The sequence below is a fragment of the Aminobacter sp. BE322 genome (genome assembly GCF_050433525.1).
In the GTDB taxonomy this organism is placed as follows: domain Bacteria; phylum Pseudomonadota; class Alphaproteobacteria; order Rhizobiales; family Rhizobiaceae; genus Aminobacter.
In genome coordinates this window covers 55,213-155,771 of sequence record NZ_JBNPXB010000011.1, presented here as the reverse complement: position 1 = coordinate 155,771, position 100,559 = coordinate 55,213, and the positions used below count along the sequence as shown (strand labels likewise).

General features: G+C 65.9%; 98 protein-coding genes and 2 tRNA genes (1 of these 100 running past the window's edge). 49 read left to right on the top strand and 51 right to left on the bottom strand.

Features of this window, described 5'->3' with window-relative positions:
* Positions 1–265: 265 nt before the first annotated feature.
* The 3 genes from hisF to coaA are packed head-to-tail and all read left to right on the top strand — an operon-like array spanning position 266 to position 2,384.
* Positions 266–1,048, top strand: coding sequence for an imidazole glycerol phosphate synthase subunit HisF (gene hisF / locus J2X50_RS16705; RefSeq protein ID WP_429096668.1), 783 nt, complete (start codon positions 266–268; stop codon positions 1,046–1,048).
* 15 nt (positions 1,049–1,063) lie between these two features.
* Positions 1,064–1,384, top strand: coding sequence for a phosphoribosyl-ATP diphosphatase (locus J2X50_RS16700; protein WP_429096667.1), 321 nt, complete (start codon positions 1,064–1,066; stop codon positions 1,382–1,384).
* Between the two features lie 37 nt (positions 1,385–1,421).
* Positions 1,422–2,384, top strand: coding sequence for a type I pantothenate kinase (gene coaA / locus J2X50_RS16695; RefSeq protein ID WP_347965718.1), 963 nt, complete (start codon positions 1,422–1,424; stop codon positions 2,382–2,384).
* A 15-nt stretch (positions 2,385–2,399) separates the two neighbouring features.
* Here coaA and J2X50_RS16690 read toward each other — a convergent pair whose 3' ends face one another.
* From J2X50_RS16690 to J2X50_RS16675, 4 genes are all read right to left on the bottom strand, one after another.
* Complete coding sequence (locus J2X50_RS16690; RefSeq protein ID WP_429096684.1) at positions 2,400–3,020, bottom strand: alpha-ketoglutarate-dependent dioxygenase AlkB family protein; 621 nt, start codon at positions 3,018–3,020, stop codon at positions 2,400–2,402.
* A gap of 97 nt (positions 3,021–3,117) precedes the next feature.
* Entirely contained in the window at positions 3,118–3,636 is a 519-nt protein-coding gene (lysM, locus tag J2X50_RS16685) for a peptidoglycan-binding protein LysM (RefSeq protein WP_347965717.1), read from the bottom strand.
* Positions 3,637–3,707: 71 nt separating this feature from the next.
* Entirely contained in the window at positions 3,708–4,145 is a 438-nt protein-coding gene (gene arfB / locus J2X50_RS16680) for an alternative ribosome rescue aminoacyl-tRNA hydrolase ArfB (RefSeq protein WP_429096665.1), read from the bottom strand.
* Between the two features lie 85 nt (positions 4,146–4,230).
* A complete protein-coding gene (locus tag J2X50_RS16675; protein ID WP_429096663.1) occupies positions 4,231–5,841 on the bottom strand; it encodes a phosphoenolpyruvate carboxykinase in 1,611 nt (536 codons plus the stop codon).
* A 358-nt stretch (positions 5,842–6,199) separates the two neighbouring features.
* On the opposite strand from J2X50_RS16675, the gene J2X50_RS16670 reads away from it, so the two are divergent.
* The 12 genes from J2X50_RS16670 to trxA all read left to right on the top strand — a co-directional run bounded on the left by J2X50_RS16670 (position 6,200) and on the right by trxA (position 23,614).
* Positions 6,200–6,901, top strand: coding sequence for a response regulator transcription factor (locus J2X50_RS16670; RefSeq protein WP_340038539.1), 702 nt, complete (start codon positions 6,200–6,202; stop codon positions 6,899–6,901).
* A gap of 23 nt (positions 6,902–6,924) precedes the next feature.
* Positions 6,925–8,709, top strand: a complete 1,785-nt coding sequence (locus tag J2X50_RS16665) for a stimulus-sensing domain-containing protein (protein WP_429096662.1) — start codon at positions 6,925–6,927, stop codon at positions 8,707–8,709.
* 2 nt (positions 8,710–8,711) lie between these two features.
* The gene (locus J2X50_RS16660) at positions 8,712–9,158 is read left to right on the top strand and encodes an HPr kinase/phosphorylase (RefSeq protein WP_429096661.1); all 447 of its coding nucleotides are present in this window, start codon (positions 8,712–8,714) and stop codon (positions 9,156–9,158) included.
* A 161-nt stretch (positions 9,159–9,319) separates the two neighbouring features.
* Positions 9,320–9,721: a PTS sugar transporter subunit IIA gene (locus J2X50_RS16655; RefSeq protein WP_347965712.1), complete on the top strand. Its 402-nt coding sequence runs from the start codon at positions 9,320–9,322 to the stop codon at positions 9,719–9,721.
* Positions 9,718–10,020 (top strand): HPr family phosphocarrier protein, encoded by a 303-nt coding sequence (locus J2X50_RS16650; protein ID WP_429096659.1) that lies wholly within the window; start codon positions 9,718–9,720, stop codon positions 10,018–10,020. The genes J2X50_RS16655 and J2X50_RS16650 overlap by 4 nt, the downstream gene beginning before the upstream one ends.
* Before the next feature lie 152 nt (positions 10,021–10,172).
* Complete coding sequence (ahcY, locus tag J2X50_RS16645; RefSeq protein WP_429096657.1) at positions 10,173–11,573, top strand: adenosylhomocysteinase; 1,401 nt, start codon at positions 10,173–10,175, stop codon at positions 11,571–11,573.
* A gap of 197 nt (positions 11,574–11,770) precedes the next feature.
* Positions 11,771–14,320, top strand: coding sequence for an ATP-binding protein (locus J2X50_RS16640; RefSeq protein WP_429096655.1), 2,550 nt, complete (start codon positions 11,771–11,773; stop codon positions 14,318–14,320).
* Between the two features lie 4 nt (positions 14,321–14,324).
* Positions 14,325–15,830: a tRNA (adenosine(37)-N6)-threonylcarbamoyltransferase complex ATPase subunit type 1 TsaE gene (gene tsaE, locus J2X50_RS16635; protein ID WP_429096653.1), complete on the top strand. Its 1,506-nt coding sequence runs from the start codon at positions 14,325–14,327 to the stop codon at positions 15,828–15,830.
* Positions 15,831–15,864: 34 nt separating this feature from the next.
* Positions 15,865–16,569, top strand: coding sequence for a nucleotidyltransferase family protein (locus tag J2X50_RS16630; RefSeq protein WP_429096683.1), 705 nt, complete (start codon positions 15,865–15,867; stop codon positions 16,567–16,569).
* Positions 16,566–19,691 (top strand): double-strand break repair protein AddB, encoded by a 3,126-nt coding sequence (addB, locus tag J2X50_RS16625; protein WP_429096651.1) that lies wholly within the window; start codon positions 16,566–16,568, stop codon positions 19,689–19,691. The genes J2X50_RS16630 and addB overlap by 4 nt, the downstream gene beginning before the upstream one ends.
* Entirely contained in the window at positions 19,688–23,218 is a 3,531-nt protein-coding gene (gene addA / locus J2X50_RS16620) for a double-strand break repair helicase AddA (protein WP_429096649.1), read from the top strand. The genes addB and addA overlap by 4 nt, the downstream gene beginning before the upstream one ends.
* 75 nt (positions 23,219–23,293) lie before the next feature.
* On the top strand, positions 23,294–23,614 hold the full coding sequence (trxA, locus tag J2X50_RS16615; RefSeq protein WP_429096647.1) for a thioredoxin: 321 nt from the start codon (positions 23,294–23,296) through the stop codon (positions 23,612–23,614).
* A 66-nt stretch (positions 23,615–23,680) separates the two neighbouring features.
* Here trxA and J2X50_RS16610 read toward each other — a convergent pair whose 3' ends face one another.
* The 10 genes from J2X50_RS16610 to J2X50_RS16565 all read right to left on the bottom strand — a co-directional run bounded on the left by J2X50_RS16610 (position 23,681) and on the right by J2X50_RS16565 (position 33,054).
* Entirely contained in the window at positions 23,681–25,012 is a 1,332-nt protein-coding gene (locus tag J2X50_RS16610; RefSeq protein ID WP_429096646.1) for a bifunctional folylpolyglutamate synthase/dihydrofolate synthase, read from the bottom strand.
* Between the two features lie 35 nt (positions 25,013–25,047).
* Entirely contained in the window at positions 25,048–25,971 is a 924-nt protein-coding gene (gene accD, locus J2X50_RS16605; protein ID WP_429096644.1) for an acetyl-CoA carboxylase, carboxyltransferase subunit beta, read from the bottom strand.
* A 36-nt stretch (positions 25,972–26,007) separates the two neighbouring features.
* Complete coding sequence (gene trpA, locus J2X50_RS16600) at positions 26,008–26,823, bottom strand: tryptophan synthase subunit alpha (protein ID WP_429096682.1); 816 nt, start codon at positions 26,821–26,823, stop codon at positions 26,008–26,010.
* Positions 26,824–26,872: 49 nt separating this feature from the next.
* Positions 26,873–27,253: an NYN domain-containing protein gene (locus J2X50_RS16595; RefSeq protein ID WP_429096680.1), complete on the bottom strand. Its 381-nt coding sequence runs from the start codon at positions 27,251–27,253 to the stop codon at positions 26,873–26,875.
* A 414-nt stretch (positions 27,254–27,667) separates the two neighbouring features.
* Positions 27,668–28,888 (bottom strand): tryptophan synthase subunit beta, encoded by a 1,221-nt coding sequence (gene trpB, locus J2X50_RS16590; protein ID WP_429096642.1) that lies wholly within the window; start codon positions 28,886–28,888, stop codon positions 27,668–27,670.
* Between the two features lie 29 nt (positions 28,889–28,917).
* The gene (locus J2X50_RS16585) at positions 28,918–29,577 is read right to left on the bottom strand and encodes a phosphoribosylanthranilate isomerase (protein ID WP_429096679.1); all 660 of its coding nucleotides are present in this window, start codon (positions 29,575–29,577) and stop codon (positions 28,918–28,920) included.
* 154 nt (positions 29,578–29,731) lie between these two features.
* Complete coding sequence (locus J2X50_RS16580; RefSeq protein ID WP_429096640.1) at positions 29,732–30,484, bottom strand: M48 family metallopeptidase; 753 nt, start codon at positions 30,482–30,484, stop codon at positions 29,732–29,734.
* A gap of 94 nt (positions 30,485–30,578) precedes the next feature.
* Positions 30,579–31,019 carry a DUF2852 domain-containing protein gene (locus J2X50_RS16575; protein WP_429096638.1) on the bottom strand — a complete coding sequence of 147 codons (441 nt, stop codon included), beginning with the start codon at positions 31,017–31,019 and terminating at the stop codon, positions 30,579–30,581.
* Positions 31,020–31,096: 77 nt separating this feature from the next.
* Positions 31,097–32,281 (bottom strand): benzoate/H(+) symporter BenE family transporter, encoded by a 1,185-nt coding sequence (locus J2X50_RS16570; protein WP_429096637.1) that lies wholly within the window; start codon positions 32,279–32,281, stop codon positions 31,097–31,099.
* A complete protein-coding gene (locus J2X50_RS16565; RefSeq protein WP_429096635.1) occupies positions 32,281–33,054 on the bottom strand; it encodes an alpha/beta hydrolase in 774 nt (257 codons plus the stop codon). Before J2X50_RS16565 ends, J2X50_RS16570 begins: the two co-directional genes overlap by 1 nt.
* 199 nt (positions 33,055–33,253) lie before the next feature.
* On the opposite strand from J2X50_RS16565, the gene infC reads away from it, so the two are divergent.
* From infC to J2X50_RS16500, 13 genes are all read left to right on the top strand, one after another.
* Positions 33,254–33,790 (top strand): translation initiation factor IF-3, encoded by a 537-nt coding sequence (gene infC / locus J2X50_RS16560; RefSeq protein ID WP_347965817.1) that lies wholly within the window; start codon positions 33,254–33,256, stop codon positions 33,788–33,790.
* A 100-nt stretch (positions 33,791–33,890) separates the two neighbouring features.
* Entirely contained in the window at positions 33,891–34,517 is a 627-nt protein-coding gene (locus tag J2X50_RS16555; RefSeq protein WP_429096633.1) for a methyltransferase family protein, read from the top strand.
* 210 nt (positions 34,518–34,727) lie between these two features.
* Entirely contained in the window at positions 34,728–34,931 is a 204-nt protein-coding gene (gene rpmI, locus J2X50_RS16550; RefSeq protein WP_429096632.1) for a 50S ribosomal protein L35, read from the top strand.
* 36 nt (positions 34,932–34,967) lie between these two features.
* The gene (gene rplT, locus J2X50_RS16545; RefSeq protein ID WP_067955711.1) at positions 34,968–35,369 is read left to right on the top strand and encodes a 50S ribosomal protein L20; all 402 of its coding nucleotides are present in this window, start codon (positions 34,968–34,970) and stop codon (positions 35,367–35,369) included.
* Between the two features lie 174 nt (positions 35,370–35,543).
* Complete coding sequence (pheS, locus tag J2X50_RS16540) at positions 35,544–36,596, top strand: phenylalanine--tRNA ligase subunit alpha (RefSeq protein ID WP_429096677.1); 1,053 nt, start codon at positions 35,544–35,546, stop codon at positions 36,594–36,596.
* On the top strand, positions 36,593–37,024 hold the full coding sequence (locus tag J2X50_RS16535; protein ID WP_429096630.1) for an ASCH domain-containing protein: 432 nt from the start codon (positions 36,593–36,595) through the stop codon (positions 37,022–37,024). The genes pheS and J2X50_RS16535 overlap by 4 nt, the downstream gene beginning before the upstream one ends.
* Positions 37,021–39,426: a phenylalanine--tRNA ligase subunit beta gene (gene pheT / locus J2X50_RS16530; RefSeq protein WP_429096629.1), complete on the top strand. Its 2,406-nt coding sequence runs from the start codon at positions 37,021–37,023 to the stop codon at positions 39,424–39,426. Before J2X50_RS16535 ends, pheT begins: the two co-directional genes overlap by 4 nt.
* Before the next feature lie 18 nt (positions 39,427–39,444).
* Positions 39,445–40,044, top strand: coding sequence for a nucleotidyltransferase family protein (locus J2X50_RS16525; RefSeq protein WP_429096627.1), 600 nt, complete (start codon positions 39,445–39,447; stop codon positions 40,042–40,044).
* A 332-nt stretch (positions 40,045–40,376) separates the two neighbouring features.
* Positions 40,377–40,565 carry a hypothetical protein gene (locus tag J2X50_RS16520; protein ID WP_429096625.1) on the top strand — a complete coding sequence of 63 codons (189 nt, stop codon included), beginning with the start codon at positions 40,377–40,379 and terminating at the stop codon, positions 40,563–40,565.
* A 93-nt stretch (positions 40,566–40,658) separates the two neighbouring features.
* Positions 40,659–41,237: a cytochrome b gene (locus J2X50_RS16515; RefSeq protein ID WP_429096623.1), complete on the top strand. Its 579-nt coding sequence runs from the start codon at positions 40,659–40,661 to the stop codon at positions 41,235–41,237.
* Between the two features lie 69 nt (positions 41,238–41,306).
* On the top strand, positions 41,307–41,885 hold the full coding sequence (locus tag J2X50_RS16510; protein ID WP_429096621.1) for a YceI family protein: 579 nt from the start codon (positions 41,307–41,309) through the stop codon (positions 41,883–41,885).
* 103 nt (positions 41,886–41,988) lie between these two features.
* On the top strand, positions 41,989–42,975 hold the full coding sequence (locus J2X50_RS16505) for a Gfo/Idh/MocA family protein (RefSeq protein WP_429096620.1): 987 nt from the start codon (positions 41,989–41,991) through the stop codon (positions 42,973–42,975).
* A 346-nt stretch (positions 42,976–43,321) separates the two neighbouring features.
* Positions 43,322–44,860, top strand: coding sequence for a YifB family Mg chelatase-like AAA ATPase (locus tag J2X50_RS16500; protein WP_429096618.1), 1,539 nt, complete (start codon positions 43,322–43,324; stop codon positions 44,858–44,860).
* A 218-nt stretch (positions 44,861–45,078) separates the two neighbouring features.
* On the opposite strand, the gene J2X50_RS16495 is transcribed toward J2X50_RS16500, so the two are convergent.
* The 8 genes from J2X50_RS16495 to J2X50_RS16460 form a co-directional block, all read right to left on the bottom strand.
* Positions 45,079–45,705 (bottom strand): transglutaminase-like cysteine peptidase, encoded by a 627-nt coding sequence (locus J2X50_RS16495; RefSeq protein WP_429096616.1) that lies wholly within the window; start codon positions 45,703–45,705, stop codon positions 45,079–45,081.
* Positions 45,706–45,987: 282 nt separating this feature from the next.
* Entirely contained in the window at positions 45,988–47,265 is a 1,278-nt protein-coding gene (locus tag J2X50_RS16490; protein ID WP_429096615.1) for a polyhydroxyalkanoate depolymerase, read from the bottom strand.
* A gap of 273 nt (positions 47,266–47,538) precedes the next feature.
* Positions 47,539–47,826, bottom strand: coding sequence for a DUF1330 domain-containing protein (locus tag J2X50_RS16485; protein WP_429096613.1), 288 nt, complete (start codon positions 47,824–47,826; stop codon positions 47,539–47,541).
* A 64-nt stretch (positions 47,827–47,890) separates the two neighbouring features.
* On the bottom strand, positions 47,891–48,589 hold the full coding sequence (gene pyrF / locus J2X50_RS16480) for an orotidine-5'-phosphate decarboxylase (protein ID WP_429096611.1): 699 nt from the start codon (positions 48,587–48,589) through the stop codon (positions 47,891–47,893).
* Between the two features lie 132 nt (positions 48,590–48,721).
* Complete coding sequence (gene pmtA / locus J2X50_RS16475; RefSeq protein ID WP_429096609.1) at positions 48,722–49,327, bottom strand: phospholipid N-methyltransferase PmtA; 606 nt, start codon at positions 49,325–49,327, stop codon at positions 48,722–48,724.
* 99 nt (positions 49,328–49,426) lie between these two features.
* Positions 49,427–50,569, bottom strand: coding sequence for a molecular chaperone DnaJ (dnaJ, locus tag J2X50_RS16470; RefSeq protein ID WP_340038504.1), 1,143 nt, complete (start codon positions 50,567–50,569; stop codon positions 49,427–49,429).
* A gap of 192 nt (positions 50,570–50,761) precedes the next feature.
* Complete coding sequence (gene dnaK / locus J2X50_RS16465; RefSeq protein ID WP_429096607.1) at positions 50,762–52,678, bottom strand: molecular chaperone DnaK; 1,917 nt, start codon at positions 52,676–52,678, stop codon at positions 50,762–50,764.
* Between the two features lie 156 nt (positions 52,679–52,834).
* Complete coding sequence (locus J2X50_RS16460) at positions 52,835–53,215, bottom strand: hypothetical protein (RefSeq protein WP_429096605.1); 381 nt, start codon at positions 53,213–53,215, stop codon at positions 52,835–52,837.
* A gap of 135 nt (positions 53,216–53,350) precedes the next feature.
* Between J2X50_RS16460 and J2X50_RS16455 the strand changes: the two genes are divergently transcribed.
* Positions 53,351–54,445 carry a zinc metalloprotease HtpX gene (locus J2X50_RS16455; RefSeq protein ID WP_429096604.1) on the top strand — a complete coding sequence of 365 codons (1,095 nt, stop codon included), beginning with the start codon at positions 53,351–53,353 and terminating at the stop codon, positions 54,443–54,445.
* Between the two features lie 15 nt (positions 54,446–54,460).
* Here J2X50_RS16455 and gshB read toward each other — a convergent pair whose 3' ends face one another.
* Positions 54,461–55,405, bottom strand: coding sequence for a glutathione synthase (gshB, locus tag J2X50_RS16450; protein ID WP_429096603.1), 945 nt, complete (start codon positions 55,403–55,405; stop codon positions 54,461–54,463).
* 323 nt (positions 55,406–55,728) lie between these two features.
* On the opposite strand from gshB, the gene J2X50_RS16445 reads away from it, so the two are divergent.
* The 6 genes from J2X50_RS16445 to J2X50_RS16420 all read left to right on the top strand — a co-directional run bounded on the left by J2X50_RS16445 (position 55,729) and on the right by J2X50_RS16420 (position 61,666).
* On the top strand, positions 55,729–57,069 hold the full coding sequence (locus tag J2X50_RS16445; RefSeq protein WP_347965679.1) for a putative bifunctional diguanylate cyclase/phosphodiesterase: 1,341 nt from the start codon (positions 55,729–55,731) through the stop codon (positions 57,067–57,069).
* A gap of 193 nt (positions 57,070–57,262) precedes the next feature.
* Positions 57,263–58,030, top strand: coding sequence for an SDR family NAD(P)-dependent oxidoreductase (locus J2X50_RS16440; protein WP_429096601.1), 768 nt, complete (start codon positions 57,263–57,265; stop codon positions 58,028–58,030).
* The gene (locus tag J2X50_RS16435) at positions 58,027–58,965 is read left to right on the top strand and encodes a 2-dehydro-3-deoxygalactonokinase (RefSeq protein ID WP_429096600.1); all 939 of its coding nucleotides are present in this window, start codon (positions 58,027–58,029) and stop codon (positions 58,963–58,965) included. The genes J2X50_RS16440 and J2X50_RS16435 overlap by 4 nt, the downstream gene beginning before the upstream one ends.
* Before the next feature lie 4 nt (positions 58,966–58,969).
* A complete protein-coding gene (locus tag J2X50_RS16430; protein ID WP_429096598.1) occupies positions 58,970–59,605 on the top strand; it encodes a 2-dehydro-3-deoxy-6-phosphogalactonate aldolase in 636 nt (211 codons plus the stop codon).
* 3 nt (positions 59,606–59,608) lie between these two features.
* On the top strand, positions 59,609–60,481 hold the full coding sequence (locus J2X50_RS16425; RefSeq protein ID WP_429096597.1) for an SMP-30/gluconolactonase/LRE family protein: 873 nt from the start codon (positions 59,609–59,611) through the stop codon (positions 60,479–60,481).
* A gap of 129 nt (positions 60,482–60,610) precedes the next feature.
* Positions 60,611–61,666 carry a D-alanine:D-lactate ligase-like protein gene (locus J2X50_RS16420; protein WP_429096596.1) on the top strand — a complete coding sequence of 352 codons (1,056 nt, stop codon included), beginning with the start codon at positions 60,611–60,613 and terminating at the stop codon, positions 61,664–61,666.
* 31 nt (positions 61,667–61,697) lie between these two features.
* On the opposite strand, the gene J2X50_RS16415 is transcribed toward J2X50_RS16420, so the two are convergent.
* Both J2X50_RS16415 and J2X50_RS16410 read right to left on the bottom strand, forming a co-directional pair.
* Entirely contained in the window at positions 61,698–62,057 is a 360-nt protein-coding gene (locus J2X50_RS16415; protein WP_340038494.1) for a septal ring lytic transglycosylase RlpA family protein, read from the bottom strand.
* Positions 62,058–62,436: 379 nt separating this feature from the next.
* Positions 62,437–64,341, bottom strand: a complete 1,905-nt coding sequence (locus tag J2X50_RS16410; RefSeq protein ID WP_429096594.1) for a glycosyltransferase family 2 protein — start codon at positions 64,339–64,341, stop codon at positions 62,437–62,439.
* A 161-nt stretch (positions 64,342–64,502) separates the two neighbouring features.
* Between J2X50_RS16410 and J2X50_RS16405 the strand changes: the two genes are divergently transcribed.
* Positions 64,503–65,477, top strand: coding sequence for a glycosyltransferase family 2 protein (locus J2X50_RS16405; protein WP_429096593.1), 975 nt, complete (start codon positions 64,503–64,505; stop codon positions 65,475–65,477).
* A gap of 177 nt (positions 65,478–65,654) precedes the next feature.
* On the top strand, positions 65,655–66,020 hold the full coding sequence (locus J2X50_RS16400; protein WP_429096591.1) for an SPW repeat domain-containing protein: 366 nt from the start codon (positions 65,655–65,657) through the stop codon (positions 66,018–66,020).
* Between the two features lie 184 nt (positions 66,021–66,204).
* Here the strand turns inward: J2X50_RS16400 and J2X50_RS16395 are convergent.
* The 10 genes from J2X50_RS16395 to J2X50_RS16350 all read right to left on the bottom strand — a co-directional run bounded on the left by J2X50_RS16395 (position 66,205) and on the right by J2X50_RS16350 (position 75,358).
* A tRNA-Leu gene (locus J2X50_RS16395) sits at positions 66,205–66,289 on the bottom strand.
* 222 nt (positions 66,290–66,511) lie between these two features.
* Positions 66,512–67,129: a 2,3-bisphosphoglycerate-dependent phosphoglycerate mutase gene (locus J2X50_RS16390; protein WP_347965668.1), complete on the bottom strand. Its 618-nt coding sequence runs from the start codon at positions 67,127–67,129 to the stop codon at positions 66,512–66,514.
* A gap of 36 nt (positions 67,130–67,165) precedes the next feature.
* A complete protein-coding gene (dapB, locus tag J2X50_RS16385; protein WP_429096589.1) occupies positions 67,166–67,975 on the bottom strand; it encodes a 4-hydroxy-tetrahydrodipicolinate reductase in 810 nt (269 codons plus the stop codon).
* Entirely contained in the window at positions 67,972–69,873 is a 1,902-nt protein-coding gene (locus tag J2X50_RS16380; protein WP_429096587.1) for an ABC transporter ATP-binding protein, read from the bottom strand. The genes dapB and J2X50_RS16380 overlap by 4 nt, the downstream gene beginning before the upstream one ends.
* A gap of 34 nt (positions 69,874–69,907) precedes the next feature.
* Positions 69,908–70,924 carry a glucokinase gene (locus J2X50_RS16375; protein ID WP_429096585.1) on the bottom strand — a complete coding sequence of 339 codons (1,017 nt, stop codon included), beginning with the start codon at positions 70,922–70,924 and terminating at the stop codon, positions 69,908–69,910.
* A 35-nt stretch (positions 70,925–70,959) separates the two neighbouring features.
* On the bottom strand, positions 70,960–71,331 hold the full coding sequence (locus tag J2X50_RS16370; protein ID WP_429096583.1) for a methylglyoxal synthase: 372 nt from the start codon (positions 71,329–71,331) through the stop codon (positions 70,960–70,962).
* Positions 71,332–71,422: 91 nt separating this feature from the next.
* A complete protein-coding gene (gene mepA / locus J2X50_RS16365; RefSeq protein WP_429096582.1) occupies positions 71,423–72,520 on the bottom strand; it encodes a penicillin-insensitive murein endopeptidase in 1,098 nt (365 codons plus the stop codon).
* A gap of 90 nt (positions 72,521–72,610) precedes the next feature.
* Complete coding sequence (locus tag J2X50_RS16360; RefSeq protein WP_429096580.1) at positions 72,611–73,525, bottom strand: SDR family oxidoreductase; 915 nt, start codon at positions 73,523–73,525, stop codon at positions 72,611–72,613.
* Positions 73,522–74,685: a tRNA epoxyqueuosine(34) reductase QueG gene (gene queG, locus J2X50_RS16355; RefSeq protein WP_429096578.1), complete on the bottom strand. Its 1,164-nt coding sequence runs from the start codon at positions 74,683–74,685 to the stop codon at positions 73,522–73,524. The genes J2X50_RS16360 and queG overlap by 4 nt, the downstream gene beginning before the upstream one ends.
* Positions 74,666–75,358 (bottom strand): glutathione S-transferase family protein, encoded by a 693-nt coding sequence (locus tag J2X50_RS16350; RefSeq protein ID WP_429096576.1) that lies wholly within the window; start codon positions 75,356–75,358, stop codon positions 74,666–74,668. Before J2X50_RS16350 ends, queG begins: the two co-directional genes overlap by 20 nt.
* Positions 75,359–75,518: 160 nt before the next feature.
* Between J2X50_RS16350 and J2X50_RS16345 the strand changes: the two genes are divergently transcribed.
* Positions 75,519–76,325 (top strand): undecaprenyl-diphosphate phosphatase, encoded by an 807-nt coding sequence (locus tag J2X50_RS16345; protein ID WP_429096574.1) that lies wholly within the window; start codon positions 75,519–75,521, stop codon positions 76,323–76,325.
* A 131-nt stretch (positions 76,326–76,456) separates the two neighbouring features.
* Here the strand turns inward: J2X50_RS16345 and J2X50_RS16340 are convergent, their stop codons facing one another.
* The 3 genes from J2X50_RS16340 to J2X50_RS16330 form a co-directional block, all read right to left on the bottom strand.
* On the bottom strand, positions 76,457–77,224 hold the full coding sequence (locus J2X50_RS16340; protein ID WP_429096572.1) for a sulfite exporter TauE/SafE family protein: 768 nt from the start codon (positions 77,222–77,224) through the stop codon (positions 76,457–76,459).
* Positions 77,225–77,240: 16 nt separating this feature from the next.
* Positions 77,241–78,215 (bottom strand): complex I NDUFA9 subunit family protein, encoded by a 975-nt coding sequence (locus J2X50_RS16335; protein WP_429096570.1) that lies wholly within the window; start codon positions 78,213–78,215, stop codon positions 77,241–77,243.
* Positions 78,216–78,368: 153 nt separating this feature from the next.
* The gene (locus J2X50_RS16330; RefSeq protein ID WP_429096569.1) at positions 78,369–78,821 is read right to left on the bottom strand and encodes a DoxX family protein; all 453 of its coding nucleotides are present in this window, start codon (positions 78,819–78,821) and stop codon (positions 78,369–78,371) included.
* A 199-nt stretch (positions 78,822–79,020) separates the two neighbouring features.
* Between J2X50_RS16330 and J2X50_RS16325 the strand changes: the two genes are divergently transcribed.
* Positions 79,021–79,218, top strand: coding sequence for a CsbD family protein (locus J2X50_RS16325; protein ID WP_429096567.1), 198 nt, complete (start codon positions 79,021–79,023; stop codon positions 79,216–79,218).
* A 175-nt stretch (positions 79,219–79,393) separates the two neighbouring features.
* On the opposite strand, the gene J2X50_RS16320 is transcribed toward J2X50_RS16325, so the two are convergent.
* The 6 genes from J2X50_RS16320 to J2X50_RS16295 form a co-directional block, all read right to left on the bottom strand.
* Positions 79,394–79,777 carry a hypothetical protein gene (locus J2X50_RS16320; RefSeq protein WP_347965654.1) on the bottom strand — a complete coding sequence of 128 codons (384 nt, stop codon included), beginning with the start codon at positions 79,775–79,777 and terminating at the stop codon, positions 79,394–79,396.
* A gap of 187 nt (positions 79,778–79,964) precedes the next feature.
* Entirely contained in the window at positions 79,965–80,990 is a 1,026-nt protein-coding gene (locus tag J2X50_RS16315) for an Ldh family oxidoreductase (protein WP_429096565.1), read from the bottom strand.
* 3 nt (positions 80,991–80,993) lie between these two features.
* Entirely contained in the window at positions 80,994–81,803 is an 810-nt protein-coding gene (locus J2X50_RS16310) for an ABC transporter permease (protein ID WP_429096563.1), read from the bottom strand.
* Positions 81,800–82,531: an ABC transporter permease gene (locus J2X50_RS16305; RefSeq protein ID WP_429096676.1), complete on the bottom strand. Its 732-nt coding sequence runs from the start codon at positions 82,529–82,531 to the stop codon at positions 81,800–81,802. The genes J2X50_RS16310 and J2X50_RS16305 overlap by 4 nt, the downstream gene beginning before the upstream one ends.
* 216 nt (positions 82,532–82,747) lie before the next feature.
* Positions 82,748–83,524: a transporter substrate-binding domain-containing protein gene (locus J2X50_RS16300; protein ID WP_429096561.1), complete on the bottom strand. Its 777-nt coding sequence runs from the start codon at positions 83,522–83,524 to the stop codon at positions 82,748–82,750.
* Between the two features lie 54 nt (positions 83,525–83,578).
* On the bottom strand, positions 83,579–84,391 hold the full coding sequence (locus J2X50_RS16295; protein ID WP_429096560.1) for an ABC transporter ATP-binding protein: 813 nt from the start codon (positions 84,389–84,391) through the stop codon (positions 83,579–83,581).
* A gap of 234 nt (positions 84,392–84,625) precedes the next feature.
* Here J2X50_RS16295 and J2X50_RS16290 point away from each other — a divergent pair, with 234 nt between their 5' ends.
* Genes J2X50_RS16290 through J2X50_RS16280 form a run of 3 tightly spaced genes read left to right on the top strand, consistent with a single transcriptional unit; the run spans position 84,626 to position 87,586 of the window.
* Positions 84,626–85,270 (top strand): TetR family transcriptional regulator C-terminal domain-containing protein, encoded by a 645-nt coding sequence (locus J2X50_RS16290; protein ID WP_429096674.1) that lies wholly within the window; start codon positions 84,626–84,628, stop codon positions 85,268–85,270.
* Positions 85,267–86,841, top strand: a complete 1,575-nt coding sequence (locus J2X50_RS16285; protein ID WP_429096558.1) for a 5-guanidino-2-oxopentanoate decarboxylase — start codon at positions 85,267–85,269, stop codon at positions 86,839–86,841. Before J2X50_RS16290 ends, J2X50_RS16285 begins: the two co-directional genes overlap by 4 nt.
* A gap of 37 nt (positions 86,842–86,878) precedes the next feature.
* Positions 86,879–87,586, top strand: coding sequence for an SDR family NAD(P)-dependent oxidoreductase (locus J2X50_RS16280; protein ID WP_429096556.1), 708 nt, complete (start codon positions 86,879–86,881; stop codon positions 87,584–87,586).
* 54 nt (positions 87,587–87,640) lie between these two features.
* On the opposite strand, the gene J2X50_RS16275 is transcribed toward J2X50_RS16280, so the two are convergent.
* The 5 genes from J2X50_RS16275 to aroA all read right to left on the bottom strand — a co-directional run bounded on the left by J2X50_RS16275 (position 87,641) and on the right by aroA (position 93,619).
* Positions 87,641–88,783 (bottom strand): alpha/beta hydrolase, encoded by a 1,143-nt coding sequence (locus tag J2X50_RS16275; protein WP_429096673.1) that lies wholly within the window; start codon positions 88,781–88,783, stop codon positions 87,641–87,643.
* Between the two features lie 233 nt (positions 88,784–89,016).
* The gene (gene rpsA, locus J2X50_RS16270) at positions 89,017–90,714 is read right to left on the bottom strand and encodes a 30S ribosomal protein S1 (protein WP_429096554.1); all 1,698 of its coding nucleotides are present in this window, start codon (positions 90,712–90,714) and stop codon (positions 89,017–89,019) included.
* A 164-nt stretch (positions 90,715–90,878) separates the two neighbouring features.
* On the bottom strand, positions 90,879–91,523 hold the full coding sequence (gene cmk, locus J2X50_RS16265; protein WP_429096552.1) for a (d)CMP kinase: 645 nt from the start codon (positions 91,521–91,523) through the stop codon (positions 90,879–90,881).
* A 19-nt stretch (positions 91,524–91,542) separates the two neighbouring features.
* Complete coding sequence (locus tag J2X50_RS16260; protein ID WP_429096550.1) at positions 91,543–92,244, bottom strand: SDR family oxidoreductase; 702 nt, start codon at positions 92,242–92,244, stop codon at positions 91,543–91,545.
* A gap of 22 nt (positions 92,245–92,266) precedes the next feature.
* Positions 92,267–93,619, bottom strand: a complete 1,353-nt coding sequence (gene aroA / locus J2X50_RS16255; protein WP_429096549.1) for a 3-phosphoshikimate 1-carboxyvinyltransferase — start codon at positions 93,617–93,619, stop codon at positions 92,267–92,269.
* Between the two features lie 194 nt (positions 93,620–93,813).
* Between aroA and J2X50_RS16250 the strand changes: the two genes are divergently transcribed.
* From J2X50_RS16250 to J2X50_RS16220, 7 genes are all read left to right on the top strand, one after another.
* Complete coding sequence (locus J2X50_RS16250) at positions 93,814–94,200, top strand: TIGR02300 family protein (protein WP_429096548.1); 387 nt, start codon at positions 93,814–93,816, stop codon at positions 94,198–94,200.
* Positions 94,201–94,350: 150 nt separating this feature from the next.
* Positions 94,351–94,426: transfer RNA gene (locus tag J2X50_RS16245), tRNA-Ala, on the top strand.
* Between the two features lie 13 nt (positions 94,427–94,439).
* Positions 94,440–94,640, top strand: a complete 201-nt coding sequence (locus tag J2X50_RS16240; RefSeq protein WP_429096546.1) for a hypothetical protein — start codon at positions 94,440–94,442, stop codon at positions 94,638–94,640.
* A gap of 180 nt (positions 94,641–94,820) precedes the next feature.
* Positions 94,821–94,994 (top strand): hypothetical protein, encoded by a 174-nt coding sequence (locus J2X50_RS16235; RefSeq protein ID WP_429096545.1) that lies wholly within the window; start codon positions 94,821–94,823, stop codon positions 94,992–94,994.
* Positions 94,995–95,375: 381 nt separating this feature from the next.
* Positions 95,376–96,506: a multicopper oxidase domain-containing protein gene (locus J2X50_RS16230; protein ID WP_429096672.1), complete on the top strand. Its 1,131-nt coding sequence runs from the start codon at positions 95,376–95,378 to the stop codon at positions 96,504–96,506.
* A 5-nt stretch (positions 96,507–96,511) separates the two neighbouring features.
* The gene (locus J2X50_RS16225; protein WP_429096670.1) at positions 96,512–97,702 is read left to right on the top strand and encodes a metal transporter; all 1,191 of its coding nucleotides are present in this window, start codon (positions 96,512–96,514) and stop codon (positions 97,700–97,702) included.
* A gap of 204 nt (positions 97,703–97,906) precedes the next feature.
* Positions 97,907–98,902 carry an MDR family oxidoreductase gene (locus J2X50_RS16220; protein ID WP_429096543.1) on the top strand — a complete coding sequence of 332 codons (996 nt, stop codon included), beginning with the start codon at positions 97,907–97,909 and terminating at the stop codon, positions 98,900–98,902.
* Positions 98,903–98,907: 5 nt separating this feature from the next.
* Here the strand turns inward: J2X50_RS16220 and J2X50_RS16215 are convergent, their stop codons facing one another.
* Together J2X50_RS16215 and J2X50_RS16210 are read right to left on the bottom strand one after the other, a co-directional pair.
* The gene (locus tag J2X50_RS16215; RefSeq protein WP_429096541.1) at positions 98,908–99,711 is read right to left on the bottom strand and encodes an arginine deiminase family protein; all 804 of its coding nucleotides are present in this window, start codon (positions 99,709–99,711) and stop codon (positions 98,908–98,910) included.
* A gap of 98 nt (positions 99,712–99,809) precedes the next feature.
* A protein-coding gene (locus tag J2X50_RS16210) for an AraC family transcriptional regulator (protein WP_429096540.1) crosses the window boundary here: on the bottom strand, positions 99,810–100,559 show its 3' portion. Its footprint extends 81 nt past the window's final position; the window shows 750 of its 831 coding nt (coding positions 82–831); its start codon lies off the right edge, out of view — the gene reads right to left on this strand; it ends in the stop codon at positions 99,810–99,812.

The window sequence follows — 100,559 nt, the reverse complement described above, 5'->3', positions numbered from 1 at the left end:
ATCCGGCAACGGCTCGATTCGGTCCACATCCGCGCCCTGAATCACGTTTCACGCCCGGCGGGAATCCCTCAAATCCGATTTTCCAAACAGCCTCTAAGACGATTTCGGGAAAGCACATATCGACAGCGCGAACGCTGGATAAGTTGCATCTATCGATGTAAGCGAATGGTCGCCGCTTTCGTCCGCATAGAAAATGTAGCCGCCATGATTATCTGTCACTCCAAACGCTCCCCCTCGGCTGACTGAAGCTAACAGAGGCAAGTCGATGCTAAAAGCCCGTGTCATCCCCTGCCTCGACGTGAAAGATGGTCGAGTGGTGAAGGGCGTAAATTTCGTCGATTTGATCGACGCCGGCGATCCGGTCGAGGCCGCCAAGGCCTATGACGCGGCCGGTGCCGACGAGCTCTGCTTCCTCGACATCACTGCCTCGTCAGACAATCGGGAGACCATCTTCGACGTCGTCGCCCGCACCGCCGAGCAGTGCTTCATGCCGCTGACCGTCGGCGGCGGCGTGCGCCAGGTCGCCGACATCCGCAGGCTGCTGCTCGCCGGCGCCGACAAGGTGTCGATCAATACGGCGGCGGTGAAGAACCCGTCCTTCGTCGCCGAGGCCGCCGACAAGTTCGGCAACCAGTGCATCGTCGTCGCCATCGACGCCAAGAAGGTGTCGCAGGTGGGCGAGGCCGACCGCTGGGAGATCTTCACCCATGGCGGCCGCGAGCGCACCGGCATCGATGCCGTCGAATTCGCCCGCAAGGTCGTCGACCTCGGTGCCGGCGAGATCCTGCTCACCTCGATGGACCGCGACGGCACCAAGATCGGCTACGACATAGCGCTCACCCGCGCCGTGGCGGACGCGGTGCGGGCCCCGGTGATCGCCTCGGGCGGCGTCGGCACTCTCGACCACATGGTCGCCGGCATCCGCGATGGCCACGCCACGGCCGTGCTTGCCGCCTCGATCTTCCACTTCGGCACCTATTCCATTGCAGAGGCCAAGGCCCACATGGCAAAGGCGGGCCTGCCGATGCGCCTCGATCCGATCGGCTGACGCGGGAGATTTGAAATGACCGGCTTCTCTCTTTCCGATCTGGAAAAGATCGTCGCCGAGCGCGCCCGCTCGAGCGATGCCAGTTCGTGGACGGCCAAGCTCTTCCAAAGCGGCATGGAACGGGCGGCGAAAAAGCTCGGCGAAGAGGCGGTCGAGACCGTGATCGCCGCCGTCAGGGGCGACGACAAGGGCCTCGTTTCGGAAAGCGCCGATCTCCTTTATCATTGGCTCGTCGTGCTGGCCGTCGCCGGCGTCCCGATGTCCGAGGTGATGGCTGAACTCGAACGCCGCACCGCGCAGTCGGGGCTAGCCGAGAAGGCCTCCCGGACGAAGTAGCTTGCCCCGGGCCCAGGCCCCCTGCAGGGAACATGCGATGGATCAACTCGCGCCGACGGAAAAATATTCCCCCTACTGGTTCTTTTCCGCCGAGCATTGGGCGGGTTTCGGTGCCGACACGCCGATGACCCTGACCCGGGACGAGGTCGCGCGGCTGAGCTCCATGTACGAGCCGATCGACCTCGAAGAAGTCCGGCGCATCTATCTGTCGCTGTCGCGGCTGCTGTCCGCCCATGTCGAGACCAGCCAGCAACTGTTCCGCCAGCGCCAGCGCTTCTTCAATTCCGACAGGAAAGGCACCAAGACCCCCTTCATCATCGGCATGGCCGGGTCGGTCGCCGTCGGCAAGTCGACCACCGCGCGCATCCTGAAGGAGTTGCTCACCCGCTGGCCGTCGAGCCCGAAGGTCGATCTCGTCACCACCGATGGCTTCCTCTACCCCAACGAGGTGCTGAGGCGCGACAATCTGATGGAGCGCAAGGGCTTTCCAGACAGCTACGACGTCGGCGCGCTGCTGCGCTTTCTCTCGGCCATCAAGTCGGGCCAGCCCAATGTGCGTGCGCCCGTCTATTCGCACCTGACCTATGACGTCATGCCCGGCGAGTTCGTCACCGTCGACCGGCCGGACATCCTGATCTTCGAGGGCATCAACGTGCTGCAGCCGCGCGAACTGCCCAAGGACGGCAAGTTTGTGCCCTTCGTGTCCGATTTCTTCGACTTCTCGATCTACATCGATGCCGAGGAAGGCATCATCCACGAATGGTACATCGAGCGCTTCATGCGCCTGCGCGAGACCGCCTTCCGCAACCCGCAGTCCTTCTTCCATCGCTATTCGCAGCTGTCGGAGGATGCAGCCCGCGCCATCGCCGAGGGGCTATGGGCCAACATCAACCTGAAGAACCTGCGCGAGAACATCCTGCCCACCCGCCCGCGCGCCGACCTGATCCTCAAGAAGGGCGCCGGCCACCTGGTCGAGGAAGTGGCGATCCGCAAGCTCTGAGGCTGCGTTCGGCGGTCAGGCCACCGGCTTCGTCACCCGCCGTAGCGTCAGGTTGATGCGTCCGCCCTGCTTCAACAGCGCCGAGGTCATCGGATAGATGCGGTCGACGCCGTGGAAGGCGAGCCGCCCTTCCCCGCCCAGTACCACCACGTCGCCGCTTTCCAGCCGGAACGACACCGTGCGGTCGTCGCGGCGGCTGCCGCCGACGCGAAACAGGCAGGCGTCGCCCAGCGATACCGAGACGACGGGCGCTTCGAACTCCTGTTCGTCGCGGTCCTGGTGCAGGCCCATCTTCGCCTCCGCCGTGTAGAAGTTGACAAGGCAGGCCTCCGGCGGATGAGGGTAGCCGGAAACCTCGCGCCACAGCGCCAGCAGCGCTTCCGGAATGGGCGGCCAGGGTTCGCCGGTGAGTGGATGCGAGGGCTGATAGCGATAGCCGCGATCCTTGTCGGTGACCCAGCCGAGACTGCCGCAATTGGTCATGCGCACGCTCATCGGCTTGCCCGTGCGCGGCATCCCGGGCGTATAGAGCGGCGCCTGCTTCGCCACTTCGCGCACGCTTTCGACTAGGCCTTCCTGCACCTCGCGGGACAGGAAGCCGGGCATGTGGCGAACGCCTTTCGGGAGCACGAGCATGGTCATGAGGCCTCGTCCATTCTGCCGCCAAGCATGCCACCCGAAACGAAAAACGGCGACCCGAAAGCCGCCGTTCGTTGGAATGGATGTTTCCGGATCAGGCAGTCGCGATGTCGGGGATGCGCAGCACCTGACCGGGATAGATCTTGTCGGGATGCGTCAGCATCGGCTTGTTGGCCTCGAAGATGACGGTGTATTTCGACGCCTTGCCCTTGCCGTACTGGGCCTCGGCGATCTTCGACAGGTTGTCGCCCTTCTTGACCGTGTAGAATACCGGCTGCTTGGCCGGGGTCGCAGCCTTCACCAGCTCGGTCATGTCGACCTTGCCGTCGAGCTTCAGGCCGGAATCGGGTGCCACGACCTTGAGTTCGTCCGCCTGCACCTTGGAGACGCCGAGCGTGTTGCCCACTGCGATGACGGCCTTTTCGAAGATCGACTGGTCCTTGACCACGCCAGTCAGAACGGCCGTGTCGCCCTTGACCACGACCTGCACGTTGTCGGTGCCAAGCTTGTGCGAATCGAGCTCCTTCTTCAGCGTTTCCGCAGTCGGCGCCTCGTCTTCGCCGCCGAAACCAAGCTTCTTGCCGACATTCTTGACGAAATCGAACATGCCCATTCGTGGTCTCCCTTGCTGTGGCAATCGCCGAAACTTGGCATCTGCAAGACCAAATTGGAAGCAGCTTTGAACTAGTCGCCGTCGACGCGCCCGCGCAGCTTCTTGACCGTCGAACGCCCGGCCTTGCTTTTCAGTCTCCGCTCGACCGAGCCTTTTGTCGGTTTGGTCTTCTTGCGCGGCGGCGGCGGCGGCTCGGCGGCCTTGGCCACCAGTGCTGCCAGCCGGGCGCGTGCGTCGGCGCGGTTCTGCTCCTGCGTCCGGTAGCGCCCGGCCTCGATGACGATGACGCCGTCCTTGGTCGCCCTCTGCCCGGCGAGCTTGATGGTGCGCGCCCGCACGCGCTCGGGCAGCCCCGGCACGTTGGCGGCGTCGAAGCGCAGCTGCACGGCGGTGGCCACCTTGTTGACGTTCTGCCCGCCCGGCCCCGAGGAACGGATGAAGTTCTCCTCGATGTCATCGGGATGGATGACCACGTCGTCGGCGATGATGATCTTGTCGTCGGCGTTCATGTGCGAAGTCATGCCGCGCCGGCGCAGAAAAGAAAAGGCCCGGCGCGTGGCCGGGCCTTTCGAATTCTCCGGGACGTCGCCGGTTTTACTCGGCCGCTTCGCGCACCTGCGGGGCAGCGCCCAGCACGGCGGCGTCGACATGGCTTTCGAACTTGCCGAAGTTGTCGATGAACATCGACACCAGCTTCTTGGCCTGGCGGTCATAGGCGGCGCCGTCGGCCCAGGTCGAGCGCGGGTCGAGGATCTTGCCGTCGACGCCGGGCAACGAGACCGGCACGGCGAAGCCGAAGTTCGGATCGGTGCGGAACTCGACCGAATTCAGCGAGCCGTCGAGCGCCGCCGACAAGAGCGCGCGCGTCGCTTTGATCGGCATGCGCGAGCCTGTGCCATAGGCGCCGCCGGTCCAGCCGGTGTTGACCAGCCAGCAGTCGACGCCATGCTCGGCGATCAACTGACGCAAAAGGTTGCCGTACTCGCTGGGGTGGCGCGGCATGAAGGGCGCGCCGAAGCAGGTCGAGAAGGTCGCTTCCGGCTCGGTCACGCCACGCTCGGTGCCGGCGACCTTGGCCGTGTAACCCGACAGGAAGTGGTACATCGCCTGCGCCGGGGTCAGCTTGGCGATGGGCGGCATCACGCCGAAGGCATCGGCCGTCAGCATGATGATGTTCTTCGGGTGGCTGGCGCGGCCGGTGGCGCTGGCGTTCGGGATGAAGTCGAGCGGGTAGGCGCAGCGGGTGTTCTCGGTGCGGGAGCCGTCGTCGAAGTCGGGCACACGGTTCTCGTCGAGCACGACGTTCTCGAGCACGGTGCCGAAGCGCTGGGTGGTGGCGAAGATCTCCGGCTCGGCCTCGGCCGACAGGCGGATGGTCTTGGCGTAGCAGCCGCCCTCGAAGTTGAAGATGCCGTCCGGGCCCCAGCCGTGCTCGTCGTCGCCGATCAGCGTGCGCTTGGGATCGGCCGAAAGCGTCGTCTTGCCGGTGCCGGAAAGCCCGAAGAACACGGCGGCGTCGCCGTCGGGGCCTTCGTTGGCCGAGCAGTGCATCGGCATCACGCCCTTGGCCGGCAGCAGGTAGTTGAGCGCGGTGAACACCGACTTCTTCATCTCGCCGGCATAGGCCGTACCGCCGATCAGCACGATCATGCGGGTGAGGTCGACGGCGATGACGGTTTCGGTGCGCGTGCCGTGACGGGCCGGATCGGCGCGGAACGACGGCAGGTCGATGATCGTCATCTCAGGCACGAAACTCGCAAGTTCCGCTTCCTCCGGACGGATCAGCAGGTTGCGGATGAACATCGAGTGCCAGGCGAATTCGGTGACGACACGCGTCGGCAGGCAGAGCGAGCGGTCGGCGCCGCCGATCAGGTCCTGCACGTAGAGGTCCTTGTCGGCCGCATGCGCCAGGAAATCGGCATGCAGCGCGTCGAACTGGGCGCGGCTGATCGGCTTGTTGTTGTCCCACCAGACATGCGGCTCGGTGTTCTCGTCGCGCACGACGAACTTGTCCTTGGGCGAGCGGCCGGTGTGCTGGCCGGTCTCGGCAACCAGCGCGCCGTGGGCGGTCAGCCGCGCTTCGCCGCGGCGGATGGCCTCTTCGGTGAGAAATGCAGCGCCGAAGTTGTAACGGACCTTTCCCGATGTCTTGAGCCCTGCCGTCTCGATCCCGCAGGCGGGATTGCGCTTACCGGTTTCCGACATGTGGTGCAGCCTCGTTTGCTTTGACGCCAATGTCCGGTCGACGGGCCGGACGCCGCTGTCCCGAGGGGACTGGTGGCAGCCAGAAACAGAAAAGACAAACGATATCAAATCATTAATCGATTTAAAAATTTTGAAAAATATCTAAATCGTTTAAATGATCATGAACTGGGCGGCGACGCACAGGAGGTGGGCAGTTTTTTGTTCGAGTTTTGGCGGGGCTGCCCCATATAAGGCAAGCATCGGGCGTGGCGGTTGCGCTCTCCTTCGGCGGGGGCTATGCCACATTTTGTACCTAATTTGTCCTGCAAAAGCCCTGCTTGACGCAGGAAGGGACACCCATATGAGGGAGCCGCCGGAGATGGCAACGATCGCGCTTGTCGACGACGACCGCAACATTCTGACATCGGTTTCGATTGCGCTCGAGTCCGAAGGATACCGTGTCGAGACCTACACGGATGGCGCCTCGGCGCTGGAAGGCTTGACCGCCCGCCCGCCGAACCTTGCCATCCTCGACATCAAGATGCCGCGCATGGACGGCATGGAGCTCTTGCGGCGGCTGCGCCAGAAGACCGATCTTCCGGTGATATTCCTCACCTCCAAGGACGACGAGATCGATGAACTCTTCGGTCTCAAGATGGGCGCCGACGATTTCATCCGCAAGCCGTTCTCGCAGCGCCTGCTGGTCGAGCGGGTACGTGCCGTGCTGCGCCGTGCCAGCGCCCGCGAAGCCGCCGCCAAGGCTCCGACGCAGGCGTCGCGCTCGCTCGAACGCGGCCAACTGGTGATGGACCAGGAGCGTCACACCTGCACCTGGAAGGGCGAACCGGTCGTGCTCACGGTCACCGAATTCCTCATCCTGCACTCGCTGGCGCAGCGTCCCGGCGTGGTCAAAAGCCGCGACGCCCTGATGGATTCGGCCTATGATGAACAGGTTTATGTCGACGACCGCACCATCGACAGCCACATCAAGCGCCTGCGCAAGAAGTTCAAGGCCGTCGACGACGACTTCGAGATGATCGAGACCCTCTACGGCGTCGGCTACAGATTCCGCGAGGCGTGATTCCCTGCGGGGGCTTAGATCACATGGCGATTGAGGCGGAGATCAGGAAGCCGGCGGCCACCGCCAAGCGACCACGCGGGCGCCTGTCGGCGGTGATCGACCGGGCGCGTCTGCGCCTCAGCCGTTTCCTGGGCCACCACTTCTTCTCCAGCCTGACGCGGCGAATCCTCTTTCTCAATCTCGCCGGGCTGGGCGTGCTGGTTGCCGGCATCCTCTACCTCAACACCTTCCGCGACGGGCTCATCGATGCGCGCGTCGAAAGCCTGATGACGCAGGGCGAGATCATCGCCGGCGCCATCGCCGCCTCCGCGACGGTCGAGACGGACTCGATCAGCATCGACCCGGAGAAACTGCTCGAGCTGCAGGCCGGCGAGACGCTCGCGCCCGGTTCGGATCAGCTTGAGAGCCTGGATTTCCCGATCAATCCGGAGCGCGTGGCGCCCGTATTGCGCCGTCTCATTTCGCCGACGCGGACGCGGGCGCGCATCTTCGACCGCGACGCCAACCTCCTGCTCGACTCGCGCCATCTCTATTCGCGCGGCCAGATCCTGCGCTACGACCTGCCGCCGGTCGAGGAGGAGGAGGCGACGCTGCTCGAGCGGGCGCAGAAGTTCGTCTTCGATTTCTTCCGCGACAGCACGCTGCCCGTCTACAAGGAGCAGCCGGGCGGCAACGGTTCCGCATTCCCGGAAGTGATGCAGGCGCTTACCGGCAGTCCGGCGACGATCGTGCGTATCAGCGAGAAGGGCGAGCAGATCGTCTCCGTCGCCGTTCCCGTCCAGCGCTTCCGTGCGGTGCTCGGCGTGCTGATGCTTTCGACCGAGGGCGGCGACATCGACAAGATCGTCGCGGCCGAGCGCAAGGCGATCCTGCGCGTCTTCGGTGTTGCGGCTCTGGTGACCGCGCTGCTGTCGCTGCTGCTGGCCTCGACGATCGCCAATCCGCTGCGCCGGCTTTCCGCAGCTGCCAATCGCGTGCGCCGCGGCGGCAAGAATCGCGAGGAGATTCCCGACTTCTCCGACCGGCAGGACGAGATCGGCAATCTGTCGATCGCCGTTCGCGACATGACCAATGCGCTTTATGCCCGCATCGAGGCGATCGAGAGCTTTGCCGCCGACGTCAGCCACGAGCTCAAGAACCCGCTCACCTCGCTGCGCAGCGCGGTCGAGACCCTGCCGCTGGCCAAGAGCGAGAGTTCGCGCGAAAGGCTGATGGAAATCATCCAGCACGACGTCAAGCGCCTGGACCGGCTGATCACCGACATCTCCGATGCGTCGCGCCTCGACGCCGAGTTGGCGCGCGAGGACGCGACCAAGGTCGACCTCAAGAAATTCATCGGCGACCTTGTTTCGGTTTCGCGCGAGACCGGTCGCCACAAGAAACCTGTCGAGATCGAGTTCAAGACTGCAAAGCTTCCGGCCAACGTCAAGGGCTACAACGCGGTGGGCCATGACCTGCGCATCGGTCAGGTCATCACCAATCTGATCGAGAATGCCCGTTCCTTCGTGCCGGAGGAGCGCGGCCAGATCGACATCAGCCTGGCCCGTGTCGGCAAGTTCAACATCATCACCGTCGAGGACAACGGTCCCGGCATCCGCGCCGAGAACATCGACCGCATCTTCGAGCGCTTCTACACTGATCGGCCGTCCAGCGAGGCCTTCGGCCAGAACTCCGGACTGGGCCTTTCGATCAGCCGACAGATCGTCGAAGCACATGGCGGCACGCTCAGCGCGGAAAACATCAGCGGCACCAAGCCGGGTGAAATCAGGGGCGCCCGCTTCATCGTCGCGCTTCCGGCCGAAGGCTGATCGTGCCAACGTTCAACATGCACGCGACGGCGGTGGTCCTCGGTGATCGCGGGGTGCTCGTAGCCGGGCCGTCCGGCTCCGGCAAATCTACGCTGGCCCTGGCGCTCGTCGATCGGGTTCGTGCCCAAGGCCTCTTTGCGCGCCTGGTTTCCGACGATCAGGTCTTCCTGTCCGGTCATGGCGGACGCCTGCTCTGCCGCGCTCCGGCCACGATTGCCGGTCTGGCCGAGATCCGCGGGATCGGGCCCGTCGCTCACGACCACGAGCCGGTCACGGTGGTGGATCTGATCGTCAGGCTGGTGCCGCCCGCCGAGGTGCAGCGGCTTCCCGACGAGACAATGGAGACCCTTGTTGGTTGCAGCGTGGCGAGACTGGTTCTCGCAGAGCGCGAAATCCTCGTCTCTGTGCCTGCCGTGCTGGTGCGCACGGGCATCGGGCTCCGCGCTTGAAGCTGCCCAAATTTTTTGCTGCATTGCGTCAAAATGGCGTGCTGTGCCGTAAATAAGGGCTTGTAAACGCCTTCGCCGTCGACAAGATAGCGCTCCCGCCATCCGAAGGCGGCGAGCATACTGCGCGGCTGTGAAGGGGCCATGACGGGAGCCAAATCAGAATGATCGGACTCGTGCTAGTGACGCACGGTCAACTGGCCGAGGAGTTCCGCCATGCGGTGGAACACGTCGTCGGACCGCAGGACAATTTCGAGACCGTATCGATCGGCGCCGATGACGACATGGCGCAGCGCCGCAGCGATATCATCACTGCCGTTTCCCGCGCCGATACCGGCACCGGAGTGGTCGTGCTCACCGATATGTTCGGCGGTACCCCGTCGAACCTCGCCATTTCCGTCATGGAAGCCGGCCGGGTCGAGGTCATCGCGGGCATGAACCTGCCGATGCTGATCAAGCTGTCGAGCGTGCGCAAGGCGGACAACATGGCCGCCGCCCTCGACGAGGCGCAGGCCGCCGGTCGCAAATACATCAACGTTGCAAGCCAGGTGCTGAGCGGAAAATGAGCGGCATGCCCTATCCCGCCGAACAGGGTCACGTCGTGCGCGACCTCGCCATCGTGAACCAGCGTGGCCTGCACGCCCGGGCTTCCGCCAAGTTCGTCCAGATCGCCGGCGAGTATCAGGCCTCGGTGACCGTCGAGAAGGACGGGATCTCGGTCGGCGGCACCTCGATCATGGGCCTGATGATGCTGGCCGCGAGCCCCGGCTGCACGATCCGCGTCAGCGCCAGCGGACCGGAGGCCTCCGAGGCGGTCGAGGCGCTTGCAACCCTCGTCGCTGCACGTTTCGGCGAGGAATGCTGATCGCCGGCATCGGCCAGGCGACATGCACGAATAAAGATTTCTTTATGTCCCATTGTCGGTTGCGGCCTGATCTGATAGTCAGGCGCTTCTTTCCGCGCGCCCACGACTAGGCCTCCCGCGCCGGCGCGCAGCAACAGGAATCGGAGCAAACCATGACGGGTAGCAAGGATTATCTGGTCGCCGACATTTCGCTCGCCGGCTGGGGACGCAAGGAAATCGAGATCGCCGAAACCGAAATGCCGGGCCTGATGGCCTGCCGCGCCGAGTTCGGCGAAGCCAAGCCGCTCAAGGGCGCGCGCATTTCCGGCTCGCTGCACATGACCATCCAGACGGCCGTTCTGATCGAGACGCTGAAGGCGCTCGGCGCTGACGTCCGCTGGGCCTCGTGCAACATCTTCTCGACCCAGGATCATGCCGCGGCCGCCATCGCCGAGGCCGGCATCCCGGTCTTCGCCGTCAAGGGCGAGACGCTGGAAGAGTATTGGGAATACACCGACAAGATCTTCCAGTGGGCCGACGGCGGCACCTCGAACATGATCCTCGACGACGGTGGCGATGCCACCATGTACATCCTGATTGGCGCCCGCGCCGAGGCAGGCGAGGACGTCCTGTCCAGGCCGGGCAGCGAGGAAGAAGAGATCCTGTTCGCCCAGATCAAGAAGCGCATGGCCGCGACGCCCGGCTTCTTCACCAGGCAGCGCGAAGCGATCCGCGGCGTCACCGAAGAAACCACCACCGGCGTCAACCGCCTCTACCAGCTGCAGAAGAAGGGCCTGCTGCCCTTCCCGGCGATCAACGTCAACGACTCGGTCACCAAGTCGAAGTTCGACAACAAGTACGGCTGCAAGGAATCGCTGGTCGACGGCATCCGTCGCGGCACCGACGTGATGATGGCGGGCAAGGTCGCCGTCGTCTGCGGCTACGGCGACGTCGGCAAGGGCTCGGCCGCCTCGCTCAAGGGCGCTGGCGCCCGCGTCAAGGTCACCGAGGTCGACCCGATCTGCGCGCTACAGGCGGCGATGGACGGTTTCGAGGTCGTCACGCTCGAGGACGCTGCGCCGACGGCTGACATCGTCATCACCACCACCGGCAACAAGGACGTCGTCACCCTCGACCACATGAGGGCGATGAAAGACATGGTCATCGTCGGCAACATCGGCCACTTCGACAACGAGATCCAGGTCGCAGGCCTGCGCAATCTGAAGTGGACCAACGTCAAGCCGCAGGTCGACATGATCTCGTTCCCGGACGGCAAGCGCATGATCCTGCTGTCGGAAGGCCGCCTGCTCAATCTCGGCAACGCCACTGGCCATCCGAGCTTCGTCATGTCGGCGTCCTTCACCAACCAGGTGCTGGCCCAGATCGAACTCTTCGCCAAGGGTAGCCAGTACAAGAACGAGGTTTATGTGCTGCCCAAGCATCTCGACGAGAAGGTGGCGCGGCTGCACCTCGACAAGCTCGGTGCCAAGCTGACCACCCTGTCCGACGAGCAGGCGTCCTATATCGGTGTCACGCCGAAGGGGCCGTTCAAGCCGGAACACTATCGCTATTAACCATAGCGCCAATACCTACAAGATATTGATGCCGGGCGATTGACTTTTCGCCCGGCATTTCTTTTGCCGCGCCGGCTCCTTCACGGCGATTCGCCTAAGCGGTATTGTGACGTGATTCGTCACGCGTCCGGTGCTGGCGGCACAGCCGGGCGCTTCGGGGCGGTCGTGCAAACGGGCGGCACAGAGGATAACAGGACATGCCGGGGGAATACCCGCTTCCAGCGGGAAGGGCCGTCTCCGGCGGCCATGAAGATTCGCAGAAGCCCCTTTTGGGCGCTCAGTGGCAGACCGTGCGTCGGCTGGGGCGTCGCGCGGCTTTCTTCGTGCTTGGCACCACCGCGCTCTGGACCCCGTTCGATGTCGCTCATGCCCAGCAGGCTTCGGTCGCCGGTCTCCCCGTCGGAACGGCCGAGGTCATCCAGCTCGCCATGTTCGTCGGCGTCATGGGCGCCGCGCTCATCACCGCCATTGCGCTGATCCGCGAAAAGGGCCGCCTGTCGTCCCAGAACAGCGAGTTGCGCAGCCGCGTTGCCGACCTCAATGCCTCGCTGCAGCGCTCGGATGCACTGCTTAACCTGCGCGACCAGCGCATTGTCGTCTGGGCGAGCGAAAACAAGAAGCCCGAGCTGATCGGCTCGCTGCCGGTCGAGACCGGTGCGCCCGAAGAGCGTGCGGCTTTCCTGGCGTTCGGTCGCTGGGTGATGCCGCGCTCCGCGGCGGCGCTCGAAAACGCGGTGGCCACGTTGCGCGACAAGGGGACGGCCTTCGAGTTGGTGGTCGAGACCCATGCAGGTGCCGCGCTCGAGGTGCAGGGCCGCAAGAGCGGCGCCCATGTCATCGTCCGCTTCATTTCCATTTCCGAGGCCCAGCGCCTCCAGGCCCGGCTGAAGCTCGAGAACCAGCGCATCGGCGCGGAATACGAAACGCTCGTCGGCCTGATGGACGCCGTCGACATGCCGTTCTGGATGCGCGACGCCGACGGCCGCTTGAAGTGGGTCAACAAGGCCTTCGCCCGGGCGGTCGAGGCATCCGATTCGTCCGCCGTCGTCCGCGACGGCAAGGAATTCCTGGGAACCCAGTCGCGCGAGGCCATCGGCCAGCAGCAGATTTCGCGGCCCGTCTTCCAGCAAAACCTGTCGACCGTCATCGACGGCGACCGCAGGATGTTCTCCGTCACCGACGTGGTCGGCAGGGGCGGCTCGGCCGGCCTCGCGGTGGACACGAGCGCGGCCGAAGCCATCCGCGAGGAATACGGCCAGGTCGTGCGCAGCCATTCCGACACGCTCGACCAAGTGGCGACGGCGGTTGCCACCTTCGACGCGGGCCAGAAGCTGCGCTTCTACAACCAGGCCTTCCAGAAGCTCTGGGATCTCGACGCCGGCTATCTCACCAGCGCGCCCGACAATGCACTGCTGCTCGACCGCCTGCGCAGCGAGCGCAAGCTGCCGGAACAGCAGGAATGGCGGCGCTGGAAGGAGAACCTGCTCGGCGCCTACCGCGCCGTCGATCCGCAGGAACATCTCTGGCACCTGCCCGATGGCCGCACCATCCGCGTCGTCGCCAACCCGCAGCCCAAGGGCGGCGTCACCTGGGTGTTCGAGAACCTGACCGAGAAGATCGATCTCGAGAGCCGCTACACCACGGCCGTCCGCGTGCAGGGCGAAACCCTCGACAACCTCGCCGAGGGCGTCGTCGTCTTCGGCCCCGATGGCCGTATCCGCCTGTTCAACCCGGCCTTCGGCCAGCTCTGGGGCGTCTCCGACGATATCCTGCGGACCAATACTCACATCTCGGCCATCCGCGCCGAATGCGACATGCGCGCCGAGCAAAGCCCGTGGGGCGATTTCGTCGCCGCGGTCACCGGCTTCGACGAGCGCAGCGACAGGCGTGGGCAGACCGAACTGCTCAACGGCACCGTGCTGCAGCACGCCGTCGTGCATCTGCCAAACGGGCAAGTGATGCTGACCTTCGTCGACGTCACCGACAGCGTCAACATGGAGCGCGCGCTCAAGGACAAGAACGAGGCGCTGCAGCGCGCCGACCAGATCAAGAACGAGTTCGTCCAGCACGTCTCCTACGAGCTGCGCTCGCCGCTGACCAATATCATCGGCTTCACCGAGCTTCTGTCCCTGCCCGGCACCGGCCCGCTGTCGCAGCGCCAGCGCGAGTATGTCGAGCACATCGGCTCGTCCTCCGGCGTGCTGCTCACCATCGTCAACGACATCCTCGACCTCGCCACCGTCGACGCCGGCATCATGCAGCTCGAGATCTCGGAGGTCCGCGTCGATCGCGCCATCGAGGCAGCGGCCGAGCTGGTCGCCGACCGCCTGCAGGAGCATTCGATCCAGCTCTCGGTCGATCTCGCGGCCGCGCCCAAGAGCTTCAGCGGCGACGAGACCCGTGTCCGCCAGATCCTCTACAACCTGCTCAGCAACGCCGTGAACTACGCACCGTCGGCGAGCACCATTGCGCTTGCCTGCCGCCAGCGTCCCGACGGCGTCGAGTTCTCCGTCCATGATGACGGTCCCGGCATGCCGCCGGAGGTGCTGGACACGGTGTTCCAGCGCTTCGAATCCCGCGTCAATGGCGGCCGCCGCCGTGGCGCCGGCCTTGGCCTCTCCATCGTCAAGAGCTTCGTCGAGCTGCATGGCGGCACCGTCCGCATCGACAGTGGCACCGACCGCGGCACGACCGTGGTCTGCCTCTTCCCCGATACGCCGGCAGGCGTCCGGGTGGCGGCGGAGTAGCCCCTTGGCGGCCAGATCGCTGGTGCGCTTCCTGCCCGATGAGGCTGCGACGACGCAGCTGGGCGAGGATCTCGCCATGGCCGTCCGGCCGGGCGACGTGTTCCTCCTCGATGGCGACCTCGGTGCCGGCAAGTCGACGCTCGCCCGCGGCCTTATCCGCGCGCTGGCGGTTGATCCCGCCCACGAGGTGCCGAGCCCGACCTTCACGCTGGTCCAGAGCTACGACACGCCGGTACCGGTCCACCATTTCGATCTCTACCGCCTGTCGTCGTCGGAGGAGCTGGAAGAGCTCGGCTTCGACGAGGCGGCAGCATCCGGCGTGGCGCTGGTCGAATGGCCGGAGCGCGCCGCCGAAGCCATGCCCGCCACCAGCCTGCGCCTCGCCATCGAGCATGAGGGCGACGGCCGCCGCGTCGTGATCTCGGGCGACGGCCCGGCCTTCGACCGTGTCGCCCGCTCGCTCGCCATACGCGATTTCCTGGTCGCCTCCGGCTGGGGCGAGGCGCACCGCGCCCGCTTCGTCGGCGATGCTTCCGCCCGTGCCTACGAGACGGTGACGCGCGACGGCCATGCGCCGCTGGTGCTGATGAATTCGCCGCGTCTTGTACTCGGCCCGCCCGTGCGCGACGGCAAGCCCTATGCCGAGATCGCGCATACGGCCCAGACGGTGGCTGCCTTCGCGGCCATCGACCGCGCGCTCGCCGCAGGCGGCGTCACCGTGCCCGGCATCGTCGCCCAGGACCTCGACCAGGGTTTCCTGCTGCTCGAACATCTCGGCTCTGGCGCCTTCCTCGACCCCGAGGGCAGGCCGATTGCCAAGCGCTACGCCGCTGCGGCTGAGCTTCTGGCGATGGTTCACTCGAAACATTGGGACGACCGGCTCGAGGCCGCTCCGGGCGTCGTCCACCACGTCCCGCCCTTCGACCGCGACGCGCTGATGATCGAGGTCGATCTCCTGGTCGACTGGTACGTGCCCGCCGTCACCGGCGCCCCTGCCTCCGCCGAGCTGCGCGCCGGCTACCGCGCCGCCTGGAACGCCGTCTTCGACCGCCTCGCCGACAAGCAATACGGCCTGGTGCTGCGCGATTATCATTCGCCCAACATCATCTGGCGCGGCGACAGGACGGGTTTCGACCGGCTCGGCATCGTCGACTTCCAGGACGCGCTGATCGGCCCCGTCGCCTACGACGTCGCCTCGCTCGCCATGGATGCGCGGGTGACGGTTTCGCCCGAGATCGAGCACGCCACGGTCGACGCCTATGTCGCCTCTCGCAATGCCGTAGGCGGCTTCGATGAGGCCGCCTTCCGCGAGGCCTACGCCATCATGGCGGCGCAGCGGAACTCCAAGATCCTCGGCATCTTCGTCCGGCTCGACCGTCGCGACGGCAAGCCGCAATATCTGAAACACCTGCCGCGCATCCGCGATTATCTGCATCGCGCGCTGGCGCATCCTGCCCTGGCCGACCTGCGCGACTTCTATCGCGACAATCGCCTGCTCGAGGAGTTCTGACGTGAGTGGGCCTTCGACGAACCCGTCGGTCGCCATGGTGCTTGCGGCCGGCCTCGGCAAGCGCATGCGGCCGATCACCGACACGATCCCGAAGCCGCTGGTGCGCATCTCCGGCAAGACCCTGCTCGACTGGGGCCTCGACAGCCTGACCGAAGCTGGCGTCGAAAAGGCCGTCGTCAACGTCCACTACCTGCCCGACCAGCTCGTCGAGCATGTCGCCTCCCGCACGGCGCCGCGCATCGTCATTTCCGACGAGCGCGACGGCCTGCTCGATTCCGCCGGCGGCATCGTCAAGGCGCTGCCCGAGCTCGGCGCCGAGCCGTTCTACATCGTCAATGCCGACACGTTCTGGATCGATGCGGGCGAGCCCAATCTCACCCGCCTCGCCCTTGCCTGGGACGACGCGCGCATGGATATTCTCATCATGCTCGCTGACCTCGACCAGGCGACCGGCCACTCCGGCAGCACCGATTTCCTGATGGCACCGGACGGCCGGCTGAGCCGCGCCAGGGGCGCGCCCGAAGGCCTGATCTACGCCGGCGCCGCCATCGTTCATCCCTGCATCTTCGCTGGTGCGACTGTCGAGCCGGCTTCGCTCAACCGCTATTTCGACGAGGCGATCGCCGCCGGCCGCCTGCATGGCCTGCAGATGCAGGGCAGCTGGATCACCGTCGGCACGCCCGATGCCATCGCGTCGGCCGAGGCCGCGGTGACGAGGGCCCTGGCAGGGGCGCAATGAGCGGCCGCGCATCGCCACGCGTCTTTTCCATCCCGCCCGGCACTCCCTTCCTGCCGACGCTGGCAGCGTCGCTGCTCGACGGCCGCCTGATCCCCGATTTCCGCTTCGACGGCGACCCGCTGGCCTTGGCCGACGTCACCATCTACGTGCCGACGCGCCGCGCCGCGCGCGCCCTGCGCGGCGTCTTCGTCGATGCCGCCGGCGGCCGCTCGGCCATCCTGCCGGTGATCAAGCCGCTCGGCGAATTCGACGAGGACGAAGCTGCCTTCGAGACCGAAGGTGCCGGTGCCCTCGACCTCGCGCCGCCGATTTCGTCCACCGACCGCCTGCTGATGCTGGCGCCGCTGGTGCGCGCCTGGAAGCGCCGGCTGCCGGCCCATGTCGCCGCCCTGTTCGAGGAGGAGGTCGTGGTGCCAGCTTCCGCCGCCGACGCCATCTGGCTGGCGCGCGACCTTGCCGGGCTGATGGACGAGATCGAAACCGAAGGCTCCGACTGGGCCAAGCTCGGCGGCCTCGTCTCGGGCGAGCTGTCCAGCTGGTGGCAGGTCACGCTCGACTTCCTGTCCATCGTCACCTCCGTCTGGCCCGACCTGCTGGCCGAGCGCGACCAGTCCAACCCGGCAGCGCACCGCAGCGCCCTGATCCGGCTCGAGGCCGAGCGCCTCAGGCGCAGCCCTCCCTCAGGTCCCGTGATAGCCGCCGGCTCCACCGGCTCCATTCCAGCCACTGCCGAGCTGCTCGCGGCCATCGCCCGCCTGCCGCGCGGCGCCGTCGTGCTTCCCGGGCTCGACGCCACTCTCGACGAAGCCGCCTTCGAGGCCATCACCGCGGCAGACCTGCGCGCCTCGGTCCTCGGCCATCCGCAATACGGCCTCGCCAAGCTGATCGGCAAGATTGGCATCCTGCGCGGCGACGTCGAGGAATTGGGCACGGCGTCGCCGGCGCTGGTGCGCCGCGCCGCCATCGTCGGCGAGGCGTTGCGCCCGGCCGAGACTACAGATGCCTGGGCCGAAAAGCGCGGTAGCGTCAGCGACGCCGAAATCGCCGAGGCGCTGGCCGGCGTGACGCTGCTCGAAGCCGCCCACGAGCGCGACGAGGCGGCGGCGATTGCGATTGCGCTGCGCGAGGCGGTCGCCCAGGATGGCCATCGCGCCGCCCTCGTCACCTCGGACCGCAACCTCGCCCGCCGCGTCGCTTCCGAGCTCCGCCGCTTCGGCATCCAGGCCGACGATTCCGGCGGCGTGCCGCTGGCCAACACGCCGCCCGCCGCCCTTCTGCGCACCATGGTCGAGGCGGCGATCCGCCCCGGCGATCCCGTCGCGGTGCTGTCGCTGCTCAAGCATCCGCTGCTTCGCCTCGGGCTGGAGCGCCCTGTCGTCAGGCGTGCCGCCGAGACCATCGAGCTTGTCGTGCTGCGCGGTGGCGTCGGCCGTCCCGATGTCGCCCGGCTCGCCGAGGATTTCGACACCCGCCTCACCGGCCTCGGCGACGCCACGCGAAAACCGTTCTGGTTCGATCGCGTCACCGTTCGCCGCATCGACGAGGCGCGCAACGTGGTTGCCAGGCTGGTCGATGCCGTCGCGCCGCTTACCGCATTTCGCGGCGACGAGGAGGTCGACCTCGCGGCTATCGTCCGCGCCACCGTCGAGGCGCTCGAAAACCTCGGGCGCGACGAAACAGGCGGGCTGGCGACGCTTTATGACGGCGACGCCGGCGCCAAGCTGGCCGAGTCGTTGCGCGGGCTGGTCTCGGCCCAGGCAACGTTCGGCTTCGCTGCCGCCGAATGGCCCGACGTGCTCGACGCGCTGGTCGCTCCCGAGGCGGTGAAGCCGTCACAGGGCGCCGACCGCGCCATCTCCATTTGGGGCGCACTCGAAGCGCGCCTGCTGACCGTCGACACACTGGTCATCGGCGCGCTCAACGAAGGCAGCTGGCCGCGCAAGGCCGAGGCCGACCGCTTCATGTCGCGCGTCATGAAATCGGGCATAGACCTCGAACCGCCGGAGCGTCGCATCGGCCTCGCCGCCCATGACTTCCAGATGGCGATGGGCGCGAAAAACGTCGTCTTGTCGCGCTCGGCCCGCTCCGGCGATGCGCCCGCCGTGCCGTCGCGCTGGCTGCAGCGCCTGCTCACCTATGTCGGTCCCGACCACTCCGCCGTGCTGCGCAAGCGCGGTCTCAGGCTGCTCGGCTGGGCCCGCCAGCTCGACGCCGGCGTCAAGACCGACTTTGCCGCGCGGCCGGAGCCCAGGCCGCCTGTCGAAGTGCGTCCGCGCCGCTTCTCGGTCACCGAGATCGAGACGCTGCGCCGCGACCCCTATGCCGTCTATGCCCGTCGCATCCTCGGGCTGATGCCGGTCGACCCGCTGGTGCGCGACCCCGGTGCCGCCGAGCGCGGCACGCTGTTCCACGACATCCTGCACCTGTTCTCGGCAACCGTTGGCGATCCGAGGACGCCGCAGGCGCGTGACGTGCTCATCGCCGCCGGCAGGCATTGCTTCGCCGAGGCCGCCCTGCCGGCCGATGTCGAGGCCGTCTGGTGGCCGCGCTTCGAGCGCATGGCCGACGGCATCCTCGAATGGGAGCGCAGCCGCGCTGCGGCCGTCGCCAGCCGCCATGCCGAGGAAAGTGCCAGCGCCACCGAGGTCGGCCGCACCGGCATCACGCTGTCGGGCCGCGCCGACCGCATCGACCTGCTCGGCGGCGGCATGGCTGATATCATCGACTACAAGACGGGTTCGTCGCCGTCCAAGGCGCAGGCCCACACGCTGATCGCGCCGCAGCTGGCGCTCGAAGGCGCGCTGCTCCGCCGCGGCGCGTTCCGTGAGCTCGGCCAGCGCGAGCCGTCGCAGCTCGCCTTCGTCCGCCTCAAGCCCAATGGCGAGGTGTTCGAGGAATCGATCCTCGAGCACAACCGCAAGCCCAAGTCGGCGGCGGAGCTGTCGGAAGAAGCCTGGACGCGGCTGGAGCAACTGCTCGTCCACTACGACGACCCGACGACCGGCTATCTTTCACGCGCCCTGCCCTTCCGCGAAGGCGAGACCGACGGCGACTATGACCATCTCGCCCGCGTGCTCGAATGGTCGGCCGGCGGCGATGGCGGTTCGGAGGGTGAGGAATGAAGAAAAAGTTCTTCGTCCCCCAGGAAACCGCAGACCGCCAGGCGCGCGCCTCCGATCCCGGCAACTCCGTCTGGGTGTCGGCCAATGCCGGCTCGGGCAAGACCCACGTGCTGTCGCAGCGCGTGATGCGGCTTCTGCTGCGCGGCACCGACCCGTCGAAGATCCTCTGCCTCACCTACACCCGCGCCGCCGCCGCCAACATGTCGAACCGCGTGTTCGCCAATTTGTCGGAATGGACCATGCTGCCCGACGCGGAGCTGGCCAAGCGCATCGCCGCCCTCGACGGTGCGCAACCCGACCGGGCGATGCTACGCCGTGCCCGCCGTCTCTTCGCCGAGGCGCTGGAAACGCCCGGCGGCCTCAAGATCCAGACCATCCACGCCTTCTGCGAGTCGGTACTGCACCAGTTCCCGCTCGAGGCCAACATCGCCGCCCATTTCGAGATGCTCGACCCGCAGATGGAGGCGACGCTGTTCGCCACCGCCCGGCGCGAGATGGTGACGGGAGGTGCTGCCAATCCCGAATTGGCCGAAGCCTTCGCCATGGTGCTGGAGCGTGGCGGCGAGGCCGGCCTCGATGCCCTGCTAGGCGAGATCGTCGCCAAGCGCGACGGCCTGCGTGCTTTCATCGGCCAGGTCATGGATTTTGCCTGGCCGTTCGGCGCGCTCTACGAGGAGTTCGGCTTCGACCGGGACGACAACGCCGAAGGCATCGCCGGCTCCATCTGGCCGCTGCCGGGTTTCGAGCCTGATTTCTTCGACGCCTTCGCTGCCGCGGCCGACGCCACCGATGCACGCAGCGTGCTCAACAACATCCTGCCCTCCGCTCGGCTCGCCTACGCCGAGACCGACCCGATCAAGCGTCTCGGCCTTCTCGCAGATGCCTTCCTCAAGGCTGACGGCGATCCCTACACGCAGAGCGCTTTCAAGAAGGCGCTGCTCGACCGCCTGCCCGACCTGCCCGAGCGCTACCAGTCGACATCAGAGGCGATCATGCGCGTCTCCGACCGCCTCGCCCACTTCCGCATGCTGGAAGCGACGCGGGCAGCCCTCACCATCGCCGACTGGCTGATCGCCCGCTACGAGCGGCTTAAGACCGGCCGTGGTTTCCTCGACTTCAACGATCTGATCACGCGCACGGTCAACCTGCTCGCCCGCCCCGATGCCGGGCCGTGGGTGCAATACAAGCTCGACAAGGGCATCGACCACATCCTGCTCGACGAAGCGCAGGACACCAGCCCCGACCAGTGGGAGGTGGTGAAGCGGTTGGCAGAGGAGTTCTTCGCCGGCTCCGGCGCGCGCGACCACGTCCACCGAACAGTCTTCGCCGTCGGCGACGAGAAGCAGTCGATCTATTCGTTCCAGGGTGCGGCGCCCGAATCCTTCGACGATTCCAAGCACGAATTCGCCACGCGCATCCGCTCTGCCGAGGCGCGCTTCGAGGACGTCACGCTGACCTGGTCGTTCCGCTCGACCGACGACGTGCTGTCGGCCGTCGACCGCGTGTTCGAGGACCCGACCGTGCGCCGTGGCGTCACCCGCGCGCCCGAGCCGCCGAGCCACAAGGCCATTCGTGCCGGCGCGCCTGGTTATGTCGAGGTCTGGCCATCTGTGGGTGCCGATGTGGTTGACGAGCCCGACGACTGGCGCAAGCCCATCGATCATGCCCATGCTCCTGCCGTCGTCGTGGCCGAGCAGGTGGCGGCGACAATTCGCAAATGGCTCGACGACGGCGAGATCATCGAAGGTACGGGCAAACGCCTGCGCGCCGGCGACGTCATGGTGTTGGTGCGCAAGCGCGACCGCTTCGTCCACGCGCTGTCCCGCGCACTGAAGCGCCGCGACATCCCCGTTGCCGGCGCCGACAGGCTGAGCCTGCCTGGCCACATCGCCGTCAAGGACCTGATCGCGCTCGGCCGTTTCCTGATCCAGCCCGAGGACGACCTGTCGCTAGCGGCCGTGCTGCGTAGCCCGGTCTTCGGCTTCTCCGAGGAGGCACTGTTTGCGCTCGCCTCCGGCCGTTCGCGCAGCCGCTCGCTCATCGCCTCGCTGCGCGACGCCGCCGAGACGGATGCCGCCCTGAAAGCTGTCGCCGAACAGCTCGACGCCTGGGGCACGGAGGCCGCCTTCCGGCCGGTCTTCGAGTTCTATTCCGGCGTCCTCTCCGGCGGCCGCGGCCGCGACGGCGTGCGCAAGAAGATGATCTCCCGCCTCGGCCAGGAAGCCGGCGACATTCTCGACGAGTTCCTGAATTTTTGCCTTGCAGAGGAGCGCACCGGCCTGCCCGGGCTCGAAGCCTTCCTGTCGACACTGGAGAACGCCGGTCCCGAGATCAAGCGCGAGATGGACCAGACCCGCGACGAGGTCCGCATCATGACAGCGCACGCCGCCAAGGGCCTCGAGGCGACGGTCGTGTTCCTGGTCGACAGCGGCTCGGCGCCGTTCAGCGACCAGCATCTGCCGCGGCTGATGCCCTTCCTGCCGCGCGGAAGACACTGGCACGGCAAGGGTTACCTCTGGCGCGCCGGCGCCGAGGTCGCCAACGCCTTCTCCAGGGGAGCGGCGCTGACCGCCCGCGAACTGGCCGACGACGAATACCGCCGCCTGCTCTATGTCGGCATGACCCGCGCCGAGGATCGCCTCATCGTCTGCGGCTATCACGGCAAGCGCGCTCCCGGCGGCAACACCTGGCATTCGATCGTCAGCCGCGCGCTGTCGTCGGCGCCCGAGAGCGAACTGCGCGACCATCCCGTCGTTGCCGACCTCCAGGTGCACCGCTTCCGCGTGACGCCCCTGTCGGGCGCAGCCGAGGTCGCGCCCGAGCCCGAGGCCGCGGAGGTCGCCGCGCCCGCCCGGCTGCCCGAAAGCTTGTTCGAGCGTCCCCCGCCCTTCGAGGATCTGCCGCGGCCGCTGTCGCCGTCAGGCGCCTCGGCGCTGATCGAGGAGACGCAGGAGGCCGTCATTTCCGGCCGCTCGCCGGTGCTCGACTCGGAAGCCGAGCCCGCTTTCGCCATTGCCCGCGGCTCGGCGCTGCATCGCCTGCTGCAGATGCTGCCGCGCCTCGATCCCGATCAGCGCCTCATGGCCGCCGAGCGTTATCTCGCCCGCGCCGGCCGCGACTGGGACGACGCCCAGCGCGCCTCGGCTCTCGCCTCGGTGCTGTCGATCCTCGAAAACGAGCGTTTCGCGCCGCTTTTCTCGCCCTCTTCCCGCGCCGAGGTCTCGGTCATGGGCAGCCTCGACGTGCGCGGCAAGCCGCGCTCGGTGTCGGGCAAGATCGACCGGCTGGCGGTCACGGACAGCGAGGTTTTGATCATCGACTACAAGACCAACAACGTGCCGCCGGCGTCGATCGAAAAGGTGCCGGAGGCCTATGTCGTGCAGCTTGCGCTGTACCGGGCACTGCTCCAGCCGCTCTATCCCGGCAGAACCGTCTCGGCCGCGCTGCTCTTCACGGAGGCGCCTCGTCTCATCCCCTTGCCCGCCGCGGCGATGGACGCCGCCCTTGTTCGACTCACCCAAGCGTGACACAAGGGGTGCTTGACCACGGGTCCGCGCACTACCACATATGGCGCGACAGCTAACCGCAAGAGGATCGGCATCATGGCCACCGTCAAGATCGACAACAGCAACTTCAAGACCGGCGTGCTCGAAGCCAAGGAGCCCGTCGTGGTCGATTTCTGGGCGGAATGGTGCGGCCCCTGCAAGATGATCGGTCCGTCGCTCGAGGAAATCTCCGACGAGCTGGCCGGCAAGGTGAAGATCACCAAGGTCAACATCGACGAGAACCCCGAAATCGCCGCCCAGTTCGGCGTGCGCTCGATCCCGACGCTGATGATCTTCAAGGGCGGCGAAGTGGCCGACATCAAGGTTGGCGCGGCCCCCAAGACCGCCCTGTCTCACTGGATCGCCGGCAACGTCTGAGCGAACCGCTTTCGAATACGAAAAAGCCCGGCAGTGCCGGGCTTTTTTGTTGGGAATTCGTGAGGATCAGGTCGGCGGCGTGCCGTTCTCGGCCAGCACCTCGCCCACCAGATAGAGCGAGCCGCCGATCAGGATGCGTGGCGCCGGTTCGTTCTCGTCCCAGGTATCGCGCAGCAGCATCAGCGCATTGGCGACCGAACTCACCGGCTCGGCCGAAAGCCCGGCCTCGGTGGCGCGCACGGCCAGCTCTTCGTTGGGCACGCCGCTTTCGCTCATCCGCACCGGCACGGTGTAGACGTGCCGCGCCATGCCGTGGAACGGGCGGAAATAACCGGTCTGGTCCTTGGTGTTGATCATGCCGGAGATCAGGAACAGCGGCCGCTGCACTTTCTCTTCCTGTTCGGTCAGCGCCTCGGCGATCACGGTGCCGGCGCCCGGATTGTGGCCGCCGTCGATCCATACTTCGGCGCCCTTGGGCGCGAGATCGGTCAGCGCGCCTTGCGGCAGGCGCTGCATGCGGCCGGGCCAGATGACCAAGGCCATCGCCTTGTCGGCGATGCGCTCATCGACGGGGAAGCCGGCGGATTTCACCGCCGCGATCGCCGCCGCCGCATTGGCGTACTGGTGGCGGCCCGGCAGGCGCGGCGGAGTGAGATCCATGAGCCCGGTCTGGTCCTGGTAGACCATGCGGCCGTTTTCCTCGAAGGCAACGAAATCCTGGCCATAGACCTCGAGCGGGCAATTCAGCCGTTCGGCCGTGTCGATCAGCACCTGCTGCGCCGCCTCGGTTTCCTGGGCGCCGATGACCACCGGGCAGCCGCGCTTGACGATGCCGGCCTTCTCGGCGGCGATCAGCTCGACCTTGTCGCCGAGATAGGCTTCGTGGTCCATCGAGACTGGCATGATCACCGAGCAGGCCGGCTTACTGATCACGTTGGTGGCGTCGAAACGTCCGCCAAGCCCCACCTCGATGATGCAAGCGTCGGCCGGATGCTCGGAGAACAGCACGAAGGTGACGGCGGTCAGGATCTCGAAGACGGTGATCTTTTCGCCCCGATTGGCCCCGCCGACGCGGCGCACCGCATCCGCCAGCACGTCATCGGCCACCAGCTTGCCGCCGCCGGGTGCGGCCAGGCGGTAGCGCTCGTGCCAGTTCACCAGATGCGGCGAGGTATGGACGTGGACGAGCCGACCCTGCGCCTCAAGCAGGGCGCGCGAGAACGCCGCGCACGAGCCCTTGCCGTTGGTGCCGGCAATGTGGATCACCGGCGGGATGTGGTCCTGCGGATTGCCGAGCCTGTCGAGCAGCCGGGTGATACGGTCGAGCGAAAGGTCGAAGCCTTTCGGGTGCAGCGCCAGAAGGCGCTCGATTTCGACGTCGGCTTCGAGCGTGGTCATGGCATTTCCCCGGGCACTACGCTGCTATGGTCGGATCAGGCCTGCGGGCGGCGCTCCGGCGCCGACGCGATAGGCGGCAGGATCCCGGCCTCGGCCGGCTTGGCTTCCACCGGCGCCTTGACCAGGATCTTGAGCAGGTTGGCGATGGTCGACTTCAGCTCCAGCCGCGACACCACCATGTCGACCATGCCGTGCTCCATCAGGTATTCGGAGCGCTGGAAGCCGTCGGGCAGCTTCTCGCGGATGGTCTGTTCGATGACGCGCGGGCCGGCGAAGCCGATCAGCGCGCCCGGCTCTGCGATGTGCACGTCGCCCAGCATCGCATAGGAGGCGGTCACGCCGCCGGTGGTCGGGTTGGTCAGCACCACGATGTAGGGCAGGCCGGCTTCCTTGAGCCGGTCGAGCGCCACCGTCGTGCGCGGCAGCTGCATGAGGGACAAGATGCCCTCCTGCATGCGCGCGCCGCCCGAGGCCGCGAACAGGATCAGCGGCCGCTTCTTCTCCAGCGCCACTTCGAAGGCGCGGATGATGGCGTCGCCGGCGGCCATGCCGAGCGAACCGCCCATGAAGGCGAAGTCCTGCACGGTGACGACGACGGGCAGGCCCTCGATCCTGCCGGTGGCAGACAGGATCGCGTCCTCAAGGCCGGTCTTGGCCTTGGCGTCCTTCAGGCGGTCGACATAACGCTTCTCGTCGCGGAACTTCAGCGGGTCGACCACGACCTTCGGGTTGTCGATGACCTCATAGCGGCCGTCGTCGAAGAAGAAGCGCAGCCGCTCCTTCGCCGAGATCTTCATGTGGTGGCCCGACGACGGGATGACGTACTGGTTTTCCTCGAGGTCCTTGTGGAACACCATCTCGCCGCTCTCGGGATCCTTGATCCAGAGGTTTTCCGGCATCTCGCGACGGCCGAGCATCGAGTTGATCTTCGGACGAACGAAGTTCGTGATCCAGTTCATGGTTTTGGTCCTCTTCGAACCTAGGACATGGGATATTTATTGGGCGGCGGCAAGGCGCGCGGCACGAATGCCTTGGGACAAGCCGTTGACCAGCGTCGCCACCGCCTCGGCCGGGTCGGCGGTCTTCTCGCCCTTCGGCCCGATGACATTGGCTACAGCATTGACGATCGCCGTGCCGACGACCACGCCGTCGGCCGAGGCGCCGATGGTGCGCGCCTGTTCGGCGGTCTTGACGCCGAAGCCGACGCAGACCGGCAGGTCGGTATGCGCCTTGATGCGCTTCACCGCCTCGGACACCTTCGATGTGTCGGCCAGCGCCGAGCCGGTGATGCCGGTCATCGATACGTAGTAGACGAAGCCTGACGTGTTCTCGAGCACCTTGGGTAGGCGCTTGTCGTCGGTCGTCGGCGTCGCCAGGCGGATGAAGTTGATGCCGGCCTCGAGCGCCGGAATGCAGAGTTCGGCGTCCATTTCCGGCGGCAGGTCGACGACGATCAGGCCGTCGATGCCCGCGGCCGTAGCGTCCGCCAGGAAGCGGTCGACGCCGTAGATGTAGATCGGGTTGTAGTAGCCCATCATCACGATCGGCGTATCGTTGTCGTCCTTGCGGAACTCGCGCGCCATCTGCAGCGTCTTCTTCAGCGTCTGGCCGGCCTTCAGCGCGCGCAGGCCGGCGGCCTGGATCGCCGGGCCGTCGGCCATCGGGTCGGAGAAGGGCATGCCGAGCTCGATGATGTCGCTGCCGGCCTTGGGCAGCGCCTTCATGATCGACAGCGAGGTCTCGTAGTCGGGGTCGCCGCCCATGAAATAGGTCACGAGCGCCGGGCGTCCCTCGGCCTTCAGCTTCGCCATGCGGCGGTCGATGCGGGTGACGGTCAAAATAGCTACCTTGCTTTTGTCATCATGCAGGAGGCTGATACTCCGGCGGACGGACGGCTGCAACATTGCCACCCGGATCGAGGACGATTTCGGGGAAGAGGCATTGCTCAATTTGGGATTTCGATATCTTGCGCTTGCCGTTGGCTACGCTCAGCAAGTCGGTTGAGTGGCCGAAATGCGGTGGCGCAACGACGACTATCTCCTTGTGGGGAAATACGCTTCGGACCATGGCTATGGCCGGTTTTAGGTCACTGTCGCGGGAGACTACGTATGCTCGATCATAGCTGTCTTTGTAAGCCTCGTTGAGCATGCAAAGAGCAATGTTTACGTCTGTTTCCTTTTCCTCGTGTCCGATTGTAGTCTGCTTGCAATGACTGCAGTATTGCCGACAAGGCCGATACATACTTTTCATGGCGACTACGTGGTCCCGGCAGCCAATCAGCATACGCTGAGAAGTAGTAAATCGTTGATATTGTTTCGGATCGTGAAGTCTGACGTTCCATCAGTGCGCGCAAATTCACCCATTTTAGGTGCGCCCCATCAAGGCGCCTAAGCGCATGATAAAGATTGAACCCGTCTATGAAGAACGAAGATCTCATGCGGCTATTTGATCCAAGCCGCAGAAAAAATAAACCCCACGAGCCGGAACCCGTGGGGGCCGCTGGGCGAACCATGCGGGATTACACTTTAGAACGATAGGTGATTTGCTCCCGAGAAGCAATGCGACTCATGCGCGTCGGACTCAACAAGGCAAAAGAGTCAATAGCTCTTCCCATATTTTGTGGTAGTGCCCGCATCCAGCACAAATTGAACGTGTTCAGATCTCCATGCCCAGCATCTTGGCAACGGTGTGCACGTCCTTGTCGCCGCGGCCGGACAGGTTGACGATCATGATCTTGTCCTTGCCCATCGTCGGTGCGGTCTTCACCGCATAGGCAATCGCGTGGGCGGATTCGAGTGCCGGGATGATGCCCTCCACCTTGGTGGTCAACTGGAACGCGTCGAGCGCCTCGTCGTCGAGGATCGGCTGGTAGTCGACGCGGCCGGTGTCGCGCAGCCACGAATGCTCGGGGCCGACGCCTGGATAGTCGAGGCCGGCCGAGATCGAGTGGCCGTCGAGGATCTGGCCGTCCGCATTCTGCAGCAGGTAGGTGCGGTTGCCGTGCAGCACGCCGGGCTTGCCCGCATTCATCGAGGCGCAGTGCTCGATGCCGTCGAGGCCGCGTCCGCCGGCTTCGATACCGACGATCTTGACGCTGCGGTCATCGAGGAAGGGATGGAACAGGCCGATGGCGTTGGAGCCGCCGCCGACGGCTGCGACGATCATGTCGGGCAGGCGGCCTTCCTGTTCCAGCACCTGCTGGCGCGCCTCGGAGCCGATCACCGACTGGAAGTCGCGCACCAGTTCCGGATAGGGGTGCGGGCCGGCGGCGGTGCCGATCAGGTAATAGGTGTCGTGCACGTTGGTGACCCAGTCGCGCAGTGCCTCGTTCATGGCGTCCTTCAGCGTGCCGTGGCCGGCGCTGACCGGCCGCACTTCGGCGCCCAGCAGCTTCATGCGGAAGACGTTGGGCTTCTGCCGCTCGACGTCGGTGGCGCCCATGTAGACGAAGCACGGGAAGCCGAAGCGGGCAGCGACCGTGGCGGAGGCCACGCCGTGTTGGCCGGCGCCCGTCTCGGCGATGATGCGGGTCTTGCCCATGCGCTTGGCGAGCAGGATCTGGCCAAGGCAGTTGTTGATCTTGTGCGAGCCCGTATGGTTCAGGTCCTCGCGCTTGAAGTAGATCTTGGCGCCGCCGAGATGGCGGGTCAGGCCTTCGGCGTAGTAGAGCTTCGACGGCCGTCCGGCATAGTAGGTCGACAGCTCGTTGAGCTCCGCCTTGAAGGCCGGATCGTTCTTCGCCTCATCCCAGTGGCGCTGCAGGTCGAGGATCAGCGGCATCAGCGTCTCGGCGACGAAGCGGCCGCCGAAGATGCCGAACATGCCCTGCTCGTCGGGTCCGGTGCGGAAGGAATTGGGCTCTGCCGGCTGGTTCAAGGCCGATCTCCTTGCGTCTGGAGGCTCACTCAGGCGGCGCTGTCTTCGCGCGCGGCCCGGACGGCCCTGAAGAAATTGTCGATCAGCGCCGCATCCTTGACGCCCGGTGCGCTTTCCACGCCCGAGGAAATATCGATGCCGGGCGGGGCAGCAGACCTGAGGGCGTCGCCGATATTGGCGGCGTTCAAGCCACCGGAAAGCATGTAATCGACGGAGGCGTCAAGGCCCGCGAGCAGCCGCCAGTCGAAGGAAACGCCATTGCCGCCGGGCAATTCGGAGCCGGCAGGCGGCTTGGCGTCGAAAAGCAGGCGGTCGGCTATGCCGCGATAGGGCACGATCGCGACGAAATCCTTGGCTTCGCGAATGGAGAAAGCCTTCATCACCGGCAGGCCGTAGCGCGCTTTCACCTCGGCGACGCGCTGGGGCGTCTCCTTGCCGTGCAGCTGCAGCATGTCGGGTGCCACCGCGGCCACGATTGCGTCAAGGGAAGCGTCGTCGGCATCGACGGTTACGGCGACTGCCTGCGCCCGACCCTTCGCCGCCCGTCGCAGCTGCCCGGCAAGAGTGGGCGAAACGTTGCGCGGGCTCTTGGCGAAGAAGATGAATCCGACATGGCTCGCGCCATTGCCGAGCGCGGCTTCAAGCGTGTCGGCGGTGCTCAGGCCGCAGATCTTGATGTCGAGTGCCATGGGCCGGGATTGGCATGAAAAGGCGGCGGAGTCGAGGAAAACAGCGAGTAGGGAGTAGTGAGTAGCGAATAGTCTGCCGCGGCTGGTCGGTTTGGTCCGGGCGCATGGTCCCAGGCACCAGCCCACTACTCACTATTCGCTATTCCCTACTCGCTCACTCGAACACGATCGCCTGCAGCGCCCCGCCATTGCGCTTGAGCCATGCCTTGCAGCGCTCGGTGTCGGGGCAGAGCTCCTCGCACAGCTTCCAGAATTGCGGGCCGTGGTTCATCTCGCGGAGATGCGCGACCTCATGGGCGACGAGGTAGTTGATGACTGGCGTTGGCGCCATCATGATCCGCCACGAGAAGGACAGCGTGCCGTCCGAGGTGCACGAGCCCCAGCGGCTTGAGGTGTCGCGGAAGCGGACCGCCTTGGCGCGGCGGCCGGCGGCTTCGCAGTGCCTGGCCACCAGCGCCTCGATGTCGCGCTTGGCCTCGCGCTTGAGGAAATCGGCAACGCGGCGGGCCAGATGCGCGCGGTCGCCATGCACGACGAGTGTCGGACCGTCCTCGCCCTGCGACTGGCGCACGGTGCCGCGCGTGCCGCCCTCGTGAACGATGAGGTGCGGTACACCGCGAATGGGGATCTTGATGCCGGGGCGCACCTGGGGCCGGTCCGGCACCTTGGCAAGCCGCTGCTCGAGCCAGCCCTGGTGGCGGGTGAGGAAGCGCTCGACCTCGCCCTGGCGCAGCCCCGGCGGCACGGTGATGCGCAGGCCTCGGCCGCCCGCGTCGATGCGCAGCGTCAGCCGCCGCGCCCGGTCGTTCTCGACGATGCGCAGCGGCAGCGTCCGGCCGGCCACGACGTGCTCGCGCTCCTGCACGGGAGCCGGCTCGCGGAGCTTTCTCAGGAAACCGAAGGGCATGGGCGGGACAATAGGTGATTCGGACTGGAATTTGCGGAAACAAAAACGGCGCCGCGTTCACGGCGCCGTTGGCGTTCATCGTCGAGGCGTTGCCTCAGTCGTCGAGCAGGCCGGACTTGCCACCCTTCTTGGGCGTGACCGTGGGCGCGGTCGGCTTGTTGCGGTTCGCCATGAAGCGGTCGAACTCGTCCTGGTCCTTGGCCCTGCGCAGTTCGCGGGCATATGCGTCGAACTCGTCGCGCATCTCGTCGAGCTTGCGGCGCTCCTCATCGAGGCGCTCGAGTTCCTTCTCGCGCCAGTCGTCGAAGGCGACGTTGCCGGTGCGGGCGTTGGCCCGGTAGGAAGCCCGGCGGCAGCCGGCGAAGACGCCGTCCGTCGCGCGGTTCACGTCACGCTTGAAGCCGTCAAGCCGGTCGCCCCAGATGATGTAGGCAAGCATGGCGAGGCCGAGCGGCCAGAACACCATGAAGCCGATCACCATCAACGCGATGGTTGCCGGCGTCCAAGCCGGACGGATCAGTGCAGTCGTGGTCATCTAGATTGCCGTTCCTTTGTTCGAGGCAGCCGGGGAAAAAGCTGCTCCAATCGACATGGGATGGCAAAAATGGCGATTCAAGATGGCGTCGTCCAAAACCGCACAAGGCTCTGGAAAGGCGATCCTTTTTTGAGGTTCTCCAGGATCAGCACTACTAGCCCTGCGACAAGGCCCCAGAACGCCGAGCCGACGCCGAACAGGGTGAGCCCGGATGCCGTCACGACGAAGGCCGTCGTCGCGGCCATGCGGTGATGGTCGTCCTTGAGCGCGATCGCCAGCGCATTGGCGAGCGAGGCCATCAGCGCCAGTCCCGCCACCAGCACGATCAGGCTCGGCGGCAGCACCGCGAAGATCGCCACCAGCGAGGCGCCGAAGGCGGCGAAGGCGACATAGGCAAGCGCGTAGAACGGCCCGGTCTTCCAGCGCTCGGCCATGTCGGGGTGCACGTCGGGGCCGGTGCAGATCGCCGCCGAGATCGCCGCCAGGTTGGTGGTCGAGGCGCCGAAGGGCGCCGACAGGATCGAGAACAGCCCGGTCACCCCGATCAGCGGGCCTGGTTCGGGGTGGTAGCCGGCGGCGCGCAGCACGGCGAGGCCCGACAGGTTCTGCGAAGCCATGGTGACGAGGTAGAGCGGTAGAGCCAGGCCGAAAATGGCGCCGAGGCTGAACTCGGGCATGATCAGCGTCAGCGTCGAAAGCTCCGGCGCCGGCAGGCTGCCGACGCGGCCGGTGAGGAATGCGGCAAGCCCGCCGCCGACCAGGACCACCAGCACCGACAGCGCCGGATTGTACAGCCGGATCAGGAAGAAGGCCGCGATCAGAGGCACGACCAGCCATGGGTCGGACGGCACCGTTCTGGCTGCGTTGATGGCGAAAGTGACGACGATGCCGGCGAGCATGCCCGAGGCCACCGAGGCCGGGATGCGCGAGATCAGTTGCGTCAGCGGCTTGACCAGCCCGGTCAGCACCAGCAGCGTTCCGGCGACCAGGAAAGCGCCGACGGCCTCGCCGATGGTGAAGCCGCTGCTGGCGGCGATCAGCGCTGCCCCCGGCGTCGACCAGGCGGAGATGACAGGCATCTTCGTCCGCCATGACAGCCATGCTGTCTCGAAGGCCATGGCGAGGCAGATGGCGGTGACCCAGCTTGCCGTCTGTATGTGCGTCGCTCCCACCGCGTTCGCTGCGGCGATGATGATGGCGAGCGTGCCGCCGAAGCCGACAATCGCCGCGACGAAGGCCGAGATCGGGATCGAAGCGCGCATCAGCCCGCCCGTCCGATCGTTTCGCCGACCGCGCGGGTGATCAGCTCGAGATCCTGTGGCCGCGAAAGGCGGTGGTCGCCACCGGGCACCAGGGACAGCGTCGCGTCGTCGGCGGGCAAAAGGCTCATCAGCTTCAGTGCATGGCTGTGCGGCACGTCGGGGTCGGCCAGGCCCTGGATGATGTGGATGGGGCAGTGGGTGTGGATCGGACCGGTCATGACGAGATTTTGGCGTCCGTCCTCGATCAGCGCGCGGGTGTAGATGTAGGGCTCGGGCGAATATTCCGACGGCTCTTCGAAATAGCCCATTTCGACAAGGTCGCGGCGCTGCGCTTCGGTCAGTTGCGGTTCCACCAGCTCGGCGGTGAAATCCGGCGCGGGCGCAAGCAGCACCAACCCCGCGACCCGGTCCCCCTCGCCCGCCTGGTTGAGCTCGGCCTTCATCCTGAGCGCGATCCATGCGCCCATCGACGAGCCGACCAGCACCTGCGGGCCGTCGGTGAACTGCCGAAACACGGCGAGGCTCTCGGCCAGCCATTTGGAGATCGTGCCGTCGGCGAAAGCACCGCTGCTCTCGCCATGGCCGGAATAGTCGTGGCGCAGGAAGCTCCGGCCTTCGCCCGCTGCCCAGGCAGCCAGCGTCTCGGCCTTGGTACCCAGCATGTCGGACTTGTAGCCACCGAGCCAGACCACGCCCGCCGCCTTGCCCGTCTGCTTGCGGTAGGCGATGCGGTTGCCGTCGACTTCGATGAAGGCCGGAGCACTTGCGGTCATGTCAGATCCCCTTGGCCCGGACTTGTGGCACAGCTCGGCAATGGCGAACAGTCCCGCGAAAAACCTTCGTTTGGCGCAGTCCGCAGAAACAGATGCTGGTGATTTGTTGTGATTGCTGTGCTATTGACATCGCCCGCGCGCTACCCACATTGGCGCGTCCGAAACCCACCGACGTCAATGGCTCGAGGAGACCACGACCATTCGCAGACCTTTTAAAGCAGCCGCGCCCACCAAGGACGGCCCGCGCTCCAACCGCGACATCCGGGTTCCCCGGGTCCAGCTCATCGACGCCGACGGCCAGAACCGCGGCGACGTCTCCATCAACGAAGCGCTCCTGGCTGCCGAAGAGGCCGGCCTCGACCTCGTCGAAATCTCCCCCAACGCCACGCCGCCCGTCGTCAAGATCCTCGACCTCGGCAAGCTGAAATACGCCAACCAGAAGAAGGCGGCCGAAGCGCGCAAGAACCAGCGGGTCATCGAGATCAAGGAGATCAAGATGCGCCCGAACATCGACAGCCACGACTACGAGGTGAAGATGAAGGCGGTGCGCCGCTTCTTCGAGGAAGGCGACAAGGTCAAGCTGACGCTGCGCTTCCGCGGCCGCGAGATGGCGCATATGGAACTCGGCATGCAGCTCCTCAACAAGGTCCGTGAGGAAGTCGCAACGATCGCCAAGGTCGAAGCCGAGCCCAAGCTCGAAGGTCGCCAGATGATGATGGTGCTGGCGCCACGCTGATGCCGCAATGCCCCGGCATGAGCCGGGGCCGGCATATCCTTCCATGGTGGGGCGCCTAGCGGCCGGGCCTTTCAGGCGGGCCGCTCGCGTTTGGGTTGGCATGAATTCACGGAACAGGAACGGGCTGGGGCATTACCAGCGCATGCGCAGGCTCGTGCTTGCGGTGATGGTCGTCGCGATGTTCGCGGCATTGCTGTTCGGCCAGTCCTCCTTCCCGCCCGACACCACAGTCCACGAGGTCGTGGAGATGCTGGGCATCCTGATGATCTTCCTGGGTGTCGTCGGCCGTCTCTGGTGCACGCTCTACATCGGCGGTCGCAAGTCGGACGAAGTGGTGACCGGCGGCCCCTATTCGATGACCCGCAATCCGCTCTACGTATTCTCGACGCTGGCGGCGGCCGGCGTCGGCGCCCAGATGGGGTCCATCGTCGCCACCATCGGCTTTGCTGTGCTGTGCGCGGGCGCCTTCCACGTCGTCATCCGGCGTGAGGAACGTTATCTCGCCTCCGAATTCGGCGCCGAATACCAGCGCTACCTCGCCCGCGTGCCCCGCTTCTGGCCGAAGCTGTCGCTCTACCAGGAGGGCGACACGGGCAGCTTCCGGCCGAAGCTCCTGCTCAACACGCTGCTGGACGGACTCGTCTTCCTGGTGGCGCTGCCGGTGTTCGAGCTGATCGACCATGCCCAGATCATCGGCGCGCTGCCGGTGTTGTTCCGCCTCCCCTGAGGCCGCGGGTTCATTGCGCTTGCGGCCCGTTCGGGGTGTTGCGCTGCGCCGAACTTCCGCGTATATAGCCGCGTCCCAGAACCGCCCGGCAGGGCATGCCGTGGCGGTTTCATTTGCTTTTCGGGCTTTGGTCGGCCTGAAAACAACAACATGAAGGGATTTCGAGGCGCTTCAGGGCGCTGCGGGATTCCCGAAGAACGGAGTAGCAAAATGCCCAAGATGAAGACCAAATCGGCTGCCAAGAAGCGGTTCAAGGTGACCGGTACCGGCAAGGTCCTGGCGGCTGCCGCCGGCAAGCGCCATGGCATGATCAAGCGCACCAACAAGTTCATTCGCGATGCCCGCGGCACGATGGTTCTGGCTGAACCGGATGCCAAGAAGGTCATCAAGAATTTTCTGCCGAACGGCCTCTGAGCCCCGGCCTGGACAGCGTTTTAAGGAGATCATGACATGGCACGTGTAAAGAGGGGCGTAACCGCCCACGCCAAGCACAAGAAGGTTCTCGAGCAGGCCAAGGGTTTCTACGGCCGCCGCAAGAACACCATCCGCATTGCCAAGCAGGCGGTGGAGAAGTCGAAGCAGTACGCCTATCGCGACCGCAAGAACCGCAAGCGCAACTTCCGCGCCCTGTGGGTCCAGCGCATCAACGCTGCCGTTCGCGAGCATGGCCTGACCTACGGCCGCTTCATCGACGGCCTGAACAAGGCGAACATCGAGATCGATCGCAAGATCCTCTCCGACATGGCCATCCACGAGCCGCAGGCTTTCGCCGCTCTCGTCGCCAAGGCCAAGGTTGCTCTTGAGTATCTCAAGAACACCACCCCGAATGCTTTTGAAAGCGCTGTTGCTTAACCAGCGCCTTCCCAAGCATCACTGACTTGATTTGGGAAACCCGCGCTGGCACGGCTGGCGCGGGTTTTTCTTTTGTGGTCCGACATAAGTCGACGCTGACTTATCTTTGAACTGGTGGCAGAAATGAACATCACCTTGAACGACCGGAGCATCGACGCACTCGAAGGTGATCTGATGGACCAGATCGCCAGCGCACCGGATGAGCAGGCTATCGAAGCTGTGCGCGTCTCGGCGCTAGGCAAGAAGGGCTCGGTTTCCGAATTGTTGAAGTCGCTCGGCGGGATGTCGCAAGAGCAGCGGCAGATATTCGGGCCCGAGATCAACGGGCTCAAGAACCGCGTCACCGACGCGCTTGCCGCCCGCAAGGGCGAATTGCGCGATGTGGCGATCACCGCCCGTCTCGCTGCCGAGACGGTCGACGTCACCCTGCCGGTGCGCCAGTCGCCAGCCGAGCGCGGCCGCATCCACCCGATCAGCCAGGTGATCGACGAGATCGCCGCGATCTTCGGCGACCTCGGCTTCTCGATCGCCGAAGGGCCGGACATCGAGACCGACCACTACAATTTCACCGCGCTGAACTTCCCCGAAGGCCACCCCGCGCGCGAGATGCACGACACCTTCTTCTTCCCGCCCGACGAGAGCGGCGAGCGCAAGCTTCTGCGCACCCACACCTCGCCGGTGCAGATCCGCACCATGGAGACTGAGAAGCCGCCGATCCGCATCGTCATCCCGGGCAAGACCTACCGCCAGGATTCGGACGCCACGCACTCGCCGATGTTCCATCAGGTCGAGGGCCTGGTGATCGACAAGACCGCCAACATCGCCAACATGAAGTGGGTGCTGGAGGAGTTCTGCAAGGCGTTCTTCGAGGTGCCCTCGGTCAAGATGCGCTTCCGTCCGTCCTTCTTCCCGTTCACCGAACCGAGCCTCGAGGTCGACATCCAGTGCGACCGCTCGCGGCCCGGCGAAGTGCGCTTCGGCGAAGGCAACGACTGGATGGAGATCCTCGGCTGCGGCATGGTTCACCCCAACGTGCTGCGCCATGGCGGCCTCGATCCGGACGAATACCAGGGCTTCGCCTGGGGCATGGGCATCGACCGCATCGCCATGCTGAAATACGGCATGCCCGACCTGCGCGCCTTCTTCGATGCCGATGTCCGCTGGCTGCAGCACTACGGCTTCCGCCCGCTCGACATGCCGACGTTGTTCGGTGGCCTGAGCGCATGACCCAGGCTGCCGACCGATATGCCGGTGCGGTGACCTTCGCCTTCGGCGACAGCCCGGAGCTCGCGGACGAGCTTCTGGCGCTGGTGCTGTCGGGTAAGAAGACCGCGACTTGCGGTGCCTTGCGCGACTATGGCAGCGCCGAGCCGGTGCCGGAGGTCGGTCGCAGGGATGTCGTGCTCGACGGCCAGGGGCGCCGCGCCGCCGTCATCGAAACCGTCGAGGCGATCCAGCGTCGCTTCGACGAGGTCGATGCCGAGTTTGCTGCCGCGGAAGGCGAGGGCGACCTGTCCTACGAATACTGGCGTGAGGCCCACGAGGCCTATTTCGCCCGCAATGGCGGCTTTTCGCCTGACATGATTTTGGTTTGTGAGCGGTTCCGCCTGGTGGAAGTGCTCGACCGCAACGACACGAAACGAGTGAACCCATGAAATTCACGCTTTCCTGGCTCAAGGACCATCTCGACACCGACGCCTCGCTCGATGAGATCGTCGAGCGGCTGACCTCGATCGGCCTCGAAGTCGAGTCGGTCGACGACAAGGCAGCACTCAAGCCCTTCGTCATCGCCAAGGTACTGACGGCAAGCCGTCACCCCGACGCCGACAAGCTGCAGGTGCTGACTGTCGACACCGGCGCGGGCACGCCCATCCAGGTCGTCTGCGGCGCGCCCAATGCGCGTGCCGGCCTGATCGGCGCCTTTGCCGCGCCGGGCGCCTACGTGCCCGGCATCGACGTCACGCTGTCGGTCGGCAAGATCCGTGGCGTCGAAAGCCACGGCATGATGTGCTCCGAGCGCGAGCTGCAGCTGTCGGACGAGCACAACGGCATCATCGACCTGCCGGCCGATGCGCCCGTCGGCACGTCCTTCGCCGCCTATGCCCATCTCGACGACCCGGTCATCGAGATCAACCTGACGCCGAACCGCCCCGACGCCACCAGCGTCCATGGCATCGCCCGCGATCTCGCGGCCTCCGGCCTCGGCACGCTCAAGGGCGGCGCGGTCGCGGCCGTTGCCGGTGAAGGCGATTGCCCGGTCAAGGTTTCGATCGAGGCGCCGGAGCTCTGCCCGGGCTTCGCGCTGCGCCTCGTGCGCGGCGTCAAGAACGGCCCCTCGCCCAAGTGGATGCAGCAGCGCCTGCTGGCCATCGGCCTGCGCCCCATCAACGCGCTGGTCGACATCACCAACTACGTCACCTTCGACCGCGGCCGCCCGCTGCACGTCTTCGACGCCAGGAAGGTCGCCGGCAATCTGGTGGTCCGTCGTGGCCGCGAGGGCGACAAGGTGCTGGCGCTCGACGGGCGCGAATATGTGCTGACGCCGGAGATGTGCGTCATCGCCGACGACAACGGCGTCGAATCCATCGCCGGCGTCATGGGCGGCGAGCATTCGGGATGCGACGAGAACACGACGGACGTGCTGATCGAGTCGGCGCTGTGGGCCCCGCTCAACGTCGCCCGAACTGGCCGTACGCTCGGCATCATCACCGATGCGCGCTACCGCTTCGAGCGCGGCGTCGACCCCGAATTCATGGTTCCGGGCGTCGAGCTGGCGACTAGACTGGTGATGGACCTCTGCGGTGGTCAGCCGACCAGGACCGATGTCGTCGGCTATGCCGGCCACGCGGCCAAGGTCGTCTCCTTCCCGCTGTCAGAGGTCAAGCGCCTGACCGGCATCGAGGTCGCGAAGGCCGAGAGCCTGGATATCCTCACCCGCCTCGGCTTCGGCATTTCGGGCAACGGCGATGTCGTCGACGTCTCCGTGCCGTCCTGGCGTCCCGATGTCGACGGCAAGGCCGACCTGGTCGAGGAAGTCATGCGCATCCACGGCGTCGACAACATCGCGCCGCAGCCGCTCGGCGCGCATGACGCCGTCAACGGCAAGATCCTGACCACACTGCAGATCCGTACCCGTTCGGCGCGTCGCGCGCTCGCCGTACGCGGCATGATGGAGGCCGTCACCTGGTCGTTCATCCCGGCCAAGCATGCCGAGCTGTTCGGCGGCGGGCAACCGAACCTCAAGCTGTCGAACCCGATCGCATCCGACATGTCGGACATGCGCCCGTCGCTGCTGCCGGGCCTGATGGCCGCTGCCCAGCGCAACGCCGACCGTGGCCTGGGCGACGTCGCCCTGTTCGAGGTCTCCGGCACCTATGAGAACGACACGGCCGAAGGCCAGCGTCGCGTCGCCGCCGGTGTCCGTCGCGGCACCGCCAAGCTCGAGGGCTCGGGCCGCAACTGGTCGGGCAATTCAGGCAATGTCGGCGTGTTCGACGCCAAGGCCGATGCAATCGCCGCGCTAGAAGCCTGCGGCGCGCCGGTCGACCGGCTGCAGATCGAGACCGGCGCTCCCGCTTGGTACCACCCGGGCCGCTCGGGCGTGATCAAGCTCGGCCCCAAGGTCGTGCTCGGCACCTTCGGCGAGTTCCATCCCAAGACGCTCGAAGGCCTCGACGTGTCGGGCCCGCTCTGCGGCTTCGAGGTCTATGTCGACGCTATCCCCGAGCCCAAGGCCAAGCCGACCAAGACCAAGCCGAGGCTGGAGCTGTCGCCGTTCCAGGCGGTCAGGCGCGACTTCGCCTTCGTCGTCGACAAGGCGGTCGAGGCCGGCACGCTGACCCGTGCGGCGATCGGCGCCGACAAGAAGCTGATCACCGGCGTTTCCGTCTTCGACATCTTCGAGGGCGCTTCGCTCGGCGAGGGCAAGAAGTCGGTCGCCATCGAGGTCACCATCCAGCCGGTCGAAAAGACGCTGACCGACCAGGATTTCGAGGCGCTCGCGGCCAAGATCATCGAGAACGTCAAGAAGCAGACCGGCGGTGCGCTCCGGAGCTGACCGCGCTCGGGGAGGAGCATGGAGCATCTTCGCTATAGTGGCCTGCCGTTTGAAGACCAGCGGCGGGTCCTGCTCGACATTCTTCTCGCCGACCCGATCGTCCGCCCCGCGCTCGCGGCGGCCGAGACGCTCGACCTGCCGCAGTGGATGCTGGTTTCGGGCGCGCTCTACAACAGCGTCTGGAACCACCTGACCGGCCGCCCGGCCGGTCACGGCATACGCGACATCGACCTCTTCTATTTCGACGGCTTGGACCTTTCCTGGGAGGCCGAGGACGTGGTCATCCGCCAAGGCAACGACGCCTTCGCGCATCTGCCGCTGCCGGTCGAGATCCGCAACCAGGCCCGCGTCCATCTCTGGTTCGAGGACCATTTCGGTTCGCCGCGCGCGCCGCTCGCCTCCAGCGCCGAGTCGCTCGAGCATTTCGCCTCGCGCACCCACGCCGTCGGCCTCGCCCTCGTCGACGGCGCGCCCGAGGTCTGGGCGCCCTTCGGCCTCGACGACATCTTCTCCTTCCGGCTCGCGCCCAACCACCGTAACGACAACGGCGCCACACATGAGGCCAAGGGCCGGCGGGCAAGGCAGATGTGGCCCGAGGTTTCAGTCGTCGACTGGTAGTAGCAATGGAGGTGAATTTATGATTCGCGCCTAATCAATGGGCAGCGTGCGAAATCCACAACATATTGTGTAGCTCGCCGCACGTAGGCGCAAAATAAGTCCATCGGTCCCGAAGACTCAGCTTGCCTTCCGTAAGGGAGTTATGTTCAATTAGTTGAGCTGACTAAGAGAGTCGGTCGACCACAGATTGCAGTCTGCGGCCGACCTTTTAGTCGGACCCAGCATTAGCCGTTGAGGGCGCTGGGCCGGTGTCGTGAAGACGTGATTAGTGAATCACGGCTGATTCGCCGCGTCAACCCTCGGCATATTTCTCCACAGCAAAGGAAAAAGCTGTGAATATATATGCATCAAGCAGGGTGCCGCTTGGCACCAAGAAGCGTACTGGTGAAACCTGCCCCGAAAGTGGGGTGTGGAAGGTCGATGACCTCTACGATTCGACCACGGCCCCGATCGCAAAGGGAAACACCTTCCCTCCGTACAAGGGCAAGGCCGTGACGTGGAAGCTCATCCAGTACGCGTGAGCCTTGAGATAGCTGCAATACGAGGCCGGGTTTAGCGCGCCCGGCCTTTTGCTTTGTGGGAAACATTCCTGGGCGCCGCTCGTTTAAGCCAGCATGCTGCGCAACACCAACGCTCGCTACGGCTGGGCCGCGATCATCCTTCACTGGCTGATCGCGATCCTGTTCCTCGGCCAGTTCGCGCTCGGGCTGGTGATGGTCCGCATCGCCAGCCAGCGCACCTCCTTCGAGCTGATCCAGCTGCACAAGTCCTTCGGCTTCCTGCTGCTCGGGCTGGTGCTGATCCGCATCGGCTGGCGTCTCGGCAATGCCAGGCCGGAGCTGCCGGCCGAGGTCGGGGCGATGGAACGCAAGGCAGCGCCTGCCGTCCACCTTGCGCTTTACGCCGTGCAACTCGTCGTGCCGCTGTCAGGCTGGGTGCTGGTGTCGGTCTCGGTGCTCGAAATCCCCTCGATGCCGTTCAACCTGTTCGTCATGCCGCACTTGCCGCTCGGCGTTTCCGAGCAGGCCGAGACCTTCTGGATCTTCGGCCATCGCTGGCTCGCCTATCTCGGCATGGCCCTGGTGGCACTGCATTTCCTGGCGGCCTTGCGGCATCATTTCTGGTTGCGCGACCCGGTCATGGCGAGGATGATCTCGCCTTCCCTCGGTCGCCGGAACCACGCTCCGGAATAGCGGCGGCACGAGATTCGTTCACTGCCTGCGCGGCTGGATGTTGGCCGTGCCGACAAGGAGTGCCGAGGCATGATCACGAAACGCTTGGGGCTTGCAGCATTCCTCGCCGTTGCCAGCGTCGCCGGAAGCGCCTGGGCGGTGGCGCTTTCCGACGCCGCCGGGCGCTACGCCATCTCCAAGAATGGATCGAGCATCCGTTTTGCCATCGGCAAGGTCGGCGGCGGCGGTTTGAATGGCGCCTTCGGCCGCTTCGAGGGCACCATCCGTATCGACGGTGGTGACATCGGGCGGTCGCGCGTGGACCTGACCATCTTCCCCGACAGCGTCGGCACCGGCGAGGGCCGCGTCGATGCCTTCCTCAAGTCGGATGCGGTCTTCGACACGACAAACGAGCAGGAGATCGTCTTCCGTTCGACCAGCGTGACGCGCACCAGCGAGAACACCGCGATGATCATTGGCCGCCTCACCGCCAGGGGACGCACCTTCACCGAGAAATTCCAGGCCGAGCTGCAGAGCCTCAACGGTCGCCAGATTCAATTCCATGTCAGCGGCAACGTGCTGCGCTCGCGCTACCAGATGGATGTCGGCACGCCGATCTATTCGAACATCGTCGCCTTCGACATGGAGTTCACCGGCCGCCGCAGCTGATTGGCCCGGGCCGAATCTCCACTGGAATTTGGCACTCGCATCGGCCAACATCGGGCGGCGGCCGCCATGGCCGATCGCATGACCAGCCAGTCGCGGAGGCCAGATGTTTCGTTGGGGCGTACTATCCACCGCCAAGATCGGACGCGACCATGTCCTGCCGGCGATCGCCGATTCCGACAACGGCGTGGTCGCGGCGGTCGCCAGCCGCGATCTCGGCAAGGCCAGGGCGCTCGCCGATCGTTTCGGTGCTCGCCATGCCTTCGGTTCCTATGAGGAACTGCTCGCCTCGGATGCGGTCGACGGCGTCTACATCCCCCTGCCCACCTCGCAGCATCTCGAATGGGCGGCCAAGGCGGCCGAGGCCGGCAAGCATGTGCTGGTCGAAAAGCCGCTCGCGCTCAAGGCCGACGACATCGCGCCGCTGCTCGCCATCCGCGACCGCAACAAGGTGGTCGTCTCCGAAGCTTTCATGGTCACCTACCACCCGCAGTGGCACAAGGTGCGCGACCTGATCGCGGCCGGCGCCATCGGCAGGCTGCGCCACGTCCAGGGCGCGTTCTCCTATTTCAACGTTGACCCCAACAACATGCGCAACAAGCTCGATCTCGGCGGCGGCGCCCTACCCGACATCGGCGTCTACCCGACCGTGACGACGCGGTTCTCGACCGGCAGGGAGCCCCTGCGCGTTCAGGCCAGCATCGAGCGCGACGAAAAGTTCGGCACCGACATCTATTCGAGCGTGCGCGCCGATTTCGGCGAGTTCGAGCTGTCCTTCTACCTGTCGACCCAGCTCGCCAACCGCCAGCTGATGGTCTTTCATGGCGACAAGGGGTTCATCGAGGTGCGCTCGCCCTTCAATGCCGGGCTCTACGAGCATCATCGCGTCGAACTGCACAATGCCGGCCACACCGAGGCCACCGTGCTCCGCTTCCCAGGCACGCAACAGTATCGGCTCGAAGTCGAGGCCTTCGTCCGCGCGGCGCAGGGCGGCAAGGACAGGGTCTTCTCGCTGGAAGAGTCGGTGCTCAACCAGAAGGTCATCGACGCCATCTTCCGCGCCGGCGAGCACGACGGCTGGGAGAACGTGTAGCAGCGCTTCCGCGGCACGCTGGGCCACGGGCCGGCTGGGTCGGCGGTCGGCTGCGCATTCCTTGCACGTTTCCCCCTGCGGCCAAGACTATCTTGGACCGGCGCACGATTCCGTCACCATTGATACTGGTGACTCGAAAGTTGTCATGTCGGAGCTCATGTCGAAAACGAGTGCAGGTGAAACTCGGCTAGGGAGCACAAGTCGCACCTTGAGCATTTCGGGTTAGTATAGGTATACGTTCTATAAATGTTCTTGTCGAGCAGGATTTTTTGTGCTTATCTGAATGAGGGATAGGGCTGTGTGCCGGGGGGCAGGCCGCGTCCATCCGTCGGACGGGAGGGGGAGCATGGTTTCGCGCGTTCGCACGGTCGCGTTCCAGGGTATCGAGGCGGTTCCGGTCGATGTGCAGGTGATGGTCGCGCCGGGCAAGGCCGGCATGCAGATCGTCGGCCTTCCCGACAAGGCCGTGGCGGAGAGCCGGGAACGCGTGCAGGCGGCACTGCACGCGTCGGGGCTGTCGATGCCGCCCAAGAAGGTGACGGTCAATCTCGCGCCAGCGGACCTGCCCAAGGAGGGCAGCCACTATGACCTGCCCATCGCCCTCGGCCTGATGGCTGCGCTGGGGGCGGTGCCGGGCGACGCGCTCGCCGCCTACATCGTGCTGGGCGAACTTTCCCTCGATGGCACCATTGCGCCGGTGGCCGGCGCGCTGCCGGCTGCGATCGGCGCAAATTCCGAGGGCAAGGGCCTGATCTGCCCATCGGCATGCGGGCCGGAGGCCGCGTGGGCAGGGACCGACATCGACATTCTCGCGCCGCGCAGCCTGATTGCCCTGGCCAATCATTTTCGCGGCACGCAGGTGCTGTCGCGACCCGAGCCGGGCATCCGCGCGCCGTCGGCCGGGTTGCCTGATCTAGCGGATATCAAGGGCCAGGAGACCGCCAGGCGCGCGCTCGAGGTGGCGGCAGCCGGTGGGCACAATCTCTTGATGGTTGGCCCTCCGGGCGCCGGCAAGTCGATGCTGGCGGCGCGCCTTCCGTCGATCCTGCCGCCGCTGTCGCCCAGGGAACTGCTGGAAGTGTCGATGATCGCTTCGGTGGCGGGTGAACTGGCCGAGGGGCGGCTGACCGACCGCCGGCCTTTCCGGGCGCCGCACCACTCGGCCTCGATGGCCGCGATGGTCGGCGGCGGGTTGCGGGCGCGCCCGGGCGAGGTTTCGCTCGCCCATCATGGCGTGCTGTTCCTGGACGAGTTTCCCGAGTTCTCGCCGCAGGTGCTCGATTCGCTGCGCCAGCCGCTCGAAACCGGCGAATGCATGATCGCACGCGTCAATCACCGCGTCACCTACCCCGCCCGCATCCAGCTCGTCGCCGCCATGAATCCGTGCCGCTGCGGCATGGCGGGCGAGCCGGGCTATCGCTGCCTGCGCGGCGCGCGCTGCCAGGCCGATTACCAGGCGCGCATCTCCGGCCCGCTGCTCGACCGCATCGATCTGCGCATCGAGGTGCCGGCGGTGTCCGCCACCGACCTCATCCGTGGCGCAAGGTCGGAGGCGAGCGCCGAGGTGGCGGTGCGCGTCGCCCGCGCCCGCGCCCGCGCCGTGCAGCGGGAGCGCCTGGAAAGGCTGGGCGCCACGAGCGCCACCACCAACGCCCAGTGCTCTGCCGGCCTGATCGAGGACATCGCCGCGCCCGATGCCGGCGGGCTCGCGCTGCTCAAGGATGCGAGCGAGAAGCTCGGCTTCTCGGCCCGCGCCTATCACCGGGTGCTCAAGGTCGCGCGTACGCTTGCCGATCTCGACGGCAGCGACAGCGTGGGCCGCATCCACTTGGCCGAGGCGATCTCATACCGCATCGCTTCGGAGCGGATGGCACAGGCGGCGTGACTTGCGCCCGGTCGCAGTCAGCCCGTGGCGAAGGGCTTGCCCCCCGTAGCGGTGATCGGGCCACGCTCCGGCGAGGTCTCGGAGCCGACGGTTGAATCCAGAAAAATACGCGAGACCTGGCGGTCCGGACGCGGCCGCCGCGCCTGCCAGCGCAGGCCGTCGCAGCTTGGGTATTCCGGCCGCGGTGGCCTTCGCACGCAGAAAGGAAGTTGCCGAGCCTACTTGACCGAACCGACCAAGGTTGCCTGGCCTTCGCGGATGGATACCCACCGACCCGTGTTCTCGGTCGACTGCCGCTTGAGGAAGCGGTATCCCGTCTCGTCCCACTGGCGCACCAGGTCGGTCAGGTTGTCGAGCACGAAGTCGCCCTTGGTGGTCCGCACGGTCAGCACCGCGTGCCCTTCGCCGTCCGGCTTGCGCACGACCGTGATCAACAGGTTGGACAGCGATACGCCTTCCTGGCTGAGCGTGCGGCGCTTCTCGAGCACATAGTCCTCGCAGTCGCCCTGGCCGTTGACGGGATAGGTCCAGAACTCGTCGCTGCCATAGATGTCGATATCGTTCATCGGCTTGATCGCGGCGTTGACCGCCACGTTGACGGCGACGAGCTTGCGCCACAGGTCGCCGTTCATCTGCTCGGGGCCGGGGTCACGCTCCTTGATCGAGCATTCGGCCGGGTTGATGCGGCAGAAATCGTAGTGGCCGATGGGCTGGGAGGTAAGTCCCCCCGTCACCATCGGCTGGGCCGCATTGGCCTCGCCGACCGACAGCAGCGCCGCTGCCGCCAAGCCTACCAAAACTCCGGCACGCACCACCGCGTACCGCACGCCTGCTGCGGAAATCATTGCCCCGCTCGCCCCTTCGTATCGTTAACAAAACGTTAAGGTCGAGGAGCGTCGGGAGTCAATCGGAGCCGGAAACTGTTTACGGACATGGTTACCGGGGCGACCGTGGCGCGACTATTGTGCAACAGAAACGCCGAAACCCGGCGAATGGGCGCCGGGTTTCGCTGTGGAAAACTCAGAGCAATTCCAGGAAAGGTGCGAAGCGGTTTTCCGCCCGGAGTTGCGTCAAACCAAAGGAGCACGTCCGCTATTCGAAGAATAGCGGAAATGCTCGTGGTTGGCTCAGGCCTTGGCTTGGCGAACCAGCCTCGGCTTGGCGTTCTTGCGCGCGGCCGCACCGTAGCTCGCCATGAAGTCGACGATGCGCGGCACGATCTCGGCGCGGAAGCGCGAGCCGTTGAAGACGCCGTAGTGGCCCACCGCCGGCTGCATGTAATGCGCCTTCATCTCGCCGGGAATGTTGACGCAGAGGTCGTGCGCGGCCTGCGTCTGGCCCAGGCCAGAGATGTCGTCGTTTTCGCCTTCGACCGTGAACAGTGCGACGTTGCGGATCGCCGCAAGGTCGACCGGCTGCCCTCGATGGCTCATCTCGCCCTTGGGAAGCGCGTGACGCATGAACACGGTCTCCACCGTCTGCAGGTAGAATTCGGCGGTCAGGTCCATCACCGCCAGATATTCGTCGTAGAAGTCCCGGTGCTTCTCGGCGTTGTCGCCGTCGTTCTTCACCAGGTGCATGAAGAAGTCCTTGTGGGCGATGATGTGGCGGTCGAGGTTCATGGTCATGAACCCCGAAAGCTGCAGGAAGCCCGGATAGACGTCGCGGGAGAAACCAGGCGCCGGCCACGGCACCTGCATGATGACATTGTCGCGGAACCAGTCGATGTCCTTCTTCTCGGCCAGCTGGTTCACCGCGGTGGGGTTGCGGCGCGTGTCGATCGGCCCGCCCATCAGCGTCATGGTCGCAGGCGCAAAGCGGTCGCCGCGCGCCTCCATGACTGCCACCGCGGCCAGGACCGGCACGGAGGGCTGGCAAACGCCCATCACATGCGTGTCCGGCCCGAGCGTGTGGAACATGTCGATTACGTAGTCGATGTAGTCGTCGAGGTCGAACTTGCCTTCGCTCACCGGCACCATCCGGGCATCGGTCCAGTCGGTGATGTAAACGTCGGCGTGTGGCAGCATCGCCTCCACAGTGCCGCGCAGAAGCGTCGCATAGTGCCCGGACATCGGCGCCACGATCAGGAGCTTGGGGTCGGGGCGGCGTCCCGCGGGCAGGGCGCGCTCGAAATGGATCAGATTGCAGAAGGGCCGCGACCAGACGATGCGCTCGGTCACGGCAGCCGGCTTCCAGTCGACAACCGTCTTGTCGAGGTCGAATTGCGGCTTGCCGTAGCGTCTCGTCGTGCGCTCGAACAATTCGGCCATCGCCGCCACCGAACGGCCGAGCGGCATGTGCGAGAACGGGTTGAGCGGGTTCGAGTAGAAAAGCCGCACCGCATCGGCATAGGCACGCGCCGGCTGCAGGGCTGCATGCGTCGATTCATAGAGCTGGTAAAACATGCTGTCCCATCCGGTCATCGGGGCGGCGAGCCGGCATAGGGCCCGTCATGCAGTGCAGCGAGGTTAACAAACATCTGCTGCGATGCAATATCTCATGCTCCGATAAACGGGTCCATCCTCGATCCAAACCGTTGAAAATACGTTCCAATGCACGCTGCCGGCTTAGCATGCGGATGCCTCGACTTTGTGCAGTGCCCATGGAACGCGCAAGCGCGGTCGCCGGATGGCGGGTCCCGACCCGGCCCTCAGGGCGAGAGCCTGATGGTGTTGGGATCACACACCTTCTACCAGCATGATCTCGCCGTCGGCGAATTGCTGGCGGATCGACCTAGCGTGCTGGTACTCGGGCGAGAAGTAGCAGTTGCGGGCGTCTTCCATCGAGGCGAACTCGATGATGACGTTGCGCGCCCGGCCCGGCCCCTCGACCGCCTCATGGGCGCCGCCCCGGGCGATGAACTTGGCGCCGAAGCGCTCGAAGGCCGGTTTGGCTGCCGCGACATAGCCCTTGTAGCCCTCGGGGTCGCGAACGTCGACGCGCGCGATCCAGTATGCCTTGGTCATCATTTCCTCCCCGTTGCTGTCCCCGGGGTGCCTGAAACACGAGCCTCGAAGGACGCGCGACGGCCTATGCAGCCGCCATCTCCTCCAGGATAGCCCGGGCCGCGGCCCGCCTGTCAACCGCGCCGACGATCGGCCGGGCGACGACGAGGTGGCTCGAACCGTTGCGGATGGCATCGGCGGGCGTGACGACACGCTTCTGGTCGCCGTGGTCGGCGCCGGCGGGGCGGATGCCCGGGGTTACGACCGCCATGTTCGGCCCGACGATGCGGCGCACGGCCGAGGCCTCGCTTGCCGAGCAGACGATGCCGCCCATGCCGGCCCGGAGGGCCTGCTCCGCCCGGCGGAGCACCAGCGTGTGCGGGTCGTATTCATAACCGGCGTCGATCATGTCCTGTTCGTCCATCGACGTCAGCACGGTGACGGCGAGCAGGCACAGGTCGCTGCCCCTGGCGGCTTCCACAGCAGCCCGCATCGCCTTGGGATAGGCATGCAGGGTCAGCATCGTCATGCCCATCTTGGCGATGTTCTCGACGCCCTTGGCCACCGTGTTGTCGATGTCCAGCAGCTTCATGTCGAGGAAGACCTTCTTGCCGCCGCTCGCCAGCTCGCGGGCGAAGTCGAGCCCGCCGGCAAAGGCGAGCTGATAGCCGATCTTGTAGAAGCTTGCGGTGCCATCGAGATCGCGCACCACCTGTTCGGCTTCCCTGACCGTGGGCACGTCGAGACCGACGATGAGACGGTCGCGCATCGTTTCAACGGTCATGCTGCCACCCGCGTCGACATCGGCATCGCCCTTTCCATCGATATACGGCAAAGCCGCGCCCTGGGCGTACCCCATCCAGGGCCGCTCCGAGGTGTCGGGTACAGGCAATGCCCGGTCAAATCAAGGCGCGGTTCAGTGCTTGCGGCGGCGATAGACCCACAGCTGCGCCGGCGGGATGTTGCGGAAGACGAAGTCGAGATGTTCGATGACATAGTCGCCCTGGCCGGGCGGCACCGGCGACTTCGGGCCATAGGTGATCTGCACGATCGGCCGGCCGGCGGGAATGCGGTCGAGCAGGTCGTTGACGTACTTGACCCGCTGCTTGACCGGGAAGTTGAGCAGCGGAACACCGGAAACGACTGAATCGAACTTCTGGTCCTTCAGCGCGCCCAGCGTGTCGTCGAGATTGAAGGCGTCGCCCTGGATGACGTTGACGCCGGGATAGAGGCGATTGAGGTGGCGGACGAAATCGGCCGAATATTCAACCGCATAGAGGTTTTCCGGTTGCACGCCGCGGGCCAGGATCGCCTTGGTGATGACGCCGGTGCCCGGCCCGAGCTCGAGCACGGGCAGGCCGGATCGCACGTCCACCACCGAAGCCATGCGGCGGGCGGTGATCGAGCTGGTCGGCACGATCGAGCCGACGGCCTTGGGCTTGTCGATCCAGCCCTTGAAGAACTTCAGCTCGTCGTCGAACTTGGCCGCAAGGGTTTTGCGTATTCCGGAACCGCGTAGCATCGCTTCGATCTCCTCACCCCTGCTGCCGGAGAAATACCAGCAACTCGGATCATGGCAAGCCCAAAGCCAGCTCAATTTACGTTACGGCAGCGGTAAGCTTCACTTATCCCCGAAGGACTCGAAGAAATCCTTCATCCGCGAGAAGAACCCGCTCGATTGCGGCGAGTTCTCGGTCGAGGACAGCTTCTCGAATTCCTCCAGCAGCTCGCGCTGGCGGCGCGTCAGGTTCTGCGGCGTCTCGACGGCGGTCTGGATGTACAGGTCGCCGATCTGCGGCTGGCGCAGCACCGGCATGCCCTTGCCCTTGAGGCGGAACTGGCGGCCGTTCTGCGTGCCTTCCGGAACCTTGACGCGGGTCTGGGTGCCGTCGAGCGTCGCCACCTCGAAGGAGCCGCCGAGTGCGGCCGTGGTCATCGAGATCGGCACCTTGCAGTAGAGGTCGGCGCCGTCGCGCTGGAAGAACTCGTGTGGCTTGACCGACAGGAAGATATAGAGATCGCCGTGCGGCCCGCCGCGCAGGCCGGCCTCGCCTTCATTGGCGAGGCGGATGCGCGTCCCGTCCTCGATGCCGGCGGGGATGTTGACCGAGAGCGAGCGCTCCTCGACCGTGCGGCCCTGGCCGGCGCACTTGCCGCAAGGGTCCTTGATCGTCTGGCCGCGGCCTTGGCACTGCGGGCAGGTGCGCTCGATCGAGAAGAAGCCCTGGCTCGCCCGTACCTTGCCGTGGCCCTGGCACATCGAGCAGGTCACCGGCTGGGTGCCGGGCTTGGCGCCGGAGCCGTTGCACTCGGTGCAGGAGGCGGAGGTCGGCACGCGGATCTGCGCGGTCTTGCCGGCAAAGGCCTCCTCGAGCGTGATTTCCATGTTGTAGCGCAGGTCGGCACCGCGCTCGCGGCCGTTGGACGAGCGGCGACGGCCGCCGCCGCCCATCATGTCGCCGAAAATGTCCTCGAAGATGTCGGCGAAGCCGCCGGCGCCGAAACCGCCGCCACCGAAGCCGTTGGCGCCCATGCCGCCATTCTCGAAGGCGGCGTGGCCGAAACGATCATAGGCCGCACGCTTCTGCGGATCCTTCAGCGTTTCGTAGGCCTCGTTGATTTCCTTGAACCTGTGCTCGCAGGCATCGTCGCCCGGATTGCGGTCGGGATGGAACTGCATGGCGAGCTTGCGGAAGGCCGACTTCAGCTCCTTGTCGTCGGCGCCCTTCTGAACGCCCAGCGTTTCGTAGAAATCAGCTTTCATATCTTCCCGCTGCCCGGACGCTCAATGTCTTGTGGCATTGTTTGCCGGTGTTGTGGCGACAGGCTTCGATTTAGTGAGCCGGGGGCCGCAATGCCAGAGTTTGCGCGGCATTCGCCGCATTTTTTCGCTTCAGCTTGCAAAAAAGCCCGGCCAAACCGCCGGGCTTTCTTGTCAGAGCCTCGAAACCGGCACTTAGGCCGACTTCTTCTTGTCGTCGTTGTCGTCGATCTCTTCGAAATCGGCGTCGACCACGTCGCTATCCTTGGCCGCGTCGGCCGCGGCGTCGGATTCGGCCGCTTCCTTCTGCGAAGCCTCGTACATCGCCTGGCCGAGCTTCATGGAAGCCTCGGCGAGCGCCTGGGTCTTGGCGGTGATCGCTTCTGCGTCGTCGCCTTCGACGGCGGTCTTCAGCGCTGCGATCGCATCGGAGATCGCGGTGCGGTCGGCTTCGGTGACCTTGTCGCCATATTCCTTCAGCGACTTCTCCGATGAGTGCAGCAGGCCTTCCGCCTGATTGCGCGCCTCGACCAGCGCCCTGCGCTTCTTGTCGGCGTCGGCGTTGGCCTCGGCGTCCTTGACCATCTTGTCGATGTCGGCGTCCGACAGGCCGCCAGAAGCCTGGATGCGGATCTGGTGCTCCTTGCCGGTGCCCTTGTCCTTGGCCGAGACGTTGACGATGCCGTTGGCGTCGATGTCGAAGGTCACTTCGATCTGCGGCACGCCACGCGGTGCGGGCGGAATGCCGACGAGGTCGAACTGGCCGAGCATCTTGTTGTCGGCAGCCATTTCACGCTCGCCCTGGAAGACGCGGATGGTCACCGCCGACTGAGAATCCTCAGCCGTCGAGAAGACCTGGCTCTTCTTGGTCGGGATCGTGGTGTTGCGCTCGATCAGGCGGGTGAACACGCCGCCCAGCGTCTCGATGCCCAGCGACAGCGGGGTCACGTCGAGCAGCAGCACGTCCTTGACGTCGCCCTGCAGCACGCCGGCCTGGATGGCGGCGCCGAGAGCCACCACCTCATCGGGGTTGACGCCCTTGTGTGGCTCCTTGCCGAAGAACTGCTTCACGATCTCCTGGATCTTGGGCATGCGGGTCATGCCGCCGACCAGGACCACTTCATCGATCTCGCCGGCCTTGAGACCGGCATCCTTCAGCGCTGCCTTGCACGGCTCGATCGTGCGCTGGACGAGGTCGTCGACCAGCTGCTCGAACTTGGCGCGCGACAGCTTCAGCGTCAGGTGCTTGGGACCAGTCGCGTCGGCGGTGATGAAGGGCAGGTTTATTTCGGTCTGGGTCGTTGACGACAGCTCGATCTTGGCCTTTTCCGCAGCTTCCTTGAGGCGCTGCAGGGCAAGCTTGTCGTTCTTCAGGTCAATGCCCTGTTCCTTCTTGAACTCGGCCGCCAGGTACTCGACCAGACGCATGTCGAAGTCTTCGCCGCCGAGGAAGGTGTCGCCGTTGGTCGACTTCACCTCGAACACGCCGTCGCCGATCTCGAGCACGGAAATATCGAACGTGCCGCCGCCAAGGTCATAGACGGCTATGGTCTTGCCGTCCTTCTTGTCGAGGCCGTAGGCAAGCGCTGCCGCGGTCGGCTCGTTGATGATGCGCAGCACTTCCAGGCCGGCGATCTTGCCGGCGTCCTTGGTGGCCTGGCGCTGCGCGTCGTTGAAATAGGCCGGAACGGTGATGACCGCCTTATCGACCTTCTCGCCGAGATAGGCTTCCGCCGTTTCCTTCATCTTCTGCAGGATCATCGCCGAGATCTGGCTGGGCGACTGCTTCTTGCCGCCGGCTTCCACCCAGGCGTCGCCGTTGTCACCCTTCACGATGTGATAGGGGACCAGCTTCTTGTCCTTCTCGGTGACCGGATCGTCGTAGCGACGGCCGATCAGGCGCTTGACCGCGAAGACGGTGTTTTCAGGATTGGTGACCGCCTGGCGCTTGGCCGGCTGGCCGACGAGGCGCTCGCCGTCGCCGCTGAACGCGACGATGGACGGGGTCGTGCGCGCGCCTTCCGCATTCTCGATAACCTTCGCGTCCTTGCCGTCCATGACGGCGACGCAGGAATTGGTCGTTCCCAGGTCGATGCCGATAACTTTTGCCATTTTAGCACTTCTCTCCGCTTAGCAGGCTCTCTGGACCCATTGAGGCGTTCCGTCGAGAGCCCCTTGTCACAAGAAATTCCGCTCCGGATGCCGGATTTCCGGGCCGAAGCGGTGTTGCGGCGTATATAAGAACAGGCTTCTGACAGCGCAAGCGTCCTAGGAATTTCTCAAAAGACGTCGCAGCGACCAGCCCCCGGATGGCCCCAGCCAGACGGGGCGTTCGATGCGCTGATACACCACACAGCGCTCTGGCCGGCCCGGGTCTATCTTGATGCGCACGACCTCCCCAGGCCACATGCTCTCCGTGTCAACCGAGTAGAAGTTCTCGGCCCGCGCCTGATATTCTCTGCCGCCGTGCGTGTATGACACCACAACGTCGTGCTCGGAGGGATCTGACGCAACAAATATCCGCTCGACTATTTTTGCATCCGCTTCCGGCCAGGCAGAAGCCGCCTGCCCAAGCCTGCGCTTTCTTATCTCTACCAAGACAAGAACCACAAAGACCAGAACGAACGATAGCAGAACAAGGTCTTTCATTCGTGTCGAACGCCGTTGCAGTTTCCGAGACCAACATACATCGTTTCAATGTACGATAAAATCACCTGTAGTCGCGGTTACGAACCGTGAATGAGCCCCTCGGCAAATCCTCTGAACCGCACCATACTCATTGACATGGATCGTCCTGACGCCCTCAATCTTCTTGAGCATCGCCGCAACCGGGCCCTGAACACGTTGCAGACCTGGTTGCTCGGCGGCGGCAGCCTGCTTTTGCTCGCAGTCACCGCCTGGGCCTTCGGCGGCGGCACTGGCATCCTCTATGCCGTCGTCTTCGGTGCCGTGTCGATGTGGGCGGTTCGCCGCATCAGCCCGCAGATGGTGCTGTCCATGTACAAGGCGAGGCAGGTGATCCCTGCAGATTTTCCTGCCGGCTTCCGCATCGTCGAGGAGCTTGCCCGCCGCGCCGAACTGCCGGCCGTGCCGAAGCTGTATGTCATCCCGTCCAAGATGATGAACGCCTTTGCCGTCGGCCGCCGCGACGATGCGGCCATAGCCGTCACCGATGCGCTCGCCCGCAACCTGACGCCGCGCGAACTGGCCGGCGTGCTCGCCCATGAGATCAGCCACATCGCCCATGAGGACGTGAAGGTCATGGCCTTCGCCGACATGGTGTCGCGCTTCACTTCCTTCATGTCGACCGTCGGCCTGGTCTCGCTGTTCTTCAACCTGGCCGGCTTTGCCGGAGGCTTCCGCGCGCAGGTGCCGTGGCTCGCGGTGCTGGTGCTCCTGGCCGCACCCACGATAGGCGGCCTGCTGCAGATGGCGCTTTCGCGCACCCGCGAGTTCGATGCCGACCTAGGTGCCGTGACGCTGACCGGCGACCCGGACGGGCTAGCCTCGGCGCTGACCAAGCTCGAACGCACGCAGGGCAGGGTGTGGGAAAACATCCTATTGCCGAGCGGGCGCATCCCCGATCCCTCGATCCTGAGGACCCATCCGCTCACCGCCGACCGCGTGGCCCGGCTCAGGGCCCTGAAGTCGGCGGATATCGCCGCCGAGGCCGGCGACCTGCCGCGCACCCGGCGGCCTTCGATGGTGCCGAGGATCCGCGCCCATCCCGGCACCTATCTGCCGCATGGCGCGCGCGGCTTCATCAACGCCGCCAACAGCGACTTCGCCGACGACACGCGCCCGGCCTGTGGAGGCCCGCTGAACCCGCCCGACGGCGGCCCGCGCATCCGCGTCACCCGTGGCGGCGTCTGGTGGTGAATTTGCCGGTGGCCGCTATTTGGCCCGCTTGGCCTCCACTGCGTCCCAGAACAGCGCCGCGATGTCGGCGCCGCCGAAACGCTTCACCTCGCGGATACCCGTGGGAGAGGTGACGTTGATCTCGGTCATGTAGTCGCCGATGACGTCGATGCCGACGAGGATGAAGCCGCGCTCGCGCAGCGACGGGCCGATTGCCGCGCAGATCTCGCGCTCGCGCGCCGTGAGTTCGGTCTTCTCGGCGCGGCCGCCGACATGCATGTTGGAGCGGCTGTCATGCTCGGCCGGCACCCGGTTGATGGCGCCGACGGGCTCGCCGTCGATCAGGATGATGCGCTTGTCGCCCTTGCGCACGTCCTTGAGATAGCGCTGGACGATGTAGGGCTCGCGGAACATCTGGCCGAACATTTCCAGGAGCGAAGCGAGGTTCCGGTCGGCCTCGTGCAGGTGGAAGATGCCGGCGCCGCCATTGCCGTAGAGCGGCTTGACGATGATGTCGCCGAATTCCTTGCGGAAGGCGGCCACTTCCTGCGGATCCTTGGTGATCAGCGTCTCTGGCATCAGGTCGGCGAATTCGGTGACGAAGATCTTTTCCGGGCTGTTGCGTACCCAGGACGGGTCGTTGACGACCAGGGTCTTCGGGTGGATGCGCTCGAGTATATGGGTGGTGGTGATGTAGTTCATGTCGAAGGGCGGATCCTGGCGCAAAAGGATCACGTCCATCTCCGACAGGTCGGTGCGCACTGCCTCGCCGAGCGAATAGTGGTCGCCCTTGACGTCGCGCACCTCGAGCTTCTCTAGGCGGGCAAAGACCTTGCCGTCGCGCATCGACAGCCGGTCGGGCGTGTAGTGGTAGAGTTCGTGGCCGCGGCGCTGGGCTTCGAGCGACAGCGCGAACGACGTGTCGCCTGCGATCGAGATGGTTGCGATGTGGTCCATCTGGACGGCGATCTTGAGCGGCATGGAGGTCTCCGGCGCGGCTGTCGGTGGTCGATGCGCACTGCCTTGTTGCGGCGGCGCTGGCGATGGCGAGGATGTAGCGATTTGCCCGCCTTATGCAATGGCCGGACGCGCGCTCGCCTCGCCATGGCTTTGCGCCTGGCGGCTGCTTCTGACTTCAATCAGGTGAGTTGAATCGCTGGCGAAGGGCGCTCGGCTCGTGCGCGCGCCGGGGAACCGATTTCGACACCAGTGTCGAAATCCAGACGGAGCTGCATTTTGAATACAAATTCTAAACGGTTGAATGCCACTGTCCGCCGAAACACCTTATCGAGACAGAGACGAGCATGTCATTCGGCGTTGGTCACGCGGACAGGGACACGGATCAGGCATTCACCGACGCCTTGACCGGGCTCGGCAACCAGCGCCGCTTCCATGACAAGATCGAGCGGTTGATCGACGACCGCGCGGAGGATCCCGCCCCCTTCACCGTGGGCATTCTCGACCTCGATGGCTTCAAGCCGATCAACGACCTGTTCGGCCACCGAGCCGGCGACGACATCCTCGTACAGGTGGCGATGCGGTTGAGGGCGGCGTCCGACGGCTATTCCGCGGTAGCACGGATCGGAGCCGACGAGTTCGCCTTCCTCTATCCGCTGGTGTTCAGCGAGGAAGCGGCGGCCGACAAGGCGCGCATGCTGATCGAAATCCTGTCCGCGCCTTACGATCTCGGCGAGCGCACGGCTCGCCTGTCTGCCTCCGTGGGCTGCTCGCTGTTCCAGTCGACCGAGGACACCACCGAGACGCTGATGCGCAAGGCGGAGACCGCGCTCTACCACGCCAAGCGCTCAGGCCGCGGCCGCGTCGTGGTCTACACCCGCGAGATGGAGGAGGCGGCCAAGCGCGTCACCCGCATCGAGCAGGCGCTGCGGCGCGCCGTGGCCGCCGGCGAAGTGACGCCGCATTTCCAGCCGATCGTCGATCTCAGCACCCGCCGCACGATCGGCTTCGAGGCGCTGGCGCGCTGGACCGACCGTGATCTCGGTTTCGTCTCCCCGGCGGTGTTCATCCCAATCGCCGAGGAACGCGGCATCATCGGGCCGCTGTCGCAACTGGTGCTGCGCAAGGCGGCGGAAGCGGCACGCAGCTGGCCCCAGGACATGTTCCTGTCCTTCAACCTGTCGCCTTCGCAACTGGTCGATCAGAATACCGGGCTGCACATCCTGTCCATTCTCGAGCGCACCGGCTTCGATCCGCGCCGGCTCGAGATCGAGATCACCGAGACCGGCCTGATGACCGATCCGGTTTCGGCCGAGAAGATCGTCGAGGACCTCCGCCGCGTCGGCATCCGGGTGTCGCTCGACGATTTCGGCACCGGCCAGTCGTCGCTCGGGCGCCTTCGCGAATTCCGTTTCGACAAGCTCAAGATCGACCGGGCCTTCGTGGCGTCGATCCTCGACGACCGTCCCTCGGAGCACATCATCCGCGCCATCCTCGCCATGTGCGAAGGGCTCGGCATGGACGTCGTCGCAGAGGGCATCGAAAAGGAGGCCCAGGCCGAACGGCTGATGCAGTTCGGCTGTGCCGGCGGCCAGGGATATCTGTTCGGCCGCCCGGTCGATGCCGATGCCACGCTCGGCTATCTGCGCGAGGCCCATCGCGGCGCGGCCTACGCTAAGGCGATCTGACCGGACACCACTATCCGTTGACGACCAGCCGCGGGGCGCGGGTTTTCTGGCCACGGCGCCGGCCTCTTCAATCGTTTGAAAAAGAGGCATCCCACGCCCCGAAAAGCGTTTCCGCTTTCATGGCCTATGGGCTAAGACAAGCGCGCCGCGAACCCGGCATGCCGGATCGCGGACAATGCGGAGGAACAGGTTCATGATGCCATCGGCGCGGTTTCCGGATCTCGCGGGGCGGTCGGTGCTGATCACCGGCGGCGGTTCGGGCATCGGCGCGGCTCTGACCGAGGGCTTCGTGCTGCATGACGCCAAGGTAGCCTTCATCGACATCGCAGACGGGCCGAGCAGCGAACTGTGCGGCCGGCTGGAACAGGAAACCGGCAACCGCCCGCTCTATCTGCGCGCCGACTTGACCGACATCGACGAACTGCGCAGCGCCGCCGCCGCAGCCGTCGAGGCGCACGGGCCGGTGACGGTGCTGGTCAACAACGCCGCCAACGACACGCGCCACGAGGTTTCAGACGTGACGCCCGAAAGCTGGGACGCCAACCAGGCGGTGAACCTCCGCCCGCAATTCTTCGCCATCCAGGCGGTGGCGCCGGGCATGGCTGCGGCTGGTGGCGGCTCGATCATCAATTTCAGCTCGACCGCCTACATGCTCAACATCGGCACCATGCCGGCCTACACCGCCGCGAAGGCTGCGATCGTTGGGCTCACCAAGGGCATGGCCGGCCGTTACGGCCCCGACAGGATCAGGGTCAATGCCGTGGCGCCCGGCTGGGTGATCACCGAGCGCCAGCGTGCACTCTGGGTGAACGAGGAAAACCTCAAGGAACATATCGGGCGGCAGTGCATCCCCGAGATGATGCTGCCGAACGACATGGTCGGCCCGGTGCTGTTCCTGGCGTCGGACGCTTCGAGGATGCTGACCGCGCAGACGCTGATCGTCGATGGAGGACTTTTGTGAGCAGAGATTCCAAGGCGGCGATTGCCGCCGTCGACTGGGGCACGACCAGGCTGCGTGTCTGGCTGCTGGACGGCAAGGGTGCAGTGCTCGACGAGCGCCGCGGCGACGAGGGCCTGCTGACCGCCCAGCACAAGGGCTTTGCTCCGATTCTCGACAATCACCTCGCCAGCATGGGCGCCCCCGCCGACTTGCCGGCGATCGTTTGCGGCATGGCCGGCGCCCGCCAGGGCTGGGTCGAGGCGCCCTATGTCGACGTCCCGGCGTCGCTGACAGACATCCTGGGTGCTGCGGTGCCGGTGCCTGGTGCCGGACGCGACGTCCGCATCGTGCCGGGGCTTGCCCAGCGCAAGGCCGGTGCGCCCGACGTGATGCGCGGCGAGGAAACCCAGCTCGCCGGCGTCGCCGCCGAGGTCGGCTCCGGCAGCCATCTCGTTTGCATGCCTGGAACCCACTGCAAATGGGTCGCCGTCGACGACGGCAGGGTCAGCGGCTTCGGTACCTGGCCGACCGGCGAGATGTTCTCGGTTTTCGCGCAGCACTCGATCCTGCGCCATTCGCTGGGCGAGAAGCCGGCGCATGTTTCGCCCGACAGCCAGGTGTTTGGCGACTGGTGCCGCGAGGCGCTGTCGGATGGCGACATCGGCGCCCGTCTTTTCGGCATCCGCGCCGCCGGCCTGTTGTCGGGCCTCGGTCAGGCCGATGCGGCGGCAGCGCTGTCAGGCCTTCTCATTGGCGCGGAGGTTGCCTCGGCGGCGCGCCGTTTCGGCAAGCGCGACACGCCCGTGGTGCTGGTCGGCTCGGGGGCGCTCGGCGCGCTCTATGCCGAGGCGCTGAAACTCGGCGGCTTGGCGGTGCGCATCGCCGATGCCGACAAGGCGGTGCTTTCGGGACTGGTGGCCGCTGCGCGGCGCAACGGAATGCTTGCAGAAGGATAGCGACATGAACGTGACGGCTCCATTTCCTAGCCTCGGCCGCGGCCTGGTCGCCATCCTGCGCGGTTTGAGGCCCGAGGAGGCGCTCGATGTCGGTCGCGCCGTCCATGACGCCGGCATCGAGGCGATCGAGGTGCCGCTCAATTCGCCCGATCCGTTCCGCTCGATCGAGATGCTGGCGAATGCCTTGCCCGAGGCGCTGGTCGGCGGCGGCACGGTGGTGCGCGGCGAGCAGGTCGACCGCCTGAACGACGCCGGCGGGCGGTTGTTGGTCAGCCCCAACATCGACGCCGAGGTGATGGCGCGCGCGGCGGTCCACAAGATGGTGACGATGCCTGGCGTCTTCACCCCGACCGATGCGTTCCTGGCCCTGAAATTGGGCGCTTCGGCCCTGAAGTTCTTCCCGGCCAGTGTGCTCGGGACCGGCGGCATTTCCGCCATTCGCGCCGTGCTGCCGGCCGAAACGCAGGTCGGCGTCGTCGGTGGCGTGTCGGAGGTCGATTTCGCCGCCTACGCCAAGGTCGGCGTGCAGCTGTTCGGGCTGGGCTCGAGCCTCTACAAGCCCGGCATGACGGCGGCCGAGGTCGGTGCCCGCGCCCGAGCGGCGGTGGCCGGCTGGGACGCCATCGGCAAGGGAGGCTGACCAATGGGCGGCGCTTCGATCTTCTCCGACGAGGCTTGCGAGCTGGGCGAAGGCCCGAGCTACGATCCTGCCACCGATACGCTCTACTGGTTCGATATCGTCGCGGGCCGCATGCTCGAGAAGAAAGTCTCAGGTGGTGAGACGCGCGTCCACCAGCTCGGCGAGATGGCCAGCGCCATTGCCGTCATCGACGGCGAACGTCAGCTTCTGCTTACGGAGACGGGGCTCCATATCCGCGACGCCGCGACCGGCAAGCTGTCGATGCATCATCCGGTCGAGGCTTCCAACAGCTCCACCCGGTCGAACGATGCGCGTGTGCATCCGTCCGGTGCGCTGTGGTTCGGCACCATGGGCAAGAAGGCCGAGGCTGGGGCCGGAGCGATCTACTGGTACTTCCGCGGCGAGCTGCGCCTGCTCTACCCTGCGATCAGCATCCCCAACTCGATCTGCTTCACCGAGGACGGCAGGACGGCCTATTTCACCGACACCGCGGTGAACATCCTCTACCGGGTCGACTGCGACGCCGACACCGGCCTGCCAGTCGGCGAGCCCAAACTGTTCGTCGACAGGCGCGGCGACGAGGGCGGGCTGGACGGCTCCGTCCTCGATCGCGACGGCATATTGTGGAATGCCTGCTGGGGCCGTGGCCGCATCGATGCCTATGCGCCCGACGGCAGGCATTTGCGCAGCGTGGCCGTGCCGGCAGTGCAGGCGTCGTGCCCGGCCTTCGTCGGGGCGGCGGCCGACCGGCTGGCCGTGACCTCGGCTGCGGTAGGGCTCGACGCCGAAGCGCGGCACGCCGATCCCCATGCGGGCAAGACCTTCCTGCTCGACATCGTGGTCAACGGCCGCCACGAACCGCGCGTGCTGATCTGATCCCCGCCCGCGCAAGGGTGTCGCCTGAGCGGCGGTTCGAGGTCGGTTTCCTGGCAAGTCTTGGATCGGGACAATGCCAATCTCGGGCTGTCGGAATGCAGTTGGGTCCGCATCAGGAGGGAATGACCGATGGCCGGACAACCCCCGACGCTCGTGCTCGTCCACGAACCCGAACGGGCGTGCTTCGATCGGCTGTTGGCCGAAGGGTTTGACCGCCGCGCCGCGACCGAGATCGCTTCCTATCTGGCGCAATCGACCGATCTTGCCCCCGAGTTCGACGCGATAGGCGAAGCTTGCGCGCGCCGCGGCATTCGCTTTCGCGCCGTCGAACTGGATGAGGCGGCCGGCGCCCTCGCGGCCTGCGACCGCTTCGGTACACTGGTCTGGACGCTCACGGACGGCATCGCCTATTTCCGCGGCGGCGTCGCACCCGCGCTGGCGCGGCTCAACGGGCTCGCGACGATCGGCGCCGACGATTCCGTCTTTGCGCTCTGCCAGGACAAATTCCGGTCCGGCGCGGTGCTCGGTGCTCTCGGGCTGCCAGTTCCAACAGCCGGCCTTGCCCGCGGCGGCCGCTGGCTGGTCGAGCCGCCGGCTGCGCATGGCGGCTATTTCGTCAAGCCCAATCGGCTCGGGGCCAAGGTCGGCATATGGGAGGATTCGCGCATCGCCAAGGCCGGGGAGGCGTTGGCTCTCGGCCGGCGCGTGCTCGATGCCTATCGCGACGACGTCGTCGTGCAGTCCTACGTTACGGGCCGAAACGTCCGCGCGAGCTTCCTCGCGGTCGATCCTACGGCGGGGCCGGAGGTTCTGGGCATAGCCTTCGTCGATTCCGGCGGCGACTTCCAGACCATGGCCGACAGCATGGCGCTTTATGGCGAAACGGGCGCCGCAGCCAAGGGCGAGGGGCGCTATGTCGAGCCGGAACTGGTGCCGGTGGCGTCGGTTCAGCCGCGAGCGGCGGAGACGATCAGGCGGATCGCCGCGACACTGATGACCGGCCTCGGGTTGCGCGACGTCTTCTCGATGGACCTGCGCGTCGAGGCCGACGACACGGTCCATCTCATCGAATTCGAGGTCAGCCCGGGCCTGCCCTGCTTCGACTTCCGTGCCTATTGCCGGAGCCAGTGGGGGATGAGCCTCGCCGAGGCGATGGCCGAGACGGCGGCGCGGCGGTTCGGCTAGTCCCTGTCCCGCGCGATGGCGCGGGCTCGCATCAGGCGCGTTCCATGCATACCGCGGCGTGGCCCGAGCGGACGAAGCCGATCTGCTGGGCCGCGGCCTTGGACAGGTCGAGCACCCGGCCCTTGATGAACGGGCCGCGGTCGTTGATGCGGACAATGACGCTCTTGCCGTTCTTCTGGTTGGTAACACGGAGCTTGGTGCCGAAGGGGAGCGAGCGGTGGGCCGCGGTCATGGCCGATGGATTCATGCGCTCGCCCGAGGCTGTCTTCGACGTCAAGGCGTACCAGGATGCCCTGCCGCATTGGGCGGAGGCGTTTCCGGTGGAGGCAAATATCATCATGCCGGCGGCGACGGAGGCCGCCACGATCGCTGGTTTAGCGCGCTTCTTCATCTTCTGGTTAAAGCCCCGTTATTGAACACACGGAGCGGTTTCGGACGAAATGTGGCAGCGAATGGGGCGAGCCTCGGGCGGTTCCGTGGCGAGCGGACACGTTTGGAGTCTCAAGGTAACAGTTTGTCAGGAAGAATCGTAAATCCCGTAAGGAATTTTTTCACAATTTCCGGGGTGAAAGCCAGATTGGCTGCATCATGGAAGAATCTTCGCTGAAGGATACGCGAAGCAATATTTCCGATTTATGCTTGTACGTATGCGGATGTCGGAAGATTTTCGCAAAAATTATAAAAACTCGTTGCCGCACCTGCAAGAATGACTGCATGAACCGAGCGTCTTCTTGGGGTGCCGCTGCGAGCCCCCGCGACCGGGCTGGAATCTAGCGCATGGACTTTTGCGCTCCGCCGAGCAGGGCGTGCATGGCGCGGCGCATCAGGCCGGGCACCGCAGCCGCCACACCCGGCGCGTCGTGGAAAAACTCCGGGTCGGAGAAGCGATCCGGGTCATACGGGACTGTGCGCAGCGAGTGCAGCTTGTCCCAGTCGCCGGCGCGGTCCCCCGCGACGAGCTCGCGCAGATTGGCCGTCGTCTTGAAATCATGGATGAAGCACAGGCTGGCGTGCGCGGCCATGCGTTCGCGCTCGTGCGCATTGAAAAGCTTGACGAGCTTGTAGTGCCGCATTGGCAGGAGCAGTGGACTGCGCCAGCGCTCGCGCCGGGTCTTGGTCGCATCGGAGAAACCGACGTCATGGAAGCCGTGATGCAGCCTGATGTCGTGGCTGTATCTGACGAGTGGAACCTTGCGCAGCACGTCGATGGTGCCGGCGAGCCGATACCGGGCATCGATGCAGTAGCTCGCCCGCCAGTGCTTGCCGAAGGCCCAGCGGATCGAATTGTTGCGGCGATACGCGGCCTGGTCGCCGCTGCGGTCGAACAGGTGACGATTGAATTCATCGAGAAAGGAGCCGCGTGCCGGCTCGCCCGGCTGATCCGATGGCGCCGGCAGCATGTCCACGAGCAGCCCCGGCGCCCACGCCCAGCCGGCCGCCTCGCCGGCGGCGGCCGCATCCGCCATGGACCTGCCGAGCCTGGAAGGCACATCGACGAATTCGTCGGCGTCGATCGTGAGCGCCCAACGGCCCTGGGGGAGCACCGCCTTCATCGCCGCCATCAGCCAGGCTGCCTTGCAGGTGCGGTAGTGTCCCACCCTCGGCGTGAGCACGTGCACGTCGGGATAGGGCAAGGTTGCCGAGACCGGCATGGCTGAGCCGTCGTCGACGATGAAGAACGGTCCGCAGCCGATGCGGCGGTAGTGCCGATACCATTCCTCGAGCACGAAGGTGTCGTCCTTGACGCAGGCAAAGACAGGGACCAGGCCATCGCCGAGCCGCGGAAGCGGCCGGGCGAGCGCTTCGAAGAAGCACTGCAGCGCGGCCGTCGGGTCGAGTGCCCGGACGGCCGCATGCGCTCCCATCATCGCTTCGGCGAAGTAGCGCTCCTTGCTGTCGCTGCCGCGGGCGTTCCTGGCGAAACTGGACGACCGGTTGAAGCGCTGCATCGCTTCGAGGAGCCCACCATCCTCGATATAGCCCTTCTGCTTTGGGTTGAGCGGCTTGATGGTGCGCAGGTCGGCGACCACCCTGCAGTCGACGCCGACCCCTTCGTTGCGCAGGAAACTCGCCGTGGCCTTCGATTTCCGGAGTGCGCCTCCCGGGAAATAGGAGACATAGACGAGTCCGGGCTCGGCCCGCAGTGCAGACAGGATGAGGTCCATTTCGTCGTACTGGCGCGGCAAAGATCTCTCGTCGTAGCCGACCGAACGGTAGAGATGAGCCGGCAGGGTGATCCTGCCACAGGTACCATCACCCCAATTGCCGCTGAAATGATGGATCAGTAGCCTGCCCTCGTGCTCGGCATGAAGATCGAGGATCTGCTGCGTTTCCGCGGCCGATACGAAGTTGTCGGCGTCGAGGCTCGAATAGAGCTCGGCCGCGATATGGTCGCGGAAGACGTTCTTGGCCCGGCCGAAATGCCAGGGATCCAGGCGCTCGACCGGCACGATCCTGAGATATCCCGCGGCGAGTTCCGGCGCAAAATTCATGCGGACATGGGCATCGAGCGCCGGGTCGCCGCCAAAATTGGCGATGACGAACTCGACTTCCGCACCGAATTGACGATTGGCATCGAGATTTTGCCGTAGGGTGGCCTCCAGCTCCGCCAGGCGGTTCTGCACTGGTATGCAATAGGACAGGATCGGCTTCATCACGACTCGCACGCCTTCCATCGGACGTGCCAGATATTCCGATTCTTTGGTTGCAGTCCATGATTGTTGCTACTTGTAATATGCATACAAGTGTGTGATACGGAGCCGCCCCCGCACTGAGAGCCACGTCGCCGCTGCCCTGGCGACGCACCGTCGAATGGTTGAATGCGGAGTCAGGGCAGATGTCCTCCAATCCCGTGCCGCGCTTGCGGCTTTGCGTTGCGGCGATTACCCGCGAACGGCCTCTCATGCTCGCCCAGCTCATGGCATCATGGGCTACGTGCGAGACACCGCCTTGCGTCGACGTGAACTTCGTCGTGGTGGAGAATGCGGCGCGACCCGATTGCCGCGACGTGGTGGCCGGCGCGCACAGCGGTCTGAAGATCGACTACCGGCTCGAACCGCGCATCGGCATCCCGATTGCGCGCAACCGCGCCGTGGAGCATGCGGTCGCTTGCGGCGCCGACCTGATCGCCTTCGTCGACGATGACGAGCGCGTGGCGGTGGACTGGCTCGTGGAACTCGTCGCCGAATATCGCCGCAGCCGGGCTCTGCTCATCGGCGGGCCGGTCGAGCCGCAGGCGCCTGCCACGCCGCTGTCGCGATGGCGCAAGGCGATCCTGCGCGGCGTGCAGCATCGCTTCGGTCACAAGGCCGAAGTTGCCCGCCGCCAGAACCTGGCGGGCAGGGCCGACCGCGTCACCGTCGTCACCAACAACTGGCTCGCGCACCGCGACCTGTTCGTGGTTCATGGGCTTCGGTTCGACGAGCGCGACCCGCTGACCGGCGGCAGCGACGCGGCATTCGATCACGAAGTCACGCGCCGCGGCCTGACGAAATCCTGGGCCGACCGGGCATTGGTGTACGAAACCATGCCGCCGGAGCGCCTGACCTTCGCCTACCAGTTCCGCCGCGCCCGCGACCAGTCGCTCGCATCGTTTGCCCGCAAGCAGGGGCGGGGATGGCGCACAGCATCCGGCGTTGCGGCGATCTTGCCCTATCGACTGGTCGCGATGGGCGTGGTGACGATCGCAATTCCATTTCGTGGCGGACCCGGCATCGTCGCCAGTGCGCGGGCGGCCGGCTGGTCCGTTGGCCGGATACTCGGACTCTTCGGTGCCCGTTCGCGGCTCTATGCGCGGGTGACGGGCCGATAGGCGTTGCCCCGCGCCGGCGCCGTTCCCCGGCGGTTCAACAGGGTTAATTGAACTTGTTGGGGTTTTTTGAGATAATGGCGCCAGTGCGAAGAACGCCCGTTGAGGAGTTCGGCACCACGCACAAGTCCTCACGGGCGTTTGAGCTATACTCGAACTTAGCCTGAGAGGATTTTCGTCATGGCAACTCTTGACAACATGGGACTGATGCAACACCGGCGCTGGGAGGACGTCGCCTTGATGATCCTCGGTGCCATGGTCCTGGTATCGCCGATGTGGTTCGACATCGGCGGCAACACCACGATGGCCGCAGCGACGGCTCTCGTGGGCGCAGCGATCGTGGTGCTCGGGGGTCTCGAGCAGATCTTCCTGCGGCGCTGGGAGGAAATCCTGACGCTGTTCTGCGGTCTCTGGATGGTCGCCTCGCCCTTCACCTTTGAATATGGCGGAGCGCTGCGCAACTGGCACATGGGCCTCGGCATCGCCGTAGCCCTGCTGGCCATCTTGGAACTCTGGCAGGACCGCAACCGCAATCTCGAGGCCTGACGCTTCGACGACCGGGGCTTGGCCCCCGCTCGGGGCCGAGCCCACTCGGCCAGGCGGCAGTCTGCCGACGGGACGGCGTCGCGCCTGGCTCAAGGCTAAGCTTCCCGGGATAGCAAAAAACCCCCGGGGTGACCGGGGGTTTTGCGTTGTCACGGATGCATCGAGAGCATCCTGAAACGGAAACTGGTGCCCAGAAGAGGACTCGAACCTCCACGCCTCGCGGCACACGGACCTGAACCGTGCGCGTCTACCAATTCCGCCATCTGGGCTGGTGGGCGCTGATGTAAGCGGGCGAAGCGACGGTGTCAACGCGCTTTTTCAGCTTTTGCCGGCGAATACGCCGCAACCCGCGATTTGTCGGTTCTCAGGCCGCGGATATTCCCCAGGGGTAGCCTATCCGGAGCCCGCAAACCTCAGGGATTGTGCGCTCCCCTGAAGCGACCGGGCGACAGCTCGACGTCCGATCGCGTTTTTATTGCCGGCCAGACGTGTCAGGCCAGCACTTCCTTGGAGGCGACGGTCGAATCGGCGTTGAGCTTGTAGACGATCGGCACGCCGGTCCCGAGTTCGAGCTTGACGATGTCAGGGCCCGAAATGCCTTCGAGCGCCATGATCAGCGCGCGCAGCGAATTGCCGTGGGCGGCCACCAGCACAGTGCCGCCGGACAGCACATGCTTCTGCATGTCGTGCAGGTAGTAGGGCCACACGCGAGCGCCGGTGTCCTTCAGGCTTTCCCCGCCCGGAGGCGGCGTGTCGTAGGAGCGGCGCCAGACATGCACCTGCTCCTCGCCCCACTTGGCGCGCGCATCGTCCTTGTTGAGGCCGTTGAGGTCGCCGTAGTCGCGCTCGTTGAGGGCCTGGTCGCGGATGGTGGTGAGATCGCTCTGGCCGAGCACGTCGAGGATGTGCTGGCAGGTCTTCTGGGCACGCATCAGCGCCGAGGTGAAGGCGATGTCGAACTTGAGCCCGCGCGCCTTGAGCTTTTCGCCGGCCGCCTTGGCTTCGGCGTGGCCCTTCTCGGACAGGTCGACGTCGCGCCAGCCGGTGAACAGGTTCTTGAGATTCCATTCGCTCTGGCCGTGGCGAACGAGCACGAGGGTACCGGACATTTTTGCTCCCTTGGATGAGACTGGATTTGGAACGGACTAGAGGCCGAGGACGTCGCGCATCGAATAGAGGCCGGGCTTTCTGCCGTGCGCCCAGAGCGCCGCCTTGACGGCGCCGCGGGCGAAGATGCCTCGGTCCTCGGCCTGGTGGGACATGGTGATGCGCTCGCCGGTTCCGGCGAGGATGACGGAATGGTCGCCGACGACCGAGCCGCCGCGCAGCGTGGCGAATCCGATGGTTCCGCTCTCGCGCACGCCGGTATGGCCGTCGCGCACCCGCACGCTCTTGTCGGCCAGCGCGATCTTGCGGCCGTGTGCCGCCGCCTCGCCGAGGAGCAGCGCCGTGCCCGACGGGGCATCGACCTTGTGGCGGTGGTGCATTTCCAGGATCTCGATGTCGAAGTCGCTCGGGCCGAGCGCCTGGGCGGCCTTCTCGACCAGCACGGCCAGCAGGTTGACGCCGAGGCTCATGTTGCCGGACTTGACGATGGTGGCGTGGCGCGCCGCCGCGGCGATCTTGGCGTCGTCCTCGGGTGAGCAGCCGGTTGTGCCGATGATGTGGGCGATGCGCGCCTGGGCGGCGTAGCCGGCGAATTCGACGGTTGCCGCAGGCGCAGTGAAATCGAGCACGCCGTCGGCCTTGGCGAAGGCGGCCAGCGGGTCGTCTGTGATCTCGACGTTGATGATGCCGACGCCGGCCATCTCGCCTGCGTCCTTGCCGAGATGCGGCGAGCCGGCGCGTTCGACCGCACCGGCCACGCGCACGCCATCCATCGTATGCACGGTGCGCAGAAGCACCTGGCCCATCCGGCCGGCTGCCCCCACGATCACCAGACCCATGTCGCTCATAGCTTGCTCCCTGTGCCGGCGCCTGCGCGCGACAATCCCTCATCGGTGCCCAAGTCGTCCACCAGCCCGAGTCCGGCCTCGTCATGGAGGTTGTGGAAGCGGGCGTAGACGCTGTTGGGGTTGGCCATCAACCCGGCATGGGTGCCTTCCTCGACAAGCCGGCCCTGATCCAGCACCACGATATGATCGGCGTTGACGACCGTCGAGAGGCGGTGGGCGATCACGATGGTGGTGCGGCCCTTGGTGGCGGTGGCGAGCGCCGCCTGGACGCGCGCTTCCGATTCGTTGTCGAGCGCCGACGTCGCCTCGTCGAGCAGCAGGATCGGGGCATTGCGGACGAGCGCGCGGGCGATGGAGATGCGCTGGCGCTGGCCGCCGGACAGCGTTGCACCGTTTTCGCCGACGGCAGTGTCGTATCCTTCGGTCTGCTGGCGGATGAATTCGTCGGCGAAGGCCAGGCGAGCCGCCTCCTCGGTCTCGGCGTCGGTGGCGTCGGCGCGGCCGTAGCGGATGTTGTCGCGGATCGTGCCTTCGAACAGATAGGGCTGCTGCGAGACGAAGGCGATCGACTGGCGCAGCGAACGCTTGGTGACGGAGGCTATGTCCTGGCCGTCGATGCTGATGCTGCCGCTGTCGACGTCGTAGAAGCGCTGCAGGAGCGCCACCAGCGTCGACTTGCCGGCACCCGACGCGCCGACGATGGCCGTGGTCGTGCCGCCCTTCGCGGTGAAGCTCAGGTCGCGCAGCACCGCGGTCTCGGGGCCGTATGAGAACGCGACGCGGTCAAAGACGATGTCGCCCTTGCCGACCCGGAGCTGGCCTGCACCGATGGCGTCGTCCTGGCGCGGTTCGGTGTCGAGGACCTCGTAGATCATGCGCGCATTGACCAGGGCGCGTTCGAGCCCGACCTGGGTGCGGGCGAGGCGGCGGGCCGGGTCGTAGGCGAGGATCATCGCCGTGAGGAAGGCGACGATCGTGCCGGGCGGCTGAGCGCCGAAGGTTGCGCGGTAGCCGGCATAGGCAATGACGGTGGCGAATACGAAGCCGCCGAGCATCTCGGAAATCGGCGACAGCCGCTCGGATACGCGGGCGATTTTGTTGGAGCGCGCCTCGGAGTCGGACACCAGGTGGTGCATCTTTCCCGACAGCTGGTCTTCCATGGTGAAGGCCTTGACGATGGCCATACCCTGGACTGCCTCCTGCATGGCCCCGATGAGGCGCGAATTGACCAGGATGGCGTCGCGGTTCAGCTTTCGCAGCCGGCGCATCAGGTGGCCGACGAAGTAGACCAGCGGCGGACCGATCAACAGTGCGAAAAGCGACAGGATCGGATCCTGGAACACCATCACTGCAATCAGCCCGATCAGGGACACGAAGTCGCGGGCGATGGAGGTCACGGTGATGTTGAGGATCGACCGGATACCGCTGACATTTTCGTTGATCTGGGCGGCGACCTGCCCCGAGCGCGTCGCGGAGAAGAACTCCATGTCGAGCTTCATCAGATGGTCGAAGAGCCGGCGCTGGTAGCGGGCGACGAGGTTGTTGCCAACCTTGGCGAGGATCACGGCCTGACCGTAGGTAGCGATGCCGCGCAGCACGAAGGCGGCGACGATCGACAGGCAGATGAGGACGATGAGGTCGGCGCGCTGCCGGTAGAAGATCTCGTCGACGATATCGCGCATGATCCATGCGGTGAACGCCGTGGTCCCGGCGATGATGGCCAGGAACGCCGCCGCAAGTGCATAGTGCCAGACGAAGTCGCGACCGTTCTCGGCGGCGATGCGCTTGATGACGGCGACGACCTCGCCGGGAACGGCCCGGCCGCGTTTTGACTTATTCGAATTCAAGCCGGTTATCCCATTGGCCTCCCGCACGCTCGCGATGCCCTCATAGAGCATGAAGCCCGGCGGGGAAACCGCCTTTTGGCCGCGCCTAGACGCGCCAGTGCCGGTCGCCTGTCTCGATGCCGAAGAGCGAGGGCGTGCGCGCATAGGCCGCCAGCCCGGCGAGGGCTGCAAGCGGGTGGGTGATGACATAGACGGGCATCGAGGCCATCAGCTCGCGATGCGGGGCCTTGTCCTCGAAAGCCTCGCGGAAATTGCCCTTCTTCAGCGCCGGCACGATCTTCTGGGCGATGCCGCCGGTGAGATAGACGCCGCCCTTGCTCTTGAAGACGAGTGCCAGGTCGCCGGCGGTGCGGCCGAGGCAGGTGACGAACAGCTCCAGCGCCTCCTCGGCGATCGGGTCGCTGCCGTCGAGCGCGGCCGCGGTGACCTGCGCCGGCTGGGTGAGCTTGGGCGTCTTGCCGTCGGCCCTGGCTACGGCGCGGTACGAGTTGACCAGGCCACGCCCGCACAGGATCTGTTCGCCCGAGATACGGCCTTCGATCTTCTCCAGGTGCGGAAACACCTCGAAATCGCGTGCACTCCGCGGGCCGATGTCCATGTGGCCGCCTTCGCCGGGGACGGGAATCCAGCGGCCGAGCGCGTGCACGAGGCCGGCGACGCCCAGCCCGGTGCCGGGCCCGAGCACGACGCGGCCGGCACCCTCCTCGGGATCGCCGGGGCCGATTTTCTCCACATGCTCGTTGCCGAGGGCAACGACCGCCAGCGCCTGGGCCTCGAAGTCGTTGAGCACCAGGATGTCGCTGAGACCGAGGGTCGAGAACATCTCTTTCGGGCGCACCACCCACGGGCAATTGGTGAGCGCGATCTCCTCGCCCTCCACCGGCCCGGCCACCGCGAGCACCGCCGAGCGTGGGCGCACCGGCTGCCCGTCCAGAACGGCAAGGATGGCGTCGTCGATGCTGGCGTAGCTGGCCGTCTGGACGATGCGCGGCTCTCCGGCCTCCCTGTCGGGGCCCTCGACGATGGCGAAGCGCGCATTGGTGCCGCCGATGTCGCCGATCAGGATCGGGAAGGGGAGTGCCTGCTCGCTCGGATGTGACATGCCCGGTCTGGTTCCCAGATGTTGGTCGCGGCGCTTCAGCCGTTCTCTTGATTTTCCAGAATGATCTCGGCGGTCGCGCGGTTCAACGCCATCGGAATGTCGTAGACGATGGCGAGCCGCATCAATGCCTTGACATCGACGTCATGCGGCATCGGCGTCAGCGGATCAACGAAGAAAATCACCGCGTCGATCCTGCCTTCGCTGATCAGCGCGCCGATTTGCTGGTCGCCGCCGAGGGGGCCGCTCTTCAATGGCGTCAGGTTCAGGCCGGGGCAGGCCGCGAGCACCCGCTGGCCGGTCGTGCCGGTGGCGACGATATGGCAGGTCTCGAGGAACCTGGCATGATCGCCGACGAATGCGACCATGTCGTCCTTCTTCTGGTCATGGGCGATCAGCGCGACGCGCAAGGCTGGGGTCACAGTCGTTTCCGTGATGCTTAAATCGGTTGAAATCCCATAAACGGATTTCCGCCGATTTGGAAGCGCCGAGCGGCCCGGCTCATGGTTTCGCCGGGCGGGGCCGCGGCAGCGGAATGTCGACTGACGGCCGGGGCGCATAGGCGTCCGCGCTGACCGGCGTGCCGGGATCGGTGACGGTCGGGGTCTCTGCGACCTTCGGAGCTGCGGGTGCCGGGGCGGCGACCACGGCCGAAGCGGCGCCGCCGCCATAGACGGTGACCGCCGCTTCGTTGACGGGCGAGGGCGCGGCGAGCACGGCGCGGCATTCCTTGGGCAGGCTCGCCATGGTCATGATGTCGCGCGCCTTGGGTTTTTCGGGTCCGGTCGCCGGGCGCCAGGGTTCTTCGGTGAACCACCAGGCCAGCGACTTGTCGCAGCCGTCGCCGGCCGGCGTCGCGTCCTGTTCCTCGCAGCCCTTCGACCCGGCCTGGCAGCCGATGCGCATGTGGAAATGATAGTCGTGGCCCCAGAAGGGACGCACCTTGCGCAGCCAGGAGCGGTCCCCCGTGACGGTGTCGCAGAGCTTCTTCTTGATGCCCGGATTGACCAGGATGCGCTCGACTTCGGGATAGCTCGCCGCCCGCTTGATCAGGCGCGTATGCGCCGGCGTCCAGAGCTTGTCCTTGACCAGGTGGGTCTTCTCGTCGACCATCAGCACCGCGCTCATGTTCTCGCGCTCGGTGGCGGAGAGCTTGCGGTCGGGCATCGGCGTCAGCCAGATATCGGCGTCGAGGCCGATCTGGTGGGAGGCGTGGCCGGTCAGCATCGGACCGCCGCGCGGCTGGGAGATGTCGCCGATCAACAGGCCCGGCCAGCCATCCGCGACGGCGTCGCGTGACAGCTTCTCGATCAGCGAGATCATTGCCGGATGGCCCCAGCGGCGATTGCGCGACAGCCGCATGGCCTGCCAGGTCGGACCATCCGTGGCGATGGCCACACCGCCGGCGAAGCAGCCCTTGGAATAGAAGCCATAGGAGCGCGCAGCCGTCGCCGCCGGCAATTTCGTGCTGCCGAACAGATCCTTGGCAAGCTCGGCGGCGCCGGCCGCCTGCAGGTCGAGGCCGATCATGCCGAGCGTGGCCGCGACCATCGCGAGCCGCGCCGCCCGTCCGGCAAATCTGCGAAAAAATGACGTCATGCGGTTTGACCCTCTCCGCAAAGCTTGCGCCGCCATGGTTACCTAAAGGTAAATTCCGGCGTCACTGTCTCACTCGAATCGCCGCTCGCACTAGGTCCGCCGTATCGGACTGCGCTTGTCGCCGTCACCCTCGCCGCGCCAGGAGCCGTCCGCCCACATGCTGTCCAGGGCGGCGCGGTAGTCGGGAAAGCTGAACGTGTAGCCCAGAGCCTTGATCGCCGTGTTGGAGACGCGCTTGTTCTCGCCATAGAAGGATCGCGCCATGGGCGAAAGTTGGGCGGTCTCGAAAGGAATTTCCGGCGGCGGTGCCACGCCCATCAACCCGGCGGCATAGGTAACCACGTCCTGCGGCGCCGCGGGCAGGTCGTCGGTGACGTTGAAGGTGCCGCCATACTCCCCATCGGCGAGGAACCAGAGTGCCGCGGCAATGTCGGCCACATGGATGCGATTGAACACCTGGCCTTGCTTGACCAGGCGCTTCGCCGTGCCGTTGGCGAGATTGACGAAGGCGTTGCGGCCCGGGCCGTAGATGCCCGACAGGCGCAGGATGGCGACCGGCCGGCCCGTTTCCTCGCCGAACTCGTGCCACTCGCGCTCGGCGTCCAGCCGCATCTGCGAGCGGCCGGGCTTCGGCCGGCATTGCGCAGTCTCGTCGATCCAGGCACCGCCATAGTCGCCATAGACGCCGACCGTGGAAAGATAGCCGACCCAGCGCAGCAGCGGCATGTGGTGGGCGATTGCATCATGCGCCACGTTGAGCACGGGGTCGCCGTCGTCGTTGGGGGCGGCGGAGACGACGAGATGCGTGGTCTCCTCGAGTTTGGCCCTGATTTCGGCGGACAGTCGGCCGTTGAACACGAAAGGCTCGATGCCGGCCGCCTCGAGGCCGGTGAACTTTTCCGGCGAGCGCGTGGTGCCGGCGACCGCTACGGCCTGTGGCCGCACGCGCGCGAAGGCCTTGCCGGAATAGCCGGCGCCGAAGATGAAGACCTTTTGTTCGCTCATGCCTGCGCCTGTTCCGCTTCCCCGATTGCCAACGCCGCCTGCCACTCGGCGACGACGTCGGCTGAGCTTTCGGCCTTCAGCGCCTGTTGCGCAAGGGCAGAAAGCGTCGCTGCGGGAAGGAGCCGCGACAATGCCCAGACGGCCGTGCCCCGCACCAGCGGTGACGGATCGGACAGCAGCGCCCGGCACGGGTCGGCGAGCGTGGCATCGGCCGAATTGCCGGCAGCAATGAGCACGTTGCGGACGAACCGGTCGCGGCCGATGCGCTTGACCGGCGAGCCGGAGAACAGGGTACGGAAGGCAGCGTCGTCCAGCGACAGCAGGTCGGCAAGGCGCGGTTCGCGCAGCTCGTCGCGCGCGACGAGCTTGGCTTCGGAAGCGGCTCTTGCGAACTTGTTCCACGGGCAGGCGGCGAGACAGTCGTCGCAGCCATAGATGCGGTTGCCGATCTTGTCGCGGAATTCGTGCGGGATCGGCCCCTTGTTCTCGATGGTGAGGTAGGAGATGCAGCGCCGCGCATCGAGCCGGTAGGGTGCCGGGAAGGCATTGGTGGGGCAGGCGTCGAGGCAGGCACGGCACGAGCCGCAGCGGTCGATCTCGGGCGCGTCCGGCGCGAGTTCTGCGGTCGTGAATATGGTGCCGAGGAACAGCCAGGAGCCGAATTCGCGGCTGACGAGGTTGGTGTGCTTGCCCTGCCAGCCGAGCCCTGCCGCTTCGGCGAGCGGCTTTTCCATCACCGGGGCGGTATCGACGAACACCTTCACGTCGCCGCCGGCGCGGGCGACGATCTTGCCGGCGATCTCCTTGAGCCGTCCCTTCATGACGTCGTGGTAGTCGCGGTTGCGGGCGTAGACCGAGATCGCGGCGTGGTCGGGCCTGGCCTGCAGCTCGCGCGGATCCTCGTCGGGCCCGTAGTTCATGGCGAGCACGACGATCGAGCGGACTTCGGGCCAGAGTACGGCAGGGGCCGCGCGGCGCTCCAGCGTCTCGGCCATCCAGGCCATCGAGCCGTGCAGGCCTTCGCCGACGAACTGGGCGAGGCGTGCCGGCGCAAGCGGGATGGCGTCGGGGCGGGTGACGGCGATCGCGGCGAAGCCGGCGCGGGTCGCTTCGCGCTCGATCAGCTGGCGCAGCGCCTTGTCAGAAATCGAGGTCCGCATAGTGCGATGCCGGGTTAAGCCCGCGCACCCGGTCGGCGAGCAGCGGCCGGAACGATGGCCTCGACTTCACCCTGGTGTACCACTCGCGGGCGGACGAATATTCGCGCCAGTCGATCTCGCCGAGATAGTCGAGCACCGAGAGGGTGGCAGCGGCGGCGAGGTCGGCATAGGTGATGCGCGGACCGGCGAGCCAGTGGCGCGTGCCGGCCAGCCAGTTGGTATATTTCATGTGCTGGCGGATGTTGGCGCGGGCGGCGCGGATGGCCGCCGAATCGGGCGAACCGCCGCCGGCCGATTCCGGCATCTGCGGCTTCAGCACGCGCTCGCGCACCAGGTGCCGCGTCACTTCGCCTTCCGTCTTGGTCAGGTACCAGTCCGCCAGGCGGCGGATCTCGGCGCGCTCCATGGGGTCTTCGGCGAACAGACGCCGGTCGCGCTTGAGCACGCCGCGCGTCTCGTCGACATATTCCGAAATGATCATCGCGCCGACGATCGGCACGTCGCCTTCGGCGAGCAGCACCGGCAGCGTTCCGGCGGGATTGAGCGTCAGGAATTCCTTGCGCCGCGTCCACGGCTTCTCCTCGATCAGCGCCAGCTCCTCGCCGTACTCTCCGAACGCCAGACGGACGAAGCGGCAGGTCGCGAACATGGGGTGATGGAAAAGCGTCAGCATGATCCTGCGAAATTTCGTGAACGAGGGCGCTCTGGCGAATCGCCCGCTTGGCCGCTAGAGCAACTGGGCCCGGTTCACCGGGCTCTCGGGCGAACCGACCTATAGGGTGAGTTCCGTTCCGTGACAAGCAATCGCGAATGAACCAGCTCGCGGGGATGCGATGGAAAACCAGACGATCGTCGATGCGCTACTTCTCGGGGTGCTCGAGGGGCTGACTGAATTCATTCCCGTTTCTTCGACGGGGCATATCCTTCTTGCCGGCCATTTCCTGGGCTTCAACTCCACCGGCAAGACTTTCGAGATCCTGATCCAGCTCGGCGCGATCCTGGCCATCCTTTCGGTCTACGCCGCGAAGCTGTGGCGGATGGCCGTAGACCTGCCCCGCGACCCGAAGACGCAGCGATTCGTCGCAGGCATCCTCATCGCCTTCCTGCCGGCGGCGGTGCTCGGCGTCCTCCTGCACGGCTTCATCAAGACGGTGCTGTTCGAGACGCCGATCCTGATCTGTATCATGCTCATTCTCGGCGGACTGGTGCTCTTGTTCCTCGACAAGCTCGAACTCAAGGCCAAGTACCACGACATCACCGAGTTCCCGCTGTCGGTCTACCTGAAGATCGGCCTGTTCCAGACGCTCGCGATGATCCCGGGCACGTCGCGTTCGGGTGCGACCATCGTCGGCTCGCTGCTCATGGGCGTGGACAAGCGCGCGGCGGCGGAATTCTCGTTCTTCCTCGCCATGCCCACGATGGCCGGCGCCTTCGCCTACGACCTTTATAAGAACCGCGACGTCCTGTCGGCGGCCGACCTGCCGGTGATCGGCATCGGCTTTGCCGCCGCCTTCATCACCGCGCTGTTCGTGGTCCGCCACCTGCTCGACTACGTCTCGCGCAACGGCTACGCGCTGTTCGGCTGGTGGCGCTTGCTCGTCGGCGGCGTCGGGCTGATCGCGTTGATGATCTGGGGCTGAGCGGGGCTCCCGCCAGCTCTCCGCTGTTCTCGGTCGTCCACTCCCCGGCGGGAAGTGGAGATGTTCAGCGCCGCGCCTTCCTCGTCTTCCCAACAGGGAGAAGGTGGCCGGAAGGGCCAGATGAGGGGCGTTCAGAGAATGCCGGCCAAGCCCCTTCGCAGCAGGTCCAGCGCCAGCACGGTGATGGCGATCTTGAACCATTTGCGGAAGCTCTCCTCCGGCATGCGCTCGAGCAGCCTGGTGCCGTAGACGGTGCCGAGATAGCCCGACACGATCATCGCCGCGATGAGCGGGAGCCAGTCCCGGAACGCGAAGCCCGCGAGCCCGAAGACCACGATCTTGAGCCCGTGCTGGGCTACCATGCCGGCGGCATGGGTGGCGACCAGCGCCTTGCGGTCGTTGGCGAAGAACTGCGCGAACAGCACCGAAACCAGCGGCCCCGTGGCACCCACGAGCATGCCGACGAGCGCCACGACGACACTGCCGATGGCAAGTCCCGTGCGCGTCAGTTTCTCTATCCCGGGTATCTTGGTCCAGGTGATCGCGATGACGAACACGCCGAGCACCAGCTTGAGCAGGGCGTCGGGCAGCTGCACGACCACGAAGGCGCCAATGATCGCGCCGATGACGCTGCCGGCGATGAAGGGCGCAGCCACATCCACGCGCACATTGGCACGCTGGTGCCAGGCGCGGCCGGTATTGGAGCCGAGCTGGACCGCGCCGTGGACCGGAATGAGGGCGGCGACCGGCACGAACAGGCCCATCAGCGTGAGCATGGCGACGCCGCCTCCGACGCCGAAGGCGGCGGTCAGGGCCGAGGTGAAGGCGCTGGCGACGACCAGCAGGCCCGCCACAAGCGGGTCGAGTCCATCGGGGAGAAGGGCGGCCAGGGCGTCCATCTGCGCCCCGCCGGCGTCAGGCCATCGTCCTGTGCGTGAACTGGCCGGCGGCGCGGTAGCGCCAGAGATAGCTCGGCAGGATCGAGGCGGTGGTCTTGGGCGCGATGCCGACGGCGGCGATGGTGCGGCCCTCGTCCTGCGCGGCCTTGGAGACGACGTTGTCGCTGCGCAGCAGGATCACCTGGTCCTTGGTCAGCAGCGGATTGGGCAGCAGGCCGAGGATAGAGGCCTGCAGGTTGGCCGCCCACCACGGCACGGCGACCAGCGTCCGCTTGCGGTCGATGACCTCGAGCATCTCTTCCATGCACTGCCTGAAGCTCAGCACCTGCGGTCCGCCAAGCTCGTAGATCGTGCCGCCCTTGATCTTGCCGTCCACGGCGCGCGCCACCGCTTCGGCGACGTCGCCGACATAGATCGGCTGGAAGCGGGTTTCGCCGCCGCCGATCAGCGGCAGGACGGGCGAGAAGCGGGCCATGTTGGCGAAGCGGTTGAAGAAGGTGTCCTCGGGGCCGAAGACGATCGACGGACGATAGATCACCGCGTCCGGCAGCGTGTCGTGGACCGCCTTTTCGCCGCGCGCCTTGGTCTGGGCATAGAGCGAGGCTGAGTTTGCGTTGGCGCCGAGGGCAGAGACGTGGGTGAGCGTGGCGCCGGCGGCACGTGCGGCCTCGGCGACGGCGCGGGCGCCGAATTCCTGCACTGTCGAAAACCGCTGGCGGCCGCTTTCGTGCAGGATGCCGACGAGGTTGACGACATGCGCTGCGCCCTGGACGGCGCGGTCGACCGACCAGCGCACGCGCAGGTTGGCCTGGACCGGCTGGATCTGGCCGACATTGCCGAGCGGCTGGAGGTGGTAGGCGAGGTCGGGGCGGCGGCAGGCGACGCGCACCAGATAGCCGCGCTTGGCCAGCGCGCGGACGACGTGGCGACCGATGAAGCCGGACCCGCCGAAGACGGTGACGAGTTGCGGGGTCTGGAGGATTTCGGTCATCGCTGGCTCCGGTGGCGCCTGAACGGCTTGGATTGTCAGCGTTTCTTAGCCCGTTTCGCGGAAAAGGCAATCATCGAGCGACCGCCTGGAGCGGCCCGCGCCGATGTGGCGCGGGCGGGTGGACAGCCTTGGGAGGCATTCTTGTCCTGAGGATCAGAACTCGCGGCCGAGACGCGCGTCGACCGAATGCCGGTTGCCGCCGCGGACCGCGAAGAACAGGAAGATCGCCGTCCAGAGGATGGACTTCTCCGCCCCTTCGTAGCCCTGGCCCATCGTCACCCAATGGAACCAGACCGTGACCGCGAGCACGAACATGGCGGCGACCGAGGCCGGCCGCGTCAACAGGCCGAGTGCGATGAAGATGCCGCCGAAGAATTCGGTGCCGGACAGGAGCAGCGACCAGAACGTTCCGGGATAGAAGCCCAGCCCCTCGACCATGCCGGCGGCGCCGAACGGGTCGGCGATCTTGGCGAGGCCATGGGTGACGAGGGCAGCGCCGGCTATGACCCGCAGGATCGTTTCGGCGGAATCGTGCAGGCTCGCGTAGGGGCCGCGCAGGGCGGGAATGAACAGGCGGCGGCCGGTCGTCTCGGTCGTAAGGGCCAAAGAGGGTCTCCATGTTTGTAATCGTGTTGCCGCCCCGCGCAGGCGCCAGCAACCCAAATCAACTCGATCTGGCCGGAAGATGACATTACAAGTCATCTTTTTGTGAATGCGGGATCGTGAGAGGGGAACCGAGCCCGTTCGGAGGCGTTCAGGAACCAGTGCGGCGGACCTGTCGTGCAAATCCAGAAGGAGAAACAGAATGAATTGGAACCAGATCGAAGGAAATTGGGAGCAGTTCAAGGGCAAGGTCCAGACCCAGTGGGGCAAGCTGACCGACGACGATCTCGATGTCATCAATGGCAAGCGCAAGGAACTCACCGGCAAGCTCCAGGCCCGCTACGGCAAGGCACGGGAAGAGGCCGAGCGCGAGATCGACAACTGGCTGATGCGCCACTGAACGGCGTCCAAATTTCGGCGGGTCGATTCGCCCGTCCCCAGAACCCCGCCCGAGGCGGGGCTTCTTGACGCAAGAGGTGTTCCTTGATGCAGAAAACCCCGCCAGGGGCGGGGTTTTCCGGGTGGCGCTGATGCGGGCGACCGACGTTTTGGTCAGGCCGTCGCCGAGGCCGGCGTCAGGAGGGCTCCCAGCAGGTCTTGCCGCCCCAGCCCTGTTGACCCGACATCGTGCCACCTGCGGCCTTGCACGCCTGGACGAACTTGGCGTTGCAGGCCGGGAACTTGCTCGAACCGTTCTTGCAGTACTTGTCTTCGGTGGCGCCGCCGCCGTTGGACGAAGCCTTGTCGCTCGGGCCGGACGGCTTGTCGTTCCCCGGCTTGTCGGAGATGTCGCCGGGACCCGAGGGGCCGCCGCCGCCAGGCGCATCGGAGATGTCGCTCGGGCCCGACGGACGGTCGCCACCGCCCGAGCCGGCCGAGAAGCCGCCGGCGGCGTTGGCGCTGCCGATTGCGCCTGCAAGGAGAAGCACTGCGGTCAGGATCGTGATCTTGGTCTTCATGATTGTTTCCCTTTTCGAGGTTGCGTTTCGGGGCCGCGGAAACAAGCGCTTCCGCGTCGGAACGGTCTTTCGGTTTGGGTTCCCCCCGGTGTTGATCGGGCGAGCTCACCTCGCCCTGGACATGGCTGGGTCGCAGCGGCCGGGACAAAGGTTCAAACGGAGGATCGAATTTTTTTGAAGTGCCGGATCAGCCGGAGTTTCGGGCTGCGAATTGGGCGATGCGGGCGTGGATGGCGGCCGGCACGGTGATGCCCTCGGCTTCGGAGCGGGCGCGCGCGGCCGCCTTGGCCGGACCGGGAATGTGGACGTGATACTGCTCCGACAGGCGGCCGAGCTGCGCCCGCATGCGCTGCTCGAAGTCCGGGTCGAACAGCTTGGGGTCGAGTGCCACGATGAACAGGCCGGTGCCCGGCGTGCGGTCCCCCGAGCTTATCGATGGCGCGTCGACCGACCAGTTGGCGCCCGAGATGCCGGCCGCAAGCACCTCGACCATCAAGGCGACATTGGCCCCGCGGGCGCCGCCGAAGGCAAGCAGCACGCCCTTCATCGCCTTCTTGGGGTCCGTGGTCGGCTTGCCCCTGGCATCGAGTGCCCAGCCCTCGGGGATTTCGTCGCCTGCCTCGGCGGCCTTGCGGACGTTGACGAAGGCGGTGGCGCTGGACGACTGGTCGATGACCAGCGGCGGGCCGTCGGCGGCGGGTGCGGCGAGCGACATCGGGTTGGTGCAGAAGACCGGCTTCGTCGAACCCGAGCCGGCGACGAGCGCGGGGCCATTGGTTGCCGCGATCGCCACCAGTCCCGCCTCGGCGAGGCGGCCGGTGAAATAGCCGAGCGCGCCGCAGGTGTAGGCGTTCTTCTGGGCGAACACGGTGACGCCGAACAGGCGTGCCGCCTTGGCGATCTCCTCGAAGCTGCGATCGAAGCCGGTGTGCGCGGCACCGCCCTGCGCGTCGGAAAGATAGATGGCGAGCGCCGGTCTCGTGACTACCGGTTCGGCCTTGCCGTCGATGCGGCCGGCCTCCAGCGACTCGAGATAGTCGATGTAATGGGAAAGGCCGACGCTGGCCTGGCCGTCGGCCTCCGCGGCGACGGCGGCCAGTCCGATCGAGCGCGCGGTCTCCTCGGAGGCGCCGGCGCCCATCGCCGCGGCGATGCAGAGCGAGCGGGCCTGCTCGAGATCGAGGGTGACGGTTTCGGGCTGCTTTTCGGTCATGGCCTATCCCAATCGAGACGGAATACGCGCCTCCAGCTTGCGGAAGGCGAAGACGATGATTCCCGTGATCACGAGATAGATCAAGGCGAGCAGCAGCAAGGGCTCGTAGACGATGAAGGTGTCCTGCCTGACGCGCGACGCCACGGCGTAGATGTCGATCACGGTGATGGTGGCGACGAGAGGCGTCGCCTTGAGCTGCAGCACCGTCTCGCCGGCAAGCGTCGGCAGGGCGCGGTGGATGGCTTGCGGCAGCCAGATGCGGCGGAACCGCTTCCAGGGGCTCATGCCGAATGCGCGCGAGGCCTCGAGTTGGCCGCGCGGCACGCCAGCGAAGGCGCCGCGCATCACCTCGCCTTCATAGGCGGCGTAGGAAAGGGTCAGCGCCACGACGGCATAGGGCCAGGCTTGTCTCAAGATCGGCCACAGCTCGGACTGGCGGATCCACGGGAATTGCGGAAACAGCGAACCGAGCCCGTAGTAGAGAAGCCAGAACTGGAGCAGCAGCGGCGTACCGCGGATGACGGTGCAGAAGGCCTTGGCCGGCCAGGCGAGCCAGAACGGCCCGGCGGCCTGGGCAAGGCCCAGCGGCACGGCGAGAAGGAAGCCGAGCACCGAGGTGACGACGAGGATCCAGATCGTGCGCCAGATGCCGAGCAGGGCGAGATAGTAATAGGCGGGCAGCCACTCCCAGCGCAGGAAGAGCGCCGCGCAGGCCACCAGCGCCAGGGCGATGCCGATGAGCACGATGCGGTGCGGCTGCAGCCAGGCGGAGCGCGAGGCTTCGAGCGGATGCGTATTGGCCGCTGTCGTCATTGGCCGGCCTCCGCCACGGGCGGCATGCCGCGCCGCGCCCAGCGTTCGATTCGGCCGATGATGACGTTGGAGAACAGGGTCAGGAGCAGATAGAGCACGCCCGCGGCGACGAAGAAGGTGAAGTAGGCCTTGGTGGTGGCGCCTGCCTGGCGGGTCTCCTGGGTGAGCTCGTTGAAGCCGACCACGGCGAGAAGTGCGGTGTCCTTCGTGGCGATGAGCCAGAGATTGGCGAGGCCCGGAATGGCGAAGGGCAGCATTGCGGGCAAGGTGATGCGCCTCAGCATCTTGCCGGGCGGCATGCCATAGGCCCGCGCCGCCTCGATCTGTCCCTGCGGGATGGCGAGGATGGCGCCGCGGATGACCTCGGTGGCGTAGGCCCCCTGGACGACGCCGAGCACGGCGATGCCGGCGACGAGGCCGTTGATGTCGATCGTGGCGTAGCCGAAGCTTTCCAGGCCCCGGTTGATGAGGTCGGTTCCGGCATAATAGAGCAGAAGGATCAGCACCAGTTCCGGTACGGCGCGTACGATGGTGGTGTAGATTTCCATCAGGTCGCGCATCATCGGGCCGCCATAAAGCTTGCCCCAGGCGCCGCCGATGCCGATGGCGAGGCCGAGCCCGAAGGCGCCGACGGCGATCTGGATGGAATTCGCCAGGCCGCGCAGAAGGTTGCTGCCCCAGCCTGGCGGGGTGATCGACAGCAGTTCGACCGTCGCGGATTGCAGCAGCGGGTTCAGCAGGTGCTCTATGGGCGTGATCCTCAGGAGTGTTGGGAAACGGAATTCCCCTCCCCCTTGTGGGGAGGGGGTAGGGGTGGGGGTGACTGCCGTGCAATCGGTCCCTATCGGACCCCCATCCTGTATCCCTCCCCACAAGGGGGAGGGAGGTCACCGGCGCCGTGCCTATCTTGGAGGGGCAGTTTCCTACCCGCCGCCTAAAGCAGTTCACTTGCCGTAGATGTCGAAGTCGAAATACTTCTTGGTGATCTCGGCGTATTTGCCGTTGTCCCGGATCGCCTTGATGGCGGCGTTGAACTTGTCCTTGAGCTCGGCGTCGCCCTGGCGCAGTCCGACACCCACGCCCGGCCCCAGCACTTCGAGATCCTCGGCGACGTCGCCCTTCAGGTCGCAGCAGGCCTTGCCCTGGTCGCTGTCGAGGAAGGTCTTCAGCGACAGCGAGTCCGCCTGGACCGCATCGATGCGCCCGGCGGCCAGGTCGGCCTGGGCTTCGTCCTGGGTCTGGTAGATCTTGATCTCGGCGGCGACGTCGGCGAAGTGCTTCTTGGCGTAGGCCTCGTGCACCGTGGACACCTGGACGCCGAGGATCTTGCCCTTCAGCCCTTCCGGCGTCGCGCCGAACTTGGCGTCCTTGGCCCCGACGATGCCGGTCGGCGTGTTGTAGTACTTGTCCGAAAAGTCGATCGACTTCTTGCGCTCCTCGGTGATCGACATCGAGTTCATGATCGCGTCGATCTTCTTGGAGTTGAGCGCGGGGATGAGGCCGTCCCAAGCGGTCATGCTGATTTCGCACTCCAGCTTGGCCTCGGTGCAGAGCGCGTTGATCATGTCGATCTCCCAGCCTCCCCACTTGCCGGAGGCGTCGGGCGAAGCGAAGGGCGGATAGGGCTCGGGCGCCATGCCCACCTTGATCGCCTGGGCGCTCGCGGTGCCGGCGAAGCCGAGCGCAAGGGCGAGGGCCGCAGTTGCAAGCAGTGCTTTCATGCTTTCACTCCCGTCTATTTCGTTGTTCGGATGTTCCCCTGATCTTCCTCCGCGCTATCCGATGCTGCGGATGAATTGCTTGAGGCGCTCCGACTTCGGGGCGCCGAAGATCTGCTCGGGCGGACCCTCTTCCTCCACCTGCCCGTTGCACAGATAGATGACGTGGGTCGCCACCTCGCGGGCGAACTTCATCTCGTGCGTGACGAGCACCATGGTGCGGCCTTCGCGGGCGAGATCGCCGATGACCTTGAGCACTTCGCCGACCAGTTCCGGATCGAGCGCCGAGGTCGGTTCGTCGAAAAGCATGACACGCGGCCGGATGGCGAGCGCACGCGCGATCGCGGCGCGCTGCTGCTGCCCGCCCGACAGGAACGCCGGGTAGACGTCGCGTTTCTCTGCAAGGCCGACGCGGGCAAGCAGGCGCTCGGCCTCGGCGATGGCCTCGGTGCGCTTGATGCCCAGCACGTGCACGGGCACCTCGATGACGTTCTCGATGAGCGTCATGTGGCTCCACAAATTGAAGCTCTGGAACACCATGCCGAGCCGCGAGCGTATGCGTTCGATCTGGCGGCGGTCGGCCGGCACGCAGTCGCCGCGGCCATTGGGCTTGAGCCGAATCTCCTCGCCATTGACCCGGATGATGCCGCTCGTCGGGTTCTCCAGGCAGTTGATGCAGCGCAGCAGCGTCGACTTGCCCGAGCCCGAGCCGCCGATGATCGCCACAACCTCGCCGTCGCGCGCCGACAGCGACACGCCCTTCAGCACATGCAACTGGCCGAACCGCTTGTGCAGGTTCTCGACGTGGATGGCTTCGGCGGCGGTGCCGTCGGTCTGGATCGGGGGCCGGGCTGCGTCGACGGCAGCCATCAGCGATGGCTCCGGCGCGTGAACGTCTTCCTGTCAGCTGGCAATCGGCTGCTCATGGTCGCGTCGCGAAGTTCCCCTGGGCGGTGAAGATGGACCTTTCGGCCTTGCGGCGTCAACGGCACCATTTCCCGCTTCTTTTGTGCGCCCATTACGGCACTTGCCGCTTTGTTATGCAAGTGTATAAATACTGGAAGGGCCAAGTTCGGCGGTTTTCCGGAAGAAGCGAAGGTGGACATGGCAGTCGCCGCGCGGAGAAAATTCCGCCGGGAAGGCGAGGAGCGCCGCCGGCAGGACCTGATCGAGGCGACGCTGGACTGCGTCGCCGAAAACGGGCTGGCTGGCGCCACGGTTCGTGCCATCGCATTGCGCGCGGGCGTCACCGCCGGGCTGATCAGGCACTATTTTCCGGGCAAGGAAGACCTGCTGCAGGCGGCCTACGCCACCGTCATGAGCCGCATGACCGAGCTGGCGAAATCGGCCCTCGAAAATGTCGAGCGGGCGCCGCGACGCCGGCTCGCGGCCTTCGTCGAGGCCAGCCTCGTGCCCCCTGTCGTCGACGCGCGTACCTTCTCACTGTGGGCGAGCTTCATCGGGCGCGCGGGTTCGGACGTCGCGCTTGGGGCGGCGCACCGTGCCGGCTATTTGGGATTTCGCGACGAGGTCGAAGCATTGGTGGCCGAGGTGCTCGCCGAGGCCGGCGGTCGGGCGGACCGGCCCGAATTGCGTCGCCACGCCATCGCCATCAACGCCATCATCGACGGGCTCTGGATCGAGGGTTGCCTCGCCGGCGACATGTTCGGCGCGAGCGAGCTGAGCGAGGTCGGCGTGAGCTCGGTAGAGACATTGCTGGGTTTGAAGTTGCGGGAGAAGGCTGCATGACGACGGTCGGCGAGGCGCTGATAGGGCTGCTCGAGGCGCATGGCGTCGACACTGTGTTCGGCATCCCCGGCGTGCACACGATCGAGCTCTATCGCGGGCTGGCAAGGTCGAGGATCCGCCATGTCACGCCGCGCCACGAGCAGGGCGCGGGCTTCATGGCCGACGGCTATGCCCGTGCCTCGGGCAAGCCGGGCGTCGCCTTCGTGATCACCGGGCCGGGCCTGACCAACACCATCACAGCCATGGCGCAGGCGCGTGCCGATTCGGTGCCGATGCTGGTGATTTCGGGCGTCAACGCCATGCCCACCCTGGGCAAGGGCCTGGGCTTCCTGCACGAACTGCCCGACCAACGCGGCATGATGGAGAAAGTGGCGCTGTCGTCGCGGCGCGTAACCGATGCAGCCGAACTGCCCGGCGCGATCGCCAAGGCCTTCGAGATTTTCGCGTTGCGGCGGCCCGGACCGGTGCATATCGAGATACCGCTCGATGTCATGGGCAAGCCGGCGGAAGGGCTGAAACCATTGCCGAAGCGTGCCGTCGCGCATGTTCCCGGCGAGCGCGCGCTTGCCGAAGCGCAGCCCCTGGTCAACGCGGCAAAGCGGCCGCTGATCCTGGCGGGCGGCGGGGCGCGCCGGGCCGGGGCTGAACTCAAGGCGCTGGCCGAGACGCTCGATGCACCGGTCGTGACCACGGCCAACGGGCGCGGACTGATGCACCGGCATCGGCTCAACGTGCCGGCAAGCCCGAGCCTCGAGGCGGTCAGGGCGTTGATGGCGGAGGCCGATCTCGTGATCGCCGTTGGCACAGAGTTCGGCCCGACCGACTACGACATGTACGGCGACGGCGGCTTCGTGATGCCGAAGAGCCTGATCCGCATCGACGTCGACGAGATGCAGCTTGGCCGGCGCCCCGCGGCGGTTTCGATCCTGGCCGATGCGGGAGCAGCACTTGCGGGGCTGGGCGCCGACATTGGCGCAGCGCGCCAGGCAAGGGGCGCCGAGCGCGCCCGATCCGCCCGCGAAGCAGCATGGCAGGAGATCGGTCCCGCCATGCGGAAGCAGGTGAGTGTCGTCGAGGCGATCCGCGACGCCCTGCCGGGCGCGATCATCGTCGGCGATTCCACCCAGCCGGTTTACGCCGCCAATCTCTATTACGACCATGACCGGCCGGGCGGCTGGTTCAACGCCGCGACCGGCTACGGCGCGCTCGGTTTCGGGCCGCCGGCGGCGATCGGCGCGGCATTGGCCGTGCCGGATGCGCCCGTCGTCTGCCTCAGCGGCGACGGCGGTTTCCAGTTCACCCTGCCGGAGTTGGGGACCGCGCTTGATGCTGCGGCGCCCGTCATCTTCGTCGTGTGGAACAATCGCGGCTATCGCGAGATCGAAACTTCGATGCTGGACGCCGGCGTCGAGCCGGTCGGCGTGTCGCCGGTGCCGCCGGATTTTGCGCTGGTTGCCCGGGCTTATGGGCTCCAGGCCGAACGCCTCACGGAAATCGCAGTGCTCGGCGGTGCATTGCTCAAGGCCCGCTCGACGGGAAAACCCTGCCTGATAGAAATCACCGTAGAATAGGCCGCGCATCGCGGCACTTCACGGGAGTTGATCGATCATGACCAAGAGTTTCGAGGGCCGGCATGTCGTCGTCACCGGCGCCACCGGCGCGCTGGGCGCCGCCGTCGCCAAGCATCTGCTTGGCGAGGGGGCCATCTGCCACTTGCCGGTCAGCCGGTCGAAAGCGCCGGATGGTTTCGAGTTCGCCGGCCATGACCGGGTCCAAATCGCAACTGACGTCGATCTGACCGACGCCAGGGCCGTAGACGCCTTCTACGACGCCATCCCCGGCCTCTGGGCCTCGATCCATGCGGCCGGCGGCTTCGACATGGGTGCGATCGAGACCGTCGATCCGGACCAGTTTGGCCGAATGATGGACCTCAACGCGGGGACCGCCTTTCTCTGCTGCCGCGGAGCTGCCCGCTCTATGCTCGCCGGCAGGGCCGGCGGCCGCATCGTCAACGTCTCGGCCCGCGCCGGCATCGAGCCGCGCAAGGGCGGCGGCATGATTTCATACGCGGCGAGCAAGGCGGCCGTCGCAGCGCTGACCGTGGCGCTCGCCGAGGAGCTGAAGGGCGCCGACATCCTGGTCAATGCGGTTGCGCCGTCGACGCTCGACACCAAGGCCAACCGCGACGCCATGCCCAAAGCGGATTTCGCCAAATGGGTCAGCCTCGAAGCCGCCGCGGCCTCCATTGCGCAGCTCGCCTCGCCGGCCAACCTGGTCACCAGCGGTACGGTGGCGGCGATTTACGGACGCGCCTGAGAGGTGGACGCGATGGCCCGGCGCTCCGCTCGAGAGTGAAACCCATCGATCTATCTACTGCGTCAGCAGGCCGCCATTCGGCACGCCGAGCAGCTTTGCCGGCAGGTAGATGACCAGCGAGGCCGCGCCCTTGATGACCTGGCCGCCGTCGGCAAGGATGGTTTCGGCCGGCGCGCCCTCGCCCCTCTCGGTAACGTCGTTCATCAGTCCGCCCTTTGCCGTCAGCGCCATCAGCGTCGGCGAGCTGGCGAAGACGCCGTGGCTGCCGCCGTCGAGATTGGACGTGTCGAGCACGGTGATGTTCTCGGCCTGGAGGGCGGCGACATCGGCGCCGGAACCGACGCGCGGGTGGCCGCCGGTTAGCCCGCCCGACAGGTTGAGCGCCTTGTCGCGCGTCGACACCAGGATCGTGAACGGGTCCGGCAGGTCGTCGATGTCGCGCAGCTGGCTCTGGAACAAGTCCATGTCGATGTCGGGCGCGGCCAGCACGAGGCCGTTGATGCGGCTGATGTATTTGTCGCGGCCGCTGAGCGACAGGCTGCGCAGCGCCTCCATCACCACGTAGCTGCCCATCGAATGGCCGACGAGCACGATGCGCTTGGCCTTGGTGCGCGCGGCGATCTCGATGGTGTCGGCGAGACCGTCGCGGCTATAGGCGGCGCTGTCGCGGTCATAGACGTAGAGCGGGAGCGAGCCGGCCGACGGCCAGGCATAGTGCAGCGCCACCGACTTGACTTTGTAGTCGTGGATGATCTGGGCGTTGCGGAAGATGCTGTCGGCGAAGTTGTTGTTGTAGCCGTGCACGAAGATGAAGATTTCGCGTTCGGCCTCGGGCCGTCGCATCAGGTCTGCGTCGAGGGCGGCGACGAACTGAGCCTGCTCGTCATAGGGCCGGAAGGTGCGGGCGACGAAGTTGCGCGCCGGGCTGGGCGACCGGCTGGCGCTCTCGACCTCGCCGGCGACATGCGTCTTCGGGATGCCGATTTCGAATTTGGCGAAGTTGAGCTGTTTGGCGCGCTCGGACGAATAGGGCAGCGACAGGTCGTTCGACCGGGCCCGCATGGTTGCGACGTAGATCGGCACGACGGCGGCGGATTCGCCTTCCTTGCCATCATTGAGGCCGAGCACGGCCCGGCCGCCGCAGCCTGACAGGACCAGCAACACCAGGACAAACGTCAGAAAACGCAACTTGGGCATGGTCAGGCTCTGAACGCGGGCAGCAAGTCCGCGATTTAAGAGCAGCAATTCCTTGTTGCGGCAACCGCGCAGGCGCCGCTGGGGCAGGCCGGCGATGAATTCTGCTTTCGCCCTGAAGCATTCCGGCATCACTTCGGCTTCGCAATCTCGTCGCGGCTGTGGCCGAAACGAAAAAAACCCGCCGGATCGCTCCGGCGGGGTTTCGATGTCAGGTGGCTTGAAGCCCGGGCTACTTAGTTGCCGCGGTTCTTCAGGGCAGCACCCAGGATGTCGCCGAGCGAAGCGCCGGAGTCGGTCGAGCCGTACTGGGCAACCGCTTCCTTCTCTTCGGCGATTTCCAGCGCCTTGATGGAGACCTGCAGCTTGCGGGTCTTCTTGTCGAAGGCGATGACGCGGGCGTCGACCTTCTGGCCGACGACGAAGCGCTCGGGGCGCTGCTCGTCGCGGTCGCGCGACAGGTCGGAACGCTTGATGAAGGTCTCGATGCCGCTTTCGACCAGGCGGACTTCGAGGCCGCCGTCCTTGATCGCGATCACTTCGCAGGTCACGACGGCGTTCTTGCGCAGTTCGCCCGACGTCGCGGCTTCGCCGACCGAGTCACGGCCGAGCTGCTTGATGCCGAGCGAGATGCGCTCCTTCTCGATGTCGACGTCGAGCACCTGAGCCTTGACCATGTCGCCACGGTTGTACTCTTCGATGACCTGCTCGCCCGGACGGTTCCAGTCGAGGTCCGAGAGGTGCACCATGCCGTCCACGTCGCCGTCGAGACCGATGAACAGACCGAACTCGGTCTTGTTCTTGACCTCGCCCTCGACCTGCGAACCAACCGGGTGGTTGCGGGCGAAAGCCTCCCACGGGTTCTCGAGCGTCTGCTTGAGGCCCAGCGAGATGCGGCGCTTGGCCGGATCCACTTCGAGCACGACCACGTCGACCTGCTGAGTGGTCGACAGGATCTTGCCGGGGTGGACGTTCTTCTTGGTCCACGACATCTCCGAGACGTGGATGAGGCCTTCGATGCCCGGCTCGAGCTCGACGAACGCACCGTAGTCGGTGATGTTCGTGACGGTGCCGGTGATCTTCTTGCCGATCGGGAACTTGGTGCCGATATCCGACCACGGATCGCTCTCGAGCTGCTTCATGCCGAGCGAGATGCGGTGGGTTTCCTGGTTGATGCGGATGATCTGCACCTTGACCGTCTGACCGATGTTGAGGATCTCGGTCGGATGGTTGACGCGGCGCCAGGCCATGTCGGTGACGTGCAGCAGGCCGTCGATGCCGCCGAGGTCGACGAACGCACCGTAGTCGGTGATGTTCTTGACCACGCCTTCGACCACCTGGCCTTCTTCGAGGTTCTGCACGATTTCCGAACGCTGCTCGGCGCGGCTCTCTTCGAGAACGGTGCGGCGCGACACGACGATGTTGCCGCGACGGCGATCCATCTTGAGGATCTCGAAGGGCTGCGGATTGTGCATGAGCGGGGTGACGTCGCGGATCGGACGGATGTCGACCTGCGAACGCGGCAGGAAGGCAACGGCGCCGTCGAGATCGACGGTGAAGCCGCCCTTGACCTGGTTGAAGATGACGCCTTCGACGCGCTCACCCTTGGTGAACTTCTCTTCGAGCTTGACCCAGCTCTCTTCGCGGCGCGCCTTGTCGCGCGACAGCATGGCTTCACCAAGCGCGTTTTCGATGCGCTCGACATAGACCTCGACGGTGTCGCCGACCTTGAGCGCGCCGTCCTTGCCCTTGGCGCCGAATTCCTTCAGCGGCACGCGGCCTTCGACCTTCAGGCCGACGTCGATGATGGCCATGTCTTTTTCGATGGCCGTGACGATGCCCTTGACGACCTGGCCTTCGCCCGAGTGACCGTCCGAGAAGGACTCTTCGAGCAGGCTCGCGAAATCGTCGCGGGAGGGATTGGCTTGTGACATTGGATCTCCTGGTGCGTCCCGCCTTGCGGGAGCGGCGCCGTGGGTTCGTGTTGCGTTGGCCTGCCTGCATTCCGGGCTGAAAGCCCTTGGCCGCCTGAAGCGGCAAATCGGCGCAAGAAGAATGCTGGCAAGTCGGTTTAGCGGTGAAATCCGAGGATTTCGGCCTATTTCCAGCTTCCGAGGACCCGATCGACGATGTCCCTGGCTGCAGAAAACGCGGCTTCTATATCCATTTCCGACGTATCGAGCAAGTGCGCGTCGTCGGCGGGCCGCAATGGCGAATCGGCGCGGCCGGTGTCGCGCTCGTCGCGGCGCTGGATGTCGGCGAGGATGCCGGCGAAATCGGCGGTGCCGCCATTGGCTTCGATCTCGGCCAGACGGCGCTGGGCCCGCACTTCGGCGCTGGCCGTGACATAGAGCTTCACGTCGGCGTCGGGGCAGACGACGGTTCCGATGTCGCGGCCGTCGAGCACCGCCCCTTGCGGCGCGCGTGCGAACTCGCGCTGCTTGTCGACCAGGATCTTCCGCACTTGGGGAATGACGGCCACCTTTGAGGCTGCCTCGCCGACGGCATGGGCAGAGAGCACCTTGCGGTCGAGCTGCCCGAGATCGACCAGCTTCGCCGCTTCGATGGCGTGGCCGACATCGTCGAGCGGCCAGCCCTTCTCAATCAGCATCTGCGCGACCGCGCGATAGGTCAGTCCCGTGTCGAGCAGCGCCAGGTGGTAATAGTCGGCCAGGCGGCGGGCGAGCGTGCCCTTGCCGGCGCCCGCCGGTCCGTCGATCGCGATGGTGATGGAGTTCGGCATCGTTCGTGCGGTCCGCCTTTCAGATGCTGCGCATGAGGCCGCCGTCGACCCTGAGGCTCTGGCCGGTGATGTAGGCGGAAGCCTCCGAGACAAGGAACGCTATGGTCGCGGCGACCTCTTCCGAGCGGCCGTAGCGCTGCATCGGCACGCCGGCGCGGCGCTCGTCGGTCTGCGGCAGGCTGTCGATCCAGCCCGGCAGCACGTTGTTCATGCGCACATTGTGCTGGGCATACTGGTCGGCGAAGAGCTTGGTGTAGGCGTTGAGGCCGGCGCGCGCCACGGCCGAAGTTGGGAACATCGCCGCCGGCTCGCTGACCCAGGCGGTCGAGATGTTGACGATGGCGCCGCCCTTCTGCTCGACCATGATCGGAGCCACAAGCCGCACCGCGCGCACGACATTCATGAAATAGACGTCGATGCCGGTGTGCCACTGCTCGTCGGTGATCTCCAGAAGCGGTGCGCGCGGCCCGTGGCCGGCGCCGTTGACCAGCGCGTCGATGCGGCCCCACTTGCCCATGGTCAGGTCGACGAACCGCTTCAGGTCGTCGTTCGACTGGTTGGAGCCGGTGAAGCCGATGCCGCCGAGCTCCCTGCCCAGCGCCTCGCCCTTGCCTGAGGAGGACAGGATGGCAACCGAATAGCCGTCCGCCGCCAGCTTGCGCGCTGCGGCAGCCCCCATGCCGCTGCCGCCGCCGACGATCATGGCTACCTTGCTGGTCATGAGATGCTCCTTCGCGTGGGGATCAGGCGACAGTCTGGTCGATCTCCGCCCCGAGATCGGCCATCAGGCCCATGAATTCCGGGAAGCTGGTGGCGATCATGGCCTGGTCATCGACGGTGACAGGCTTTTCGGAGGCGAGGCCCATGACCAGGAAGCTCATGGCGATGCGGTGGTCGAGGTGGGTCTTCACCACGCCGCCGCCGATGCCCTTGCCGCCGGGGGTGCCGCGAACCGAAAGCGTGGCTTCGCCCTCGGTGCAGTCGACGCCGTTGGCTTCGAGGCCGCGGGCGACGGCGGCCAGGCGGTCGGATTCCTTGACGCGCAGCTCTTCCAGACCCTGCATCAGCGTTTCGCCCTCGGCGAAGGAGGCGGCGACCGCGAGCACGGGATATTCGTCGATCATCGACGGCGCGCGTTCGGCCGGCACCTTGACGCCCTTCAGTTCCGAGCCGCGCACGCGCAGATCGGCCACGTCCTCGCCGCCAGCATTGCGCCGGTTGAGGATGTCGATCTTGCCGCCCATCTCGATCAGCGTGGTGATGAGGCCGGTGCGGGTCGGGTTCATCAGCACGTTTTCGATGGTGACGTCCGAGCCCGGCACGATGAGGGCGGCGACCAGCGGGAAGCCCGCCGAGGACGGATCGCCGGGAACGGCGATGACCTGGCCGGTCAGCTTGCCCTGACCCTCGATGAAGATGTGGCGCACGCCCTGTTCGTCGGTCTCTACCTCGATGTTGGCGCCGAAGCCCTTGAGCATCTTTTCGGTGTGGTCGCGCGTCATGACGGGTTCGATCACCGTGGTGATGCCCGGCGTGTTGAGGCCGGCGAGCAGCACCGCCGACTTCACCTGCGCCGAGGCCATCGGCACGCGGTAGGTGATGGGGGCTGCCTGGCGCGGGCCGCGCAAGGTCAGCGGCATGCGGTCGCCGGGCGCGGCGTCGATCACCTGCACGCCCATCTGGCGCAGCGGGTCGAGCACGCGGCCCATCGGCCGGCCCGACAGCGAGGCGTCGCCGATGAAGGTGGTTTTCATGTCGTAGGTGCCGACCAGGCCCATGGTGAGCCGCGAGCCGGTGCCGGCATTGCCGAAATCGAGCGGGCCTTCGGCCTGGAGCAGGGCGCCGTTGCCGGTACCCTTGATAATCCATTCGCCGCCGCTCTTTGTTATTTGGGCGCCCATCGCCTTCATGGCTTCGCCGGTGCGCATGACGTCCTCACCTTCCAGCAGGCCGGTGATGCGAGTTTCGCCTGCGGCGAGGCCGCCGAACATGAAGGACCGGTGCGAGATCGACTTGTCGCCCGGGACGCGGGCGGTTCCGGACAAGGGTTGCGACTTCCGGGCGACGGCCGGCTGCGGCACGGCGTTGTGCGACATGATTGTTCCTCTTGCGGAATGCCTTGGGCGGGCTTTCCCAACGATTGCGGCGGTGTCGTAGCATCGATTGCCATGGCGGTCATCCCCCTTGCGCGGCAAGGATTTGCGGCTCGGCCGAATCGCCCGGCATTTGGCTTTGACAGCGCCGCAAACTGCCGCTAAGGGGACCAACTTCTACAAAGACGAGGCCTGACGTGGCAAAATCCGAGCTTGGCACAAAGCGTATCGACCCGGAAACGGGCCGCAAATTCTACGACCTGAACAAGGACCCGATCGTCTCTCCCTACACGGGCAAGACCTATCCGCGTTCTTACTTCGACGACGGCAAGGCGCAGATCCTCGATGAAGAGGAAGACGTCGACCAGAAGGAACTGGATGCCGAGGACGAAGGCGCGGAAGTCGTTTCGCTGGAAGACGCCGACGACGAAGCCAAGGGCGGTTCCGACGACCTGCCGGATATGGGCGACGACGACGTCGACCTCGGCGACGACGACGACGACACCTTCCTCGCCGACGAGGAGGAGGAAGACGACGACGTCTCCGACATGATCGGCGTCGGCGACGACGAAGACGAGATCTGACAGGCCTTTGGGAGAAACCGAAAAAAGGTTTCGAACAAGGCTTGCCAAGGGCAGAATGCGGCGCTAGAAGCCGCCCTGCAAATACGGCGCGGGCCACAAAATCCGCGCCGACCTCTTCGCCGGAAACGGCGCCGGCTCAATGCCGGGTGTGGGGCCATAGCTCAGTTGGGAGAGCGCTTGAATGGCATTCAAGAGGTCGTCGGTTCGATTCCGATTGGCTCCACCAAATCTTCTTCCGCTTGCTTGATTTTCTACTGGTCGGCATGGAAATGTCCGTGGTCCGGCCGCTGGTGTTCGCATTTGCCGTCAACCAAAGCGCCATTCTGACGATGAAGCCCCGAGAAGGCGGCTTCTCGTTCTTTTCGATGTCGATGGTATGCGCTGAACCGCAAGCGTTGCTGCGGTCGGGCCACCGATTCGCTGGCCTTGCCATCGGCTGACAGAATCGCTCTTGCAATTCATAATTCACTAGAATGAAAATGAAATTCATGCTATGAATATAGCATACTCGGATTTGGGTCGATAGGACGACCGCTTCCGAACATTCGCAGGCACAACAATCCGTAGCTTCGCTGAAGCGGTCCGCGCTTCAGGCGGATAGCTTTTGACTGGCGAAGACCATGAGCACCGTATCGTCGTTTCTCCAGCTTATCGCGCTGAGCGCATGCCTCACCGCTTACGCCTGCTCGGCTGGCGCGTTTCCAATTCCGGGCGTCCGCCGCGCCATGCAGACGATGGCGGGAGCCGGCCAGGTCGTGGCGGTGGAGAGCCTGGGGCAATCGTTTCCGGCGTGAACTTACCGGGCGCGGTTCGACGGTTCTCCGACCATGCAGAAGCCTTTGGCGCGCATCGCCAGGCACCTGCGAGCCGGTCGTCACATTCCATTCCCAAATGCAACTGCGCGGGCCACCACCAGCCAAGTCCGCCTTGGCGGTCTGCGGTTGAAAGCACGGCTGCTTGCCGCGAGGCGATTGCTGCGCGAGGCGCGCGGTAGGGCGGGCATGCGCCCCTGGTTCGTCTCCGGCGGGCCAGGCTGGAAGTGCGGTTTTGAGCCCCCCGCTGTTTCTCATGGGGCGCGCCGCCGATTGGCGACGACTCGTGACGGGAGGTGTGGCCAAAGCTGGAAGCTTGTGCTATTTGTTGCGAATGGTTTGCAATTGCAGAAAGGTGGAGGCGTGCGCGAAACGAAACTGTGGCTGCGGCAAAAGATCGATCGGCGGCTGCTTCTTGCGGGTGGGCTCGCTGCCGCTGGTGGCACGGCGATTGCGGCGGGCGCCGCCCGCGGCGAATCCGGGCATTCCGGCCATGGTGCCATGACGGCGCCCGGCGGAGCGGAGCCGCCGGTCCACAACGCTGCTCATGGCGCGATGATCACCGTCGGCGAAGTCGACGACGCGCGCAACGGGTTTGATCCCGAACTGATCCTTTCGGAATGGGAGACCGGCACGGTGTCCACGCTGCCCGACGGGCGGACGCTGCGCACCTTCGAGCTGACGGCCGAGGACAAGGAGATCGAGATCGCGCCCGGCATCTTCTTCCCGGCCTGGACCTACAACGGCCGGGTGCCGGGCCCCGCGCTGCGGGCGACCGAAGGCGACAGGTTGAGGGTCGTCTTCAAGAACGCCGGCTCGCACCCGCATTCCATCCATTTCCATGGCATTCACGCCGCCCGCATGGACGGCGTGCCGGGTGCCGGACTGATCGGGCCGGGTGAGGAATTCGTCTACGAATTCGACGCCAGGCCGTTCGGCTGCCATCTCTATCACTGTCACGCGCTGCCCTTGAAGCGGCACATTCACAAGGGCATGTACGGCGCCTTCGTGATCGATCCGGACCCAACCCGGCATCCCGACTACGAGGCGGTCGCCCGTTCGCGGCTGCTCGGCAGCCCGGAGAACGCGGGCTGGCAGGAATTCGTGATGGTAATGAACGCCTTCGACACGAATTTCGATAACGAGAACGAGGTCTACGCGGCCAACACGATCGCCCACGCTTATGCGAAAAAGCCGATCCGGGTGGTGAAGGACAAGCCGGTCCGCGTCTATCTCATCAACGTGGTGGAATTCGACCCCATCAACTCGTTCCATCTCCATGGCAATTTCTTTGACTACTACAACCAGGGCACGACGCTGACCCCGACGCTCCGGACGGTCGACCTGATCACCCAATGCCAGGCCGAGCGCGGCATCCTCGAGTTCAGCTTCAAGGAGCACGAACCCGGCCTTTACATGTTCCATGCCCACCAGTCGGAGTTCACCGAACTCGGCTGGGTCGGCATGTTCGATGTCGTGGAGGCCATGTCGTGAGCAACATCGCCGGTTCTTCCCCAGATTCGGGCGCCACGGTGCGGCGCCGCGCCTATCTGCTCTGGATCGCCGTGCCGCTGGCCATCCTTGCGCTGGCGATCGGCTGGCTGATTTCAGCCGATCCCCTGTCCGGATTCCGCAACGGCGCGCCGCCGGTCGAGGCGCTCACCTTCGAGCGCACGATCCTAGACGGCAACGGCATCCGCGTGCTTGTGCGCGCCGGCGGGTCCGAGCCTATGAACATAGCCCAGGTCCAGGTGGACGACGCCTACTGGCAGTTCACCCAGCAGCCTTCCGGCCCATTGGCGCGCGGGGATACGGCCTGGATCAGCGTGCCTTTTCCCTGGGTGCTGGGGGAGGCGCACGCGATCAACATCGTCACCAATACCGGCGCGACATTCGCGCATGAGATCCCTGTGGCGGTGCCGACGCCGACACGGGACACCATAAGCCTGACCTCGCAGATCCTGTTGGGGGGCTTCGTGGGGATCTTGCCTGTCGCCATCGGACTGATGTTCTACCCGGCTCTGCGTGGTGTCGGACGCGACGGAATGACCTTCCTGCTTTCCCTGACCGTCGGCCTGCTCGCATTCTTGTTCGTGGACGCCTTCGCAGACGCACTCGAACTTGCAGGCGAAGCGGCGGCCCTGTTCCAGGGCTCGACGATGGTCGTACTGGCTGCGACCGCCAGCTTCCTGTTGCTGCTGGCGGTCGGCCGCTGGAAGGGAGCGCCGCGGGGATTGGCCCTCGCAACCTTCATCGCGCTCGGCATCGGGCTTCACAATCTCGGCGAGGGGCTCGCGATCGGCGCGGCGTTCGCGGCGGGTGCTGCGGGTCTGGGCACGTTCCTGGTGCTCGGTTTCACCTTGCACAACATCACCGAAGGCATCGGCATTGCTGCGCCCATTCTCAAGCAGCGCCCGCCGCTGTGGGCGTTCGCGGCGCTGACCCTGCTCGCCGGCGCGCCTGCGGTCGTCGGGCTATGGATCGGCAGCCTTGCCTACGCGCCGCAATGGTCAGCGCTGGCCTTGGCCATCGGCGCCGGCGCGATCCTGCAGGTTATCGTGGAGGTAGGGGCGATGCTTGCGAGAGATCACGGCGAGGGATCGCGAGCGCTCCTGGCTCCCAGCGCCATGGCCGGCTTGCTCGCCGGTGCCGGCTTTATGTACGCCACCGCCATGTTGGTGAAGATCTAGGGGGCGCGGCAGCCTGACGGGCTGCCGCACGTGCATCTCGAAGCCGGATCGGCGCTTACCGGGCATTGGGCGGCCCGGCCACGATGGCCGGGTCGAAGGACGGGCACGGTGCCGGCTCCCCAGCCATCCTTCTGCGACCGAAGTACGGCAAGCCGGCTGGCTGCGGTTGGGGTATGGTGAGCCGACGAGTCCCTGGAGAGCCTCATGACCGACACCTTCACCGCAATGATGATCGAGGACGTCGACGGCAAGCCGCGTGCCGGCTTCCGCGAGATCACCAGGGCGGACCTGCCCGACCACGACGTCTTGGTCGAGGTCGCCTATTCGAGCCTCAACTACAAGGACGGCCTCGCCATCTCCGGCAAGGGCCGCATAGCCCGCCGCCTGCCGATGGTCGCCGGCATCGACATTGCCGGCACCGTCGTCGAATCACGCTCGCCCGCCTGGAAGCCCGGCGACCGCGTCGTCGCCAATGGCTGGGGCATGTCCGAGACCGAATGGGGCGCCTATACCCGCTTCCAGAGGTTGAAGCCGGAATGGCTGATCCCCCTGCCCGACGCCTTCACCATGGAGCAGGCGATGGCCATCGGAACCGCAGGCTATACCGCTGCTCTCTGCGTCGATGCGCTCGAGGCCTGGGCCACCATCCAGCCGGGCAAGGGCGAGGTGCTGGTGACGGGTGCCGCGGGCGGCGTCGGCTCCACTGCCGTCAGCCTGTTGTCGTCCAAGGGCTACAATGTGGTCGCTTCGACCGGGCGGGCCGAAACGCATGACTATCTGCGCGGACTGGGCGCCGCCTCCTTCGTCGATCGCGCCGAGCTCGCCGGCGAGGTGAGGCCGTTGCAGAAGGAGCGATGGAGCGGCGCCGTCGATTCGGTCGGATCGACCACGCTTGCCAACGTGCTGGCGCAGACTGTCTATGGCGGCGCGGTTGCCGCCTGCGGCCTGGCCGGCGGCGCCAACCTGCCGGGCACCGTTATGCCCCATATCCTGCGCAGCGTGGCGCTGATTGGCGTTGATTCCGTCTTCGCGCCCTTGGCCAGGCGCCAGAAGGCCTGGCAGACGCTGGCTGCCCATCTCGACCGGAACAAGCTGGCGGCCATGACCGAAGTGCACCCCATGAGCGAACTGCCTGCCCTTGCCGAACGCATCGTTGCCGGCCAGGTGCGCGGCCGGGTCGTCATCGAGGTCAGCGTTTGAAGGGTTCAGCCGGCGTGGCGATGCCAGCGCAGCGACATGCAGGACAGGCCGGCGTCGATCTTGCCGATCTCGGTGGTCTTGAGCGGCACGACTTTGTAGCCGAGCTTGTCGAGCATCTCGATGGTGCGCGGATAATCTGACCCAACCATCACCACGCCGTTGACGCGCAGCGCGTTGGCCGCCGGCTCCTCGCCCGCGGGTATCGTCACCTGGCGAAAACGTGAGAACACGCCCGAGCGCCCCAGCCTTTCGGTGGTCAGCATCGTCTCGTCGTCGAGCAGCGAGCAGTCGGTCTTGAAGTGCAGCACGCCTTCGGGTGTCTGCACGATCTCGCCCTTGCGCCCGAGGCGCTCGAGGCTGGCAATGAGGCCATCGGCGCCGGCGCGGTCGGTGCGGGCCGACAGGCCGATCATGACGCTTTTCGGGGTCGTCAGCACGTCGCCGCCGTCGGCGAAGCCGGGCGTGGGCAGGTCGAGCACGGTGCCGAACATCGCCTTCAGCGTCGGCGAGATCTCGGCGGTTTCCCTGACGCGCGTCTCCGCGCCTGGCCGGAGCAGGATCGCGCCTTCGGGGAAGACGAGAGCCGGGTCCTCGACGAAGATCGAGTCCGGAAACGCTTCCAGCGCCGGCAGCACAGTCACCTCGACGCCGGCCGCCCGCATCGCGGCGATGTAGGCGGCATGCTCTGATCTCACGCCCTCGTAGGTCGGGTTGCCGCGGTCGTCGGCGCGCAGGCCGTTGACGACGGAGCGCGACGGCTCGCGCACGATCGCTGCGTTGAATTCGTAGACGGCTGGCCTTGATGTCATGTCGCTGCGCTCGCTCCCAATATCCAGCTCAACCTGCCCGAATTGGCGGAGCCTGTCGACGGGCACGGCATGGTCCGGAAGTGGCGTTGACGCGCGCCTTACTGCCCGCGCGCGCGGCGAAATTCGCTCGGCGACTGGCCGGCGATGCGGCGGAAGTCGCGGCTGAAATGATAGGGGTCGGCATAGCCTGAACTCATTGCCACGGCCGAGATCTTGGCGTCGGAGTCCGTGAGCAGCCGCTTGGCGAGGTTCATGCGCTCGTGGCGTATCCAGTCCATCGGAGTGGTGCCGGTCTTCTGGCGGAACTGGCGGTGCAGCTGCGAGGCGCTCAGGCTGGAGATCGCGGCCATGTCTTCGATCTGCCAGTTGCGGGCGATGTCGGCCCGCAGCGCCCGCATCAGCCGCTGGATGCGCTCGCCGCTGTCTTCCACCTGCTCGCCGCGCTCGGCGACAAGCTGCGCCACCAGCTGGCCGACCACGGCGCTCGACAGCGCATCGGTGGTCTGGCTCCGACGCGCCAGCATGTCGATCGCCTGCTCGAACAGCGGCTCGGCCGAACTCGGCCCCGAAAAGACCGGCGACTGGACAACGCGCAGGAAGGCAAACACCGCGTCGAACCCGTGGCCGTCGATGCTCATCCAGAGATACTGCCAGTGGTCGGCGTCAGGGTGGCAGCCATGGGAATATTGCATCGCCGTGTCGAGCCAGACGACGCTGCCGGCCTCAGCGGCGAAGCGCTGCCCCGCGACCTCGATCAGGCCACGCCCGGAGATGGTCAGGATCAAAGTGTGGTGATGGAAGCGGCGTGTCACCAGCCCGTTTTCGGCGGTGAAGCGGGTGCGCCCGGC

What these genes read in the sequence shown, in the direction of transcription:
- hisF (WP_429096668.1), top strand. Translation starts at nt 266, where the DNA reads ATGCTAAAAGCCCGTGTCATCCCCTGCCTCGACGTGAAAGATGGTCGA.
- J2X50_RS16700 (WP_429096667.1), top strand. Translation starts at nt 1,064, where the DNA reads ATGACCGGCTTCTCTCTTTCCGATCTGGAAAAGATCGTCGCCGAGCGC.
- coaA (WP_347965718.1), top strand. Translation starts at nt 1,422, where the DNA reads ATGGATCAACTCGCGCCGACGGAAAAATATTCCCCCTACTGGTTCTTT.
- J2X50_RS16690 (WP_429096684.1), bottom strand. Translation starts at nt 3,020, where the DNA reads ATGCTCGTGCTCCCGAAAGGCGTTCGCCACATGCCCGGCTTCCTGTCC.
- lysM (WP_347965717.1), bottom strand. Translation starts at nt 3,636, where the DNA reads ATGGGCATGTTCGATTTCGTCAAGAATGTCGGCAAGAAGCTTGGTTTC.
- arfB (WP_429096665.1), bottom strand. Translation starts at nt 4,145, where the DNA reads ATGAACGCCGACGACAAGATCATCATCGCCGACGACGTGGTCATCCAT.
- J2X50_RS16675 (WP_429096663.1), bottom strand. Translation starts at nt 5,841, where the DNA reads ATGTCGGAAACCGGTAAGCGCAATCCCGCCTGCGGGATCGAGACGGCA.
- J2X50_RS16670 (WP_340038539.1), top strand. Translation starts at nt 6,200, where the DNA reads ATGGCAACGATCGCGCTTGTCGACGACGACCGCAACATTCTGACATCG.
- J2X50_RS16665 (WP_429096662.1), top strand. Translation starts at nt 6,925, where the DNA reads ATGGCGATTGAGGCGGAGATCAGGAAGCCGGCGGCCACCGCCAAGCGA.
- J2X50_RS16655 (WP_347965712.1), top strand. Translation starts at nt 9,320, where the DNA reads ATGATCGGACTCGTGCTAGTGACGCACGGTCAACTGGCCGAGGAGTTC.
- J2X50_RS16650 (WP_429096659.1), top strand. Translation starts at nt 9,718, where the DNA reads ATGAGCGGCATGCCCTATCCCGCCGAACAGGGTCACGTCGTGCGCGAC.
- ahcY (WP_429096657.1), top strand. Translation starts at nt 10,173, where the DNA reads ATGACGGGTAGCAAGGATTATCTGGTCGCCGACATTTCGCTCGCCGGC.
- J2X50_RS16640 (WP_429096655.1), top strand. Translation starts at nt 11,771, where the DNA reads ATGCCGGGGGAATACCCGCTTCCAGCGGGAAGGGCCGTCTCCGGCGGC.
- J2X50_RS16630 (WP_429096683.1), top strand. Translation starts at nt 15,865, where the DNA reads ATGGTGCTTGCGGCCGGCCTCGGCAAGCGCATGCGGCCGATCACCGAC.
- addB (WP_429096651.1), top strand. Translation starts at nt 16,566, where the DNA reads ATGAGCGGCCGCGCATCGCCACGCGTCTTTTCCATCCCGCCCGGCACT.
- addA (WP_429096649.1), top strand. Translation starts at nt 19,688, where the DNA reads ATGAAGAAAAAGTTCTTCGTCCCCCAGGAAACCGCAGACCGCCAGGCG.
- trxA (WP_429096647.1), top strand. Translation starts at nt 23,294, where the DNA reads ATGGCCACCGTCAAGATCGACAACAGCAACTTCAAGACCGGCGTGCTC.
- J2X50_RS16610 (WP_429096646.1), bottom strand. Translation starts at nt 25,012, where the DNA reads ATGACCACGCTCGAAGCCGACGTCGAAATCGAGCGCCTTCTGGCGCTG.
- accD (WP_429096644.1), bottom strand. Translation starts at nt 25,971, where the DNA reads ATGAACTGGATCACGAACTTCGTTCGTCCGAAGATCAACTCGATGCTC.
- trpA (WP_429096682.1), bottom strand. Translation starts at nt 26,823, where the DNA reads ATGGCGAAGCTGAAGGCCGAGGGACGCCCGGCGCTCGTGACCTATTTC.
- J2X50_RS16595 (WP_429096680.1), bottom strand. Translation starts at nt 27,253, where the DNA reads ATGTATCGGCCTTGTCGGCAATACTGCAGTCATTGCAAGCAGACTACA.
- J2X50_RS16585 (WP_429096679.1), bottom strand. Translation starts at nt 29,577, where the DNA reads ATGGCACTCGACATCAAGATCTGCGGCCTGAGCACCGCCGACACGCTT.
- J2X50_RS16580 (WP_429096640.1), bottom strand. Translation starts at nt 30,484, where the DNA reads ATGCCCTTCGGTTTCCTGAGAAAGCTCCGCGAGCCGGCTCCCGTGCAG.
- J2X50_RS16575 (WP_429096638.1), bottom strand. Translation starts at nt 31,019, where the DNA reads ATGACCACGACTGCACTGATCCGTCCGGCTTGGACGCCGGCAACCATC.
- J2X50_RS16570 (WP_429096637.1), bottom strand. Translation starts at nt 32,281, where the DNA reads ATGCGCGCTTCGATCCCGATCTCGGCCTTCGTCGCGGCGATTGTCGGC.
- J2X50_RS16565 (WP_429096635.1), bottom strand. Translation starts at nt 33,054, where the DNA reads ATGACCGCAAGTGCTCCGGCCTTCATCGAAGTCGACGGCAACCGCATC.
- J2X50_RS16555 (WP_429096633.1), top strand. Translation starts at nt 33,891, where the DNA reads ATGAATTCACGGAACAGGAACGGGCTGGGGCATTACCAGCGCATGCGC.
- rpmI (WP_429096632.1), top strand. Translation starts at nt 34,728, where the DNA reads ATGCCCAAGATGAAGACCAAATCGGCTGCCAAGAAGCGGTTCAAGGTG.
- rplT (WP_067955711.1), top strand. Translation starts at nt 34,968, where the DNA reads ATGGCACGTGTAAAGAGGGGCGTAACCGCCCACGCCAAGCACAAGAAG.
- pheS (WP_429096677.1), top strand. Translation starts at nt 35,544, where the DNA reads ATGGACCAGATCGCCAGCGCACCGGATGAGCAGGCTATCGAAGCTGTG.
- J2X50_RS16535 (WP_429096630.1), top strand. Translation starts at nt 36,593, where the DNA reads ATGACCCAGGCTGCCGACCGATATGCCGGTGCGGTGACCTTCGCCTTC.
- pheT (WP_429096629.1), top strand. Translation starts at nt 37,021, where the DNA reads ATGAAATTCACGCTTTCCTGGCTCAAGGACCATCTCGACACCGACGCC.
- J2X50_RS16525 (WP_429096627.1), top strand. Translation starts at nt 39,445, where the DNA reads ATGGAGCATCTTCGCTATAGTGGCCTGCCGTTTGAAGACCAGCGGCGG.
- J2X50_RS16515 (WP_429096623.1), top strand. Translation starts at nt 40,659, where the DNA reads ATGCTGCGCAACACCAACGCTCGCTACGGCTGGGCCGCGATCATCCTT.
- J2X50_RS16510 (WP_429096621.1), top strand. Translation starts at nt 41,307, where the DNA reads ATGATCACGAAACGCTTGGGGCTTGCAGCATTCCTCGCCGTTGCCAGC.
- J2X50_RS16505 (WP_429096620.1), top strand. Translation starts at nt 41,989, where the DNA reads ATGTTTCGTTGGGGCGTACTATCCACCGCCAAGATCGGACGCGACCAT.
- J2X50_RS16500 (WP_429096618.1), top strand. Translation starts at nt 43,322, where the DNA reads ATGGTTTCGCGCGTTCGCACGGTCGCGTTCCAGGGTATCGAGGCGGTT.
- J2X50_RS16495 (WP_429096616.1), bottom strand. Translation starts at nt 45,705, where the DNA reads ATGATTTCCGCAGCAGGCGTGCGGTACGCGGTGGTGCGTGCCGGAGTT.
- J2X50_RS16490 (WP_429096615.1), bottom strand. Translation starts at nt 47,265, where the DNA reads ATGTTTTACCAGCTCTATGAATCGACGCATGCAGCCCTGCAGCCGGCG.
- J2X50_RS16485 (WP_429096613.1), bottom strand. Translation starts at nt 47,826, where the DNA reads ATGACCAAGGCATACTGGATCGCGCGCGTCGACGTTCGCGACCCCGAG.
- pyrF (WP_429096611.1), bottom strand. Translation starts at nt 48,589, where the DNA reads ATGACCGTTGAAACGATGCGCGACCGTCTCATCGTCGGTCTCGACGTG.
- pmtA (WP_429096609.1), bottom strand. Translation starts at nt 49,327, where the DNA reads ATGCTACGCGGTTCCGGAATACGCAAAACCCTTGCGGCCAAGTTCGAC.
- dnaJ (WP_340038504.1), bottom strand. Translation starts at nt 50,569, where the DNA reads ATGAAAGCTGATTTCTACGAAACGCTGGGCGTTCAGAAGGGCGCCGAC.
- dnaK (WP_429096607.1), bottom strand. Translation starts at nt 52,678, where the DNA reads ATGGCAAAAGTTATCGGCATCGACCTGGGAACGACCAATTCCTGCGTC.
- J2X50_RS16460 (WP_429096605.1), bottom strand. Translation starts at nt 53,215, where the DNA reads ATGAAAGACCTTGTTCTGCTATCGTTCGTTCTGGTCTTTGTGGTTCTT.
- J2X50_RS16455 (WP_429096604.1), top strand. Translation starts at nt 53,351, where the DNA reads ATGGATCGTCCTGACGCCCTCAATCTTCTTGAGCATCGCCGCAACCGG.
- gshB (WP_429096603.1), bottom strand. Translation starts at nt 55,405, where the DNA reads ATGCCGCTCAAGATCGCCGTCCAGATGGACCACATCGCAACCATCTCG.
- J2X50_RS16445 (WP_347965679.1), top strand. Translation starts at nt 55,729, where the DNA reads ATGTCATTCGGCGTTGGTCACGCGGACAGGGACACGGATCAGGCATTC.
- J2X50_RS16440 (WP_429096601.1), top strand. Translation starts at nt 57,263, where the DNA reads ATGATGCCATCGGCGCGGTTTCCGGATCTCGCGGGGCGGTCGGTGCTG.
- J2X50_RS16430 (WP_429096598.1), top strand. Translation starts at nt 58,970, where the DNA reads ATGAACGTGACGGCTCCATTTCCTAGCCTCGGCCGCGGCCTGGTCGCC.
- J2X50_RS16425 (WP_429096597.1), top strand. Translation starts at nt 59,609, where the DNA reads ATGGGCGGCGCTTCGATCTTCTCCGACGAGGCTTGCGAGCTGGGCGAA.
- J2X50_RS16420 (WP_429096596.1), top strand. Translation starts at nt 60,611, where the DNA reads ATGGCCGGACAACCCCCGACGCTCGTGCTCGTCCACGAACCCGAACGG.
- J2X50_RS16415 (WP_340038494.1), bottom strand. Translation starts at nt 62,057, where the DNA reads ATGAAGAAGCGCGCTAAACCAGCGATCGTGGCGGCCTCCGTCGCCGCC.
- J2X50_RS16410 (WP_429096594.1), bottom strand. Translation starts at nt 64,341, where the DNA reads ATGGAAGGCGTGCGAGTCGTGATGAAGCCGATCCTGTCCTATTGCATA.
- J2X50_RS16405 (WP_429096593.1), top strand. Translation starts at nt 64,503, where the DNA reads ATGTCCTCCAATCCCGTGCCGCGCTTGCGGCTTTGCGTTGCGGCGATT.
- J2X50_RS16400 (WP_429096591.1), top strand. Translation starts at nt 65,655, where the DNA reads ATGGCAACTCTTGACAACATGGGACTGATGCAACACCGGCGCTGGGAG.
- J2X50_RS16390 (WP_347965668.1), bottom strand. Translation starts at nt 67,129, where the DNA reads ATGTCCGGTACCCTCGTGCTCGTTCGCCACGGCCAGAGCGAATGGAAT.
- dapB (WP_429096589.1), bottom strand. Translation starts at nt 67,975, where the DNA reads ATGAGCGACATGGGTCTGGTGATCGTGGGGGCAGCCGGCCGGATGGGC.
- J2X50_RS16380 (WP_429096587.1), bottom strand. Translation starts at nt 69,873, where the DNA reads ATGCTCTATGAGGGCATCGCGAGCGTGCGGGAGGCCAATGGGATAACC.
- J2X50_RS16375 (WP_429096585.1), bottom strand. Translation starts at nt 70,924, where the DNA reads ATGTCACATCCGAGCGAGCAGGCACTCCCCTTCCCGATCCTGATCGGC.
- mepA (WP_429096582.1), bottom strand. Translation starts at nt 72,520, where the DNA reads ATGACGTCATTTTTTCGCAGATTTGCCGGACGGGCGGCGCGGCTCGCG.
- J2X50_RS16360 (WP_429096580.1), bottom strand. Translation starts at nt 73,525, where the DNA reads ATGAGCGAACAAAAGGTCTTCATCTTCGGCGCCGGCTATTCCGGCAAG.
- queG (WP_429096578.1), bottom strand. Translation starts at nt 74,685, where the DNA reads ATGCGGACCTCGATTTCTGACAAGGCGCTGCGCCAGCTGATCGAGCGC.
- J2X50_RS16350 (WP_429096576.1), bottom strand. Translation starts at nt 75,358, where the DNA reads ATGCTGACGCTTTTCCATCACCCCATGTTCGCGACCTGCCGCTTCGTC.
- J2X50_RS16345 (WP_429096574.1), top strand. Translation starts at nt 75,519, where the DNA reads ATGGAAAACCAGACGATCGTCGATGCGCTACTTCTCGGGGTGCTCGAG.
- J2X50_RS16340 (WP_429096572.1), bottom strand. Translation starts at nt 77,224, where the DNA reads ATGGACGCCCTGGCCGCCCTTCTCCCCGATGGACTCGACCCGCTTGTG.
- J2X50_RS16335 (WP_429096570.1), bottom strand. Translation starts at nt 78,215, where the DNA reads ATGACCGAAATCCTCCAGACCCCGCAACTCGTCACCGTCTTCGGCGGG.
- J2X50_RS16325 (WP_429096567.1), top strand. Translation starts at nt 79,021, where the DNA reads ATGAATTGGAACCAGATCGAAGGAAATTGGGAGCAGTTCAAGGGCAAG.
- J2X50_RS16320 (WP_347965654.1), bottom strand. Translation starts at nt 79,777, where the DNA reads ATGAAGACCAAGATCACGATCCTGACCGCAGTGCTTCTCCTTGCAGGC.
- J2X50_RS16315 (WP_429096565.1), bottom strand. Translation starts at nt 80,990, where the DNA reads ATGACCGAAAAGCAGCCCGAAACCGTCACCCTCGATCTCGAGCAGGCC.
- J2X50_RS16310 (WP_429096563.1), bottom strand. Translation starts at nt 81,803, where the DNA reads ATGACGACAGCGGCCAATACGCATCCGCTCGAAGCCTCGCGCTCCGCC.
- J2X50_RS16300 (WP_429096561.1), bottom strand. Translation starts at nt 83,524, where the DNA reads ATGAAAGCACTGCTTGCAACTGCGGCCCTCGCCCTTGCGCTCGGCTTC.
- J2X50_RS16295 (WP_429096560.1), bottom strand. Translation starts at nt 84,391, where the DNA reads ATGGCTGCCGTCGACGCAGCCCGGCCCCCGATCCAGACCGACGGCACC.
- J2X50_RS16290 (WP_429096674.1), top strand. Translation starts at nt 84,626, where the DNA reads ATGGCAGTCGCCGCGCGGAGAAAATTCCGCCGGGAAGGCGAGGAGCGC.
- J2X50_RS16285 (WP_429096558.1), top strand. Translation starts at nt 85,267, where the DNA reads ATGACGACGGTCGGCGAGGCGCTGATAGGGCTGCTCGAGGCGCATGGC.
- J2X50_RS16280 (WP_429096556.1), top strand. Translation starts at nt 86,879, where the DNA reads ATGACCAAGAGTTTCGAGGGCCGGCATGTCGTCGTCACCGGCGCCACC.
- J2X50_RS16275 (WP_429096673.1), bottom strand. Translation starts at nt 88,783, where the DNA reads ATGCCCAAGTTGCGTTTTCTGACGTTTGTCCTGGTGTTGCTGGTCCTG.
- rpsA (WP_429096554.1), bottom strand. Translation starts at nt 90,714, where the DNA reads ATGTCACAAGCCAATCCCTCCCGCGACGATTTCGCGAGCCTGCTCGAA.
- cmk (WP_429096552.1), bottom strand. Translation starts at nt 91,523, where the DNA reads ATGCCGAACTCCATCACCATCGCGATCGACGGACCGGCGGGCGCCGGC.
- J2X50_RS16260 (WP_429096550.1), bottom strand. Translation starts at nt 92,244, where the DNA reads ATGACCAGCAAGGTAGCCATGATCGTCGGCGGCGGCAGCGGCATGGGG.
- aroA (WP_429096549.1), bottom strand. Translation starts at nt 93,619, where the DNA reads ATGTCGCACAACGCCGTGCCGCAGCCGGCCGTCGCCCGGAAGTCGCAA.
- J2X50_RS16235 (WP_429096545.1), top strand. Translation starts at nt 94,821, where the DNA reads ATGAGCACCGTATCGTCGTTTCTCCAGCTTATCGCGCTGAGCGCATGC.
- J2X50_RS16220 (WP_429096543.1), top strand. Translation starts at nt 97,907, where the DNA reads ATGACCGACACCTTCACCGCAATGATGATCGAGGACGTCGACGGCAAG.
- J2X50_RS16215 (WP_429096541.1), bottom strand. Translation starts at nt 99,711, where the DNA reads ATGACATCAAGGCCAGCCGTCTACGAATTCAACGCAGCGATCGTGCGC.